The organism is Mariniphaga sediminis (assembly GCF_003573545.1).
GTDB lineage: Bacteria > Bacteroidota > Bacteroidia > Bacteroidales > Prolixibacteraceae > Mariniphaga > Mariniphaga sediminis.
The window spans coordinates 115,344-230,686 of record NZ_QWET01000004.1; the positions used below are offsets into that span (position 1 = coordinate 115,344).

101 protein-coding genes and 1 pseudogene (1 of these 102 only partly in view) are annotated in these 115,343 nt (G+C 42.9%); 49 read left to right on the top strand and 53 right to left on the bottom strand.

Going from position 1 to position 115,343, the window contains the following annotated elements; translation table 11 throughout:
* Positions 1 to 21: 21 nt before the first annotated feature.
* Complete coding sequence (gene era / locus D1164_RS06505) at positions 22 to 906, bottom strand: GTPase Era (protein WP_119349149.1); 885 nt, start codon at positions 904 to 906, stop codon at positions 22 to 24.
* A 305-nt stretch (positions 907 to 1,211) separates the two neighbouring features.
* Here era and D1164_RS06510 point away from each other — a divergent pair, with 305 nt between their 5' ends.
* The 4 genes from D1164_RS06510 (at position 1,212) to rfbB (ending at position 6,151) form a co-directional block, all read left to right on the top strand.
* Positions 1,212 to 3,404: a KamA family radical SAM protein gene (locus tag D1164_RS06510; RefSeq protein WP_119349150.1), complete on the top strand. Its 2,193-nt coding sequence runs from the start codon at positions 1,212 to 1,214 to the stop codon at positions 3,402 to 3,404.
* Between the two features lie 95 nt (positions 3,405 to 3,499).
* Positions 3,500 to 4,528 (top strand): UDP-glucose 4-epimerase GalE, encoded by a 1,029-nt coding sequence (gene galE / locus D1164_RS06515; RefSeq protein ID WP_119349151.1) that lies wholly within the window; start codon positions 3,500 to 3,502, stop codon positions 4,526 to 4,528.
* Positions 4,529 to 4,570: 42 nt separating this feature from the next.
* Positions 4,571 to 5,059 carry a hypothetical protein gene (locus D1164_RS06520; RefSeq protein WP_119349152.1) on the top strand — a complete coding sequence of 163 codons (489 nt, stop codon included), beginning with the start codon at positions 4,571 to 4,573 and terminating at the stop codon, positions 5,057 to 5,059.
* A gap of 39 nt (positions 5,060 to 5,098) precedes the next feature.
* Positions 5,099 to 6,151, top strand: coding sequence for a dTDP-glucose 4,6-dehydratase (gene rfbB / locus D1164_RS06525; RefSeq protein WP_119349153.1), 1,053 nt, complete (start codon positions 5,099 to 5,101; stop codon positions 6,149 to 6,151).
* 88 nt (positions 6,152 to 6,239) lie between these two features.
* On the opposite strand, the pseudogene D1164_RS24010 reads toward rfbB, so the two are convergent.
* The 5 genes and pseudogenes from D1164_RS24010 to D1164_RS06550 form a co-directional block, all read right to left on the bottom strand.
* Positions 6,240 to 6,485: pseudogene (locus D1164_RS24010) on the bottom strand (MGMT family protein); the annotation flags it as partial.
* A 54-nt stretch (positions 6,486 to 6,539) separates the two neighbouring features.
* Positions 6,540 to 7,289 carry a tRNA (guanosine(46)-N7)-methyltransferase TrmB gene (trmB, locus tag D1164_RS06535; protein WP_119349154.1) on the bottom strand — a complete coding sequence of 250 codons (750 nt, stop codon included), beginning with the start codon at positions 7,287 to 7,289 and terminating at the stop codon, positions 6,540 to 6,542.
* Positions 7,276 to 7,764, bottom strand: coding sequence for a gliding motility lipoprotein GldH (locus tag D1164_RS06540; RefSeq protein ID WP_119349155.1), 489 nt, complete (start codon positions 7,762 to 7,764; stop codon positions 7,276 to 7,278). The genes trmB and D1164_RS06540 overlap by 14 nt, the downstream gene beginning before the upstream one ends.
* On the bottom strand, positions 7,761 to 8,912 hold the full coding sequence (locus D1164_RS06545) for a PSP1 domain-containing protein (RefSeq protein WP_119349156.1): 1,152 nt from the start codon (positions 8,910 to 8,912) through the stop codon (positions 7,761 to 7,763). The genes D1164_RS06540 and D1164_RS06545 overlap by 4 nt, the downstream gene beginning before the upstream one ends.
* Before the next feature lie 117 nt (positions 8,913 to 9,029).
* A complete protein-coding gene (locus D1164_RS06550; protein WP_119349157.1) occupies positions 9,030 to 10,154 on the bottom strand; it encodes a DNA polymerase III subunit in 1,125 nt (374 codons plus the stop codon).
* A 160-nt stretch (positions 10,155 to 10,314) separates the two neighbouring features.
* On the opposite strand from D1164_RS06550, the gene D1164_RS06555 reads away from it, so the two are divergent.
* The 3 genes from D1164_RS06555 (at position 10,315) to D1164_RS06565 (ending at position 14,724) form a co-directional block, all read left to right on the top strand.
* The gene (locus D1164_RS06555) at positions 10,315 to 11,508 is read left to right on the top strand and encodes a phosphoglycerate kinase (RefSeq protein WP_119349158.1); all 1,194 of its coding nucleotides are present in this window, start codon (positions 10,315 to 10,317) and stop codon (positions 11,506 to 11,508) included.
* Positions 11,509 to 11,603: 95 nt separating this feature from the next.
* Entirely contained in the window at positions 11,604 to 12,032 is a 429-nt protein-coding gene (locus tag D1164_RS06560) for a C-GCAxxG-C-C family protein (protein ID WP_119349159.1), read from the top strand.
* A 103-nt stretch (positions 12,033 to 12,135) separates the two neighbouring features.
* The gene (locus tag D1164_RS06565) at positions 12,136 to 14,724 is read left to right on the top strand and encodes a beta-mannosidase (RefSeq protein ID WP_206610941.1); all 2,589 of its coding nucleotides are present in this window, start codon (positions 12,136 to 12,138) and stop codon (positions 14,722 to 14,724) included.
* Positions 14,725 to 14,886: 162 nt separating this feature from the next.
* On the opposite strand, the gene D1164_RS06570 is transcribed toward D1164_RS06565, so the two are convergent.
* The 4 genes from D1164_RS06570 to D1164_RS06585 form a co-directional block, all read right to left on the bottom strand.
* The gene (locus tag D1164_RS06570) at positions 14,887 to 15,738 is read right to left on the bottom strand and encodes a hypothetical protein (protein ID WP_119349160.1); all 852 of its coding nucleotides are present in this window, start codon (positions 15,736 to 15,738) and stop codon (positions 14,887 to 14,889) included.
* Positions 15,739 to 15,866: 128 nt separating this feature from the next.
* Complete coding sequence (locus D1164_RS06575; RefSeq protein WP_206610942.1) at positions 15,867 to 17,804, bottom strand: pyruvate carboxylase subunit B; 1,938 nt, start codon at positions 17,802 to 17,804, stop codon at positions 15,867 to 15,869.
* 120 nt (positions 17,805 to 17,924) lie between these two features.
* Positions 17,925 to 18,119 carry a hypothetical protein gene (locus D1164_RS06580; protein WP_119349162.1) on the bottom strand — a complete coding sequence of 65 codons (195 nt, stop codon included), beginning with the start codon at positions 18,117 to 18,119 and terminating at the stop codon, positions 17,925 to 17,927.
* Positions 18,120 to 18,130: 11 nt separating this feature from the next.
* Positions 18,131 to 19,687 carry an acyl-CoA carboxylase subunit beta gene (locus D1164_RS06585; protein WP_119349163.1) on the bottom strand — a complete coding sequence of 519 codons (1,557 nt, stop codon included), beginning with the start codon at positions 19,685 to 19,687 and terminating at the stop codon, positions 18,131 to 18,133.
* 573 nt (positions 19,688 to 20,260) lie between these two features.
* On the opposite strand from D1164_RS06585, the gene serA reads away from it, so the two are divergent.
* A complete protein-coding gene (gene serA, locus D1164_RS06590; RefSeq protein ID WP_119349164.1) occupies positions 20,261 to 21,493 on the top strand; it encodes a phosphoglycerate dehydrogenase in 1,233 nt (410 codons plus the stop codon).
* A 176-nt stretch (positions 21,494 to 21,669) separates the two neighbouring features.
* Here serA and D1164_RS06595 read toward each other — a convergent pair whose 3' ends face one another.
* From D1164_RS06595 to surE, 8 genes are all read right to left on the bottom strand, one after another.
* On the bottom strand, positions 21,670 to 22,161 hold the full coding sequence (locus tag D1164_RS06595; protein ID WP_119349165.1) for a CoA-binding protein: 492 nt from the start codon (positions 22,159 to 22,161) through the stop codon (positions 21,670 to 21,672).
* A gap of 6 nt (positions 22,162 to 22,167) precedes the next feature.
* Positions 22,168 to 22,782 carry a fumarylacetoacetate hydrolase family protein gene (locus tag D1164_RS06600; RefSeq protein ID WP_119349166.1) on the bottom strand — a complete coding sequence of 205 codons (615 nt, stop codon included), beginning with the start codon at positions 22,780 to 22,782 and terminating at the stop codon, positions 22,168 to 22,170.
* 143 nt (positions 22,783 to 22,925) lie between these two features.
* The gene (locus tag D1164_RS06605; RefSeq protein ID WP_119349167.1) at positions 22,926 to 23,732 is read right to left on the bottom strand and encodes a 3'-5' exonuclease; all 807 of its coding nucleotides are present in this window, start codon (positions 23,730 to 23,732) and stop codon (positions 22,926 to 22,928) included.
* Between the two features lie 9 nt (positions 23,733 to 23,741).
* Complete coding sequence (gene dnaN / locus D1164_RS06610; protein ID WP_119349168.1) at positions 23,742 to 24,872, bottom strand: DNA polymerase III subunit beta; 1,131 nt, start codon at positions 24,870 to 24,872, stop codon at positions 23,742 to 23,744.
* A 167-nt stretch (positions 24,873 to 25,039) separates the two neighbouring features.
* Positions 25,040 to 27,454, bottom strand: a complete 2,415-nt coding sequence (gldG, locus tag D1164_RS06615) for a gliding motility-associated ABC transporter substrate-binding protein GldG (protein WP_119349169.1) — start codon at positions 27,452 to 27,454, stop codon at positions 25,040 to 25,042.
* 74 nt (positions 27,455 to 27,528) lie between these two features.
* Positions 27,529 to 28,662, bottom strand: coding sequence for a lipid-A-disaccharide synthase (lpxB, locus tag D1164_RS06620; RefSeq protein WP_119349170.1), 1,134 nt, complete (start codon positions 28,660 to 28,662; stop codon positions 27,529 to 27,531).
* Between the two features lie 129 nt (positions 28,663 to 28,791).
* A complete protein-coding gene (locus tag D1164_RS06625) occupies positions 28,792 to 29,097 on the bottom strand; it encodes a hypothetical protein (protein ID WP_119349171.1) in 306 nt (101 codons plus the stop codon).
* On the bottom strand, positions 29,094 to 29,855 hold the full coding sequence (gene surE, locus D1164_RS06630) for a 5'/3'-nucleotidase SurE (protein ID WP_119349365.1): 762 nt from the start codon (positions 29,853 to 29,855) through the stop codon (positions 29,094 to 29,096). Before surE ends, D1164_RS06625 begins: the two co-directional genes overlap by 4 nt.
* A gap of 584 nt (positions 29,856 to 30,439) precedes the next feature.
* Here surE and D1164_RS06640 point away from each other — a divergent pair.
* Genes D1164_RS06640 through D1164_RS06660 form a run of 5 tightly spaced genes read left to right on the top strand, consistent with a single transcriptional unit; the run spans position 30,440 to position 36,352 of the window.
* On the top strand, positions 30,440 to 31,165 hold the full coding sequence (locus tag D1164_RS06640) for an ABC transporter ATP-binding protein (protein ID WP_119349173.1): 726 nt from the start codon (positions 30,440 to 30,442) through the stop codon (positions 31,163 to 31,165).
* 58 nt (positions 31,166 to 31,223) lie between these two features.
* On the top strand, positions 31,224 to 32,486 hold the full coding sequence (locus D1164_RS06645) for an ABC transporter permease (RefSeq protein ID WP_119349174.1): 1,263 nt from the start codon (positions 31,224 to 31,226) through the stop codon (positions 32,484 to 32,486).
* A gap of 51 nt (positions 32,487 to 32,537) precedes the next feature.
* Positions 32,538 to 33,803 (top strand): ABC transporter permease, encoded by a 1,266-nt coding sequence (locus tag D1164_RS06650; protein WP_119349175.1) that lies wholly within the window; start codon positions 32,538 to 32,540, stop codon positions 33,801 to 33,803.
* 32 nt (positions 33,804 to 33,835) lie between these two features.
* On the top strand, positions 33,836 to 34,960 hold the full coding sequence (locus D1164_RS06655) for an efflux RND transporter periplasmic adaptor subunit (RefSeq protein WP_119349176.1): 1,125 nt from the start codon (positions 33,836 to 33,838) through the stop codon (positions 34,958 to 34,960).
* Between the two features lie 54 nt (positions 34,961 to 35,014).
* Positions 35,015 to 36,352 (top strand): TolC family protein, encoded by a 1,338-nt coding sequence (locus D1164_RS06660; protein ID WP_119349177.1) that lies wholly within the window; start codon positions 35,015 to 35,017, stop codon positions 36,350 to 36,352.
* 4 nt (positions 36,353 to 36,356) lie between these two features.
* On the opposite strand, the gene D1164_RS06665 is transcribed toward D1164_RS06660, so the two are convergent.
* Positions 36,357 to 37,421 (bottom strand): amidohydrolase family protein, encoded by a 1,065-nt coding sequence (locus D1164_RS06665; protein WP_119349178.1) that lies wholly within the window; start codon positions 37,419 to 37,421, stop codon positions 36,357 to 36,359.
* 123 nt (positions 37,422 to 37,544) lie between these two features.
* Between D1164_RS06665 and D1164_RS06670 the strand changes: the two genes are divergently transcribed.
* Positions 37,545 to 38,063, top strand: a complete 519-nt coding sequence (locus D1164_RS06670) for a nitroreductase family protein (RefSeq protein ID WP_119349179.1) — start codon at positions 37,545 to 37,547, stop codon at positions 38,061 to 38,063.
* A 117-nt stretch (positions 38,064 to 38,180) separates the two neighbouring features.
* Here D1164_RS06670 and D1164_RS06675 read toward each other — a convergent pair whose 3' ends face one another.
* Positions 38,181 to 40,529, bottom strand: a complete 2,349-nt coding sequence (locus D1164_RS06675) for a transglycosylase domain-containing protein (protein ID WP_119349180.1) — start codon at positions 40,527 to 40,529, stop codon at positions 38,181 to 38,183.
* Positions 40,530 to 40,740: 211 nt separating this feature from the next.
* Between D1164_RS06675 and topA the strand changes: the two genes are divergently transcribed.
* The 8 genes from topA (at position 40,741) to porK (D1164_RS06715) (ending at position 51,597) form a co-directional block, all read left to right on the top strand.
* Positions 40,741 to 43,077, top strand: a complete 2,337-nt coding sequence (gene topA / locus D1164_RS06680; protein ID WP_119349181.1) for a type I DNA topoisomerase — start codon at positions 40,741 to 40,743, stop codon at positions 43,075 to 43,077.
* 13 nt (positions 43,078 to 43,090) lie between these two features.
* A complete protein-coding gene (locus D1164_RS06685; RefSeq protein WP_119349182.1) occupies positions 43,091 to 44,221 on the top strand; it encodes an arginase family protein in 1,131 nt (376 codons plus the stop codon).
* Between the two features lie 121 nt (positions 44,222 to 44,342).
* Complete coding sequence (locus D1164_RS06690) at positions 44,343 to 45,290, top strand: PorP/SprF family type IX secretion system membrane protein (protein ID WP_172594364.1); 948 nt, start codon at positions 44,343 to 44,345, stop codon at positions 45,288 to 45,290.
* A gap of 21 nt (positions 45,291 to 45,311) precedes the next feature.
* Positions 45,312 to 46,652 carry a T9SS ring complex lipoprotein PorK/GldK gene (porK, locus tag D1164_RS06695; RefSeq protein ID WP_119349184.1) on the top strand — a complete coding sequence of 447 codons (1,341 nt, stop codon included), beginning with the start codon at positions 45,312 to 45,314 and terminating at the stop codon, positions 46,650 to 46,652.
* Between the two features lie 28 nt (positions 46,653 to 46,680).
* Complete coding sequence (gene porL / locus D1164_RS06700) at positions 46,681 to 47,649, top strand: type IX secretion system motor protein PorL/GldL (RefSeq protein WP_119349185.1); 969 nt, start codon at positions 46,681 to 46,683, stop codon at positions 47,647 to 47,649.
* Between the two features lie 20 nt (positions 47,650 to 47,669).
* On the top strand, positions 47,670 to 49,280 hold the full coding sequence (gene porM, locus D1164_RS06705; protein WP_119349186.1) for a type IX secretion system motor protein PorM/GldM: 1,611 nt from the start codon (positions 47,670 to 47,672) through the stop codon (positions 49,278 to 49,280).
* Positions 49,281 to 49,282: 2 nt separating this feature from the next.
* Positions 49,283 to 50,134, top strand: a complete 852-nt coding sequence (porN, locus tag D1164_RS06710; protein WP_119349187.1) for a type IX secretion system ring subunit PorN/GldN — start codon at positions 49,283 to 49,285, stop codon at positions 50,132 to 50,134.
* A 110-nt stretch (positions 50,135 to 50,244) separates the two neighbouring features.
* Complete coding sequence (gene porK / locus D1164_RS06715) at positions 50,245 to 51,597, top strand: T9SS ring complex lipoprotein PorK/GldK (protein ID WP_119349188.1); 1,353 nt, start codon at positions 50,245 to 50,247, stop codon at positions 51,595 to 51,597.
* Between the two features lie 13 nt (positions 51,598 to 51,610).
* Here porK (D1164_RS06715) and D1164_RS06720 read toward each other — a convergent pair whose 3' ends face one another.
* The 6 genes from D1164_RS06720 to D1164_RS06745 all read right to left on the bottom strand — a co-directional run bounded on the left by D1164_RS06720 (position 51,611) and on the right by D1164_RS06745 (position 59,555).
* The gene (locus tag D1164_RS06720) at positions 51,611 to 52,909 is read right to left on the bottom strand and encodes an enolase-like domain-containing protein (protein WP_119349189.1); all 1,299 of its coding nucleotides are present in this window, start codon (positions 52,907 to 52,909) and stop codon (positions 51,611 to 51,613) included.
* 98 nt (positions 52,910 to 53,007) lie between these two features.
* Positions 53,008 to 53,967, bottom strand: a complete 960-nt coding sequence (locus D1164_RS06725) for a sugar phosphate isomerase/epimerase family protein (RefSeq protein ID WP_119349190.1) — start codon at positions 53,965 to 53,967, stop codon at positions 53,008 to 53,010.
* Between the two features lie 56 nt (positions 53,968 to 54,023).
* Complete coding sequence (locus D1164_RS06730; RefSeq protein WP_119349191.1) at positions 54,024 to 55,868, bottom strand: TonB-dependent receptor plug domain-containing protein; 1,845 nt, start codon at positions 55,866 to 55,868, stop codon at positions 54,024 to 54,026.
* 59 nt (positions 55,869 to 55,927) lie between these two features.
* A complete protein-coding gene (nikR, locus tag D1164_RS06735) occupies positions 55,928 to 56,329 on the bottom strand; it encodes a nickel-responsive transcriptional regulator NikR (protein WP_119349192.1) in 402 nt (133 codons plus the stop codon).
* Between the two features lie 51 nt (positions 56,330 to 56,380).
* Complete coding sequence (locus D1164_RS06740) at positions 56,381 to 58,330, bottom strand: M1 family aminopeptidase (RefSeq protein ID WP_119349193.1); 1,950 nt, start codon at positions 58,328 to 58,330, stop codon at positions 56,381 to 56,383.
* Between the two features lie 244 nt (positions 58,331 to 58,574).
* Complete coding sequence (locus D1164_RS06745; protein WP_119349194.1) at positions 58,575 to 59,555, bottom strand: ROK family protein; 981 nt, start codon at positions 59,553 to 59,555, stop codon at positions 58,575 to 58,577.
* Between the two features lie 457 nt (positions 59,556 to 60,012).
* Between D1164_RS06745 and yidD the strand changes: the two genes are divergently transcribed.
* Genes yidD through D1164_RS06775 form a run of 5 tightly spaced genes read left to right on the top strand, consistent with a single transcriptional unit; the run spans position 60,013 to position 62,952 of the window.
* Positions 60,013 to 60,294, top strand: coding sequence for a membrane protein insertion efficiency factor YidD (gene yidD / locus D1164_RS06755; RefSeq protein WP_119349196.1), 282 nt, complete (start codon positions 60,013 to 60,015; stop codon positions 60,292 to 60,294).
* Positions 60,295 to 60,331: 37 nt separating this feature from the next.
* Positions 60,332 to 61,207 (top strand): metal ABC transporter solute-binding protein, Zn/Mn family, encoded by an 876-nt coding sequence (locus D1164_RS06760; RefSeq protein WP_119349197.1) that lies wholly within the window; start codon positions 60,332 to 60,334, stop codon positions 61,205 to 61,207.
* Positions 61,207 to 61,962 (top strand): metal ABC transporter ATP-binding protein, encoded by a 756-nt coding sequence (locus tag D1164_RS06765; RefSeq protein ID WP_119349198.1) that lies wholly within the window; start codon positions 61,207 to 61,209, stop codon positions 61,960 to 61,962. The genes D1164_RS06760 and D1164_RS06765 overlap by 1 nt, the downstream gene beginning before the upstream one ends.
* Positions 61,955 to 62,767, top strand: a complete 813-nt coding sequence (locus D1164_RS06770; protein ID WP_206610943.1) for a metal ABC transporter permease — start codon at positions 61,955 to 61,957, stop codon at positions 62,765 to 62,767. The genes D1164_RS06765 and D1164_RS06770 overlap by 8 nt, the downstream gene beginning before the upstream one ends.
* Positions 62,764 to 62,952: a hypothetical protein gene (locus D1164_RS06775; protein ID WP_119349199.1), complete on the top strand. Its 189-nt coding sequence runs from the start codon at positions 62,764 to 62,766 to the stop codon at positions 62,950 to 62,952. The genes D1164_RS06770 and D1164_RS06775 overlap by 4 nt, the downstream gene beginning before the upstream one ends.
* Positions 62,953 to 63,004: 52 nt before the next feature.
* Here the strand turns inward: D1164_RS06775 and D1164_RS06780 are convergent, their stop codons facing one another.
* The 6 genes from D1164_RS06780 to D1164_RS06805 form a co-directional block, all read right to left on the bottom strand.
* Entirely contained in the window at positions 63,005 to 65,011 is a 2,007-nt protein-coding gene (locus D1164_RS06780; protein ID WP_119349200.1) for a DUF4954 family protein, read from the bottom strand.
* On the bottom strand, positions 65,011 to 65,826 hold the full coding sequence (nagB, locus tag D1164_RS06785) for a glucosamine-6-phosphate deaminase (RefSeq protein ID WP_119349201.1): 816 nt from the start codon (positions 65,824 to 65,826) through the stop codon (positions 65,011 to 65,013). The genes D1164_RS06780 and nagB overlap by 1 nt, the downstream gene beginning before the upstream one ends.
* A 25-nt stretch (positions 65,827 to 65,851) precedes the next feature.
* Entirely contained in the window at positions 65,852 to 67,990 is a 2,139-nt protein-coding gene (locus D1164_RS06790; protein ID WP_119349202.1) for an acetate--CoA ligase family protein, read from the bottom strand.
* A gap of 35 nt (positions 67,991 to 68,025) precedes the next feature.
* Entirely contained in the window at positions 68,026 to 68,265 is a 240-nt protein-coding gene (acpP, locus tag D1164_RS06795) for an acyl carrier protein (protein ID WP_119349203.1), read from the bottom strand.
* A 230-nt stretch (positions 68,266 to 68,495) separates the two neighbouring features.
* A complete protein-coding gene (locus D1164_RS06800) occupies positions 68,496 to 70,814 on the bottom strand; it encodes a PIG-L family deacetylase (RefSeq protein ID WP_119349204.1) in 2,319 nt (772 codons plus the stop codon).
* Between the two features lie 39 nt (positions 70,815 to 70,853).
* Positions 70,854 to 72,071: an ROK family transcriptional regulator gene (locus tag D1164_RS06805; RefSeq protein WP_119349205.1), complete on the bottom strand. Its 1,218-nt coding sequence runs from the start codon at positions 72,069 to 72,071 to the stop codon at positions 70,854 to 70,856.
* 202 nt (positions 72,072 to 72,273) lie between these two features.
* Here D1164_RS06805 and D1164_RS06810 point away from each other — a divergent pair, with 202 nt between their 5' ends.
* From D1164_RS06810 to D1164_RS06825, 4 genes are all read left to right on the top strand, one after another.
* Complete coding sequence (locus D1164_RS06810; protein WP_119349206.1) at positions 72,274 to 73,389, top strand: Sb-PDE family phosphodiesterase; 1,116 nt, start codon at positions 72,274 to 72,276, stop codon at positions 73,387 to 73,389.
* A 26-nt stretch (positions 73,390 to 73,415) separates the two neighbouring features.
* A complete protein-coding gene (locus D1164_RS06815; RefSeq protein ID WP_119349207.1) occupies positions 73,416 to 74,081 on the top strand; it encodes a ferredoxin--NADP reductase in 666 nt (221 codons plus the stop codon).
* A 196-nt stretch (positions 74,082 to 74,277) separates the two neighbouring features.
* Complete coding sequence (locus D1164_RS06820) at positions 74,278 to 74,988, top strand: LolA family protein (RefSeq protein WP_119349208.1); 711 nt, start codon at positions 74,278 to 74,280, stop codon at positions 74,986 to 74,988.
* A 108-nt stretch (positions 74,989 to 75,096) separates the two neighbouring features.
* Complete coding sequence (locus tag D1164_RS06825) at positions 75,097 to 76,683, top strand: aspartate:alanine exchanger family transporter (protein ID WP_119349209.1); 1,587 nt, start codon at positions 75,097 to 75,099, stop codon at positions 76,681 to 76,683.
* Between the two features lies 1 nt (position 76,684).
* On the opposite strand, the gene D1164_RS06830 is transcribed toward D1164_RS06825, so the two are convergent.
* The gene (locus D1164_RS06830; protein WP_119349210.1) at positions 76,685 to 78,133 is read right to left on the bottom strand and encodes a glycoside hydrolase family 32 protein; all 1,449 of its coding nucleotides are present in this window, start codon (positions 78,131 to 78,133) and stop codon (positions 76,685 to 76,687) included.
* Positions 78,134 to 78,499: 366 nt separating this feature from the next.
* On the opposite strand from D1164_RS06830, the gene D1164_RS06835 reads away from it, so the two are divergent.
* Complete coding sequence (locus D1164_RS06835) at positions 78,500 to 79,312, top strand: DUF2797 domain-containing protein (RefSeq protein ID WP_119349211.1); 813 nt, start codon at positions 78,500 to 78,502, stop codon at positions 79,310 to 79,312.
* A 154-nt stretch (positions 79,313 to 79,466) separates the two neighbouring features.
* Entirely contained in the window at positions 79,467 to 80,480 is a 1,014-nt protein-coding gene (locus D1164_RS06840; protein ID WP_119349212.1) for a branched-chain amino acid aminotransferase, read from the top strand.
* A 222-nt stretch (positions 80,481 to 80,702) separates the two neighbouring features.
* Here the strand turns inward: D1164_RS06840 and D1164_RS06845 are convergent, their stop codons facing one another.
* From D1164_RS06845 to D1164_RS06865, 5 genes are all read right to left on the bottom strand, one after another.
* Positions 80,703 to 81,194, bottom strand: a complete 492-nt coding sequence (locus D1164_RS06845; protein WP_119349213.1) for a Spy/CpxP family protein refolding chaperone — start codon at positions 81,192 to 81,194, stop codon at positions 80,703 to 80,705.
* Positions 81,195 to 81,228: 34 nt separating this feature from the next.
* Positions 81,229 to 81,756 carry a Spy/CpxP family protein refolding chaperone gene (locus tag D1164_RS06850; protein WP_119349214.1) on the bottom strand — a complete coding sequence of 176 codons (528 nt, stop codon included), beginning with the start codon at positions 81,754 to 81,756 and terminating at the stop codon, positions 81,229 to 81,231.
* Between the two features lie 3 nt (positions 81,757 to 81,759).
* Positions 81,760 to 82,197 carry an anti-sigma factor family protein gene (locus D1164_RS06855; RefSeq protein WP_172594366.1) on the bottom strand — a complete coding sequence of 146 codons (438 nt, stop codon included), beginning with the start codon at positions 82,195 to 82,197 and terminating at the stop codon, positions 81,760 to 81,762.
* A gap of 50 nt (positions 82,198 to 82,247) precedes the next feature.
* Entirely contained in the window at positions 82,248 to 82,829 is a 582-nt protein-coding gene (locus D1164_RS06860; RefSeq protein ID WP_119349216.1) for an RNA polymerase sigma factor, read from the bottom strand.
* A 103-nt stretch (positions 82,830 to 82,932) separates the two neighbouring features.
* Entirely contained in the window at positions 82,933 to 83,802 is an 870-nt protein-coding gene (locus tag D1164_RS06865; protein WP_119349217.1) for a pyruvate, water dikinase regulatory protein, read from the bottom strand.
* A gap of 120 nt (positions 83,803 to 83,922) precedes the next feature.
* Here D1164_RS06865 and D1164_RS06870 point away from each other — a divergent pair, with 120 nt between their 5' ends.
* On the top strand, positions 83,923 to 84,891 hold the full coding sequence (locus D1164_RS06870) for a DNA adenine methylase (protein ID WP_119349218.1): 969 nt from the start codon (positions 83,923 to 83,925) through the stop codon (positions 84,889 to 84,891).
* 99 nt (positions 84,892 to 84,990) lie between these two features.
* Here the strand turns inward: D1164_RS06870 and D1164_RS06875 are convergent, their stop codons facing one another.
* On the bottom strand, positions 84,991 to 86,217 hold the full coding sequence (locus D1164_RS06875; protein WP_119349219.1) for an LL-diaminopimelate aminotransferase: 1,227 nt from the start codon (positions 86,215 to 86,217) through the stop codon (positions 84,991 to 84,993).
* A 363-nt stretch (positions 86,218 to 86,580) separates the two neighbouring features.
* Here D1164_RS06875 and D1164_RS06880 point away from each other — a divergent pair, with 363 nt between their 5' ends.
* The 7 genes from D1164_RS06880 to D1164_RS06910 all read left to right on the top strand — a co-directional run bounded on the left by D1164_RS06880 (position 86,581) and on the right by D1164_RS06910 (position 92,094).
* Positions 86,581 to 86,886 (top strand): hypothetical protein, encoded by a 306-nt coding sequence (locus D1164_RS06880; RefSeq protein WP_119349220.1) that lies wholly within the window; start codon positions 86,581 to 86,583, stop codon positions 86,884 to 86,886.
* A gap of 141 nt (positions 86,887 to 87,027) precedes the next feature.
* A complete protein-coding gene (gene dapF, locus D1164_RS06885) occupies positions 87,028 to 87,888 on the top strand; it encodes a diaminopimelate epimerase (protein ID WP_119349367.1) in 861 nt (286 codons plus the stop codon).
* Between the two features lie 109 nt (positions 87,889 to 87,997).
* Complete coding sequence (lysA, locus tag D1164_RS06890) at positions 87,998 to 89,263, top strand: diaminopimelate decarboxylase (RefSeq protein WP_119349221.1); 1,266 nt, start codon at positions 87,998 to 88,000, stop codon at positions 89,261 to 89,263.
* Positions 89,264 to 89,539: 276 nt separating this feature from the next.
* Positions 89,540 to 89,866: a nucleotidyltransferase domain-containing protein gene (locus D1164_RS06895; protein WP_119349222.1), complete on the top strand. Its 327-nt coding sequence runs from the start codon at positions 89,540 to 89,542 to the stop codon at positions 89,864 to 89,866.
* The gene (locus D1164_RS06900; protein WP_119349223.1) at positions 89,856 to 90,248 is read left to right on the top strand and encodes a HEPN domain-containing protein; all 393 of its coding nucleotides are present in this window, start codon (positions 89,856 to 89,858) and stop codon (positions 90,246 to 90,248) included. The genes D1164_RS06895 and D1164_RS06900 overlap by 11 nt, the downstream gene beginning before the upstream one ends.
* 165 nt (positions 90,249 to 90,413) lie before the next feature.
* A complete protein-coding gene (locus D1164_RS06905) occupies positions 90,414 to 91,538 on the top strand; it encodes a glycosyltransferase family 4 protein (protein WP_172594367.1) in 1,125 nt (374 codons plus the stop codon).
* Positions 91,531 to 92,094, top strand: a complete 564-nt coding sequence (locus D1164_RS06910) for an L-threonylcarbamoyladenylate synthase (protein WP_119349225.1) — start codon at positions 91,531 to 91,533, stop codon at positions 92,092 to 92,094. Before D1164_RS06905 ends, D1164_RS06910 begins: the two co-directional genes overlap by 8 nt.
* Positions 92,095 to 92,102: 8 nt before the next feature.
* On the opposite strand, the gene D1164_RS06915 is transcribed toward D1164_RS06910, so the two are convergent.
* The 3 genes from D1164_RS06915 to D1164_RS06925 all read right to left on the bottom strand — a co-directional run bounded on the left by D1164_RS06915 (position 92,103) and on the right by D1164_RS06925 (position 94,568).
* The gene (locus tag D1164_RS06915) at positions 92,103 to 92,810 is read right to left on the bottom strand and encodes a head GIN domain-containing protein (protein WP_172594368.1); all 708 of its coding nucleotides are present in this window, start codon (positions 92,808 to 92,810) and stop codon (positions 92,103 to 92,105) included.
* A 268-nt stretch (positions 92,811 to 93,078) separates the two neighbouring features.
* Positions 93,079 to 93,609, bottom strand: a complete 531-nt coding sequence (gene rimM, locus D1164_RS06920; RefSeq protein ID WP_119349227.1) for a ribosome maturation factor RimM — start codon at positions 93,607 to 93,609, stop codon at positions 93,079 to 93,081.
* A gap of 161 nt (positions 93,610 to 93,770) precedes the next feature.
* On the bottom strand, positions 93,771 to 94,568 hold the full coding sequence (locus D1164_RS06925; protein ID WP_119349228.1) for a 30S ribosomal protein S16: 798 nt from the start codon (positions 94,566 to 94,568) through the stop codon (positions 93,771 to 93,773).
* Between the two features lie 325 nt (positions 94,569 to 94,893).
* On the opposite strand from D1164_RS06925, the gene hutG reads away from it, so the two are divergent.
* Both hutG and D1164_RS06935 read left to right on the top strand, forming a co-directional pair.
* Positions 94,894 to 95,856, top strand: coding sequence for a formimidoylglutamase (gene hutG / locus D1164_RS06930; protein ID WP_172594369.1), 963 nt, complete (start codon positions 94,894 to 94,896; stop codon positions 95,854 to 95,856).
* Complete coding sequence (locus D1164_RS06935) at positions 95,840 to 97,129, top strand: hypothetical protein (protein WP_119349230.1); 1,290 nt, start codon at positions 95,840 to 95,842, stop codon at positions 97,127 to 97,129. Before hutG ends, D1164_RS06935 begins: the two co-directional genes overlap by 17 nt.
* Positions 97,130 to 97,285: 156 nt before the next feature.
* On the opposite strand, the gene D1164_RS06940 is transcribed toward D1164_RS06935, so the two are convergent.
* The 7 genes from D1164_RS06940 to D1164_RS06970 form a co-directional block, all read right to left on the bottom strand.
* On the bottom strand, positions 97,286 to 97,687 hold the full coding sequence (locus D1164_RS06940) for a hypothetical protein (RefSeq protein ID WP_119349231.1): 402 nt from the start codon (positions 97,685 to 97,687) through the stop codon (positions 97,286 to 97,288).
* 41 nt (positions 97,688 to 97,728) lie between these two features.
* Positions 97,729 to 98,280 (bottom strand): DUF6252 family protein, encoded by a 552-nt coding sequence (locus D1164_RS06945; protein ID WP_119349232.1) that lies wholly within the window; start codon positions 98,278 to 98,280, stop codon positions 97,729 to 97,731.
* Positions 98,281 to 98,313: 33 nt separating this feature from the next.
* On the bottom strand, positions 98,314 to 98,877 hold the full coding sequence (locus tag D1164_RS06950; RefSeq protein WP_119349233.1) for a hypothetical protein: 564 nt from the start codon (positions 98,875 to 98,877) through the stop codon (positions 98,314 to 98,316).
* A 606-nt stretch (positions 98,878 to 99,483) separates the two neighbouring features.
* Positions 99,484 to 99,744: a hypothetical protein gene (locus D1164_RS06955; RefSeq protein WP_119349234.1), complete on the bottom strand. Its 261-nt coding sequence runs from the start codon at positions 99,742 to 99,744 to the stop codon at positions 99,484 to 99,486.
* Between the two features lie 16 nt (positions 99,745 to 99,760).
* A complete protein-coding gene (gene ruvC, locus D1164_RS06960; protein WP_119349235.1) occupies positions 99,761 to 100,315 on the bottom strand; it encodes a crossover junction endodeoxyribonuclease RuvC in 555 nt (184 codons plus the stop codon).
* Positions 100,312 to 101,205, bottom strand: a complete 894-nt coding sequence (locus D1164_RS06965; RefSeq protein ID WP_119349236.1) for a DMT family transporter — start codon at positions 101,203 to 101,205, stop codon at positions 100,312 to 100,314. Before D1164_RS06965 ends, ruvC begins: the two co-directional genes overlap by 4 nt.
* Positions 101,192 to 103,084, bottom strand: coding sequence for a tetratricopeptide repeat protein (locus D1164_RS06970; RefSeq protein WP_172594370.1), 1,893 nt, complete (start codon positions 103,082 to 103,084; stop codon positions 101,192 to 101,194). The genes D1164_RS06965 and D1164_RS06970 overlap by 14 nt, the downstream gene beginning before the upstream one ends.
* 109 nt (positions 103,085 to 103,193) lie before the next feature.
* On the opposite strand from D1164_RS06970, the gene lipA reads away from it, so the two are divergent.
* The 5 genes from lipA to D1164_RS06995 all read left to right on the top strand — a co-directional run bounded on the left by lipA (position 103,194) and on the right by D1164_RS06995 (position 111,494).
* Positions 103,194 to 104,057: a lipoyl synthase gene (gene lipA, locus D1164_RS06975; protein WP_119349238.1), complete on the top strand. Its 864-nt coding sequence runs from the start codon at positions 103,194 to 103,196 to the stop codon at positions 104,055 to 104,057.
* A 60-nt stretch (positions 104,058 to 104,117) separates the two neighbouring features.
* Positions 104,118 to 104,783 carry a lipoyl(octanoyl) transferase LipB gene (lipB, locus tag D1164_RS06980; RefSeq protein ID WP_119349239.1) on the top strand — a complete coding sequence of 222 codons (666 nt, stop codon included), beginning with the start codon at positions 104,118 to 104,120 and terminating at the stop codon, positions 104,781 to 104,783.
* Between the two features lie 21 nt (positions 104,784 to 104,804).
* Positions 104,805 to 105,605 (top strand): endonuclease/exonuclease/phosphatase family protein, encoded by an 801-nt coding sequence (locus D1164_RS06985; protein WP_119349240.1) that lies wholly within the window; start codon positions 104,805 to 104,807, stop codon positions 105,603 to 105,605.
* 1,185 nt (positions 105,606 to 106,790) lie between these two features.
* Positions 106,791 to 108,062: a Gfo/Idh/MocA family oxidoreductase gene (locus D1164_RS06990; RefSeq protein WP_119349241.1), complete on the top strand. Its 1,272-nt coding sequence runs from the start codon at positions 106,791 to 106,793 to the stop codon at positions 108,060 to 108,062.
* Positions 108,063 to 108,095: 33 nt separating this feature from the next.
* The gene (locus D1164_RS06995) at positions 108,096 to 111,494 is read left to right on the top strand and encodes a DUF1080 domain-containing protein (protein ID WP_172594371.1); all 3,399 of its coding nucleotides are present in this window, start codon (positions 108,096 to 108,098) and stop codon (positions 111,492 to 111,494) included.
* A 50-nt stretch (positions 111,495 to 111,544) separates the two neighbouring features.
* Here D1164_RS06995 and D1164_RS07000 read toward each other — a convergent pair whose 3' ends face one another.
* The 4 genes from D1164_RS07000 to D1164_RS07015 all read right to left on the bottom strand — a co-directional run bounded on the left by D1164_RS07000 (position 111,545) and on the right by D1164_RS07015 (position 114,939).
* Positions 111,545 to 112,909 (bottom strand): NAD-dependent succinate-semialdehyde dehydrogenase, encoded by a 1,365-nt coding sequence (locus tag D1164_RS07000; protein ID WP_241558264.1) that lies wholly within the window; start codon positions 112,907 to 112,909, stop codon positions 111,545 to 111,547.
* A gap of 79 nt (positions 112,910 to 112,988) precedes the next feature.
* Positions 112,989 to 113,702 (bottom strand): pirin family protein, encoded by a 714-nt coding sequence (locus D1164_RS07005; RefSeq protein WP_119349243.1) that lies wholly within the window; start codon positions 113,700 to 113,702, stop codon positions 112,989 to 112,991.
* Between the two features lie 69 nt (positions 113,703 to 113,771).
* On the bottom strand, positions 113,772 to 114,392 hold the full coding sequence (locus D1164_RS07010; protein ID WP_241558265.1) for a YceI family protein: 621 nt from the start codon (positions 114,390 to 114,392) through the stop codon (positions 113,772 to 113,774).
* 130 nt (positions 114,393 to 114,522) lie between these two features.
* On the bottom strand, positions 114,523 to 114,939 hold the full coding sequence (locus D1164_RS07015; protein WP_119349244.1) for an OsmC family protein: 417 nt from the start codon (positions 114,937 to 114,939) through the stop codon (positions 114,523 to 114,525).
* Between the two features lie 185 nt (positions 114,940 to 115,124).
* Between D1164_RS07015 and D1164_RS07020 the strand changes: the two genes are divergently transcribed.
* Positions 115,125 to 115,343 carry the 5' portion of a Crp/Fnr family transcriptional regulator gene (locus D1164_RS07020; RefSeq protein WP_119349245.1) on the top strand. It continues 483 nt past the right edge of the window, so 219 of the gene's 702 nt are visible here — the first part of the coding sequence; the start codon lies at positions 115,125 to 115,127; its stop codon lies beyond the right edge, outside the window.

Here is a 115,343-nt window from a genome sequence, read left to right on the forward strand (position 1 = left end):
GCTCATTCTCCCTGTTTTGCTCTAAAAAGCTTCGTATCCAAAGTTTTTCAACTGATTCTCTTTGTTGCGCCAGTCTTTGGCCACTTTCACAAACAATTCCAGGTATACTTTCTTTCCAAAAAACTCCTCTGCATCCCTTCGGGCTTCGGTTCCCACTTTTTTTAGCATCTTTCCCTCTTTCCCGATGATAATCCCTTTCTGCGTATCGCGGGCCACATATATTACTGTACGCACATCGATAAGATTTCCTTGTTCTTTAAATGTCTCCACTTCGACCTCCACTGAGTAGGGAACTTCTTTTTGATAGTTCAGCAATATTTTTTCGCGGATAATCTCCTGCATAAAAAAACGCTCGTTGCGATCGGTAAGGGAATCTTTTTCAAAAAAAGGCGGACTCTCGGGCAGCAACTCCAAAATACGGTCGAAAACCGGTTCAATGTTAAATCTTTCCATCGCGGAAACCGGAAAAACAGTAGCGCCGGGAAATACTTCGCTCCAATAATCGAACAATGCGGTTACCTCATTTTGATCCGACAGATCAATTTTATTGATCAGCACAATCACCGGCATATTTGATTTGCGTATCCGATCGATGTATTCAGGATTTTTACCCCGTTTTTCCACCACATCGGTCACAAACAAAATTACGTCTGCATCAATAAGGGCAGTATCCACAAACTTCATCATCGATTCCTGAAGCTTGTAGCCTGGCTTTAAAATACCCGGTGTGTCAGAATAAACAATCTGAAAATCTTCTCCGTTCACAATTCCCTTAATGCGGTGACGGGTTGTCTGCATCTTTTTTGTAATAATTGACAACTTCTCGCCCACCAGGGCATTCATTACTGTGGATTTCCCCACGTTGGGATTTCCTATAATATTAACAAAACCAGCTCTATGCGTCATTCTTTAATTTTTCAATCTGACATTCAAGATTCCTCTTTGCAATCCCACTCCCCTGTTTTTATTCCCTCTGAACAAGGGCAGATGAAGAACATTTACAATTCATTAAAAATCAGCGCAAAGATAATTCATTTAAGTAATCCGGGAAGTTTTTATCCATTCGTTTTCATTTATTAATTGATTGTTATTTCCGGCTTTCTTCCTGTTAAAAGAATTTAAAAAAAATATTCCTGATGCGTGTGTCATTGGTCGTTACGGTTTTTTTTTGTATTTTACTGCAAAAGCTTTAATTGTTCAAAATAAATATTATGAAAAACATACGCCTTGATAAAATCGCCATCAATGTTCATGCACGCCGGATTCTTCTGATGATTTTGGAGGAGAATCCTATTTTGGAGCGGATACTTCGGGGCTCGAAAAATGAAACAGAGGCAATGGAGGCAATTAAAGAATGGATCTTGCCCAAACTAAAAAAGAACCCTGCAGCAGAAGCATTTTACCTCAGAAAAGATCACAATCACGATCTCTACCTTCAACTCAACTGGGAAGACTTTGCAGCCATCCGACTGCTTGACTACATAAAACATGCGGGAGAATCTCACCCGGATCAAAATATTCACGGTGAAATGGCTGTTACCAACCCCATAAAAATGATGTGGCTGGCCACCAACTTTGGAATTGGCGGGGCAAAGCCCGATTTTTTTCTGGATATGCTTGAGCTTTTCAGGCAACTGAACGGCAAGCTGAAACCGGAAATCCCCGGCAGGGAACAGGTTCAGGAATGGATGGATCGTTATCCGTCAGGGATCGAGCCGAACATTGCGGAATTACGAAAAGTTAACCGCGACCGGATTATCGGGATTCTCACCGAAAAAATTGATAACGGAGAAATAAAAAGCAAAAGATATTCCTTCGAGCCTGGTCTTTCGCAGGAAGAAAAAATAGCTAAGATGAACGAATGGTGGAGTGAAAGCCGGTTTCATCTCAGGTTTGCTGTTCGCTCCCCTGACATGCTAAACGAACTTCTCGACTACTCGCTTGACCCTGACACAATGGACATTCTTTATGATGCCGAGGAAAAAGGAATCCCATTTTTTGTAAATCCGTATTACCTCTCGCTGCTGAATGTTCAAACTCCGGGATTTGCCGTTGGGGGTGATTTGGCCATCCGGTGTTACATTGTTTACAGCCGGGCGCTGGTGGAAGAATTTGGACAAATTCAGGCCTGGGAGAAAGAAGACAAGGTACAGCCGGGTAAACCCAATGCTGCGGGTTGGATTCTTCCTTCGCACAATATCCACCGTCGTTATCCCGAAGTGGCCATTTTTATTCCCGATACAGTTGGCAGGGCCTGTGGCGGATTATGTGCAAGTTGCCAGCGAATGTACGATTTCCAGAGTGGGCGTTACAATTTCGACCTGCAAAAATTGAAACCCAACGAATCGTGGAACCAGAGACTACCCAAATTGCTCTCCTATTTTAAAGACGATGCCCAGCTTCGCGATATTCTGCTCACCGGAGGGGATGCACTAATGAGTTCCGACAGAAGTCTCAAAAATATTCTGGATGAAATTTACAAGATGGCTGTCCTCAAAAAAGAAGAAAATAAAAACCGACCGGAGCATGAAAAATATGCTGAAATCTTACGCATCAGAATTGGGACCCGGTTACCGGTTTACCTTCCGCAACGTATAACCCCTGCGCTGGCACAAATTCTGGCTGATTTTAAAAAGAAGGCGTCAAAAATTGGGGTAAAACAATTTGTCATTCAAACTCATTTCGAATCGCCAATGGAAGTGACCCCGGAAGCGCAAAAGGCAGTACAATTGTTGCTAAATGCCGGCTGGGCGGTGGCAAACCAACTGGTTCTTACAGCACCTGCCTCACGACGCGGGCACACAGCCAAACTCCGCAAAGTACTGAATGACATTGGGATACTCACTTATTACACCTTCACTGTAAAAGGATTTAAGGAAAACAGCGCCAATTTTACTCCGAATGGCCGCGCCGTGCAGGAAGAAATGGAAGAGAAATACCTCGGACGCCTTCCCGAAAAAGAAATGGACGAAATACAGGAACTGATGCACGATGCGAAAAATATGGCTGATAATGTGGACAAGCTGCGGAAAGAAAACAACCTTCCGTTCCTCGCTACCGATCGCAACATCCTGAACCTGCCCGGAGTGGGGAAAAGCCTTACTTTCCGTACGATTGGAATTACCCGCTACGGACGGCGAATCCTGGAATTTGATCACGACCGAACCCGCAACCACAGCCCCATTATCGACGAAATGGGAAAAGTGATTATTATCGAATCAAAATCCATTACAGAATACCTCCGGCAACTGGAAGATATGGGGGAAAACCGCGATGAATATGAAGGGGTATTTGGCTATTCGCTGGGGGAAACCGAACCACGAATGCCCATTTACGAGTATCCCGGTTACGATTTTGAAATAACCGATGAATTGACCCATCTGAAACTGGGGGTGGAAGCGTAAAACCAGGATTATTTTTTAACAAAAACAGGCCAATCTCTCAGGTCCGTTATTTCATGTACCCATAAATTTTTAATTTTACCGGGAAAACAGAAATAATGAGTAAGAAAATTTTGGTAACAGGCGGAACCGGTTACATCGGTTCACACACGGTAGTTGAATTGCAAAAGTCGGGATACGATGTAGTGGTAGTGGATAATCTTTCCAACTCAAGCATTGAAGTGCTTGACAACATTGAAGAAATTACCGGTAAAAAACCTCATTTTGAAAAGTTCGATTTAGCAGAACGCGACAAAACAGATAACTTTTTTAAACAACATCCGAATATTGACGCTGTCATTCATTTTGCCGCATCCAAAGCGGTGGGCGAGTCGGTTGAAAAGCCATTGCTTTATTACCGCAACAACCTGGTTTCGCTGATAAACCTGATGGAATGCCAGATTAAATACAATGTTCCAAACATTGTTTTTTCCTCATCCTGTACGGTTTACGGCCAACCCGAAAAGCTGCCCGTTACGGAAACAACTCCGCGAAAAGATGCCGAATCACCTTACGGAAATACCAAGCGGGTTAACGAAGACATCCTGCACGATACCATTTCCGCCAACCCTAATTTGCGGGGAATTGCACTGCGGTATTTCAATCCCATTGGCGCACATCCGTCGGCATTGATTGGCGAATTACCGCTGGGCATACCGCAAAACCTTGTACCATTTATCACGCAGACAGCTGCCGGTATCCGGGAAGAGCTGAAGGTTTTTGGTGATGATTACGACACCCCCGACGGTTCGGCAATTCGGGATTATATAAATGTGGTAGATTTAGCAAAAGCCCACGTTGTAGCTATTGAACGGCTACTCAATGGAAAAAACAGACAAAACTACGAAGTTTTCAACCTGGGGACCGGCAGAGGGGTTTCTGTACTGGAAATGGTTAAAGGCTTTGAAAAAGTGACAGGGGTGAAACTACAGTATAAAATTGTGGATCGCCGCGCTGGTGATATAGAAAAAATCTGGGCCGACACAACTTACGCAAACGAAGAACTTGGCTGGAAGGCAGAAGAAGGACTGGAAGAAACGCTGCACTCCGCCTGGAACTGGGAAAAACGAATCAGAGGGATTCAATAATATTCCCGCAACAGGTACGTTTTATGAAGGAAAATATGGGCTATGGCAAAACTGTTTTCCTTCATACTTATTCTGATACCATCATTTATTTACGCGCAAAAATCACCCACTTACCTTTCGTTGGAGGCAGGAGGAAATGGCCTGGTTGCTTCAGTGAATTATGGCCGGCCCATTTATACCGGCTATCGTTACAAACTTATTTTTCAGGCCGGATTAGGTTGGCCTCCCAAGGTTGCAAGCTCAACATCTGCTTTTAATATCCCTACCCAGTTCACATGTAACTTTGGGCAGAAAGATTTCTTTTTTGAAGCAGGAGTGGGAACCTCTTTACTGTTTAACACCCGCATGAATGAAACCATACAAAGCAATGAGCTTTATATTTCGCCCGTTATTGGATTCAGGCATGAATCGAACAACTGGTTCGGGCGGGTGTTTCTTTGTCCATTGTTTCATGTCACGGGCGACTATCTGCAGGATGATGTAACACGAGACTTTATTAAATTTGGGGCCGCTATAGGCGCAATCCTTTAATTTTAAAAATGATTTTATAATTTCACGAAAAAATACAATATGAAAACAATCCTAATCACCGGCGGGGCCGGATTTATTGGTTCCCACGTTGTTCGTTTGTTTGTTGAGAAATACCCGGAATACAAAATCGTAAATCTCGACAAACTGACTTACGCCGGAAATCTGGCCAATTTGAAAGACATTGAAAACAAACCCAATTATGAGTTTGTAAAAGGTGATATTATTGAAGGAGAAACGATTCTGAAATTATTTGAAGAGAAACAGTTTGACGGGGTAATCCACCTTGCAGCAGAATCGCATGTTGACCGTTCGATTTCAAATCCGACTGAATTTGTTTTTACAAACGTCATAGGAACGGTAAATCTGTTAAATGCCGCCAAACATATCTGGAAAGATACCATTTCAGAAAAAAAATTCTATCATATTTCCACCGACGAAGTTTACGGTTCGTTGGGAGAAGAAGGGATGTTTACCGAAGAGACCCGCTACGATCCGCACAGCCCCTACTCGGCATCGAAAGCCAGCTCCGACCATTTTGTCAGGGCATACCACGACACGTTCGGGCTTCCGGCAATTATTTCCAACTGTTCCAACAATTATGGTTCCTACCAGTTCCCTGAGAAGTTGATTCCGCTTTTTATTCATAATATCAAAAATAAAAAACCGCTTCCCGTTTACGGAAAGGGGGAGAATATTCGTGACTGGCTGTGGGTCGAAGACCACGCTGCTGCCATCGATGTTATTTTCCACAAGGGAAGGATAGGCGAAACATACAACATCGGCGGATTTAACGAATGGAAAAACATAGACCTTATCCGGGTGATTTGCCGGGTAATGGACGAAAAGCTGGGAAGGCCCGGGGGCGAATCGGAAAAGCTCATCACCTTTGTGAAGGATCGCGCCGGCCACGACTTGCGGTACGCTATTGATGCTTCCAAACTGAAAAACGAACTCGGCTGGGAGCCTTCGTTACAATTTGAGGAAGGCATCCAAAAAACCATCGATTGGTACCTGGAGAATAAGGAGTGGTTAAACAATGTAACTTCGGGAGATTACCAGAAATATTACGAAAAGCAGTACGTAAAAAGATAAAATTAATCCCCTCCAACTCTTTTGCCGGGTCCCAGAAATGCTTTTTAAAATGAAGGATCTTGTCCCCTTTCACTTTTACTCCTTCATTTTCAAGTAATTCTTTCATGGCGTCGGGAGTATCAAAGTGATGTTTACCGGTAAGCAGGCCGTTCCGGTTTACCACCCGGTGGGCAGGTACGAATTCGTAGTGACTGTGTGCGGCATTCATCGCCCAGCCAACCATACGTGCCGATCCGGTGGTCCCCAGGTATTTGGCTATCGCGCCGTAAGAAGTCACCCTTCCGGGAGGTATTAATTTAACTACTTCGTAAACCTTGCTGAAAAAATCGCTCATTAAAAAGATTTTTATACTGTCCGGAATGAGTATCTGAATGTAACAATTTAATCACTAAGGCATATCTCTGGCACTTCTTCCAAAGCTCCGGTAATCATCTTTTTCAAATTTATGTTCCGGTTCCTTCCAGTCCCCTTTATTCTCGCCAAAACGGAAAGCCAGGTATTTAATCTTAATTCCCCGGCTCAGCCACTGCTTCTCATAAAATGTTTTGATACGTAACGTATCGTCCAGAATTTCCGATTCGTAAAGGTTATCGGTTTCCGCAATAACATCAAATTCATTCAAATGCACCAGGGCGCTGGTATACGAATACTGGAAACGACTGTCGGTCTTCAGGTGAATAATTCCATTTTCTTTCAGAAATGGTTGGTATCTTTTCAGAAAAACAGTGGAGGTAAGCCGTTTCCGGAATTTCTTCATTTGCGGATCAGGAAAAGTGAGCCAGATTTCATCTACTTCATTCGGCCCAAAAAACTGGTCGATAATTTCAATATTGGTACGCAAAAAACCTACATTTTTCAACTCCTTTTCCAGTGCAATTTTGGAGCCTTTCCAAAGCCGGGCTCCCTTAATATCCACACCCAAAAAATTCTTGTCCGGATATTTTTCGGCAAGTTCCACCGAATATTCGCCTTTTCCGCATCCCAATTCCACAACCAGTGGATTATCATTTCCAAAAAAGACATTTGCCCATTTCCCTTTCAAATGGAAATCATGGTGTTTAACGGTTTTATACGGTGCCTGAACCACGTGTTCAAAGGCCTTCATTTCTTCAAACTTTGCCAGCTTATTCTTTCCCACGTTCTACTACTTTTTCAACTCTGAATCCTATATCATGAATTCCCTTCAACACATCGTCCCGCATCCCCTGCTGCAGCGAAATTTTGTATTCTCCCGAAATCGGGAAATACACATTCCGTCTGTAAACCGACTGCAATGTTTTCACGCCGCCAAATCCCTTGCCAAGCCATCTCCCCGCAGGATCGGCCAAAACAATTTCGAACGTATCGCGTTGAACCTTTCCCCCGGGCTGGGTAATTTCAACGAACAGCCACAAATTACTGTAGGGGTAACTGGTTTTATTCCGAATCTGAATGAGCAGATTATGGTTCTGTAACGTATCTTCTACCGGAACATCAAAAACGACCAGCGAATCTTTATGCCAGGCAGCTCCGGGAATTTCCAGGTATTTATCAAACACGCGCCCTGAATCGCACGATGTAAACCCGGTAAGCAAAATAATCAGAAAAATAAAAAGATTTCCAGCCTGCTTCATCCTTTATTCAATTTTATATTCCGGCTGTTTCTTTTATTGGAAGTCCGACCGGATTTTCGCCGCTTTTTTTTGCGATGTTTTCCCGTTGGTTTATTGAAACGATCAATATCATCCTGCCCTACCATATTCAGGAATGTATCTTCTCCTTTTTGCGAAACATCAACTTCTTCGGAAACGAGTTTCTCAGGCTTTTTGCCTGCACGGTTCATCGCAAGTATTTTTTTCACAGTATTAACCGGCAACGCCACCAGACCCGAAGGAGCGTCTCCTTTTTTGGAATACCAGTATACTCCTTTAAAAATATCGGATTTAAAAAACTGGTAGGTACCAAATTCCGTTTCCAGCGGAATGTAGCTGGGTGGAAAATCTTTTTGGGCATCAATGTAGGAATCCACTTCAAAGTTAAGACAGCATTTCAATTTACCGCATTGACCTGCCAGTTTTTGAGGGTTAAGGGAAATTTCCTGATAGCGGGCTGCATTTGTAGTCACCGAAACAAAGTTGGAAATCCATGATGCGCAGCAAAGCTCTCTTCCGCAAGGACCAATTCCCCCGATTCGTCCGGCTTCCTGGCGGGCGCCAATCTGTTTCATCTCAATGCGGATATGAAATGTATCGGCAAGCACTTTAATCAGTTCCCTGAAATCGACACGTCCGTCAGCAATATAATAGAATATAGCTTTGGTACCGTCCCCCTGGTATTCTACATCACCAATTTTCATATCCAGATTCAGATCGTTCGCAATCTTTCTGGACTCAAGCATCGTTTCATATTCCAGAGAAATGGCCTCTTTCCATTTGTCGATATCCATCTGGCGTGCCAGGCGGTAAACTTTCCGAAGGTCACCGTTTACAGTGGTCACCTTGTGTTTTTTCATTTGTTCGGCCACCAACTCTCCGGTTAGCGATACAATACCAATATCATGGCCGGGATTGGCTTCAACTGCCACTAAATCTCCGGAAGCAAGCTTCAAGTTGTTTACATTTCGGAAAAAATCTTTGCGGGTATTTTTAAATCGAACTTCAACAATGCCAAAATCATCCCCACCATCAGAAACATCACTTAACCAATCGGTAGCATGCAACTTGGCGCAACTTACCCAGCTACATGTGCAAACTCCCCTGTCAACTGTATCCGCATTTTCCATAACAACAATTCAGTTTAATGCTAAAACCTGAAAAGGTATATTAATCTTTTGGCGTCGCAATGAACAAAAATAATGATAAATAGCAATTTAATGGCGAAACAGCCACAAAAATGAATTTTACCTTTTAATCAGACGCACCATCCGCAGCGCGGTATCAAGGAAAATAATCCTTGGATTTCCGTTCATTGAAATATGTTTTATCCCCCGTTCAAACTCTTTGGCAAACGGGATAATATTCCTTTCATTGATATAGGGTGCAAAGTTTTTACCCCACATTTTCTCGTCTTCGTTTAAGTAGACCAGTTCCGGTCTTCGCATATTCATAATAAAATACTCGCGAACCAGCCGCAAAGCCAGATAAAAAAAAGCTTTCTGGCGATCGCGTCCCAGGCGGGCCATTTCTTCAGACCATTGTGTTAATTCATACACTTCGCGCTTATAGGCAAATCGCATCATTTCCTGAAACTTTACAAAAAAATAACCGGTATTTTCATCGGGGTTCAGATATTCCACTGCCCGGATAAAATTTCCGTTAGCCAGCCGTACCGCATCAGCCACCTGTTCCGGGGAAAGTTCTCCTTTGGCTTTCAGGGCAAGGCGCAAAGAATCATTATCTACAAAAGGTACCTTGATACGTTGCGCTCTCGATCGGATCGTGGAAATAACGGCCTCTTCATCTTCCGTTATCAGCAAAAAAAGGGTTTTACTGGGTGGTTCCTCGATCAGTTTTAACAACTTGTTGGAACATGCCTGATGCATTTTTTCCGGCAACCAGATAATCATCACCTTATAGTCTGACTCGAAAGATTTCAGGTTCAGTTTCCGCATAATAGAATCACTCTCGCGCTCGTAAATCAAGCCCTGTGCGTTTTCATTCTCCACAAAACCCAGCCACTGGCTCAGGGTGAAGTAGGGTGTTTTTTTAACCATTTCCCGCCATTTCGGAAGAAAATCATCGGAAACGGGCTTTTTAAATTCCTTTGTTGGAAATACCGGAAAAACAAAATGCAAATCAGGGTGTGCCAGCTTTTGGTATTTACGGCATGAAGGGCATTCGCCGCACGAGTCTGTCTCGCCCCTGTTCCTACAGGAAACATATTGTGCAAATGCGAGAGCCAATGCCAGCTTCCCCGTTCCTTCAGGGCCCGCCAACATCAAAGCATGACTTATCCGTTGCTCCTTAACCGAACGGACGAGCCTGTCTTTTATCTTTTCCTGACCAACTACATCTTTGAAAAACATATCCCAAAAATAATGGTTTTGGGTGGTTATCGGACAGAAGTTCCCTTCATTTGTGAAACATTTTTTAATTTGAAGTTTTCAGGATGCCACCTCCGTTTCCTGCGAAATTTATTTTCTATCTTTGGTTGATTTTTAAATGAATCCATTAATAAAGAATAAAATGCAAACAATTCACGACTACAATTTTTCAGGAAAAAAAGCACTCATACGTGTTGATTTTAACGTGCCGTTAAACGAAAATTTTGAAATTACCGACGACACCCGTATACGGGCTGCGCTTCCTACCATCAAAAAAGTATTGGAAGGCGGAGGATCTCCGGTAATCATGTCGCATTTCGGCAGGCCCAAAAGCGGACCGGAAGACAAATTTTCCATGCGCCACCTGATAGATCATTTAAGCAAATTGCTGGGCGTTGAGGTAAAACTGGCTCCTGACTGTATTGGAGATGAAGTGAAAAAGATTGCTTCCGAACTGAAACCTGGCGAAGTGCTGATGCTCGAAAACCTGCGTTTTCACGAAGGAGAAACAAAAGGAAACGAGGAGTTTGCCAAGCAACTGGCCGAAAACGGTGACTGCTGGATTAACGATGCTTTTGGAACAGCCCACCGTGCGCATGCTTCCACAGCGGTAATCGCCCAGTTCTTCCCCAACGATAAAATGTTCGGGTACCTCATTGAAAGCGAAGTAAAAAGCCTCGACAAAGTGGTAAAAGATCCGAAACGCCCGCTAACTGCCATCATGGGTGGCGCCAAGGTTTCCAGCAAAATTACAATTATTGAAAACCTGCTGGGAAAGGTCGACAACCTGATCCTGGGCGGCGGAATGACCTACACTTTCGTAAAAGCCAACGGCGGTGAAGTAGGTGACTCTATCTGCGAACCCGACTTTTTGGAAACAGCCAGAAACATTGAAAAACTGGCCAAAGAAAAGGGCGTGAACCTGATTATGGCAACAGATGTTTTGGCCGCTGACGATTTTAGTGAAAACGCCAACACCCAGACTGTTCAGGCCAGCCAGATTCCGGAAGGATGGCAAGGACTGGATGCCGGCCCCGAAAGCATTGCCAAATTCAAGGAAGTAATTAAAAACTCAGCTACCATTCTTTGGAACGGCCCGGTAGGTGTATTTGAGATGGACAAGTTTGCAGCAGGTTCAAAGGCCATTGGCGATGCCATTGTTGAAGCTACCCAAAAAGGTGCTTTCTCACTGGTAGGTGGTGGTGACTCAGTTGCCTGTGTAAACAAATTCAAACTTGCCGATGGCATGTCGTACATTTCAACTGCCGGCGGTGCCTTGCTCGAGTACCTGGAAGGAAGAACCTTGCCGGGAGTAGCCGCTGTTCGCGGAGAGTAAACAAAATACATAATACTTTAAAAACCCGGGGCTTTAGTTCCGGGTTTTTTGGTTACGTCTTCTATCCTCAAAAAATTCCTACCTTTAAACAAAAAATGAACAAAAAATCAGCTTTAGTCGAAAAACGTTTCCCTTCTTTCAATTGTGCCCAAACAGTTTTCAGTTTATTTGCCGATGAACTGGGACTGGACGAGACCACCTCATTAAAAATTGCCAGTGGGTTCGGCGGAGGCATGGCCTGTGCAGAAACCTGTGGTGCCGTAACCGGCTCATACATGGTTATTGGATTGAAACACGGACATTCCACACCCAACCCCGAAGCAAAGGCAAGAACAAAAATGCTGATACAACGCTTTAACGAAAAATTTAAAGAAAAGCACGGCTCCCTCATCTGCAAGGAGCTTACCGGCTTTGACATTTCCACACCGGAAGGCGCTTCTGAAGCACACGAAGAGGAGGTGTTTACCACCCGATGTCCGTTGTTTCTCAAAACAGCATGTACCATTCTGGAGGAAGAATTATAGAACTATCGAATCCATTTTAAATACCCCCGGTACAATATTATTTCCCAAATGAAGGTTTTAGGAGATAAATTGATTTTTGTATTTTCACAAAAAAATAAAGACAATGTCGCCAAAAGTTAGCATGTTGTTTATTACGACAAGCGCCCTGCTATTTTTATGGGCGTGCCAGACAAAAAACAAAAACCCCCAACTACAAAGCCAACATGAAATAAATAACAACTGGTCATTCCGTCAGGTGGGTGAAGATGAATGGCTCCCGGCGAAAGTACCGGGAACGGTACATACCGACTTAATGGAAAACGGAAAAATCGAAAACCCGTTCTACCGGCTTAACGAACACGATGTACAATGGATTGACAAAGCTGACTGGGAATATAAAACCACGTTTGAAACAGATGAAAGTGTTTTGCTATACGACAGGGTGCAACTCGACTTTAAGGGCCTTGACACTTATGCTGATGTATTTGTAAACGGCACCCAGATTTTACAGACCGACAACATGTTCCGTGAATGGAAGGCTGATGTAAAAGAATTAGTAAAAAAGGGCGCAAACGAATTACGTATCGTATTTCATTCTCCGATTAAAGAAGGTATCAAAAAGTACGATTCACAGGGGTTTGAAATACCCGTTTCGGACAATGACCTGGCAAAAATCGGGCAGGTGGAAGATGGCAAAAAAGTAAGTATTTACACCCGAAAAGCCGGTTACCATTTTGGATGGGACTGGGGGCCCCGACTGGTTACAAGCGGCATTTGGCGGCCGGTTTACCTGAAAGCCTGGGATAAAGCCTGCATCGAAAACCTGCAAATTGTACAACACGAAGTATCGAATGAGAAAGCCACATTCACCGCAGTTTTTGAAATTGAAGCTGAAAAACGCAGCAAAGCCACCCTATCGGTTTTAAATAACGGAACCATCCTTGCCAGCGAAAAAGTACAACTGGAGAAGGGACTGAACAAATATCCGGTCGATTTTAAGATACAAAATCCGCAATTGTGGTGGACAAATGGTTTGGGAGAAGCACATCTTTACAACATCACAGGAGAGCTGAAAACGGGGCAGCGAACATTTTCCGAAGAAACCCGAATTGGAATCCGCACCCTCGAACTGGTGCGCGAAAAAGACGAACAAGGCACCTCGTTTTATTTCAAGCTGAACGGACATCCGGTTTTTATGAAAGGCGCCAACATTATTCCCGGCGATGTATTTTTGCCCCGGGTAACAGCCGAGAAATACCGTACTACCATTGAAACGGCAAAAGAGTCGAATATGAACATGCTGCGCGTGTGGGGCGGCGGAATTTACGAAGACGACACTTTTTACGACCTGTGCGATGAAAACGGCATTCTGGTGTGGCAGGATTTTATGTTTGCCTGCGCCATGTTTCCGGGCGACACTGCATTTCTCGAAAATGTAAAACAGGAAGCCATTGACAATATAAAGCGGCTGCGAAACCATCCGAGTATTGCACTGTGGTGTGGGAATAACGAAATTCTGGCGGCCTGGTATAGCTGGGGCTGGAAAGAACAGGAAGAAGCCAAAAACAAAGAAAATGCCGGTAAAATCTGGCAGGCATATACAGATATCTTTCATAAAATCCTGCCCGAAATGGTAGAGAAATACGATCCGGGGCGCAGTTACTGGGGTTCCAGCCCATCGTCGGGCCTGGGTGTCCCGGCCGATTTGGTGAACGGCGATGAACATTACTGGGGAGTTTGGTGGGGCAAACAACCGTTTGAAACCTATGCCACTCATCTGGCCCGTTTTATGAGCGAATACGGGTTCCAGTCATTTCCCGAACTTTCTACAGTTCAGGAATATGCGGAGCCCGAAGACTTTGATATCTTTTCGGATGTGATGAAATCGCACCAGCGGTCTTCCATCGGCAACGGAACCATCGAATATTACATGCTGAAGGAGTACAAACAACCCAAAAATTTTGAATCATTCCTGTATGTCAACCATATTTTGCAGGCAGAAGGGATCAAGTTTGGGCTGGAAGGGCACCGCCGATCCATGCCATTCTGTATGGGAAGCCTTTACTGGCAATTGAACGATTGCTGGCCGGTGGCTTCGTGGAGTTCTACTGACTTCTTCCAAAAATGGAAAGCCCTTCAGTACTATGTAAAAAAAGGCTTTGAACCGGTGTTGGTGAGCCCATACGTTGACGACCTGAAATTCAAAGTAGGCATTATTAACGACCGTCTGGAAAAAGTAAACGGACAGCTTAACCTCAAACTAATGGATTTTGAGGGACAGGTAGTTTGGGAAAAAGCTTCCCTGGTAGAAATCCCGGCCAACTCAAGTGGCGATTACTTCAACGAAAACAGATATGAATTTTTGTACCGAAAAAATACCCGCAACCTGCTTTTTTATGCCGAACTAGTAGAAAACGGTAAAATAATTTCCAGGAATATTATCTTCTTCCGTCCGTTTAAAGAACTGGATGTTCCCCACCCCAATGTAGAGTACACCTTTGAAAAAACAGATGCTGGTTTCGACATTCACCTGAAAACAGACAAACTGGCCAAAAATGTTTACCTGCAAATTGGCAACGAAAAGGGCTTCTTCTCAGACAATTATTTTGACCTCCTTCCCGGAGGACGGGCAACCGTTCACCTGAAAACCGGTATTTCGGAAGAAAAACTTGAAGATGTGTTTTCTTTTCGCACACTGGATGATGCGTTTTGAATACTGTCAGATACTAAAGGGGAAAATTTTCCCTTCAATATAAAATAAAAGATTGAGGCGGCTAAAAAGGTATTTCAGGAATTTTTATGAAAGGTGAAATGTTTCGATTGAATCTACCGTTTTTGCATCAACCGGAGAACGATGGCATTTTTCTGTAAAAATTTATTCCGGATGGACATAGTGCTTAAGAATTTTTATCCGTATTAAGCCGGTCAATAAATTATACATCGCAAATAGTTCCAGTGAAAATGGCAGGTACCCCAGATATCCGGCAAGCGGCATTTCAAAAAGTTTAGGTTCGTTAAGATATGGCAGTTCGTAAATCCATTTGGGAAAGGAATAATAATTCCACATTTCCCAAAAAAAGCCACATATCAGCACCCCACCCCAAAAGTTCCATACCGGCCGCCAATTCCCTTTTTCCGTGTATTGAAAAAAAGTATTAAAGCCCAGCCTGTAATTAATCGGCTCAACAATAAAATAGATGGCGACCCAGACCAACGGAAAAAAAACCGCCGGCCACACCAGGAATGCTACCAGCGTACCCCATCCCAAAACAAAGAATATCAACGGAAGACTTCTCCCGGTTTTCCAGCGAGGCTTCAGAAAACTCTGGCGGATAAAGGTTGCCACAAGCTCTGCCGTTTCAAATACGGCAGGAAGTACTGTACTGAAATTCAGTGAAGCGTACAAAATATAAGCTGTATCGCTAAAATATTCCCTGCCTTGGTACTGCCAGTTTTGCAACACACTGTTAAAAAGCTCAAATAACCACCAGAAAGGGACAGAAAATACAAACAGAAAAAAAAATCCTTTGGGACTCCTGCTCAGCAGCGAAGTTCCCTTCCGCATAAAAACCAGGCCGTCAACTGCCAGGATGTAGCCCAGCCAGAGGGGAAAAAATGTAAGGTGCGTGCGCAAACCTCCTGTTCCCCAATTCAGGAACCAAAAGACAACCACAAGCATCAGTCCCAGCCACCCTTGAAACGGATATTTTCCATTCACCCATCTCATATACGTACGAATAAAGAAGATGCAAAAACCTCCATTCAAGTTACAAAATTGCCTCAAGGATAGAAAACAAAAATACCGGGATTTTCCCGGTATTTTTGTTGCACAATTCTTTCAGAAAAAGTTTCAGGCTATGAATCAGCCGGCTCAATAACCATCAGGACATCTCCTTTCGAAACCGAATCACTGGCGTCAAATTTGATTTCCTTTACCACGCCGTCAACAGAAGACTCCAGATTGTTCATCATTTTCATTGCTTCGATAACTACTACCGTTTCTCCGGCATTCACTTTATCGCCCACTGCCTTTTTATATTCAACGATCATTCCCGGAAGCGGGGCAGTTAAGCTACCCGTTTTTTCCACCTCTTTGATCCCGGTCTTCTTTTTGCGCCGGATGTTTGGAAAAGCAGCCTGAGCTTGCGTTCCATTCGGATCATTGATTTCAACGGTAAAGGTTTCACCGTCAACTGTCACCTCCAGTTCACGCCCGTTGCCCGTTGATTTTTTCGAAGTTAATTCACCTGCCAGCGCTTTACGAACAAGTTCGTCCTCTTTTTTAACCTGTTCCATGGTTTTGGGTTTCACTTCATCCGGCATCTCTTCGAGTCCGTATTTCCATTTCAGAAAACGTTTCCCGGTTACGGGGTATAAGGCGCAAATCAATTCATCATCATGGTCTTTCGCCAGATCACTGAATTTTTCTTTTACCTCTTTCATTTCCGGTTCAAGGATCGAGCCCGGGCGAACCATAATTGGTTCTTCCCCACGCGGATAATCCTTCAGCGCTTTCTTTTGTACTTCAGGATTGATGGGTTGCGTAGTTTTACCATACAGGCCATAACAAAGGTCCTTCACCTCTTTGGTAATCTTTGCATATTCACCTTCATAAGAATCGAAAAGTACATTATTCACCGTTTGTACACCTACAATCTGTGATGTTGGCGTTACCAAAGGAATGTTCCCCAAATCTTTCCGCACTTTAGGTAACAACCGGAATACATCTTCCAGTTTATCCAGGGCATCCATTGCTTTCAACTGGTTAACAAGGTTCGAAAGCATCCCGCCCGGGGTTTGATGCAGCAACACATTGATATCAGTAACAGCATACTTCGGATTATTATCGAGGTGCCGGTATTTCGGAATGTATTTTTCCATCTCGTTGGCAATGGCATTCACTTTATTGATATCCAATCCCGTGTCGCGGTTTGTTCCCAAAAGCGACATGATAATGGGTTCCACCGCCGCATGGGATGTGCGGTATGCATAAGGCCCGATGCAGGTATCTACAATATCGACACCAGCCTCTATGGCTTTGAAAATAGCAAGATCGCCCATTCCGGAGGTAAAGTGTGTATGCAAATTCACCGGAATATCAGTGATTTTTTTAATCTCACGAACCAGGTTGTAGATATCATAAGGGGCAATTAATCCTGCCATATCCTTAATGCAGATGGAATCGACTCCAAACGCAACCAGTTCCTTCACTTTACCGATATAATATTCCATATTGTACACCTCCCCACCCAAACGGGGTTGGTCGAGTGTATAACATACCACGCCCTGAAAATGCTTTTTATTCTCTTTGATAACCTTTGCAGCCGTTCCAAAATTACGAAAATCGTTTAAAGCATCGAAACAGCGAAAAATATCCATTCCATTGTCTACGGCCCGCTGAACAAAAGACTCAACCACATCGTCGGCATAATTCCGGTACCCCACTACGTTTTGTCCGCGCAGCAACATGGAAAACGGCGTTTTCGGCATGTACTTTTTCAGAACACGAAGACGCTCCCAGGGGTCTTCCCCCAAATAGCGGTGCATGGTATCAAAAGTGGCTCCCCCCCATGTTTCCACAGCGTTGAACCCAACATCATCAATCATTTCAGCTACCGGGATCATATCCTCCGTACGACCTCGCGTGGCAAACAATGACTGGTGCCCGTCGCGCAAGCTAACATCGTTTATCCTGACCGGGTTACCGGCCTTTGGACGGTCAGCGTCAAAATTCATGGAAGTCATTTCTATAACTCCGTGTTTATCGTATTTCATATGATTAAAATTGTTCATTTTCAAAGGTATCATATGGAACTCGCATGTATTTTAATCATCACCCTGGGTGTAAATATTTTACATACTCGTTTCATTTGTTCCCATTTTTAATTGTTTCCAAGTGTACTCATTCCTACATTACGCCCGGCGCAAAACACGCCCTCTGAGCTGAATTACCTGGCGCTTGTTCATGGCAATTTCAATTCCGGTACGCGACCATTTGCTTAAACTGGTCATGTTATTTTCCGGTACTGTTGCGTTTGCTTTCTCCTGTTCGATGTAATAGGTTGCAGCTATTATCGCTGCCTTTTTCTTTTTTTCGTAAGTAGTCATATCAGTATATTTTAGAATGGAATATTACCGTGTTTTTTAGCCGGAAGGACTTCTGTCTTCGTTCTCATGGCTTCCAGTGCATCAATTAACCGTATGCGGGTTTCATTCGGAATAATAACCGCATCGATGTACCCGCGTTGAGCTGCCAGATACGGTATGTTAAATGCTTCCTCGTATTCATCTATTTTTTCCCGGGTTTTGGCTGCTTTGTCTTCGGCCTCATTGATTTCTTTGCGATAAGCCGAAATAACTTCAACGGCTCCCTTGGCCCCCATGACCGCAATTTCAGCTGTTGGCCAGGCAAATACCATATCTGCACCCAGTTGTTTTGAGCACATGGCCAGGTACGCGCCCCCATAATCTTTGCGTGTCACCACCGTAAATTTTGGAACAGTAGCTTCGGCATAACTCCAAAGTAATTTGGCACCATGCCGGATAATTCCGCCCAGCTCCTGCTGGACTCCGGGCAAATAACCGGGTACATCCACAAATGTGATCAAAGGAATATTAAATGCATCGCAGGTACGGACAAAGCGGCTGATTTTATCCGAAGCATCAATATCGAGACAACCGGCCTGCACTAAAGGCTGGTTAGCAATAATGCCCACCGACCGGTTATTTAAACGTCCAAACCCGACAATGCTGTTTTCTGCATAATGCTCGTGCACTTCATAAAAACTCTGTTGGTCAAGCACCGACTCGATGACAGTTTTCATGTCGTACGGTGTTTTAGCATCATCCGGAATAATGGTGTCGAGTTCTTCACAAATGCGCGAAGGATCGTCGCCCATGGGCAGAACCGGCGCATCCTCCAAATTGTTGTTCGGAAGGTATCCCAAAAGTTCAATGATTGACTCAATGGTTTCCTCATCGTTTTCACAGGCGAAATGCGCATTCCCGCTTTTGGTATTGTGCGCCATGGCACCACCCAGTTCCTCAAATGTAGTTTCTTCTCCTGTAACCGTTTTAATGACATACGGACTGGTAATAAACATGTGGCCTGTTTTCTTGACCATAAAAACAAAATCGGTCATGGCGGGAGAGTAAACAGCCCCTCCGGCACAAGGCCCCATAATGGCTGAAATCTGCGGAATAACTCCGGAAGCCCTGGAATTTCTCATAAATATTTCACCATATCCCTTCAGGGCATCTACCCCCTCTTCCACACGGGCTCCCCCCGAATCATTCAATCCAACAACAGGAGCTCCGGCTTTGACGGCAAGGTCCATGATTTTACAGATTTTGGCAGCATGCATTTCTCCAAGCGATCCTCCCCTTGATGTAAAATCCTGGGAGAAAGCAAATACGGTGCGGCCGTTTACCTTTCCATGCCCCACAATAACACCATCAGAAGGGATGTCAACCTTTTCCATCCCAAAGTTTACCGAACGGTGTTTTACAAGCATATCAATTTCACGGAAAGTACCTTTGTCAAACAACAAATCAATCCGTTCACGTGCCGTTAGCTTCCCTTTACGGTGCTGGTTGGCCACTCTCTCTTCACCTCCCAAAGCCAAAGCTTCTTCCCTTTTCTTTTTTAAGAGGTCAATTTTTTCAGATGCTTTCATGTCAATCTTCCTGTTTTATATAGTTATCCTGTAGCTGCAAACATTAAAACTCTTTTTCTGTACCCAACCTCAATATGGAATTATACCCTCTTTTGCTTATTTAAAGAAAAAATTCTTTATTAAAGGTCGTCACATCTTATTCCCAAAAAACAATATTGAACGATATCCGAAAGCCTACCCAAAAACGTTTATACGATGTACTGACCTGTTACACAAAAACAACCAACTTCCCTTTCAATACAGACATTTAACTCCAAAAACCTTTGATCCTTCATTTTAAATGAGACATTTCAAACGACCACTTTCGTCATAAAACACTTGCCTGTTTCTACCTTTGGTTTTCGATGAACTGCTTTCAAATATTCGGCAATAAAGAAAAAATTCTTTAAATAAAGAAGTATATTTATTATATTTTGAATAAAAGATGAATTTCAGACTAAAAATCTATCCCCCCTTGCAATGCGCAGCACACTAAATACTCATTATCAACACACTACCCATTGTTATCTAAATATTAAAATTTCAGAATGCATTTTTAATAAAAACTCTATTTTTGTGGAAAATCCTGGTGATATGTCAAAAAAACTTTCTCTCGACAAAAAGTACATTAAAGTCCTGCTACTTGAAGGAATCCATCCATCGGCTGTGAATAGCTTCAAAAATGCCGGATACAGCAATATTGAATACCTTAAAACAGCTCTTGATGGCGAAAAACTGGAGCAAAAGCTAAAAGATGTCCACATGTTAGGCATTCGCTCGCGGACACAACTTACTCCGCAAGTGCTCAAAAAGGCAAAAAAGCTGTTTGCTGTGGGCTGTTTCAGCATCGGGACAAACCAGGTTGAACTGATGGCCGGCAAACAGATGGGAATTCCGGTTTTTAATGCTCCTTTCTCCAATACTCGCTCTGTTGCAGAACTGGTCGTTGCCGAAATCATTATGCTCATGCGTGAAGTACCTTCCAAAAATGCAGCTGCCCACCGGGGCGACTGGCTAAAGAAGGTTGGCAATTCATTTGAAGTTAGGGGAAAGAACCTGGGCATTGTGGGTTACGGGCACATCGGCTCCCAGGTTTCCATTTTGGCAGAGGCGCTTGGGATGAACGTTCTCTATTTCGACATAGAAAAAAAACTCAGTCTGGGAAAGGCGCTCCCCTGTGAATCGCTTAGCGAGCTTCTTGGGAAATCGGACGTGGTTACCTTACATGTACCGGAAACACCCGACACCCAAAAAATGATTTCCAGTCAACAACTGGCGCTCATGAAAAAAGGTTCCCTGCTAATTAACGCCTCCAGAGGATCGGTCGTTGATTACAATTCACTGGCAGAATTTTTGAACAGCGGGCATTTGGCTGGTGCCGCAGCCGATGTGTTTCCCAAAGAACCTGCTTCAAACACAGAAGAATTCAATTCGCCGCTCCAACAGTTCGACAATGTAATTCTAACCCCTCATATTGGCGGAAGTACACAGGAGGCCCAGGAAAACATCGGACTGGAAGTATCGGAAAAACTGATTCGCTACAGCGACAACGGCTCAACTGTAGGAGCGGTAAACTTCCCGCAGGTATCCATTCAGCCCAACCGCGACAAGCAACGTTTCCTGCATATTCACCAAAACATGCCGGGCCTGCTGAAAGACATCAACTTCGTATTTACCAACAAAGGGATCAATATTGCGGCACAATACCTGCAAACCGATGCCGACATCGGGTACGTGATTATTGATGCTGAATGCACCAATTGCGAAAAAATACTGAAGGAGCTGAAAGCTATTCCGCATACCATCCGGGCCAGAATATTATACTAACATTTAGCGGATTTGAAAGGACATACCCTTCTGAATTCCTCCATCCAAAAGCGACCAAGACGTCACAAAGCCCCTAACGATAACAAACAGAATGGCTCCAATGAGCCTGCTCTTCCAGGGAGCGAAATACGGAAATAATTATCGAATAACCCGCTGCATTCCTATAATGCAAAAATCTACCCCGGAACCCCGGCACGCACTTTTTTGGGGTACTTCCCAAATAATTTCACGAAAAACCGATGGAAATTATGCGGACCTTTAACCGGGTCAACAAACATGAAGATACACTTTTGATGAATCAGCGGGATGTTTGCCTCCTGAATCATTTTAACCGCTTCGGGTGTGTCCGACATCTGCTGAATCCAAATCATTTCCATCTTTTTTTCCACCGCTTGCGCAGCTACATCAGAGGTACTTTCTTTTGGTGTTAACATCAGCAAATGCTTTACCTCATCCGGTAATTCAGCGATCGATTTGAAACACCTAATTCCCTGAATTTCCTCTGCATTGGGATTGACGGGATAAACATCGAATCCCTTTTCTTTTAATTCTTTGATTACCATGCCGCCAAATTTCTTAGGATTTCTGGAAGCTCCGGCCACAGCCAGTTTTTTGGGCGCAAGAAAATTCTGGATTTGGTCCAGTGAAATGATAGTTTTAGTTGCCATGATTTTTTATTTTATCTTAAAGTCAAGTAGTTTTTTATCTTCAAGATAACCTTCCAGGTGGTCGCCAATCTTTACTTGTCCCACTCCGGCAGGTGTACCCGTGTAAATCAAATCTCCGATTTTCAGGGTCATATATTTTGACACATGCGAAACAATCTCATCGAATCCAAAAATCATCAGTCCTGAATTTCCTTCCTGCACACTTCTGTTATTGATGTTCAACTTAAACCTGATGGCTTCGGGATCCGGGAAAACAGGAACCGGTAAAAAAGTACTGCTGATGACAGCCGCCCGGTCAAAGGCCTTTGCTTTTTCCCATGGCAGCCCCTTTTTTTTCAATTCATTCTGAACGTCGCGGGCTGTAAAATCAACTCCCAGCCCTATTTCGTCATAATACCGGTGGGCAAACCGCTTCTCTATATTTTTTCCAAGACGGCAAATACGAAGCACCAGCTCAATCTCGTGATGGACCTCTTTCGTCCACTCCGGAATATAAAACGGATCGTTATTCCGCAGCAAAGCCGAATCGGGCTTCATAAAAAACACCGGTTCTTCCGGAACTTCATTATTCAGTTCCTCTGCATGTGCCACGTAGTTTCTCCCAATGCAAATTATTTTCATTGAAGTCAACCTTTCATGTTGTATCCTGGCGAATCGCCATGGTATTATTCACTGAAGGAGTCCTTCCGCCGAGCGGAAAAATTTCCCCTCCCGAAGTAGCGGTTTGAAAACCCTGCCCGAATGGGTCAGGCAGGCTCCATCCCCTATTTTTCCATCATACGCAGCTTGATCTGCGTCAGTACCTTCTTGGTATAAAGCGGAAATTCGCTATTCATAATCCAACCAAAATAACCGGGCTGCTCTTCCAGTACCTTTTCAACCGGAACGCCTTTGTTTTTGCCAAAGTTGAATACTTCCACTCCTTTATCATTGTACACAATCCGCCCGACAAAGTCCACATTGTGGTCATAAGCCGAGAATTCGCTCAACTTTTCCACATCGTTTACGATAGGCGTCGATTTTTTACCCTTGTTGTCTTCGTACTCTACTCCCTGGTATGTCTCCAACTGAGACTTCAACACTTCGTAAGTGGCGCGGGTATCGGCCAAAGCGCTGTGAGCATCCGTTAATGGCTTTTTACAATAGAAAAGGTAAGCTGCTGCCAGCGTACGTTTTTCCATTTTGTGAAAAATAGCCTGCACATCGATAAACTTTCGTTTTTTCATATCGATATCGATATCAGCCCTTAGAAATTCTTCCGCGAGCAGGGGAATATCAAAACGATTGGAATTAAAACCAGCCAAATCACATCCTTCGATAAATTTTGCCAGCTTTTTAGCCACTTCTTTGAATTTAGGTTCGTTGGCTACATCTTCATTTGTAATTCCATGTACACGGGTAGCTTCTGCTGAAATGGGAATTTCGGGATTCACCCGATAGAGCAACTCCTCTTCTGAACCGTCGAGCTGTACTTTCAACAACGCAATTTCTACAATTCGATCTTTTACGATGTCTATCCCTGTAGTTTCAAGGTCGAGAAAAACGACTGGGTTTTTTAATTGTAGCTGCATCAAAAAATTTTAGGCATTAATCATCATTGGCATCAAAAGCATAAGCACATCTTCCGCCTCTTCTTCAGTTTCGACAGGCAAAAGTAAGCCGGCCCTTGACGGGTCGCTCATTTCCATCCGCACGTCGCTGGCCGAAATATTGGAAAGTATTTCCAACAGGAAGGTTGATTTGAAGCCGATTTCAATTTCTTCACCGTCGTATTCACAACTCAGCCGTTCAACAGCAGAAATGGAAAAGTCGATGTCTTGTGCCGAAACCACCAACTGATTATCGTTAATATTGAGTTTTACCAGGTTGCTTGCCTGATTAGAGAAAACCGACACCCTTTTAACCGTGTTGTAAAATGCCAGCCTGTCTATAATCATTTTATTTGGATTATCCTTCGGAATCACCGAGTTGTAACTCGGATAATTTCCTTCCACGAGGCGACAAATGAGTTTATAATTGGTAAGGGTAAACATCGCATTTTTGTTGTCGAATTCCAGCTTCACATCATACTCCTCTTTTGGAAGCAGGTTCCGCAGCAGGCTGGCCGGCTTTTTGGGAAGGATAAACGACGACTCAAACTCAGAGGCAGCATCCGAACGGCGGTAACGTACCAGTTTATGGGCATCTGAAGCCACAAACCCCATACTTTCGGGTGTGAGTTCTACAAAAATACCATTCATTACCGGGCGCAACTCATCATCGGCAGTAGCAAACAATGTTTTTTCAATGCCGTTCAGCAAAATTTTTGGACCAATGGTAACCGAAGTAGCTTCCTCCTCACCCATTTCAGGGAGTTCAGGAAAATCTTCACCACTTTGCCCTACAATGCTATACTTCCCATTATCGGAAAAAATTTCAACACTAAAATTATCGGTGTTAATTTGAAAGGTCAACGGCTGTTCGGGAAATTCTTTCAGGGTGTCAATTAACAACTTTGCAGGAACGGCGATGACACCCTCACCTTCGGTGTTGTCCAGTTCCATGTGGGTGATTAACGTCGATTCGAGATCGGATGCCGTAATGGTCAGTTCCGCATCGGTTAACCCGAACAGAAAATTGTCCAAAATAGGCATGGTGCTTTTGCTGCTGATAACCTTGCTGATAGCTGACAGGTGGCTCAGTAAATCGGTACTTGAAACAACAAACTTCATAGTAAATATTTTATTTTGTTTTTTTCATGTGAACAGATACCTTTCCGGTTCAGGAAATACCTGCTTTTTGTTTGATTCAGCCATTTGTGAAAAAGGAAAAATCAGGAACGAATATACAAACTTTAATCATTTTTCCCTGTATTGAAAACTTTGATTTTTTCAAGGTTTTATGAACGGGCAAACCGACGCTGGCGCAGGAAGTTATAAACCATTCCCCACAGACTTACCAAAATCAGCGGCAGCAGCACATTCAGCCATTGCCAGAACATTTCTTGTTCGCGCAGGCGGACCTTGTCGAGGAGCCTAAGCTTTTGAGTACGGTTGCGCAGGTGCATAATTCCCCGATCGTCGTTCAGGTAATAAACGGAATTCAGTAAAAATTCCCTGTTGCCAAAGGTTTGACCGGAAACCCGGTCGAATCCCACCTCCTGCACACGTGGCGGGCTCGTCGAATAATCTACCCCGTTCGTAATCATTCCGCCGTCGGCAATTACCACCATCCGGGTTGGCAGACTTTCGGATATTACCTGCCGGGCCGAAATACCCAGCGCCTCAAGCATCCGGTTTTTAAACACCGAAGTGAATGAACCTTCGAGCAGCACTCCTACCGGAATAAACGATTGATTGAACAACTCACGTGCCGGCGGATTATCGATGTTACGCAAGCTGACGGTGGAAGGTGACTTTACAGTACGGGCAAAAGGCGAGGTAGAAAGAATAACTTCCTTTTTTACATTTGGATCTCCGGAAACAGTATCAACGGAAGATACAAACTCCGTAAATACCCGGTTCAAATTCCGGCTGAGCGGATGGCTGTCGGAGGGCACCAGCAGCGGAGAGTAGTACCACGGATGCAGCGTAAACTGAGGAGGGCTACCGGGCAGGGAGGTATTTACCCGAAGGCGGGCACAATCCACGTCTTGCAACAATTCGTAATTGAGCCGAACACCGTAGCGAAAAAGCTGGTCGTTCAGATTCAAATCCCGCGGGAATGCCATGGTCAAATGACCTTTCGAAAGGCTATCGAGGCTTACCTGAACCGGATCGATAAGCCAAAGCACCTTGCCGCCCTGCATAATATATTGGTCGATATAAAATTTGTCCTTCTCCGAAAAAGGGATTTCCGGGTCGGCCACAATTAAAATGTCTGTTTCTTCCGGGTGGGCAAACAGCGAATCGGAAGGGATTCTTTTCACCCGGAAATCTTCGGAAAGGGCTGAAGCAAAATCGTATACCTCGAAAGGGCCCGCTTCGCCATGTCCTTCAAGAAATGCTACCGTTGAACGCCGGGTGCGCATCAGCTTCTGAAAAGCATTTGCCAGTTCAAATTCCACGCTTTCAGCCGAATGATTAAAATTGGTTTCGTGCGAAAAATCGGGGTTGTATTTCAGAAAGTTCACCGCTGTTTCTTTCCCATTATAGCGAATTGTTGCTCCAGGAAAAATAAGTCGGCTGCTCACTCCCTGGTCGGTTTGCTGCCTGAAGCTGGTGGGCCGGATACCCTTGTTAACCAATTTATCAATAAATTCTTCTCTTTTTTCAGGATTGGTAATACTGTAAGGGTCCGTTATTTTTACCCGAATGTTTTCGGGAGAATAAACATTAAGAACTGCAATTTTCTCAAATACTTCCTGTTGTAACTTTCGCAGGCCGGGCTCCAGTTTTCCGGCGAGGTAAAATTCTACCTCCGCCGGATGTTCCAATCCGGATGCTATTTCAGCACTAACCGAAGAGAGTGAATACCGTTTGTCTGAAGTAAGGTCGAACCGGTACAGAAAATTCCCGGATGCAATGAACACAACGACAGTCAAAACAAAAAAAACGATTGTTTTCCGGATACTTTTTCTCCTTTTCCATTGACCCTTCCTAAGAAATCCGCGGGTTAACCAAAGAAACAGGAATGTCATTCCCAAAAAATAAACAAGATCGCGCAGATCAATGACGCCTCGCGATACCGACAAATAATGGCTGTCGATACTCATCCAGTCAAGAACCTGTTCGAGCAGATAAGGAATTCCAGCGCTGGCGATAAAACCAAATCCCAGGTAAAAAACAAACGACAACACCATGGCAAAAATGAAAGAAATGATTTGGTTGTCGGTTAGCGATGAGGCAAAAATGCCGATGGCCACATAAATGGCAGCCAGGAAGAACAGGCCAAAAAAGGAGCCCCACGTAGCGCCGGTATCAATACTTCCTACCGGATTTCCAAGCAGGTAAACCGACAAAAACCAAAGCAGGGTGGGAAGAAGTGAAAACGTTACCAGCACCATACCGGCCAAAAACTTGGCCAAAATGAGTTGTAAATCGGGAAGCGGACGGGTAAGCAGCACTTCAAGGGTCCCACTGCGCTTTTCATCGGCAAAAAAACGCATGGTAATGGCCGGAACCAAAAACAGGTAAAGCCAGGGAGCCAGGGCAAAAAAACCTTCAAGCGTAGCATACCCGCTATCGGGAATGTTATAACTACCAGGAAATACCCATAAAAAAAGCCCCGCAACCAGCAAAAAAACAAGGATAGCCAGGTAGCCAATCAACGAACCAAAAAATGTTTTTATCTCTTTTTTGAATAAACTGTACATTGCAGTTTAAAGTTTAAAGTTCCGGGGTTTCCCTCCGGGAATACTCCTCATTAAATTTTCTGATCTGAACAAAACTAACTGGCTTTAAGCAGGTCTACCATTTTTTGCGCTGCCCGTTCCGAGGTGCCCGGCTCTCCCATTAATTCATTTAAACGGTTATAATCGTCCATTATTTTCCTCCGGTAGTCTTGTTCGTACAGAAGCCGGTGCAACTCATTCTTTACATTTTTAAAAGTAAGGTTCACCTGAATATATTCTTTCAACGCTTCTTTATTCAGAATAAGGTTAGGCAATGAGGCCCATTCTACTTTCAGGAAAAATTTTTTCATAATTACCTGCGTCAGCCAGCCTCCTTCCACGCGGTACAACACAGTTTGCGGAACGCCAAACAAAGCCGTTTCAAGAGTTGCAGTTCCGGATGCAACCAGGGCGGAATGTGCATGGTTCAGGATATCATACGTTTGATTGTAAATCACCGGAATAGGAAAACCCTGAAGAATTTTTTCATACATTCCCGGATCGATGGAAGAAACACCGGCTACTACAAACTGAAATTCAGGATAGCAGGCGGCAGCTTTTTTCATTACAGGCAATGTATTTTTTATTTCCTGTTTCCGGCTGCCGGACAGAAGCGCCACAATCGGACGATCGTCAAAATTGTTTTCGTGCAAAAATTGTTCTTTCGGTACCGCTTTTTTTCTGAAAGAATCAATGGAATCCATCAAGGGGTTTCCAACGAAATGAACCTTTATTCCATGCTTTTCAAAAAAACGGGTTTCAAAAGGAAGAATGGTAAACATTTCATCCACAAATGCTTTAATTTTTTTTACCCGGTATTCTTTCCATGCCCAAACTTTTGGTGAAATGTAGTAAAACACGCGAATGTTGTGGCGCTTTGCAAACTTGGCCATGCGCAGGTTAAAACCGGGATAGTCTATCAAAATGAGCACATCGGGCCGGTACTCCAGCAAATCCTGCTCACAGATTTTCATGTTTCGTCCGATGGTTTTCAAATTGAGCGCCACATTCAGGATTCCCATAAAAGCCATTTCGCGGTAATGCTTTACCAACGTCCCGCCCTCTGCCTGCATCAGGTCGCCACCAAAAAAGCGAAACCGGGCTTCCGGATCAGCTATTTTCAACGCCCGCATCAGGTTAGAGCCGTGCAAATCGCCCGAGGCTTCTCCGGATATCAGGTAATACTTCATCTCATTATAATCGTTAATTTTTATCGACGTTCGATGCCTGCCCGGCTTGCATAGCCAGACAGAAAACTTCCAAAAAAATTGGAATCGTACTTCTATATGAATAACTATAATTCATGGTCGGTTATGATGCTAAAATGCTCTTGATACTAAAACAGCCAGGGCATACAGGATTGTAGCCCCCAGTACGCCCCGCGCCGACTGGTCGTATTTTAAACGAATGAAACCCATAAATACCAGCAAATTGGCAAATACACACAGGCTGCCCAATTTTACCAGCGCCTGCAGGTGCCAAAGGTTTTTTATATAGTTATTAAAGGAAACACCCTGCTCTCCGAAGTAGAAAACTGCCAGGAAAACCAAAACCGGGACTAAAAAACCAGTTAAAAATCCGATACCCGGAGAATCAAGCGGATGTCTTTTTTTTCGCTGCTTCAAAATGTCCAGTTTTTCAGTTTATCCAGCGTTTTGTAACAGGTAAGGTCAACCGAAACAGGTACCACCGAAACAAAATTATTCCGGAGGGCATGAATGTCCGTTTCATCCGAATTTTCTTCAAAGTTTCTAAAATGACCTGCCAGCCAATGGTATTCTCTTCCGTGCGGGTCAGTGCGTTTTTCAAATTCTTCCATCCACTTGCCGTGGGTTTGTCGGCAAACTTTTATCCCCCGGGGCTTCCCTTTGGGAATATTTACATTGAGGCAGGTGAAGGGGGCCAGGCCGTTGTCGAGAACACTCTGAAAAACTTTGGCCGCCACAATTTTTGCTTTTGAAAAATCAGCATCCGAATCAAAATCGTCGAGTGAAAAACCAACGGAAGGTACTCCATGCAGGCTCCCCTCAATAGCAGCACCCATTGTACCGCTGTAAATAACACTAATCGAGGAGTTGGAGCCGTGGTTAATACCCGAAACCACATAGTCGGGGGTACGATCGAACAGATTGTTGAAGCTTAATTTTACACTATCTACCGGTGTGCCGCTGCTCTTCCATGTAGGCGCTCCATGAATTTTTTCCACAGGTGTAACACGCAACGGCTGATCGACTGTGATACCACAGGCTTTTCCCGACATTGAAACTTCGGATGAGATCACCACTACCTCTCCAAAAAAATGCATCACCTCCACCAGTTCGCGGAGACCTTTAGCATGAATACCGTCATCGTTAGTAACTAATATCAAAGGTTTTTCTGTCATAGCTTTTTCAACAAAAAACAAAGATAACCCAAAATCCGGAAGAAAAACAAGTAAAAAACGAGACAGAAGATAAATGGCTCAGATACAACAGATATGATCACCAGAATCCGCCAGCTCTTTTAACATACAGCTACCACATTGTGGCCTTATGGGCAAAACCTGCTTCCGGGAACTCCACTATAATTTTGTATAACCTGTGACATCTGCTGCATTGAACGCAGAAGATAGTCTCCTCCATTATTAAAATATACGTTTTTATCAGACCGTCCTTTTTTACGAAACCCCATAAAACCGCCATCCTTTTTGTGATTGGAAACAAAATTGTTTCATCACTGTAACGAATCCGTCATTCAAGCGTCTCATGTTATAACAGAGCGAATTCCGTTGGAAAGATTAACTTCTATCAGATTGACCCGGAAACATCTTTCGGATGAGATGCACAGGAACGGAAAAAGCCTGATTTCACATAAAAAATCAGGGTGTTGATCGAATAAATGAAAGGATAGCACAAAAAACCAAGATTTTTATAGTGAATATAAAATTCCACCAACAGGTGGCACGCAAACAGTGAAAACAGAAAAACAATGATTCGTTTAAACAATGTACACAAGTCGTACGGTACAGGAAGCAATTCGCTTCATGTGCTTAAAGGAATTAATCTGGAGATAGAAGAGGGCGGATTTGTCTCCATTATGGGCTCCTCGGGCTCCGGAAAATCTACTCTGCTCAATATCCTCGGTATCCTCGACAATTATGACGAGGGGTCGTATTACCTGAACGGGATGCTGGTGAAAGAAATGTCGGAGAAAAAGGCGGCGCAACTGCGAAACGAAATGCTGGGATTTGTTTTCCAGTCGTTTAACCTCATCTCTTTTAAAAACGCCATGGAGAATGTGGCCCTTCCTCTCTACTATCAGGGTGTGAGCCGAAAAAAACGCAATAAAATAGCGCATGAATACCTCGATAAACTGGGGCTACTTTCCTGGGCCGAGCACATGCCCAACGAACTTTCGGGCGGACAAAAACAACGCGTGGCCATTGCCCGGTCGCTTATTACCCAGCCAAAGATTATTGTGGCCGACGAACCCACCGGCGCACTCGATACCTCCACATCTTACGAGGTAATGGAAATTCTGAAAGAAATCAATGAAGACGGAATCACGGTGGTCATTGTAACGCACGAGCACGACATTGCCGCCATGACCCGGCAAATCATCCGCCTGAAAGACGGAATCATTTCAGAAATCATAAAAAACGGAGATCTGAAACAGTGGAAACATCAATACAGCAAAGAACTGGAGATCGCATAAAGAAGTTGACAGTAGTCAGTAAACAGTTGATTTGGGAACTTAAAACTTTCGACAAAGAATGTTCGACATCGACAAATGGCAGGAAATTATTGCCACTATCAAAAAAAATAAAATGCGCACCTTCCTCACAGGATTTTCGGTGGCATGGGGAATTTTTATGCTCATGATTTTACTGGGATCGGGCAACGGACTCAGCAACGGTGTGGCCCAGAATTTTATGCGCGATGCCGTAAACGCTATGTGGATGTGGAGCGGGCGCACCAGCATCCCCTACCAGGGAATGAAGGAAAACCGTCAAATCAGGTTCACAAACAGTGACTACGATCTGATCAAAAAAATACCGGAAACAGAGTTCGCTTCGGGCAGGTACTACATCTCCGGGAACAGACTTGCCTACGGTAACGAATTCGGCGAATACACAGCCATCACCTGCCATCCTGAGTTAAAAGAAGTGGAATCTATCGAAATGGTTCAGGGAAGGTTTATCAATGAGGTGGATATTCTGCAAACCCGAAAATCAGTGGTGCTCGGACAGGATATTTACGATGCCCTGTTTAAAAAACAGGAGGCCATTGGCGAATACATTAAAATAAACAACGTTCCCTTCAAAGTTGTGGGAATATGTAGGGAAGGCGGTGGCACCCGCCACAGGAATGCCTACATTCCCGTTTCCACAGGCCAAAAAGTTTTTAACGGGGCCAACCGGCTGCACAACTTTGCACTTACCATCAATGCCCAATCCATTGAAGAAAGCAAGGCCGTGGAGGAGAAAGTAAGAGCCGCACTGGCGCGAAAACATAAGTTTGATCCTACTGACCGTGCTGCATTGGGCTCCTACAACAAACTGGAAAACTACCTGCAAACCATGCGGATTTTCCAGGCGATAAAAATATTTATCTGGATTATTGGCACCGGGACGTTGATTGCCGGTGTGGTGGGAGTCAGCAACATCATGCTGATTGTAGTAAAAGAGCGTACCAAGGAAATTGGCATCCGCAAAGCCATTGGAGCAAGCCCTTCTTCGGTGGTCGGACTTATTCTACTGGAGTCGATACTGATCACAACCGTTGCCGGTTACATCGGACTGGTACTCGGTACCGGTTTGATGGAAGGACTCAACTTTTTTGTGGAACAACAATACGCCACTGCCGCAGCTTCCAACAACGGAAATGGCGACATCATTTTCCGAAACCCCACAGTAAGTCTGAATGTAGCTGCAACGGCCACCATGCTTCTAGTTATTGCAGGGGCTATTGCCGGATACATTCCTGCCAAGCGCGCTGCACGGATTAAACCTATTGAGGCGTTGCGTGATGAATAAGTGAATTGAAAAAAAAATAAAAGGAACCTGAAACCCGAAAATTAAACCGAAATGTTTGATTTAGATCTTTGGAAAGAAATAATTGATGCACTGAAAAAAAACCGGATGCGCAGTTTTATGACTGCCTTTGGGGTTTTTTGGGGGATTTTTATGCTCATCATTATGTCAGGCGCAGGCAGGGCACTCGAAAACGGCATTATGGACGGGATTAAAGCATTCGCTTCCAACTCTGCCTTTTTCTGGACCGAACGTACCAGCAAACCTTATGAAGGGTTTCAGCGAGGCAGACGATGGAACTATAAAAATGCCGACATCCAGTACATCAGGGCAAACCTAAACGACCTGGAATACCTTTCGCCACGGCTTTTCGGCCCTAACTCCTACGGTGGCGACAATACCATAAGAGGAATTAAAACCGGAGCATTCAACATTTATGGCGATTATCCTGACTATTTCAAAATTGATCCATGGACTCCCGTAAAAGGGCGGCTGCTGAACGAAATCGATATTCTTCAAAACAGAAAGGTTTGCACCATTGGCGAACGAGTGGCCGAAGTTATGTTTGATGAAGGCGAAGATCCGATTGGGGAATACCTGAAAATCAATGGCGTTTACTTCCAGGTGGTGGGAGTTATTCATCCGGAAACACGCATCAATATTGGAGGGGGAGAAAAAAATGAAGCCATCCTGATACCATTCAGTACTATGCAACGAACCTACAACATGGGCGATGTGGTGCATTTTTTCTCGGTAACTTCAGTGCCGGGTGTTCCGGTAAGTAAAATTGAAGAGCGGCTAAAAGAACTATTGAAAGGGCGTCACCACATTGCCCCGGACGATCTTCAGGCCGTTGGCTCGTTCAATATTGAGGTGGAATGGAAAAAGTTTAACTCCCTGTTTAACGGCATCCAAATCCTAACCTGGATTGTAGGAACTGGTACGCTGCTGGCCGGCATCATTGGTGTAAGTAATATCATGATGGTTATTATCAGGGAGCGCACCCAGGAGATCGGAATCCAGCGGGCCATTGGCGCCACTCCCGGAAAGGTGATGCTGCACATTGTAGCCGAAAGTGTTTTTCTTACCGTGCTGGCCGGCTACATAGGATTGGCACTGGGTGTGGGATTACTGGAGGCGCTTAACATGGCGCTGGAGGCCGGCGGCGACGAAGTGTTTTTTCGCCGGCCTGAAATAAGTTTCAGGATGGCGATTTCGGCACTTACCGTACTGATTTTTTCCGGAGTCTTTGCCGGAATGATTCCGGCCCGCCGGGCGGTCAGGATTAAACCAATTGATGCCATAAGAGAAGAAAAATAGAAAACATTTTATAACAGAAAACAAAAAAGACCATGAAGAAAGCACTCAGGATCATAGGAATAGTGATTTTAGCAGGGATATTCGGGGGAACCCTGTTTTTCCTTTATAACAAATCGAAAAAGAAACCGGATGTATTTGAAACCAAAAACCCGTTTGTCAGTGATGTGATCAACAAAACAGTAGCCACCGGCTCAGTGGTTCCACGGTTTGAAATCGAAATCAAACCGCAGGTTTCAGGGATCATCGACGAACTTTTTGTGGAAGCAGGAGATAAAGTAGAAAAAAATCAGGTGGTGGCACGGATTAAAATCATTCCAGACATGGTGACGCTTAATGCTGCCGAAACCCGCCTAAACCGGGCAAAAATCAATTTTGAAGATGCCAAAACCGATTATGAACGGCAACAAGGTTTATTCGATAAAAATGTGATCTCTTATGAAGAGTTTAAAAATGCCAAAGTGGTGTACGATTCGCAGAAAGAAGAACTAAACGCTGCGGAGAATAACCTTGAGCTAATAAAAAACGGCGTAACAAAAAAGGCAGAAACCACTACTAATACACTGGTGCGTTCAACCATTACCGGCACGGTGCTGGATGTACCAGTGAAAGCGGGCAACTCCGTTATTCAGTCGAACACTTTTAACGACGGTACCACCATTGCTACCGTTGCCAATATGAATGATATGATTTTTGAAGGAAAAGTAGATGAGACAGAAGTAGGAAAGATTGAGACGGGAATGCCCATCGAACTGGAAATAGGTGCTATTGAAAAGGAGAAATTCAGCGCAATACTGGAATATATATCTCCGAAAGGGTTGGAAGAAAACGGGGCTATTCAGTTTGAGATAAAAGCCAGCGTTCAACTCACGAAAGACCAGTTTATCCGCGCCGGATACAGCGCCAATGCCAACATAGTCCTTGACAGGAGAGATAGCGTGCTGGTCATTCCGGAAGGACTGCTAAAATTTGAACACGACTCATCGTTTGTTGAGGTACAAACCGATATGGATCAACAGTTCGAAAAAAGGTTCGTTCAAACAGGCCTTTCCGACGGGATTAATATTGAAATCACCTCCGGGTTAAACAAAGACGATAAGGTTAAAGGGGAAAAAATTGATCCCAAAAAATTAAAAGAAGGTAAAACCAGTCAGGGATAATGCAGGTTAGTCTGGTTTGGTTTATTAATTTAGCCTGCATAAAAACAAAATAAAATGAAGAAAACATTTGCACTTTTTACAGGGATTATATTCATACTTTCAGCATTTGTTTCACCGGCACAGGAATCGTGGTCGCTGCAAAAATGCATTGATTATGCCCTGGAAAACAACATCCAGATAAAGCAACAGGGGCTGAACACCCAATACAATGAAAACCAGGTGAGCCAGGCAAAGTCAGATCGGTTGCCAAACCTCAATGCAAGCCTTTCCAACCGTTTTAATTTCGGAAGATCGCTCACCTACGAGAACACTTATGAAAATGTAAATTCTACACAAATAGACGGCTACCTTGGAACCGAAATTACCCTGTGGAATGGATCCATTCTCAGCAACACCATTCGTCAACGCGAGCTTGATCTGCAGGCAGCCATTCAGGATTTGAAAAAAACCAAAGATGATATCATTCTGAATATTGCTGCGGCATACCTCGAAATTTTGTTTGCCGAAGAACTGGAGCTGATAGCCGAGGCGCAGACAGAAGTAACCAGGCAACAGATTGAACGTACCAAAAAGCTGGTGGATGCCGGGAGTCTGGCCCGCGGTTCCCTGCTCGAAATAGAAGCGCAACTGGCCCGTGAGGAATTGCAACTGGTAAATGACCAGAACCGGGTACAACTGGCTTATCTCAGCCTGTTTCAATTCCTGGAACTGCCCGTGGAAAAAAGTTTCAAAATTGAAAAACCTCAACTTCCCGAAATTAAAGCCAACGTTACCATGGCCAACTCATTCGACGTTTTTAAAAATGCCATGAATGTACGCCCGGAGATCAAAGCGGCCCAGCTCAGGGTGGAAAGCGCCCGGCGACAACTCGACATTGCCAAAGGGAGCCGATTCCCGAGTCTTAATTTCGGGGCAAGCTACTACAACCTATACAATAATAAGTATGCGGACATGAATGATACAGAAATCAGTTTCAACGACCAGTTGAGCAATAACCAGCGCTATGCAATGGGATTTTCCCTTGACATACCTATTTTCAACAAGTCTCAGGTAAAAAACGGGATTTCGAATGCCGCACTGAAAATCCAGGATTTTGAATACCAGTTGCAAACATCCAGAAACCTGTTGAGAAAAGACATAGAACAGGCATACACCAATGCCCTGGCAGCGCTCAACAAATTTATTTCAAGCGAAAAAGCTGTAAAATCAACGGAAGAGGCCTTCCGCTATACCGAAGAAAAATTCAATGTAGGAATGATTAACTCTGTCGAATATAACCAAAGTAAAAATTACCTCACGGTAGCACAATCGGAACTTCTGCAGGCTAAATACGAATATATTTTTCGTACGAAAATACTGGATTTTTACAACGGGGTTCCCATCGAATTGTAAAAGATTAATACGCTCCGTACCATCTTTTCACATTGGCGGCATAAATTTTATCCACCACTTCTTTGGGTAATTTTAGCCCACGGAATTCGCCATCAATCAGGGCGCTGGTCATTTTATGATCTGTAACCAGATACTCCCAGTCATTCAGCCAGGTTTCGTGTAACCTGTTTTGGAAAGACTCCTTTTCACTGCCCCGGTCGATTATATCCGTTCCATACATCAGGCGATCCTGGTACTGAATAAAAAAGTTACGGACTTTTTCACGGTTTTCCACCGTCTGATAGAAAAGCTGTCCCATCCGCGCAGCCATATCCATAGAGGCATTGGGAAACTGGTCAAGGAACCGGGCCATTTCATCCACACTCCATTCTAAACTGGCCAGGTGGCAACCAATAAAAACCAGTTCCGGATTTTTCTCCAACATCCGGTCGCGGGCCGCCATTTGTTCTTCATAAGAAGGAAACTCAGGGTGAAGGTACATGTGATACTGCGGGTTCCGGGAAAAATATCCGCTGTCATTTTTGGTGGTCATTTCAGCTAAAGGAAGCCAGCAATTTTTAGGTTCACCCAAATGGCCCACTACAGGAATCCCGTTTTCGGCCAAATACTGGAAAACCGGATCAAACTGAGCATCATCAATCATTATCAACAGGCTGTCTTTATCCCGAATTTCCATCCCTATATTTTTCCATACCTTCACAGCAATAGCGCCATCGGCCACACACTGGTCAATCCATTGGATGGTATTTTCCACCCAGCCCGGCTCATCCCAGCCCTCCAAACAAAAAGTAGTGGTAAATTCAATCACTTCGGGCTGCTGTTTCTTTAATGTTTTTAACAACTGATGAGCTTCTATAACCCGTTCGCATCCACCTGAGTAGGTATTAATATTCAGCAACTTAAAATTATCTTTCTGCGCCTGTTCCAACGAATTTTCGGTGGAAGAATAGATGTGATAATGTGCATCGATTTTTTCCACTTTTGAAAAATCATCCATTGAGTAATAGTTATTTTGGCAGGAGATGATGGCAAAGGCCATAACCAAAAGCAGGAAATAGTGTATTCTCATTTTAATATATTTTAATTCACAGGGATGAAAATAAAAAAAATCTTCAACCTGTTCATTTTATCTTCACATTTTCTTAAAAACCGCGGAGTTCTCTACTTTTGCAAAAAATAAAAACCAAAAAGAATGATTGAGATTCTCAGAGACAGAAGAAGCATCCGAAAATATACGGAACAGCCAGTTGAACCGGAAAAGCTGGAGCTATTGAAAGAGGCAGCATTACGTTCTCCTTCATCCAAAAACATCAATCCATGGGAATTCATTTTTGTGGAGGATGCTGAAGTTATTGGAAAGCTGAAAGATTGTAAGCTGCACGGAACAGCTCCCTTGTCAACGGCCCCTCTGGCAATAGTGGTGTGTGCGGACGAAACCAAAAACGATGTGTGGATTGAAGATTGTTCCATTGCTTCCATTCTGCTACAACTCACTGCCCAGTCGCTGGGATTAGGAAGTTGCTGGGTTCAAATCCGTAACCGGAAATATTCCGAAACAGTTTCGTCTGAGAAATACATTCAGAATTTGCTGCATATCCCTGAAAACTTCAGAGTGCTCAGTATCATTACGGTGGGATATCCTGCTACTACCCGGACCGGCAAACCTTTCACGGATCTTCCTTTTGATAAAATCAGGATGAACAAATTCTGAACTCCGGAGAATACTATCACAGTTACATAGTATCTCTCCTGTTACCCTATTTTACAAGAGAACTTCAGCATAAAAAGTCAGAGAAAAATCCCTAATTTCTACCGATTCGTGCCTTTTCTAGAAAAAATCTTCAAAATTGGAAGGAGTGTTTTGCTCTTCCTCGTCGCAGTCAAGGTTTATATTAAAATTCTCCGGTTTTTTAAAACTCATATCCTCGGTGTATCCCAAGGCAGGATCAGCCAGTACCTTCTTATAGAAATAGCCCCAGATGGGCAACGCCATGTTGGCACCCTGACCGGAAGCAATGGTACGAAAGTGGATACTTCGCAGGTCGGCACCGGTCCAGACACCTGCTGTAAGCCGGGGTGTAACTCCGATAAACCAACCGTCAGAGTGGTTCTGTGTTGTTCCCGTTTTACCGGCAATAGGCATTTTAAATTTCCCGTAACCATCCCTGTTGCGTAACCTGATTCCGGTGCCCCAATCAATAACCCCTTGCAGCAGGTTAACCATCAGGTAGGCAGTCTGTTCGTCAAAAGCCTCATGCCGTTCAGGTTGAAAGGTTGCAATAACATTTCCGTAGCGATCCTCAATGTGCGAGACAAAATAAGGTTTCACAAATACTCCCTGGTTGGCATATGTATTAAACGCTCCTACCATTTCGTATAGAGTAATATCGGAGGTACCCAAAAACAATGACGGCACCGGGTCGATCGGACTATACACTCCCATACGCTTCATCACTTCGGTAACTGCACGCGGGTTGAACTGTTTCATTACCCAGGCCGAGATTTTATTTCGCGATTGGGCAAGCCCCCATTTTAAGGTCACCAGCTTTCCTTCATTTTCTTCATCGTAATCGGCATCTTTGGGTTCCCAAATGGTGCCGTCAGGCATTTGAAATTGCTGGCTTACATAGGGCACTTTCGTACAAGGTGTCAGACCGTTTTGCATGGCCAGGGTATAGAGGAAAGGCTTCACGGTAGAACCCACCTGGCGTTTCCCTCCCTTCACCATGTCATACATAAAATATTTATAATTAGGACCGCCCACATACGCTTTCACTTTCCCCGAATGAGTTTCCATTGCCATAAACGAAGACCTGAAATAACGGAGGTACCATTTTATTGAATCCATGGGTGACATAACAGTATCTATTTCACCCTTCCAGGAAAAAATGGTCATGTCGACCGGCTTCCTGAAATTTTCCTTGATCTGACTAAACGTTTTTCCCTGATTGTTCAGTACCCTGTATCGCTCACTGCGCCTGATTTCACGGTTAAGAAGATCCTCCGTCTGATCCGGAGTCATGTTATTGGCAAAAGGAGGATTGTTGAGGTACTTCATACTCCCGTCAAACTCAGGCTGAAGATCATCTTTCAGGTGATGCTCCACCGACTCCACAGCATATCGCTGCATACGGGAATCGATCGTAGTAAAAATCCGCAGCCCGTCGGTATACAAATCGTAATGTTGTCCGTCGGGTTTCACATTTTTATTACACCAGCCATACAAAGGGTTGGTTTCCCAATCCACTGAGTCTTCTTTAAACTGTTGCATTTGCCAGGAAGGGTAATTCTTTCGTTCGGGTTTTTTCGCTGTAAGCGTAAGCCGTAAATACTCACGCAAATAAGGTGCCGGCCCACTTTTATAATCCACCCGCTGAAAATTAAGATCGAGAGGCAGTTGCTTTACAGAGTCCCGCACCTCCCGGGGGATGTAACCATACTTTGCCATTTGATTCAGCACTACGTTCCGTCGCTGCATTACCAGTTCAGGACGTCGCACCGGGTTATACAACGACGAATTCTTAGCCATTCCCACCAGCATGGCAGACTGATGCAGCTTAAGTGAATCGGGCGGAATACTGAAATAGACACCGGCAGCCGACTTGATACCCACAGCAAGGTTCAAAAAATCATACTTATTCAAATACATTAAAAGAATCTCTTCCTTGGTATAACTACGCTCCAGCTTTACAGCAATAACCCATTCCTTGAATTTTCGAAGTACCAGTTCCATCTTACTCTCTAAATTCTCGCGCGGAAAAAGCATTTTTGCCAACTGCTGACTAATGGTACTCCCCCCACCCGAACTGGTATCTCCGGTAACAATACCTTTTGCCACACGGGCAAGGCCTCTGAGGTCGATACCCGAATGGCGAAAAAACCGGACATCTTCGGTAGCAATCAAAGCTTCGATTAAATGAGGCGGTAAATTTTCGTAGTTAACGAAGGTGCGATTTTCCCGGATAAAATATTTATCGAGAATGGTTCCATCCTCCGAAAAAATTTCTGAAGCCAGAATATTAGGAGGATTCTCCAACTCCTCAAAAGTGGGCATAAAACCAAGGTTGCCTTTGGCTATCAGTACAAATAGCAGCACTACACTGGCAATTCCCAAAAGGAATAACGACCAAAAGACAATAATGTATTTTTTCCAATTCTTATTCTTTTCTTCCGTCATGAAAAACAGGATTTATTATTGCGACAAAGATATATGTTTCCATGGTGGCAACAATTATACAAACGGTTGATGCTCATGTAATATTTTATTTTTTAAAAATAAATAAATCATTTTCAAACATATAGATTAAAAATAAACGAATTAAATTTTGAACTTAGCGTTTCATTTTCGTTAATTTGCAAAAATTTTTTCAAAAAAGGAAGTTAAAAAGATGCAGGAAAACCTTGTGATAGTAGAGTCGCCGGCAAAAGCAAAAACGATTGAGAAATTTTTGGGGAAGGGATACACCGTTACCTCGTGTATGGGGCATATCCGCGATTTACAGAAAAAAGATTTTGGAATCGACCTGGAAAAAAATTACCAGCCTAAATACGTAATAACCCCGGATAAAAGAAAAATTGTTACCGAACTGAAAAAACTGGCAAAAGAAGCCCAAACAGTCTGGCTCGCATCCGATGAAGACCGTGAAGGAGAGGCCATTGCCTGGCACCTGAAAGAAGTACTGAAACTCGATCCCCAGAAAACAAAGCGGATTGTTTTTCATGAAATTACAAAAGAAGCCATCCAAAAAGCCATCGAAAACCCCCGTTCGATCGACGAAAACCTGGTGAACGCTCAACAGGCAAGGCGCGTACTCGACCGTATTGTTGGTTTTGAAGTGTCGCCGGTGTTATGGAAGAAAGTCAAGCCGGCCCTTTCCGCAGGCAGGGTACAGTCGGTGGCCGTTCGGCTGATTGTGGAACGCGAACGTGAAATTATCAACTTCAAGGGTGAAACTTGGTATCGCGTTAACGGTACATTTATAGTGACCGATGAAGACGGACAGCCTACTGAACTGAAAGCCGAACTGAACAAACGTTTTTCAACAAAAAAAGAAGCGACCGATTTTATAGAAAAATGCCGCTCGGCTGAATTCTCTGTTGCTGATGTAGTAAAAAAACCAGCCAAGCGCTCACCGGCCCAACCTTTCACAACATCGACGCTACAACAGGAAGCCAGCCGGAAGCTGGGGTTTTCAGTTTCCCAAACGATGGCTGTTGCCCAACGCCTTTACGAAAGCGGTAAAATTACTTACATGCGTACCGACTCGGTGAACCTGTCGGGGCTGGCCATCAATACTGCCAAACAAAAAATAATTGAACTGCACGGTGAAGAATATGTAAAAATCAGAAAATACCACACCAAATCCAAAGGGGCTCAGGAGGCGCATGAAGCCATCAGGCCTACATACATGAATACCGAAATGGTGGAAGGATCCGCGCAGGAACAACGCCTGTATGAACTTATCTGGAAGCGCACAATGGCTTCGCAGATGGCCGATGCAAAACTCGAAAAAACAACAGTAACCATTTCCGTTTCAACTGCTGCCGAAGCATTCACAGCATCGGGCGAAGTGATCATCTTTGACGGATTCCTTAAAGTTTACATGGAATCGACCGATGAGGAAAACGGGAACAACACTTCGGGACAGGTGATTATTCCGCCGTTGAAGGCAAAAGATGTATTGGAAATGGCATCGATTGTAGCTACCCAACGTTTCTCCCAGCGCCCGCCCCGTTACACGGAGGCCTCCCTGGTAAAAAAACTTGAAGAGCTGGGAATCGGCAGGCCATCCACATACGCGCCTACCATTACCACTATTCAAAACCGGAACTATGTGGTAAAAGAGGATCGGCCCGGTATTGAGCGGAAATTTGATATGGTGACCCTGAAAAACAATAAAATTTCGGAACAGACAAAAACCGAAACGACAGGTACTGAAAAATCAAAACTTTTCCCCACCGATGTCGGAATGGTAGTGAATGATTTTTTAGTGGCGAATTTTGATCAGATAATGGATTTCAATTTCACGGCCAATGTCGAAAAAGAATTTGATGATATTGCAGACGGAGAAAAGGTTTGGAATGAAATGATTGATAAATTCTACCGGCCGTTTCATGGGAAAGTAGAAGATGTTCTGGAAAATTCGGAACGTTCCAAAGGAGAACGAATATTAGGAGACGATCCCAAGACCGGGAAACAGGTTTCTGTAAAAATCGGCCGCTACGGCCCGGTGGCTCAACTGGGCGAAGCATCGACAGAAGAGAACAGTGAAAAGCCACAGTTCGCCAGCCTTCGGGCAGGACAGCATTTGGAAACCATTACCCTCGAAGAGGCGCTTGAGTTATTTAAGCTTCCACGCGAACTCGGCGAATACGAAAACAAAAAAGTTACTGTGAGTATTGGCCGTTTTGGTCCTTACGTGCGCCACGACAATAAATTTGTATCGCTCGGGAAAGAAGATCCGTTTAGTGTTGACCTAGACCGTGCTGTTGAACTAATTGAAGCCAAACGGGAAAAAGACCGGAAAGCCGTTATCCAAATTTTTGAGGAGGAGCCTGAATTAAGGGTATTGAACGGCAGATGGGGGCCTTACATTTCCTATAAAAAGAAAAACTATAAAATCCCTAAAAAAATGAAAGCGGAAGAGCTTTCACTAGAAGATTGCAGAAAAATTATTGACGATGCTCCGGACCCAAAATCGAAACGGGCACGGAATAAGAAATAACGAATAAACCAACATGAATCTGGCCGATTACTTTGAACCGGTTGATTTTTCCCGTTTCACAACCGGGAATCCTTTGGGGAAATATGCGCTGGGGCCGGTTATTGAAAAAAGCAGCGAAAGAATTTCAGATGATGCCTTTCAAAAATTGGACGCAGTCATCCTGGGAGTTCCTGTTGAAAACGGGAAACCACAGAAAAAAGGGACTTCAGCACCTGATAAAATCAGAAATGAGTTATACCGGTTGGCGGCGTTGGCCCAAAACCTGAACATTGCTGATTTAGGGAACCTGAAACCCGCAACAAGCCCCAAAGGAACTTACCTGGCCTTACGCGATGTAGTAGAATATCTGCGTGAGTTAAAAGTAGTTGCCATCATTTTGGGAGGGAGCCAGGATTTAACCCTGGGAATAGCCGAAGCATTTAAGAATGACCGGTTTTTCTGGCTGTCGGTTGTAGATGCCGTGCTTGATGTAAAAAAGGGGACTGAAACATTTGATTCAACCAACTATCTAACCCGGCTTTTCAAAAACTTACCCAACCTGTTTCATTTTAGCCTGATTGGATACCAAAATCATCTGGTTGGCGAGAAACTGATCCATAAAACAAACGGCATTAGCGAGCACCTTCGTCTGGGACAGTTGCGGGACGACATATCACAAACCGAGTTTCTGCTCCGGAATTCCGATGTACTGTCGTTCGATATGGGGTCGATAAAATATACTGAAGCTCCTTCCTCCCGGCAAAAGAACCCTAACGGGTTGCGTGGCGAAGAAGCCTGCCAACTGGCCCGTTATGCCGGATTAAGCCCGCAATTAGGCACTTTCGGACTCTTTGAAACAGGAAATGAACATCCAATTTCGGCAAGCCTTGCGGCAGAAATTACATGGTATTTTCTCGAAGGTCTTTTACACCGAAAACCCTGGGGGGAAAGAACCGTGTACAAGGCGGAAATTGATGGATTGGATCACCCGGTAGTTTTCCTGCATGAACCGGAATCGGGCAGGTGGTGGTTCAAGGTGAAATCTGTTTCAGGTGAAGTCTGTGAAATTGCCTGTTCCGAAGAGGAATACCGAAAGGCTTCTGAAAATGAGATACCCGGCCGGTGGCTAAAATTTATTCAGGAAATGGACGACTTATCAAAATAATAAAAAAAGACATGCGTTCTTTGCATACCAGGTTAACAGAAGAAGTTTGTTACAAACAACATTTTTTTATTTCTTTAACCTTGATTGGAAAATTAATTTTATGCCGCATCCAAATAGGAGTATGAAAAAAGTTATTTCTTTTCTATATTTGCTGTTAATTATAATAATGGAGGCTTTTGGGCAGCAGGATCCGCAGTTTACAAACAATATGTATTATAAATTGGGAGTAAACCCTGGTTTTGCAGGTGCCGAAAATGCGTTAAGCGGACTAATTTTAAATCGTTATCAATGGGAAGGTATGACAGGGGCTCCAAAAACACTGGTGTTTAGTGTGGATGCAGCAATAGATGCATTGGGTGCTCCCGGCGGCGTTGGGTTAAATATAGTCAGCGATCAGTTGGGTTTTGCAAAAAACATACTCGCCAATGTTAATTATGCCTACAAAATTGATTTAGGTGTTGGCAACCTGGGAATCGGGGTGTCACTGGGCTTTTATAATCAAAGCATTAACGGGGAATGGAAGACACCTGATGACCAGACACTCTATACTCCTCCCGGCTCCGATCTATCTGTTCCGCAAGGAGAGGTAAGCCAAATGGCTTTTGACATAGGTGGTGGTCTTTATCTTTCTTCTCCCAACTATTTTCTGGGAGTCTCGGCAACCCATATAAATGAACCGGTCATTGAATACGACGAACAGGCAAGTTCGTATTTATCAAGACATTATTATTTAATGGGAGGATACAATATAAAATTAGCCGATCCGTTATTTGAGTTGCGGCCTTCGTTCTTATTCAAATCGGACCTTGCCGGATGGCAGGTGGATATAAATACTAATGTGGTATTTGACGACAGGTTTTGGGGAGGTATTTCCTACAGGGTAAACGATGCTGTTGCCCTCCTGATGGGGCTTGAACTAGTCAATGGGTTAAAAGTGGGATATTCGTTCGATTTGGTTACCTCGGCCATTGGTTATTATGGATTTGCCTCCCATGAAATTTTTGTTAGTTATTCAGTAAATTTGGAACGAAACAGAAACCAGAAATATAAAAGTATAAGATTTTTATAAAGAAAGCCATATATTTGAGCTATGAAAAAACTTCTTTTAATTGCGACGACGCTTCTAATCTTGTTCAGCTTTAGCGGATGTAAGACCTCCGGGAACGGAGAGTTGACAGGTGTGCAAGACAGACCCAAATGGCGTGAAACCCAACCTTACGGCATGGTATATGTCCGGAGGGGGAGTTTTAACATAGGTCCCAGCGATCAGGACCCGGCTATGGCCGCCATACCTACCAAAACCGTTTCACAAGAAGCTTTTTGGATGGATGATACTGAAATTACAAACAACGAATACCGCCAGTTTGTGCATTGGGTGAGAGATTCCATTGCACGTAGAATGCTGGGTGACCAGTATCCTGAGTTTCTGATTACAGAAGACAGGGAAGGAACTCCAATTGATCCCCCAAGGATTAACTGGCGTGAAAAAATTGACTGGAGTGATCCTGATTTTCAGATGGCCATGCAGGATTTATATGTTCCTGAGAATGAACGATTCTTTGGAAAAAAAGAGATCGATTCAAGGAAGTTGGTTTATGAATATTGGTGGATTGACTTACAACAGGCAGCCAAGCGCTCCAATAGCTATAATTATGAGACTCAGCGTTACGAAGGTAACGTTTACGACAGCAATGGCGAATTAAGGCCTATTGAAAACAGGTCGGATTTTATTATGAACGACCAGGTGCATGTATACCCCGATACCCTTACATGGATACGGGACTTCACCTATTCGTACAATGAGCCCTGGGCAACACGTTATTTCTGGCACCCCGGGTTCGATGAATACCCTGTAATAGGTGTGACCTGGAAACAGGCCATGGCATTTTGCAACTGGAGGACAAAAATACAGACCGATTACCTGACTAAAAGAGGGCAACCTTCTCTTCAGTCATACAGGCTCCCTACCGAGGTGGAATGGGAATATGCAGCCCGGGGAGGAAAAGACTTCTCCATGTATCCATGGGGAGGTTATTATGCCCGCGATGAGGATGGAGTATTCCTGGCCAATTTCAAACCCTTAAGAGGAAACTATGTGGAAGATGGCGGCATCTCGACCATGAAAGTGGGAAGTTATGAACCCAACGAATATGGAATTTACGATATGTCAGGGAATGTGGCCGAATGGACGGAAACTGCTTACGATGAAGCAGGGTACAATTATTTTAGTGATTTAAACCCAACCTTTACATACAATGCCCAACCCGATGACCCACCGGTGATGAAAAGAAAAGTGGTTCGGGGTGGCTCATGGAAAGATATCGCTTACTTTACCCAGGTTTCTACCCGGAACTTTGAATACCAGGATACAACCAAATCCTATATCGGGTTTCGCTGTGTGCGGTCAACCTTTGGTGAAGAGTTTAAATAAAAATGACTAATCTTTTACCTTTTTAGCAATGAATATTGGTGAATTATTTAAAACAAAACGCTGGAAAACATTCATGGGATATGTCTATGGATGGGGTGCGTCAATCGTTATGCTGGGTGCATTGTTCAAACTTCAGCATTGGCAGTATTCCGGCCTTTTTCTAACCATAGGTCTGGTCACAGAAGCATTTATTTTCTTTTTATCTGCTTTTGAACCGCCGCTTGAAATGCCTGAATGGGCAAAAGTGTACCCTGAACTTCGTGACGATTACGAAGTAATGGAACTGGACGAATACAACCGGAAAGGGAGTGGGATGAATCCATTATTTGCTTCTTCCGAATTGACTCCGGAGTTGCTCGACAAGGTTGGGAAAAGCCTGAATGATTTATCATCGACGGCACGTGGCATCAGCGACATCTCTTCGGCAACACTTGCCACCGATATGTACGTAAAGAACCTTAGTTCCGCATCCGAGTCAATGAACACTTTTGCAGAGGTAAACAAACGGGCCAATGAAACGGTAAACTCCTCCATTGAAAAGCTGGCAGAATCTTATTTACATGCTTCAAATCAGCTTTCCGAAACAGGTGCAGGTTCTATTGAAAAGTTGAACAAAAGCAGTGAGGAATTTTCAGCAAAATTATCTGAAACCGGGCAAAAACTGGCCGAAACGATTAACGGAGCTGCCGGTTCTTTCTCTTCGGAATTACAAACAATTGGCGCAAGTTCCAAAGAATATTCCGGGAACCTGGAAAAGCTGAATGTTAAAATAAATGCACTCAATGAGAGTTTTGAATCCCAGTTGCAAGGAACCAAAACTCAATTTGAAGCCAGCCGGAAGTTCAGCACTGATTTGAATCAGATGAACGAATTGCTCGCATCCTCAGTTTCTGAATTGCAAAAATATAAAGAAAACGCCGAGCAGTTGAACAAACAGTTGGAAGCGCTCAATACGATTTACGGGAACATGTTGGGAGCTTTGAGTTACAAAAAGTAAAAAACCTGAAGTAACTAATTATGGGTGCAAAAAATTGTCCGGAAACCCCGCGGCAAAAAATGATAAACATGATGTACATTGTCCTCACCGCAATGTTGGCACTTAACGTTGCGGCAGAGGTACTCGAAGCTTTTAAAGTAGTAGACATTAGTCTGCTTGAAACCTTCAGGACAGTGGACATGAAAAATGCCCAGATTTATGCACAATTTGAGCAGGCTTATGCCGAAAACGAAACCAGAGTAGGTGAATGGAAAGGGAAAGCAGACCTTGTTCGGGAAAAAACTGACAACCTCATTGCCTTTATTACCGCGACAAAAGAAGAGATGGTAAAAAGAACAGGAGGTACCCCGGTAAGTGAAGAAGATCCACTCACTACCGATGACTTTTATTTTGTAACTCCCACTGAAGATACCCTGAAAATTCCAAAAGCTGACGATCTGAATATTCCTTCAGAATTTATGATTACGCAAAAAAGGGCCACCGAACTAAAGGAAAGAATAGCAGGATTTCGCGATACGCTCACTTCCTTGGTCGATGAATCAGATGTCGATTTACGCGCTACAATCAACAGCGCGCTGGACACTTCCAATCCTCGTGTAGATCTGAAGGAGGGAGGCGAAAGCAAATCGTGGGAAACTGAACGTTTCCTCGACAAACCACTGGTCGCTGTTTTAGCCCTTCTCTCAAAAATCCAGATTGATGTCAAAAATTCGGAAGCGAACGTTATCAACTATCTTTTTTCGCAGATTGATGCCGGTTCATTCCTTTTCAATAAACTCGGGGCACGGGTAATACCGAACTCCAGTGTGGTATTGCAGGGAGACGAATATGTGGCAGAAGTATTCCTGGCCGCTGAAGATACTACCCAACAACCCGAAATTTTTATTAATAACCGTCCGGCTTCTGTTCATGATGGTAAAGCCACCTACCGGGTGAAAACCTCGGAACCGGGCATATTTAGCTGGAGTGGCCTTATCAAATACAAAACACCGGCAGGCGTCATTAAAAACTATCCTTTTAAACAGGAATATCAGGTAACCCAACCCAGCGTTACCATGTCTGCAACCCGGATGAACGTATTTTACCGTGGCCTCAACAATCCGTTTGATGTAGGTGGCGGGGGTATTCCGAAGGAAAATCTTCAGATAACAATGACCAATGGAACTGTGTCCAAACAGGGAGATTCTTTTATCATTCAACCCGATGAGTTAGATGAAATGGGCAACCGCACCAAAGTATCGGTGTATGCCAATATCGGGGGTGAAAAGCGCTTACTGGGCACCACCAACTGGCGTGTAAAAAAGGTACCCGATCCTGTTGCACAGGTTGCAGGTCAATCCGGCGGAAACATCCGAAAAGAACGTCTTATGATAGAGGACGGGGTTCTTGCTGTTCTGGAAGATTTTGATTTCAATTTTAAATATACCGTGACCCAGTTTAGGCTAGAAATTTCAGGACCAGGCGGGTACGTGAATGTCTGGGAAAGTAACTCTAACCGGTTCACCAGTGATCAAAAGGAACAGTTTAGAAGACTTAACCCGAATAGTTTAATTTATATTGCAAATATTAAAGCGGTTGGAGATGATGGCACTACGCGCGATCTTGATCCAATCACATTCAAAATACAATAAAAATGAAAAGATTAATCGTCTATATCGGAATAGTGATATTTGTTTTGGCCGGTTCAGGTCAAATTACGCAGGCGCAGATTATTAACGGGGCGTATCAAACAACCGATAAATACCAGAAAAAACCGATGCCTTTGCCTACGGTGAGGGAAGCAGATGTATTCTGGTCAAAGACAATCTGGCGCATTATCGATTTACGCGAAAAGATGAACCTGCCGCTTTATTATCCTTCTACCGATCTGGAGGGAAGAACGAACCTTATCAACCTCTTGCTCGAAGGAATTAAAAACGGGCAGATTACACCTTACGATGCCCGTTATGACGATGACTTCAAGATACCGATGACGTATGAGCAGGTACAGGGAGCTTTTGGGGCTGAAGAAAGTACGGAAGAAACCATCGACTTTGACACAGGCGAACGTAAAACAGTTACCATCCAGGGGGATATAAGACCCGGAGAGATAAAACAGTACATGATTAAAGAGGAATGGTATTTCGACAAACAGGCCTCTACATTAAATGTAAGAATTATAGGTATCTGCCCTATCCGCGAATTTGTTCGTGAGAACGATACTTCCGGTCAGGTACAACGCCAACAAGTATTTTGGGTGTATTATCCCGAAATGCGTGATTTACTGGCAACAAACCTCGTATTGAACCCATACAATGAAGCACAATCAATGTCTTTTGATGACCTTTTTATCAAACGGTTCTTCAACAGTTATGTGGTAAAAGAGTCGAATGTTTATAATAATCGAAACATTAGCGCTTATTTAAGTGGAAAAGAAGCGATGCTCGAATCGAAAAGAATTGAAAGCGAAATATTCAATTTTGAGCAAGACCTTTGGGAATATTAGACCCATTTAAAACTATTTCCGGGGGGATGCATCAAAAAAGTGTTGATACATCCCCGTTTTTGATTTAACCACAATATTCTGGAAACGCAAAAAACATCGATTCAATAAGCATGAGAAAAGCAACAATCTATATCATAGTAGCCGCTGGTTTGCTTTTCCATTCATGCAAAAACGAAATCGTACAATTTCTTCCGGGAGGTGAACGGAACTCAAAAAACTGGTTTGAGCCATCTCCATACGGAATGGTTTATATCCCGCGTGGTTCTTATGTTGTTGGCCCTTCCGACGAGGAAGTGTCAAAATTCGGGGAGAAATCCAAAAGGGTTTCGGTAGAATCATTTTGGATGGATGATACAGAGATTACCAATAATGAATACCGTCAGTTTGTTTACTGGGTGCGCGACTCCATTGCGCGAAAACTGTTAGGGCAAACCTATCCTGAATTTTTAATTGCAGAAGACAACCGGGGCACTCCATTAGATGAGCCCGTTATAAACTGGCGCGAAGAAATAGAATGGAAAGACCCGGACTACCGAATGGCTATGGATGAACTTTATATCCCGGAAGAAGAACGGGAAAAATTCCGTAAAGAAGTGGATCCCCGAAAACTTATTTATAATTTTTCATGGGTTGATTACAAGCAGGCTGCGCGGGGAAAAAACAGATATAATTTCGAAACCCAAAAATACGAGGGGACTGTGGTTAACCAACAGGGAGAGACGGTTCCGGTTACCAACCGCAGTTCTTTCCTGATGCAGGAAATGGTTCCGGTTTATCCGGATACTCTCTGCTGGATACGTGACTTTACTTACACTTACAACGAACCTTTCACTTTGAAATACTTCTCGCATGTGGCATTTGATGATTATCCCGTTGTGGGTATTACCTGGAAACAGGCCCGGGCTTTTTGCGACTGGCGAACCAACCTTCACAAGGAATTCAGCAGCCGCCTGAATGAAGCAGCCGCACATGACTACCGGTTACCCACTGAAACAGAATGGGAGCTGGCAGCACGGGGAGGTCTCAATAACACAATCTACCCGTGGGGAAGCTACTACACCCGAAGTGACCAGGGTTGTTTTGTTGCCAATTTTAAACCATTAAGGGGCAACTACGTGGCCGACAGTCCTACAACTACTACTGCCATGAGAACGGGCACATTCGACCCCAATAATTATGGATTATATGATATGGCAGGGAATATAGCAGAATGGACAAGCAGCGCTTATTACGAAGCAGCCTATGATATTGTCAGTGATCTGAACCCTGAAATTGAATACGATGCACGGCCCGATGACCCACCCGTTATGAAAAGGAAGGTTATCCGGGGAGGCTCTTGGAAAGATATAGCTTATTTTATACGCACTTCTACCCGCACTTTCGAATACCAGGACTCTGCAAAATCATATATCGGATTCCGGTGTGTCAGAACCTCTTTTAAAAATGAGCTTCACAACAGGTAACCGGGAATTATCCTCATGACAAGTCGAACATTTTTGCGTAATGTTCTGATTCTGTTAATATTCCACCGCTCTGAGAATAGAAAGTAGAATCCAGGTCAAAAACCCCTCCTTTGGTTTGACGCCAGGGAGCATTTTCCAACGGATGGCAGGATTCCATCTCATGCCAGTTTTTGTAGTTCTGATGACCATTTGTCTCAAGCAAACCGGTTCCCAGTCCCGGGAAAGGGCTGAGACGCGCAGCCACATTTTTGTTCCAGTCAACAAGAATCGGATTAACAGTTAAGTCGGCACAAAAACAAGGCACCTCCATTTGAGCTGCCACCCTGGCAATCTTCAGTGTCATACTCAGTGTTTTTGCAATGGCCTTTAACGCGATGGCGCGGTACCCCATTTGAATGCGGGCCAGGGCATCGGTGTCGGTATGTGCACTTTCGTCGGCTGCAAGCCTCACCGGAATATCGGAAACATCCACTTCCATCTCCTCCGGGAATGGCTCTTCAATAAGAGCTATCTGATCAAATGCCCCAATTTTTTTTGCATGATCGAGTAACCGGAGTAATGTTTCCTTCTTCTCATATCGTCCATTTGCATCAAAGTAATAAGGCAACTTCCCATCTTCCGAATGCTTTGTACGGTAATGACCTATGGCCCCGTGTATTTCGGTTAAACGTGCTTTGTCTTTTTCCAGCATCTCTTCCTGCGTTCCCGGCTGTCCAATCTTTATTTTCATAAAAAAGTATCCATCTTCAACCGCCTGTTTTATTTCAGAAACCGGAATGGAATACGCCATTAAAGGTATACTGGCAATTTTTTCGTGCCGGTAAGAAAGTGCACTACGATATTGTTCCGGTATCATTTCGTCAAAAGTAGTCAGGCCATTTTCACACGCATAAAGCACCCAGGCTGCATTATCCACGCCAACCAGCGCATTCAATGCAAAAGTTTTCCGCAGATTTGGATTACCGGTTACTTTTTTCCCATAGTCGAATACATCCTGAAGAATATTATCGAGCAAATCAACCGGGGTGCTGAATTCCATTTCCCTGGCTCGCATCAGGGCAAATTCAGTTATGGCATACATCAGCGCATTCCCGCCACTCTCCGAAAACCGGTTGAAAATAGAAGCATCAGACCATAATACACTTTGAGAGCAAAGGCCTGTGCCATAACTTCCGGAAGCCGACTTCAGCATAGCCACTGTTTGCCAGATTTCCCGCATGTATCCTCCTTTAAAACCGAATGGACGGATTAATGGCTGTCGCTCAAAATTTGAATCTGTTCCCGATATTTTTATTCGTTTTTGATTTTCCATTTTTCACGTATTAAAATCGATTTCAGGCTAAACAGTAAAAAGCCTTCTGTTCGCCCTTGAAATGTATAAGAATGATGCCGTAAAAGGCATTTCACTTCTTATAAGTTGAATTGTTGAAATTGTTTTTTTAGAAACTGCAAATCCTTTTTCAGACAGGAAAAAATTTCCTCGCGGGACATTTTTGGATCCAGATGGCCATGTTCAGCTCCCCCTAAATCGTATTCGTAATGAATGGAAACCGGCGCCTCAATATCCAGCGATTTATATAATTCAAAATAGGCCTTAAAATCTACCATTCCTTCGCCTAAGGGAACATTTTTAATTTTCCAGGTGCCTTTCTCATTCTTTTCCCATATAAAATCTTTGATATCGGTGGTTTTAATCCAGGGTGCCAGTAATTTCATCCCGATCGGCCAGGAAATGGCCCCTTCGACTGTTGCATGCCGAATATCGTACTGAACTCCGATAAATTCAGGATCACGGTCTTTCAGCAAAGTATATAAATCCCAGACCGGCCCTCCTACCCTTCGGCCTGAATGATTCTGATAACCGCCATGCACTCCGAATTCCCGGTTTACCTTCTCCAATTTCTCAAAAGTAGATTTGTGCGCCTCCAGGTTTTCTGAAATGGTTTTAGAGTTATTATAGTCCAGATACCCCATTCTGTAATATCTGATACCCAACTCAGCCATCGTTTTCAGGATGGAGCGAGTCAGCTTGTCGTCAGGATTGTTAATGCTGGTGGTTATCATATAAGAATTGACCCCGGCATCTCTCAACGCTTTTACCGCTTTCGGCAGATCAGTCGCCACGTTTTCAGGCAAAACCTGGCCTCCCGGGCGAACGGTTAAATCCGCGCCATCAAATCCGTGTATGGCCAGTAACTCTGCAATTTCCTGATAATTTAAAAACTGTAAACACTTTGTAAAAACATGGATTGGCCGAACCGGTTTCGATTTCGTCCCAAATAATTCCGAGGCAAAAACGTTGCCCGAAACCCCGGTTGCTGCAATCCCTGTCACCCCTGTTTTGATAAAATTCCTCCTTGAATACATCATATCTTAATGTACTTTATCTACGGGGCTGAAATTAAGAAAAAGAATGCCAAATGCCCTTAAAAACCGATATTTATTCCGGAAAAAACGGTAGCTCCCGGCATGGTATAATAACGATTTACCTGGTATTCTTCATTCAGCAGGTTTTCACCACTTACATACCATTTCAGGTGCTTATTGATAGTATAGACAGCTTTCGCTTTCAGAAGCGTATAATTTTCGCTGGTTACGATAGCCGACGGATCGTTATCCAAATTACTGATTTGCTGTAAACTCCCGGTTAGCTGAAATTTTTTCCACTGATAGCGCGCACTAAGGTACACATGATGTTCCGGGGTGGCATATACCGGAGTTTTCATGTTGATATAACTGTAAGTTCCTTCCAAACTAAGTTTGCTGGAAGGGTGTACATGCATTAAAACTTCGATTCCTTTGTTGTCAATTTTCCCGGCATTTCGCAAACCTTCCATTGGAATCGTAATTATCAGGTTATCACCTTTTACTGAAAACAGGGTCATTTCAGCCTTCATCATTCCATTAAAAAAGGTGTTAGAAATCCCCGTTTCATAGTTTAAAATGGTTTCCGGGTCTAAAGCCGGATTAGGTCCCCACAGAAACAACTCGCGAATAGTGGGACTGCGAAACCCTTTTGAGACGTTTCCCTTCCACGTAGCCAAACCAGCAAACTGCCACGCAAAACCGGCCGAAGGCACCCAATGCCCCCCGTAAACACTGTGATTCTGGTAACGTAACCCGGCGTTGAGTATCAGCTTTTCGCGAAAAGTTTGCTGCGTAAAACCATATACTCCTGTTTCATTAACAGTTGTATCAGCAAATACAATCCCGTTCCCGTTCATGGCTTTCAGGTTCTCTGCCATTCCCCCGTAATTCATATGATCCACGCCAAGGGTAATGGTATTTCCTTCAAACAGTTTAAGGGACTCATAAAAGTTTAGCCCGTAGTTATGATCTTTTGAATGAAAACCATCGGTAATATCATGTTCTCCAAAATTGTAAAAGAGCTGGAGGGAACCCGTTAGTTTTTCAAATTCATTTTGAACGGCAAATGCCCAGTAGCCGCGGGTAATGTCAATCTTTTCTCCCGGAGAGGCATTCAAAGTGTCGGGGCCGGGGTCAGCTGCGTCAAAAACAGCAAGGCTCAGATCGGTGCTTACACGAAGATTTCGGTTGATGTCATAAGCCAGTTTTGCATAACCGTTGCTGATTTTAAATTCAGAATCTTCGCGGTGACCGTCAGTATTATCGTGGTTTGCAGAAATAAAAGCGCTGAATTTTTCCTTTTTATAACCAGCTGACCCCATATATTTTTGGGTATTGAACGAGCCGTAAGTAAACCTTGCGTTCCCGTTAACCCCTTCATTTGTTTGCTTTTTCGTGATAATATTAATAACACCTCCCATGGCATTTGAGCCGTAAAGAATGGAAGCCGGGCCACGGATTATTTCCACCCTTTCGGCATCTGACGCCACATAAGAATCCGGAAGCGGATGCCCCATAATTCCCATAAACTGCGGATGCCCGTCGATGAGCATTAGCACACCGGTAGTGGGAGAACCTCCTATTCCCCGAATGGATATCTGCCCTGCCGAGCCTGCGGCCACGCCAAATCCCGTCACCCCGCGCTCGGTGACAAACAGCCCCGGAACCTTTCCGTTCAAAACCGGAAGCAACGCCGACTCATCGCTCTCCTCAATCCGGGCTTTGTTGATTACCGAAACAGCCATGGGAACATTATTGCGGTGCACCCTGACCGGCGACCCTGTCACCACTACTTCTTCAATTTCCAGGCTATCAACTATATCATCCTGCCCCACACCCCAAAAAGGGGAAAATATCATTGCGAAAAAAAATATTCCGGCTAAAAGGTTTTTAAAACGACTCATCTACTTTTCTTTTGTGTTACTAATTCTATATTTCGTGTTACCATTAAGGCAAAAAAATTTTATTCTGCTTTGCTCATAACCAATTTTCCGTGCTGGATTCCCTTAATACTGATTAACCGATCCGAGATTTCAGTGAGTCGTTTGGAAGGACCTTTCACAGCGACAATCTCAAGGTAGTTTTGTTCGTTCAGATAAAACCCCTGGGAAGAGAGTACAACATCCCTGTAATCGAATTGTATTTCGGAAGATTTTTTTAAAATATCGGCCTTCTCATGATTGAAAACCAGCACAACCGCACCCGCCACAATATTGTCGCACTTCCATTTTTCTTCCACCAGATTCTTTTCAATCAAATGGCGAATAGCCTGAGAACGGTTGGCAAACCTGTTTTCAGCAACGTAATCGTCAAGAGCATGTAAAAGTTCTTCATCAAGTGAAACACCAAAACGGGTGACTGGCATTGTGACACATTTTTAAAAATTCGTGGCACGAAGATACGAAAAGATCAGAAATTAAGAATGTCCTTTCTGTATTTTCTTTACTATTGTTCTTTTGGAGGTACTGATTTCCATCAGATAAAAACCTTCGGGAAGGTCTGAAAAGTTAAAAATAGTTTGATCGCCCTGAAATCTCTGTAACAATACGCCTTCAGAAGAAAATAAACGCACCTCGCGTAACGTCTCCGATCCCGGAACAGAAACAGCTAACCTGCCAGTGAAAGGGTTCGGAAATACTGCAACTTCCTTCAAGTCCCGGACAAAAGAAACCTGAACCGTTTTGGCCGTTTCAGAAACAATTTGGTAATCGGGGTCGATTTTAATTTCAGCTACATCAAATCCGGGGTCAACCAGAAACTCCTGATTATTATGAAGGTGAACCAGCCTGAAATCGACCGAATCAGTTCTCCCTTCAGAATAGGCCCTGACCGGAACAGGCATCTCGAAAAAACCAACCGAAGAATGCGATGTAGTTTGGGAAAGTACAATTTTCATCATTTGATTGCCTGCCTGCATAAATTCGAGGGAGTAAACAGGGTATCCTTCACCATAATACCAATCGTTAAAAAACTCAGTAAGGGAGGTGTCGCCTGCTGCTTCAAAGTGAGCGACAACCTGTTCGTGGCGGGCAAAACCATTGGCAACTTCAGGATCCTTGAAGTAATTTCTCAGTCCTTCGAAAAAAGCTTCGTCTCCTAAAACCCAACGCAACATGTGCAACAGGTAGGCTCCTTTGTAGTATGAAAGCCTTCCATTAAAAACCCTCGCAATACTTGTAGTATCCGGCACAAAAACCGACCCGTCGGGTTCGCTTATAATACTTTGAACATTCAATTGTTTCCATCGGGGCCACCACACTCCTTCCTGGAGATGTTCATAAGACAAGCCGGTAAGGTATGTGGCAAAACCTTCATTTAACCAAATATGCTGCCAGCTAGCCAATGTAATATGATTTCCAAACCACTGATGCGCCAGTTCGTGTGCGATAAGCTCAAAACTGAATCCCCCCATAAAACTCATCGTCTGGTGTTCCATTCCACCTCTCCACCCAAATTGTGCATGCCCGTATTTCTCTGCGGCGAATGGGTACTCCCCGATTAAATCATCATACAACGCCATCACTTCCACCGTCAATGGAGTGTTTTCCCTGGCACTCTCCAGATCCTCCGGATATACAAAATTCAGAATTTCAATTTTACGGCCATCTTCCATTTCCAAAAAATCGGAGTAATCGACATAATTTGTAACGGCAATGGCAACCAGATATGTTGCAATCGGATAGCGATGTTTCCAATGCATGATCCGTTCTCCTCCTGTTACTGTTTCAGAAACAAGAATTCCGTTACTGGCCGTTCGGTGAATTTCGGGGGTAGTAACAATCACATCTATGGAGTCAATTTTGTCAGAAAGCGACTGCTTGCAGGGCCACCATTCAAAAGCCCCGTATGGTTCGGAAAGTGTCCAGATAACTGGCACCCCGTTATGCGTCCCTTTGAAAAAAGAGCCAAATCCACTCCCAGTAGGTTCGCCCTGATAAAAAACAGACACCGAATCAATACCATTATTGCCGAGCGATTGAGACAATTGGATTGAAAGTTTATCCTCCGTTCTGGTATAATTTATATTGCTACTTCCCTGCCGCACAGAATCGACCTGCATGGAATGCTCCAGGTCGAATTCAATGACTTCCAAACCATCGGTTCTGCTTTTAATATACGATGTTATTTTACCACGAATGTATTTTATACCCGGGTTGATTTCCCATTCCATGCGCTGGTAAATCAAATCGTATGAAGCATAGCCCGGGGATTCAGTAAACTCCGCTTTTTTTAGAAGGCGGCTGCCTTCAGCCTTTGCTATTTTATCCACAAAAAAAATATCGGGTTCCTGCGCTGTACCTTCCGTAAGCAAGGCAGAAATAAAAAATGATATTAAAACAAACCGAATTATTCTTTTAAGGTACATTTTTTTGTATTAACAGAAACAAACAATTTATGTGGCAACTCAATATCCATTCGTCAGTTTTGCAAACGAACGTATTCATCTCATAAAAAAAAACTTAATTGATATCCGGCTCTAATAATATTCGAACCGATTCAATACCTAAAGATCGCAAAAACCAATGAATTCTCTTCACCGGAAAGTTACAACAATAAAAAAAGCGGACCGTATTTAAAATCCGCTCTTTCAAAACTCTATTATAAAATTTTTACTTTCCCAGTTCTTTCCACACCAGAGCACTGGCTCCTACAATGGCTGCATCGCCGGCTTTAAGTTTGGATGGTAAGATTGGTACCTTATCTTTATAAATGGGAAGCAAATGTTTTTCCATGTGCTCCTTTGTTGGTTTAAAAATGTAATCACCTGCTGCAGTAGGTCCACCAAAAAGGAAAATAGCTTCCGGGCTAAGGTAGTGGACAGTGTCTGCCAATCCCTGTCCAAGCCATGCACCCGTTTTCTCAAATACCTCCAATGCAATTTTATCGCCTTCCACTGCTGCTTCGTAGATCATTTTCGAGTCCAACTCATTGAATGATTTGCTGGCAAGCAAGCTATCGGTGGCATTATATTGGGCCAGTAGTTCAAAAGCAGTACGCTTCATTCCAGGCGCCGAACAGTATGCTTCGAGATGCCCCAACGCTCCGCAACCACATCTGCGTCCGTCGGGAATAAGAATAGTATGTCCGCATTCTCCGGCAAAGCCATCACTTCCATACACCAAATCTCCATTAACAATCAGCCCGCTTCCAACACCTGTTCCAAGAGTATACATTACAAAGTTCTTCATGCCTTTAGCCCCTCCGTAAATCATTTCGCCAAGTGCGGCAGCATTGGCATCATTCGTCAAAGCCATTGCTTCCATTTTTGGAAAATGATTGCGCAACAACTCCACAAGGCGAACCACTCCTCTAAAAGAAAGGTTTGGCGCATATTCAATTGTCCCACTGTAATAATTCCCGTTTGGTGCACCAATTCCGATGCCGGGAAATTCCAAATCTTTGTTAAGAAGTTTCACTGATTTCATCAGCTCATCTATTGCCAGAGCCAAATCAGAAATATACTTGTCAATATCTCCGTGCGAAGGAGTAGGAATATTGTCTTTTACCATTACATTCCCTTCGGGATCAACAATTCCAATCGCCGTATTCGTACCGCCGATATCCACTCCGATTGCAACTTTCTTCGTCATTCTCTTATGTTTTAAAAATTAATAGTATCGAAACTTATGCCCTCCCGTGTATCTTTCCTCTTCACCGGATATAGTATAGAAGCATTACAATGCCGGGACAATGAATGCCCGGATGCAATTAAACTATCGCCGGAAGGTAAATTTAACCTTTTAAAAATAGCTTTTACTGGGGCACTTAATGGAATAATGAACGTGGTTGCAAAACTGCAAATAAAAAAAAGGGCACTGAAAGTGACCAAACCAACCACTAAATTGTTACTATTTTTTTCCATTATTATTTGGTTCTGGTTGAATAAATTCAACCTTAACTATTGTTACTATGCAGGTATGGCAAATTTATAAATATTATGCAATTCTATCGGAAATTCACTCATTTTTGGCTCAATTTATTACGGAGCCAAATAATAACAGGTAATAATTCTTACTTTTACTGAAAACAGAAGCTTTTGAATAAAATATGATACGACAGATAATTAAATATTTACTAAAAGCAATCGGTTGGATTTTGCTTTTGCCGGTGTATTTTTATAAGTATGCCATTTCACCTCTCACACCTGCTTCATGCCGGCATGTACCCTCTTGTTCTGAATATGCTGTACAAGCCATAAAAATCCATGGCCCCTTCAAAGGCTTTTGGCTTGCCACCCGGAGAATCTCGAAATGCCATCCCTGGGGAACTCATGGGTACGATCCTGTTCCGCCAAAAAATAAAATCAAAGTAAAAAAAATGAAAGGATAAAACTAATTTTGCAGATTAATGTTTAGAAAATAAAAACATGAACAAGATTTTAGTGATTTTTACCGTTGCGATTTTTCTGTTTTCATGCAACTCAAATAAAAAGAAAAACGATAATCAGAAGAAGCCGGTAATTACGGTAAGTATTTTACCTCAAAAGACTTTCGTGGAAAAAATTGCGGGTGATGATTTTGATGTACAGGTGCTGGTACCCCAGGGGGCAAGCCCTGAATCTTATAACCTTCTTCCTTCCCAGCTACAAAAAATTTCCCATTCAGCGGTATGGTTTCGTATCGGGCACATCGGCTTTGAATTATCCTGGATTAATAAAGTGAAAGAACTTAATCCCGAAATGCAGGTTGTCGATCTTTCAGAAGGACTTGAATTAATTGTTGGTGAAGAGGAGCAACATGGCGACCATGTGCATGTGGGAGGAGTCGACCCGCACACCTGGCTCTCGCCCAAACGGGTGAAACAAATGGCTGAACGAATTACAGATATTTTGACAGGACTGAATCCTGAAAAAAGCGCTGAATACAAAGCCAACTATCTGAAATTTACGAAAGAGATCGATCAGTTAGATATAAAAATCCGCAATGCGTTAAAAGATTACAAAGGCCGGACCTTCATCACTTTTCACCCAAGCCTCTCCTACTTTGCCCATGATTATGAGCTAGTGCAATACCCGCTTGAATTGGAAGGGAAAGAGCCCACTCCGCAGCACATGGCAGAAGTGGTTGAAAAAGCCCGCAAAAAAAATATCCGTGTTGTGTATATTCAAAATGAATTTGACAAAGAGCATGCCCGCGTGTTTGCGGAAGAAATTAAAGGGGAGGTAATTGAAATTTGGCCGCTCAATCCTGATTGGGAATCGAACCTGCTGGAACTAACCAACCTTTTTATCGACAATTTTTAATGGAGCCACTGATTAAAATAAAAGACCTGACCCTGGGATACGACAGGGAACCGGTGTTACACAAGGTAAACCTGGAAATATTTGAAAAAGATTTTGTCGGGGTTATCGGGCCAAACGGTGGGGGGAAAACGACTCTGCTGAAAGCCGTTCTGGGATTACTAGCCCCCATGAGTGGAAAAATAATTTTCAGAAAGGACATCAACAAACAGAAAAAGCCAATCGGGTACCTTCCACAGGTAAAACACATCGATCGCAATTTTCCTATTACCGTATTCGAGGTGGTACGTTCGGGCGCCATCATGCAAAGCCCGGCTGATATTACCAACGCTGAAATCAGAAAAAGAGTTGAAGATTTGCTCGTTGAAATGGGAATCTCTCACATCCGGAATAAAGCAATAGGAGAACTTTCGGGAGGACAAATGCAGCGGGTTTTTTTATGCCGGGCATTGCTCAGCGATCCCAAAGTCCTCATTCTTGATGAACCCGATACATTTGTCGACAATCATTTTGAAGGGGAATTATATGAGAAACTAAAACAGCTGAATAAAGAAAAAGCCATTATCCTGGTTTCACACGATGTGGGAACTATTTCGAGCTACGTAAAAACCATTGCCTGCGTAAATGGTGAACTGCATTACCACCCCGATAATATTATTACCCAGGATCAACTGAACAGTTACAATTGCCCCATCAAACTCATTACCCACGGGGAAATTCCTCACACTGTATTAAAACACCATCATCAACATGAGTAACTTTATAGACCTTTTTTCTTACGCATTTTTTCAAAAGGCATTTCTTGCAGCTGTTTTTGCCAGCATTTCATGTGGAATTGTTGGCAGCTACATTGTAGCACGGCGTATTGTATTCATTAGCGGAGGAATTACACACGCTTCCTTTGGCGGTATCGGACTGGCATTTTTGATGGGCTTTAACCCCCTTGTAGGCGCCGTAATTTTTGCGGTTGGAGCGGCCCTTGGAATCCAGTTTTTCACGAAAGTGGCACGGGTCCGTGAAGACTCCTCCATTGCCATTTTCTGGTCATTCGGCATGGCGCTCGGCATTATTTTCGTTTTTATGACTCCCGGCTACACACCGAACCTGATGAGTTATTTGTTCGGGAATATCCTCACCGTCACTATTTCTGAGCTTTGGTGGATGTTCATCCTGAATGTAGTGGTCATTTTGTTCTTTTCCGTTTTCTTTCGTAAAATACTGTACATTGCTTTCGATGAAGAATTTGCGCGCGCAGCAGGACTGCCCGTCTCCCTTTTTAATTACCTCACCATTACCCTGGTGGCTTTAACAGTAGTTTTGAATATCCGCGTGGTGGGAATCATTTTAATCCTTTCACTTTTAACTATTCCCCAGGCCGCAGCCAACCTTTTCACCAAAGATTTTAAGCACCTACTCATCCTCTCTTCTGTTTTTGCATTCATAGGAACCCTGGCCGGATTGTTCATTTCCTATTTTATGGATATTCCGTCGGGCGCTACCATCATATTCACATTAGTGGTTATGTTTGGACTGCTTCGGTTGTATAAACAATTTTTCAGATGATTGGGGGCAAAAAAAAGGAAAAATTATATCCCTGTAAAAACTGTGGGTTCATCTTCTCGAACCTCGATGCCGAAAGGGTTTGCAGTAACTGCTTTGCCTGCACCGGATGTGAAATATACAACTGCCCTTCATGCGGAGAAGAGGTGGTTGTCAAACCGATAAAAGCCGCCTCCTTTGACAAATAAACCCTTTGTGATGTTTCTGCTGCAATAAGCGAATTAAATGATTGGCCGGAACCTAATCCGTAAAGGTTCCATCCTGTTTTCCTGTTAGTTCCTTCAGGCGACCGGATAACCGGCTGTACAATGCCTCCGTTTTTTCCGATTCTTGTTTCAGCCCCAAAACAAAACTGTTTGATTCATATTTCCCCCTGATGTTTTCAAAATCGTCCAATTGTTCCTTTTCATCTCCGTCATTGCCAAATCCAATCCGGCTGAGCTGATCAAACTCTTTTTCGGCATCCTTTAAAATCATGTTGTTGAGTTTTAATGAATTGTTTTTCCACTCTTCTAAAACCTCAAGCAACAACGGAATGGAAAGGCTCTCCAAATCAAAATCTTTCCACTCTTTTAAGATTGCCAAACACCAGCTCCATGATTTTTCCTCGTACTCCTCATAAATCGCCTGAAGCCGGGAGACAAGAATATCAAGGGATGTTATTTCCCCTGAAACAACTGAATCCATAAGATATTCCACACTTTTCTTCTCTGCAAACATCCCGGCCAGGTCAACCCATTTTTCCTGTACCGGGGTGAAACGAGGCTGTAATATCTTTTTTATTCCGGGCAATGATTTGAATTCCGCAGTTTCCAAACGTTTTACTAACTGTCCGGTCAGATAAACCACCAATGCCAACTCATAATAACGCTTTGAAGTTCGCAGCATCAACCGGTTAATAAAGACACCTTTATACAAAACAAATTCACGACTTTTAGGGGTATCAGCATGTAACCGTTCAAGTAATTTAATTCCATTCAATATTTTCTGAGCCGTAAACGGACTCAGGATATCAAAATGAATCAGGTCCAGCTTCTCTGTATCTTTCCGGCGGTCGCGGGCCGGCCATTTCCCGCTGTCGCGCGCTGTCCCAACCGTAAAAAGGTTCATGGCCGGCGTTAATACACTTTTGCCATTTTCCACAGAAATGTAAGAAAACGGCAAATCCGTCGTATCAAAATTTCCCGCATGTTTGTCCATTACTACTGAAAACGCTCCCACACGGCAAGGCCACAGCATATAAGAAAACGAACCGGTTTTTGCTCCTCTTTCAATAATTCCCTGGTGCACAGGCCCCAGTTTATACATGTGGTTGCTTTGATTGGTCCCGCTTCCGGCATTATAGAACGAAAACAAACCGGCTATCAACAGTGTCGATCGGTGATGCGTTACGGTGTAAGGCCCGGCAAAAATACTGCATGCCTCACTGTGAAAAGCCTCACAATTGGCAAAAAAGGCAGAGTTTTCAGCAGAGAACTGTCTGCCAATCTGAACGCCTTGCCCCACAAAAGTGGAGGAAATAATGGCTCCATCTTTAATTACCGACCCCGAAAGAACAATAAAACGGGAAGCAGAAACATCTTCGCCAATAAATACCGGGGCCAACTGGTTACTGCCCACAGTGCCTTCTTCCAAAAGGGAGGCGCCCCTGATATTGGCAAAGGCACCGATTCGGACATTATGAATCGTTTTAACATCCCGTATTTTTGAACCTTTCCCAATGGTACCGATTTCGGACGCCCGGGTTCTTACATAACGGTCTATGATAGATTTAAGGGTGTCAGAGAATTTCCTGCTATGACGGTAAATTACCAACAGGTAGGCCAGCTGTGCAGAAAGCCGGTCAAAAACAGGCAATTCCCGACCACCCCCTTCATTCAAAATTTCTATTTCATGCCCGTTTCCAAAGGTTGACACTCCTGAAACTACAAGAACACCAACATTTTCAATAAATACATCCTCTTCAATTGTATAGTTGGCAAGGGTCCCTATATTCGACAAATAAACGTTGTCCCCAACAATACAATTCCGGATGTCACAATTAAAAATCCCGGACGGTTTAAAAAAAGTCCCGTTAAAATCTGTCTTTCCGTTATTTTTACCTAACCTGATTTTCCCGGAAAATCTTACATTTCTGAGCCGTTCCGGTAAAAAAGTATCCTTTACTTCAACAGTGTTCCACGTGTCCGCTGAACAACCCCGAAGTTCGAGGATTTCAATTTCTTTGTCGGAAAGACAACGGTACATTACCCTTTAAACTCTGGTATTTTTTTTAATTCTTCTTTCTCAATGTCTTTATAATATTTTACGGTTCCCACTTTCAGTTCGAGTGTAGCATCTTCGTCACAAACAATCATTCCTTTGGGATGAAGTTGTAATACTGAAACCGTCCACATGTGATTAATTCCTTCTTCTACCACTTTTTGCAGTGCACGGGCTTTGTTGTAACCGTTGATAATAATTACCACTTCATCTGCCTGCATTACCGTATCCACACCAACAGTAAGGGCTGTTTTGGGAACTTTCTTAACGTCGTTGTCAAAAAACCGTGAATTAGCAAGAATGGTGTCGTATGTTAACGTTTTAATACGTGTTTTCGATTTCAGTGAGGAACCGGGCTCGTTAAATGCAATATGCCCGTCGGGGCCAATCCCCCCCATAAAAAGGTGAATACCTCCTACGCTCTCAATTTTCTTTTCATAGTCTTCACATTCCTTCTCCAGATCCGGGGCATTACCATTTAAAATATTGATGTTTTCCCTCGGAATATCAATGTGGTTAAACAGATGCTTGTCCATAAAATAATGATAGCTCTGGGGATGGTCTTCGGGAATACCCACATATTCATCCATATTAAAAGTAACTACATTCTGAAATGACAATCTTCCTTGCTTAACAAGTTCAATCAGTTCAGTGTACACACCAACAGGTGAAGAACCAGTTGGCAAACCCAAAACAAAAGGTTTTTCAGGGGTTGGATTAAACGCTGCAATTTTGTTTGCAATATGATAAGCCGTCCACTTGCTTAGTTGTTGGTAATTTTCATGAATCAGAATTCTCATAACTTATCCTTTTATATTTTACATATTAGTTTTCCAAAATTATCTTTGCATCAGCCACATAACATCCCCGACCTTCTTCCAGCACAATCAAAGGATTTATATCCAGCTCTTTAATTTGCGGGCAATCAATAGCAAGAAATGACAGTTTTACAATGGCTTCTGCTATTGCATCAACATCCCGCAATTGGGTACCGCGTACTCCGGAAAGAAGCTCAGATGATTTAATCTCCCGTATCATTTGAAGGGCCGTTGATTTGCCAACCGGAGCAACCCTGAAACTTACATCCCTGAAAATTTCGACAAATATACCACCAAATCCAAACATGATGACAGAACCAAACGAAGGATCTTTTTTTATTCCCAGAATAACCTCCACTCCATTCTGAATTTGTTTGGACACCTGAACTCCCCTAATCTTTGCACCGGGCATTTTTTCTTTTACACTCTCCGTAATAGTGCGGAATGATTCTTCTGCTTCTGTTTCAGATGAAATGTTCAATACAACTCCTCCCACGTCAAACTTATGGAACACATCGTCTGAAATCACTTTCAGAACCACCGGAAAACCCATTTCAGCAGCCAATTTGCCGGCTTCACCTGCCGACGTTGCCATCCTTTTTTCAACCACCGGCAACCGGTAGGCTTCCAGTACCAGGGAAGCATCGTATTCATTCAAATACTTTCGATTCTCCTCAATTGCTTTTTCCAGCAACTCCTTTGCAACAAGATTTGGAGGATGACCGGAAACAAAAACTTCAGGCTCCTCATTATGAATAAACCGGTTAAAATTATATACGGTATGAAAAGGTTTACACATTGATTCCGGTAAGATGTAATGCGGGATATTATTGCGCTCCAGGATTTTTATTCCGCTCGCAACATCTGCCTCACCCATAAAGGAAGTGTACACAGGCTTGTCAAACTGATCTGCTACCCGGGCAATTTCTTTGGCAATAGAATCGATATCGGTCATTGATTGAGGAGTGAGTATGACAAAGACCCCGGCCACATTCTCATCTTTAAAAACGGCAGAGATAGCCGCAACATATCTGTCGGCCCGGGCATCTCCAATCACATCAACCGGATTTTTTATATTGGCTGTAGTGGGCAGACTTTTTTTGAGGCTTAAAGTGGTTTTCTCGCTAAACCGGGCGAGCTCCAACCCTTCTTTTACAACAGCATCGGTTGTTAAAACTCCCGGCCCTCCTGCATTGGTAACAATGGCCACACGTTTCCACTCCGGATAAGGCTGGTAAACAAAGGCAATGGCAATGTTGAACATCTCCTCAATATCCTCGCAGCGGATAATCCCTGCTTGCTTAAATGCTGCATCGCAAATTTCATCTTTCCCGGCCAGCGAACCGGTATGTGATGCAGCAGCCGAAGCTCCTTCTTCTGTTCTGCCTGATTTTAATATCAGCACTGGCTTGTGACTTTTCATTATCACATCCCTGGCTGCCCTCATGAGTCCGGGACCATCTGAAATTTCTTCAAGATAAAGCAGGATCACTTTCGTTTTAGGATCATCCATTAAATAATAAAGCAGTTCGATTTCAGATATGTCAGCTTTATTTCCAAAACTTACAAACTTGGAAAATCCGATATTTTTAGCCCGCGCATAATCAAGCACTGCAGTACACAACGCCCCACTTTGCGACAGGAAGGCAATATTCCCTTCCGCCGGGTATTTTCGGGCAAAGGAAGCATTCAGTCGGGAAATGGGATCGGTATTTATTACCCCAAGACAATTGGGACCAATAAAAGAAATACCATACTGTTCTGCGATTTCAAGCAGTTCCTTTTCTTTTGCCAGTCCTTTTTCCCCTACTTCGCGAAAACCTGCCGAGATAATAATAACTGATTTAATCCCTTTCTGTCCGCACTGTTCGAGTGCAAGTTTACAAACGGAACTTGGAAAAACAATAACGCCTAAGTCGACCTCATCCGGAATATCAATAACATATTTGTAGGCTTTCAGGCCACCAATAGATTTTTCGCGGGGACTTACCGGATAAATAATACCCTGGAAACCAGATTGCAAAATATTAACAAAAATATCTCCCGGCACCGACCCCCTTACCTTATTGGTTCCAATAACCGCTACCGACCTCGGATAAAAAACAGTGTGCAGGTTCTTTCTGTGAAGTTCACCCCGATGATTCATATTTTTATTTTGAAAATCTTCGAAATTTCCCTGACCTACAAGTATTCAGCTATAAAATCAACGGCTCCTCCAATGGTTTGTACTTCCTGAGCTTTTTCGACGTCCATCTCGATATCAAATTCTTCTTCAAAAGCCGCAATCAACAACATGCTTTGCATCGAATCAGCCCCTAAGTCAAAAATAAAATTAGCATCCTGTGTTATTTCTTCTTCATCCAGCTTTAACACATGAGCTACTACTTTTTTTATACGGCTTTCAATTTCTTTTTTTTCCATGATTCCGACTTTTTTACATTGACCGAATGATGTTTTAAAAAAAATTCTTATTCCGGAATTATCTTTTTAAATTTATTAAATCTTGGTCAGAAATACAAATCATCCATCTATTTAGAAAGATTCTATCTTTTTTGTAAAATTGAGACAATACGATTCAGGACAGACAATAAAAACCTGTCGGATAACCTTTTGCAAAAAATGAGAAATATTCGAATAAATGAATGGAGCGATTAAAATCCCTCCATTGATTTACCCAAATTGGAAGCTTCTTCCAGAAATTGTTCCACATTCAGTTCGCGCAGATAAACCATTCCATGCGTTGCCCTTAACAAAGGCGAGGCATTTTGATAAAAATAATTTTTACCAAGCAACAGCTGAATCTGTTTATGCTGTTCAAGCCATATTCTTTGGGTTAGCTCACTAAATTTCCCGTCATGCTGATAACTGGGGAACGAAGCATTTACCTGTGTTACATAGCACTCAGAAAATGATTTATCGAGCGTAGCCAAAGCATTGAGAGAAACAGGTACGATCACTTCCACATCCCAGGGGTTATATCTGAACCACACATTCCGGTATCCCACAATACGCAAGTTGCTCAAATCTTCTTCCTTGTTCCACTCTTCTACGGCGCTTGCAATGGCCTGTAATACTTTATAATGCGTATCTGGGCCGCTACCTTGCGGATCCATAGCCAGGCTGATAACCGTAGGTTTATATTTCCTGAAATCTTCTAAAATGGGCAATACATCTTTCTCCATGTCGGGTTTACTTCCCATCACGTTATTCTGATAGAACCCGAGCCGAAGGTGATGTACATTTTTTACCATTATGCCGTAATGCGCCCAAACCAGTTCTTCCTCAAACTCCCGAATCATCCCTTTTAGCTTCTGTGTTTTGGGAGGATTCTTGCTGCCACTGTAACTGTTTTTCAGGGAAACCAGCACTTCATATATAACTTCGATTAACCCTTCTTTGTCTTTAATATTCCAGATTGAAGCAAGGGCACGGACGAGCCTGTGACATACTCCGCGTCGCTTTTCTTCCGGGCTTTGTGCCGCAATATTGTCGAGATAATGATAAACGTCTTTATCCCATTTGTATTTATACCCTTCCCTGAAAAAATCAGGATAGTCAATCATTTCAATTTTACCTTTGCTGATCAGATCTTTCGTATCCAAAAGCAGATCAGAAAGAAACTGATTCGTAACCGCAGTGTATCCGGAAGTTAAAACCGAAAAATGAAGCTCGTTGCTGGCATCGCGCGACTGCCGGTTGGTAACAGGCATAATACCCAGCATAATATCATCGTGATGCGGACCGGTGTGGTAATACACCTGGTTGACTTCCTTTTGCATCCCTTTCAGAATCTTTGCCTCTATTGAATCAATAACCGACTGCACAGTATTTTCATTCAGTCCCGGAATCTGACTGCAATATTTATCCGCTTTCAAATCATCCAAAGTAAGCTTGCTGCCAAACTTGTTGATTTTTTTACACAGATCCATTACCGCCCGCTCCGTCTTCTGATGATTCCAGGGAGTACACGAATAATAGCAATCAACTGCATCTTCCAGTTTTACAGCAGCTCCATCTGTCAGGTAAAAACGGGCATTTTTCAATTTTTGCAACGAGGTAGCCGGGTAAACCACACTGGGCTTACTTTCCAACGAATGTCTGATGGTATCAGCAATTGCCTCTCCTGCAGCAAAAATAATGGCTTTATTGTCGGCATTAAAACCGATAGTTCCCAATCCAATTGTAATGACCAGCCTTTTACTCGACACTTCAATTCCACCGAGGTCGGTGGCCGTCATTGCCTGCGTTTCGAAATTGGTTTGTGTTAACCGGGTGGAAGAAAAATGATCGGAGCCACGCGTGTTAAAGGCAATGTGCCCATCAGGACCAATACCTCCCAAGAAGAAGCCGATCCCTCCTTTTTCTCTAATCCGGTTCTCATATTCCGTACACCAATGGTCAATATTAAAAATTGACTGTTGCTGCAACTGCTCCTGCTGTGTTTTAGCTTCACGGTACCGGAGGGTCAGATCGATCTGGGAATCCGGAAAGACTTCTGAAAAATGCTTCCCTTCGGCCAGTTTAATCTCTTCGGAGTTTATCAACAAAGCTTTTGCCGGATCAAAACCAAAGCCTTCAAGATAACTGTTCTGAACAAAATTATACAAGCTGTTGTGCTGTTCAGAGTTAATCGGGTAGAATTCTCCCTGCTGCACCAGTTGCAAATCTTTTAACGATGGTTTTTTTACTCCGGACAACCCGTATTTCTCACGTATATCTTTTCCCTTTTTATTATCCCAGTTATCAAGCAACAAGTGAGTAAACTGAAGGAAATACTGCGCTGTTTTCCCTGTAGGTAAACTTACTACTCCGTTCGGATTTTCTGATGCCCATTCCAGAAAGCTTAAAGAAGACAGTAATCCCAGCTTGGGGAAACCGTCCACTGCAATATAAGGCATCCGTGTAGTTATCTCCTGTAATTTCGATTCCTTAAAAAACTCCCGCTCTACCTTTGATAAATTTAACTCCATATTACTTTTTCTTTTTCGTTTTCTACTGTTACAACTATGTTACTTTGAAGCAATCCTGTCAAGCGCATAGGCTGCCGCTCCAAGTGGGCCGGCTTTTTGACCAAGTACCGAAAATTCAATTTCTGTATCATTACTGATATCGCGATTACTAAATGTGTAAATAGCCTGTTGAATCGGTGCAATAACAAACTGGCTCGCTTCGGCAACCCTTCCCCCTAAAACAATTAGTTCAGGATTAAAAATCTGAATCAGGTACACAATACCTTTCCCCAGCCAGTAGCCCACATCCGAAAATATGGAAATGGCAAACTGATCGCCAAGGTTGGCCGCTTCGATAATTATGGAAATGTCAATTTTTTCAAGATCATCATGAACCAGCTCTTTGATTAAGGATGATTTGCCGTTTTGAATTCCCTGTTTTGCGATCCGCGCAATAGCAGTTGCCGAAACAATGGTTTCCAGGCAGCCCTGCTTTCCGCAACTGCAAAGCACCCCGTTATCGACAATTGGCAAATGCCCAAACTCGCCCGAATAACCTGATTTGCCGGAATAAAGTTTCCCGTTAAGAATAATTCCAAGTCCAAGTCCCCAATCTACCTGAAGCAATAATACATTCTTCCGGTTTTTAGCCAATCCAAACTGTTGCTCGGCAAAAGCCCGCAATTTCGAATCGTGACTAATAAATACCGGCATGCCAAAAATTCGCTTCAATTCACCCGATAAATTATTGATGGTCGGGAAATAGGTTTTGTTTACATCCTGTTTTTGGTTGATGAGGCCGGGAAGTTCAATCCCAACAGCCAAAACCTTGCTTTTTTCAATATGCTTGTTTTTAAGAATCTTCTCTATTTCTTCATTCACCTGAGAGAAAATCTTAAAATCCGGTTGCACTTTTATTGGAGAAAACTGTGGTTCACCCACTTCCTTATTGTTGCTGTTAAAAACGGAAATAATGGTGCGGTTAATATTAATAGTAATACCTATCACATAAAACCCATCCTCCACAAGACCGTAAATATTGGGACGCCTGCCCCCGCTCGAATCACCCCTGCCCAGTTCCACAACCAGTCCTTCTTCAATAAGCTCAACCAACAGGCTGTTAATTTTAGGTGTACTCAGTTTGATAAGCTTCGATAACTCAGAGTTAGACATCGCCCCCCTGAAATAGAGCATTCTCAAAATTTGTTTTTTGTGTAAAACCTTCTTCTGCTCTACTCCCTGGCTTTGATTTCCTGTATTTTTAAAAAGGTTCTCCATAATTTATTTGTTCAGCAAAGATCAGGATATTTTTCAATTAAAGCAAACATCTTTTTAATTTTTTTAAAAAGAGCGCACTGTTTTTGATAAAATTAATCATTAATAAATAAATTAAAAATATTTAATGGAGGTGATTATTGTCGGTTCATGAAAAAAGCAGATATTTAAGAACCAAATTGAAGAAAGTAAAAACCACTTTGAGATGCGATTAAAAATATCTGTTGTTGTACTTCTTTTCTTTTCTGTAACCCTCTATTCGTCTGGGCAGTCAAGAAAAATCATCCACATTCCCGACATTCCCGGATACAAAACATTAAAATGCGATTTTCACATACACACTGTTTTTTCAGATGGAACAGTTTGGCCTACTGTAAGAGTAGAGGAGGCCTGGCAGGAAGGGCTGGATGCCATTGCCATTACGGATCATATTGAATACCGGCCTCATTCAAAAGACGTGGTGGCTGACCACAACCGTTCGTACGAAATTGCCGAACCTCTGGCGAAAAACCGGAATATCCTGCTCGTACGAGGTGCCGAAATCACCCGAAACATGCCTCCGGGACATTTAAATGCGTTATTTATCAGGAATGCCAACCTGCTGGAGCGCGACGATGTGTTTGAAGCAATAAAAGAAGCGCGCGATCAGGGGGCATTTATCCTTTGGAACCATCCCGGATGGAAAGCTCAACAACCCGACTCTACCCTTTGGTGGGAAGAACATACCCGGCTGTTGCAGAATGACATGCTGCATGGGATTGAGGCTTTCAACTACAACGAACACTACCCTGAAGCGATTGATTGGGCGCGTGAAAAAAACCTGTCAGTATTTGCCAACTCCGACATACATGAACCAGTAAGCATGGCTTATGACCTGACCCGCGGGTTTCGTCCCATGACCCTGGTTTTTGCCCGAAGCCGTACTGAAGGAGGCATTAAAGAAGCGCTTTTCAGCCGGCGAACAGCCGCACTTTATAACAACACGCTTGTAGGAAAAGCCGAACTGCTGGACCCCTTGTTTTTTGCTTCGCTAAAAATTTATAACCAGGCAGGCAAACTTCAACTTGGAGAAACAAAAAAAATTGGAATTGAAAACCGTTCTGATCTGGACTACGAATTGGAACTGGTGCAACCAGGAGTTGGGTTCGATGCACCGGAGTCAGTTACTCTGAAAGCACACCGCGTTACCCTGCTGGAGTTAAACGGTAACTCGGAACAGATAGCCGGAATGAATGAGTTAAAAGTTTTTTATAAAGTAAAAAACCTAATGGTCAGTTCCACTGAAAACCTGGTAATAACATTCGTTTTTGCCAATAACTGAATCCCCCAAAACAAATGGATTAACGAATGGGAAAAGGTAAAAAAGTAGCCCCGCTAAAGGAATATCCGCTCACCGGGAACCTTGAAATTTCACCCGGTGTTTATTTGCTCCGGTTTTCCCAAAACTTTGATTTTATTCCCGGACAGGTGGTAAAGGTAGGCCTTGACGATAAAAATCCTCCCCGCATATACAGTCTGTGCAGTGGAAATCAGGAAAAAGAAGCAGGCATTCTGTTCAACGTAAAAGAGGACGGATTACTCACCCCACAACTGGCCAAACTTATTCCGGGAGATAAAATATTGGTTTCAGAACCGTACGGCAGTTTTCTCGGAACACCAGAACCTGCCTGGTGGATTGCCACGGGAACGGGAATCGCCCCGTTTTACAGCATGTTCCAATCCGGGTTGGGGGAAAACAAAAAATTGATACACGGAGTCAGTTACCTCAATCAGTTCTACTTTGAAGATGAACTGGATTGGGCAATGGGCGAAAATTATGTGCGTTGCTGTTCCCGCGAATCGTCATGCGACACCTTCCCCGGAAGGGTAACGGATTATATTTCAACCCAGGAGAGCCTGCCTGACGTAAAATATTATTTATGTGGGAAAGCGCTGATGGTGGTAGAAGTGCGTGATCTGCTAATATCCAAAGGTATTCCTTACGCAAATATTATGGCTGAAATTTATTTCTGAGAATACCGGATTCTTCTAATCATTTTGTAATTTTCAGCCAAAATTTATAAAAAAGCCACGACAAGAAATTAACGTAAATAAAGTGCACATGAGAAAATTACCTCTCCCCGGAGTGTTATTAAAATTCATGTGAATTTCATTTCAGAATGTACAAACCGCACAGATTATTTTTTTAAAAAGCAAATATTAAAATCAAATGAAAAGTTCAATTGTAACCTTTTTAATCCTTCTGTTTTTAACGGTATCCAGCAACGTGCAAGCACAAAGTTTGCAGGAAGTACTCGATAAACATTTTAAAGCGATCGGGCAGGAAAGTCTGCTTCAAAAAACGTCTTTTGAGATAAAAGCCACTGTCAAACAAATGGGAATGGAGATTCCGATGACAATGAAAATGAAACGTCCGGACAAATTCAGGATGGAAATGGAAATGCAGGGACAAAAAATGATTCAGGCCTACGATGGAGAAAATGGATGGATGATTATGCCGGGCATGGGCACGGAGCCACAAAGTTTGTCAGGGCCGCAACTGGAGCAGGCAAAAGAGCAGGCCAACATTGACGGAGAACTGTACAATTATGAAGAAAAAGGATCCTCTGCCGCATTTGCAGGAAAAGTAAATGTGGAAGGCACTCCCATGTTCAGCATCAAACTAACTGCGAAAGATGGCTCGGTAAAAAACTATTTTATTGATACCGAAAAATATTTCATCCGTAAAGTAAAAGTTAAAGCAAACATTCAGGGTCAGGAGATGGAAATAGAACAAAACCTGAGTGAATACAAGGAGTTTGACGGAGTGATGATGGCAACCAACATTGAATCGAAATCGCCAATGGGTACAGCCAATATCATTTTTGAAGAAATCAAATTTGGAATTACTTTCGATGATTCGGATTTTACAAAACCATAAAGTTGTTAAGCTAAAGAAAATAAATTCCTGATTTTGCACCTTCTTTTTTCTGTTTGGATGGAATGGTGAACTATTCACTACCTTTGTACCGGAAAACCAAAACAGAAAATGGAATTACTTTCAAACAGTTATTTTGCACTATTTTTAATTGTGGCTTTGGGATTTATCCTGGGGCGGATAAAAGTATTCGGGCTGTCGCTTGACGTTTCAGCTGTTATTTTTGTTGCGCTGATATTTGGTCATTTCGGCGTAGTTATCCCTCAGGATTTCCAATCCCTTGGCTTGGTGCTCTTTATTTTTACGATTGGGATACAGGCAGGACCTGGTTTTTTTGAATCTTTTAAAAAAGAAGGAAGGCTGCTGGCCTCTTTTGCCACGGTACTTATTCTTGTGGCAGCCATTATAACTGTTGCAACCGTTTATTTTTTCAATATCGATAAAAATATAGCTATCGGTTTATTTACCGGGGCACTAACCAGCACCCCGGGTTTAGCGGCTGCCATTGATCTTACCGGGTCGCCGTTGGCTTCTATCGGTTATGGTGTTGGGTACCCGTTTGGCGTTATCGGCGTTATTCTGTTTATCCGGTTTCTGCCCAAAATATTGGGAGTTTCGTTAAAAAAATCGGAAGAAGAATACGAGTCTAAAATAAAAGAAGAATTCCCGGAAATTGTGCGCAGGAACTTTATTGTTGAAAACGAAAATGTAGTTGGGAAATCCATTGGAGAACTGCGGATCAGATACATGACAAAAGCCGTTGTTTCGCGGGTGATGCATGAAGGAGTTGCCGTGACCCCAAAACCTGAAACGATATTACATAAAGATTCGCTGATAAGGGCTGTTGGCACAGAAGAGGCACTGAAAAGGGTCCGGTTACTTATTGGGCCCCCAACAGAAGAAGAGATACCACTTGACCCGAATTACGATGTTCGAACGGTTCTGGTAACCAACAAGGAGGTGGTGAATAAAACCATCGGCCAAATCAATCTGCTGAATACTTATAATGCCACCATCACGCGCATTCGCAGGTCGGGGATTAACATTTCTCCCACGCCAAACTCCAGGCTGCAATTTGGCGACAAGCTGATTATTGCCAGCAGTAAGGCCAATATGGAAATGGTTGCCCGCATTTTTGGCGACGACCAGAAACGTCTTTCTGATACAGATATTCTGCCAGTTGCCCTTGGAATTATCATGGGTGTTCTGGTGGGCAAAATTAACATTACATTGGGTAATTTCTCTTTTAGCCCGGGTCTTACCGGCGGGGTACTGATTGTAGCGCTGGTAGTAAGCCGAATCGGAAAAACCGGCCCAATCCTCTGGACGATGAGTGGAGCCGCCAACCAGCTTCTCCGTCAGTTGGGACTCATTTTCTTCCTGGCTGCTGTCGGAACCGGTGCGGGAGCAGAAATAGTAAGCACTTTTGAAAAGTACGGTTACCAACTCTTCATTTTTGGCGGGATCATTACATTAGTTCCAATGATTCTGGCGGCCCTGGGAGGAAAATGGCTATTTAAAATGAACCTGCTATCCATGCTGGGAGCCATCAGCGGGAGTATGACCAGCACGCCCGGCCTTGCGGCTGCCGATTCCATGACCGAAACAAATGCCCACTCAATCGCTTACGCAACAGTTTACCCCGTTGCCATGGTTTTGCTTATCGTTATTGTGCAACTCATTTCGCTGTTCTTGTGATTTATTCGCTCCAGGCAGACTTCACCCTGAAAATATCAAGCTTCTCCACTATCATTTCACCGCCATTCGTAAAAAGCACCAGGTCTTCTGCGCCCTTTTCAGGCGTAAAACAATTGGAAATAACCGTTTGACCTCCGTTGGCAAAAACCTCAATGGATGCACGATCAACCAGAATTTCCAGCGTAATTTTATTGTCAACAGGCAGCAATGGAGCTGTAGTACCGAGCAAGGATAAAGTTCCGCGTTTTACATCGTATAAAAGCTCAGTCCCTGTTTCTTTCTTGTTATGCCGAAGCATAAACCCAAAATTATTGCAGCTTTTCAGATCAAATTCGCCAATAATATGCAAACAATCCCCTTTTACTTTTTTTACGATATTCTGATTAATACCCGGAATCAATTTTTCATTTTTCCATTCAAAATCTTTGTCGTGCAGAAGTTCAATTTCTGAGACAGGCTTCCGGGTTACCTTATATCCGAAATTAAACTTGGTAAGCTCAAGTTCCGTGGGAAAAGTCATCTGCCCGTTAAAAGGCATTTCGGGAAAACTACCACCGCGCATCCAGGCAATCTGAATTACACGTCCATCTTCTTCCGGAATATTGCTCCAGGTTTGCGTCGCATAATAGTTTTTTCCAAAATCGCTTTTCATTTTGGCCGTTTCGGGAGAAAACTTTGTTCCGTCAAAATTCCCAATCAGGTAGCTCCCGTCTCCGTCAAAAAGCACCCATTTGGTTTCTTCCGGGCGGTTTGTCACCTGCATAGGAACGAGATCGGGGCATTCATAAAAACCGAATACATGACTTTGATGTTCCCAGTCGGTCAGATTTTCGGAAGTATAAAATGAAACGCCTTTTGAATTGTCACCTTCCGTCGTTTTACGGTAAAGTGCCATCACATATTTTTGGGAAGGCTCATGCCAGACCACTTTAGGATCGCGGGCATCGTCGATTTCATCGTAAGGGATAATGGGATTTCCCTCAAATTTTTCCCAGGTGCGTCCTTTATCTGTGCTGTAGGCAATACGTTGTCCGCAATGCTGGGAAGTGTAAAATGCCACCAATGTTTTCACATTCCCTTCCTGTTTTCCCAATAAGTTATTTTCATCCACAATGGCGGATCCCGAAAAAGCGGTACAGCGTACTTTGTCTTCTGAATTTTCGTCAGGATAAATAGCAATAGGAAGGTGTTCCCAATGAACCAAATCAGTACTTATGGCATGCCCCCAATGCATGTAGCCCCATTCATTTCCTTTTGGGTTATGCTGATAAAAAAGGTGGTATTCCCCATCATAATATACCAGTCCATTGGGATCATTGTGCCAGTTTTTTTCGGGTGTAAAATGAAACTGGGGCCGGTACAGTTCATCATAATAATTTTTTTCTGGGTTCGAAGCTGTCAGTAAAAAAGCCGAAACCAGAGCAAATAAAGAAGTTACAACGTTCTTCATAGCGAATATTTTTTTCTGAATTTTGGTCTGTTATTTCAACTTGCAAGATAGAAATTTATTGGGATTCTTTTCAAAAAAATCAGGTACGGTTAACTATTTAACAGAAGATTGAAGCGACAAAAACCTTTGCAATCTTTATGAACCAAAAGGGTGAATATTCCCCTCATTAATACAGCTAAGAATCTAATAAAAAGCACCTTATCCACATAAAGGGCATGAACAATCCAGGGGCCGGATTATCGCCAGTCTCAATTTACCTGGAAGCAAAACCTCAAAACATTCAATGAATTGATTATTTTCACTGAATTTTAATCAAAACACAGACAACTTTTATATTTTTCTGGTTTTTACAAAAACAAGATAAAGATGAATTTCGAAGGCAATATTTTTAAAATGCGGACAGAACTTGCCACCCCGGTAAACTATTTTCTGCCAGTTGGCGAGCAGGAAGTTGAAATGAACAAACTGATTGGCAAAGAAATAAAAATGCATTTCTCGGGTCAAATCAATTGTATTTCCTGTGGAAAAACAACCAAAACCTCATTTAACCAGGGGTTTTGTTATACCTGTTTGCAAACCGCACCTGAGTCGAGTGAGTCGGTGGTGCGCCCGGAGTTATCAAAATCGCACTTTGGTATTGCCCGCGACATGGAGTGGGCTGAGAAACATGACCTGATCGATCATTTTGTTTACCTCGCTGTAGCCACTGAGCTTAAGGTGGGCGTTACCAGATGCCACCAAATCCCAACGCGCTGGATTGACCAGGGCGCCAGCTTTGCCTTAAAAATTGCCCAAACCCCTAACCGCCACATTGCCGGAATTATTGAAGTATTCCTAAAAAAACATTTTACTGACCGCACCAACTGGCAGGCCATGCTGAAAAGCAGTGGAAACAAAAACATTGATCTGCTTGAAGAAAAAAAGAATGCCTTACAGCTACTTCCGGTCGAACTCCAAAAATACTATTGCAAAGACGATGAAATAACCGCTATCGATTATCCGTTGCCAGTTCCTCCTCAAAAAGTTAAAAGTGTGAGTTTTGATAAAACGCCGGATATTGTTGAAACCCTGAAAGGGATAAAGGGGCAATATTTAATCTTTGAAAACAATACCGTCCTGAATATTAGAAAACATAATGGATATTATCTAAACATTTCAACCTCAAAAGCCGGAGTTTGAAAACCGAAATAAGAGGAAATCTTAAATGTGATTACAAAAATTGCCGATAACTTGACATTTCTCTTAATACACAAAATAAAATTTGCTTAATTTGTTGACCGAAGTGAGTTTTAACGGTTCATTTCAGCACAGAACAATTAAATATGATCAATAAATGGAAAATTTAGACTGGCAGAATTTAGGCTTCGGGTACCGTGATTCTGATTACAATATCCGCTGTTACTACCGGAATGGGAAGTGGGGAGAACTGGAAATAAGTTCATCCAACACAATCAACATGCACATGGCAGCTACTGCCCTTCATTACGGACAGGAAGCGTTTGAGGGATTAAAAGCTTTTAAAGGGAAAGACGGAAAAATCCGCATCTTCAGGATGGATGAAAATGCCAAACGGATGGAAAACTCATCCAAAGGAATTTTAATGGCCCAACTCCCGGTAGAAAAGTTTACAGAAGCAGTTCGTCTGGCAGTAAAAATGAATAAACGTTTTGTTCCGCCTCATGATAGTGGAGCTTCCCTTTACATCCGCCCGCTGCTGATTGGCACCGGACCCGAGATTGGCGTAAAACCGGCCAAAGAATATCTGTTTATTGTATTTGTAATGCCAGTTGGACCATACTTCCCGGAAGGATTTAAACCCACCGACCTTGTGATTATGCGTGATCACGATCGGGCTGCTCCTCTGGGAACCGGAAAATATAAAGTAGGTGGAAACTATGCTGCCAGCATGGATGCCGGCAAGCTGGCCAAAGAGCAAGGATTCTCCGCCGTGCTGTATCTCGACAGCCGCGAAAAAAAATACGTGGATGAGTGTGGCCCGGCCAACTTTTTCGGAATAAAAAACAATACTTACGTTACTCCACTTTCGGATTCCATTTTGCCGTCTATCACAAATAAAAGTCTGATGACCCTGGCGGAAGAAATGGGGCTGAAAGTAGAACGCCGCAAAGTGCCTTATGAAGAATTGGAATCTTTTGAAGAAATAGGTGCATGTGGAACAGCCGCAGTTATTTCACCCATCAAAGGGATTTACGATGCAGACAACGATACGTGGTTCAGGTATGGTAAAGAGCCGGGAGAATGGTCGGTTAAACTTTACAATAAACTGCGTGCGATACAGTATGGCGATGAGCCGGATAAATATGGGTGGACTGAAATTGCAGAGTAGGTTAACTGCAAGCTTCTAAATAAACATTAGTTCGGAATTATATTCGGTTGGCTTTACATTTTTTAAGGAAGAAGGGGTGTATCAAAAGCCGGCCTGGCAGGTAACGGATTAACTCAAAAGTTAATTTACAGGTGGTTGTTACCGCAAGCCGACTTTCAAAAAGATCATGATTTTTTATCTCAATACACCCTATTCTTGTTCTGGTTTTCTGTTTTCAAGCCATTACCAGTTTCCTCCGGATCCACGGCCCCCGCGACCACTACGTCCGGCACAGGCACCGCGGCCTCCTCTCCTTCCGGAAGCATTTCCTTTGTAACCGTTGTTGTTACGTGCCTGTAAAAGGTCAAACTGTTTTTGCTGATCCTCTGTTAACAGGTTTCTGATTTCCTTACGGTTAGCCTGAACTTTTTTAAGCATCTCGCCACGAATCTCATTTTTGTCAACAGGATCGAAAGCCGCACGCCGTTTTGTGCGTAAATCGTCCATCGCTTCCAGGTGATTCTCTCTGAGCTCCGTAATTTTTGTTTTCTGCTCTTCTGTCAGGTCTGAAAGAAGGTTCAGACAACTCCCCGAACCGGCTCCTCCATAATAACAGCCGTTACCATTTCCATTGCCGTACCCCTGACGGCCTCCATCTCTCCAACCCTGAGCAAAAATAACAGTTGAGCTAAGCATCAGAGTCATAATCATTAAAGCTAATTTTCCGTTTTTCATTTCTTAAAATTTTAATTGTTATCACTAATTCAAATTACCAGTTTCCTCTTAACCTTCTGCCGCGCTGAGGCAGCCTGACATCTTCATTTTTCCGTAACACGGACAGAAACAATTCTTTCAGTTTTTGTTGCTGTTCTTCCGTACAAACCCCCTTCATTTCCAGGTAGTAGTCAATGGTTTTATTTTTTAGTTGCGTATGCAACTGACCAACTTCTTTGGAAATAGCCTCCAGTTTTTGTTTATCCGGATCCTTTTCCCCCATTTCCATCACCATTTCAATTCTCAAACTTTCCAATTGACGGTTAATCTGCCAGGCAGTGCGGTTGAAATCGCGGTTCAACTCCCTGAAAACTTCCAGTTGCCCGGGTTCCAAATTCAATTGCTCCCGAAAAAAGCGGGTGCGCTGTTGGGCAGGCATTTCAATATTGGCTTTTTCAACCTTTTCTGTTACTTTTTTGTCCTGCTGTTTATGGTACAGGAATGAAACTCCCATCGAAAGGTTGGTAGCCAACAGGATGACAACAACCCAAATCAATATGCGGTATTTATTTTGTAGTGCCATTGTCTATTCCATTAAAAATGTTTCAATTGGCTCGGACTCCATTTCATTCAGAAAAGGAACTAACTCGGTTTCGGCATAAGCCTGTGCCGATTGTTCGGCATTGGCCATCCCACCGATTTTAAATCCCGTATAAACCCCTGCAAGCAACAAAACAGAAAACAATGCAGGCTGTAAAACCTTTTTCCACACCGGATAGCCGATGATTTGTTTCGGGGCTGTTTCCCTGTTTTCCATCCGGGCTTTTAGCCGGGTATAAAAATAAGGATTGACCTCCGGTGACTTTTCTATTTGCAACACTCCAAGTGTCCTTTTCATGTCATTGGCAAAAGCAGTGCAATCGACACATTGAGCCAAATGTGCGGCCACTTCTCCTGCTTCCTTTTCCGGCAAATCGCCTTCCAAATAGAAAATCAGTTTTTTATGTACCTTTTTGCATTTCATTTCTGCATTGAATTTATTGGTTTGACACATAATCGGTAAAAAACTTGCATTCAAATACACTTTTTTTTGTAGCAGTAATACAACTTTTTCTGAAGATTTTTTTTGGCGCGGTGAATCAGTGACTCCACCGAAGAAACCGAAAGCTTCATCACTTCCGCAATTTCTTTGTACGCCAAATCTTCATATTTATTCAGAGTAAAAGCTACCCGCTGATTTTCGGGTAGCGCATCAATAGCTTCGTGAAGCAGCAGGGAACGTTGGCTGTTTTCCAAATCAAATTCCGGATTTTCTGTATTTCCTGAAACCAGCTCCCCCAGTGATTTTTTTTTCGCCTCCACCAAATCGTCAAATGATTGAAACCACTTACGGCGTTTATTATCGCGGATAAAATTCAGCGAACGGTTCACGGCAATCCGGTAAAGCCAGGTCGAAATTTTGGCGTCGGCCCTGAATTTATCTACCGATCGAAAAACCTCAATAAAAACATCCTGGGCGACATCTTCGGCATCTTCGGTATTATGAAGCAACCCAAAGCATGTATTTACCACAAGCTGCTGGTATTGATCTACCAGCTCCCTGAACGCCTTTTCGCTTCCTTCTCTTAATTTATCTATGATTTCGGCCTCGCTCATTCAATCTTTGGTTCCCCTAAATTTATGAATAAGACACGGTATTAAAAAAAAACTTGCGAAACGCTTTATTTTTTTTAAAAGACAGCAGGCGTCTAAAATATCGCTACTCCTTATCGTGGTAAGGCGATTCAAGTTTTTTACCCCGATATGCAAAGCGTTCCGACATCAGGTTTAAAATCTCGTTGGCAGTGCTTTCAATGGGTTTATTGGTTACATTCAGCACTGAAAAACTACCCCGATCGAATACAAACAAGGCATGACGAACTTCCTCCTTAACCGATTGCTCATCGATATACAGGTTATTCTGATGGTTGTTCCAGCTTTCCAGTCGTTTTTTACGATGGGCGATAAGCTGATTAACCCCTATATGCAGGCCGAATACCCGTTTCGGATCCACCTCAAACAGCTCTTTGGGAGGCTGAATATCTTTTACCAGGGGCACATTGGCAACCTTCCATCCAAACATGGCCAGGTACACACTTAGCGGTGTTTTACCCACACGCGACACACCGGTTAAAATGATTTCTGCCCGATGCAAACGTTCGGGGCCCATCCCGTCATCGTGAGAAAGGGTAAACTCAATGGCCTCCACCCGTTCGAAATATTCCTGATTAATTTTACGGTAAAGGCCCGGATGCTGCAATGGCTCAACATTGAGTTGCTCATCGAGGTAACCGGCCAGTTCTCCCATAAAATCAATTTTTCGAACTCCATGCTCCTCGCACAACTTATTTATCTTTCCCCGCAGGTTCGGATCGACCATGGTATGGCTAATCAGCCCGTTTTCAGCTTTGGCCTTCAATACTGCCTCAAGTAGCTGTTCTTCAGTATTCACCCCGGGAACAATAATTACAGGAATTTTATTGTTAGGATATTGAATAAGTAACGACTGTACCATGTTATTTCCCGCCAGCCCCCGGCCACCGGAAACAACAAAAATAGGAGGAGGTAAATTGTTCTTCTTTCCGTTCATCACAGGTATTTATATTTGTAACAAAAGTATAAACTTCGGGGTTTTATTATTTATCTAAAATGATTGTTTTTTATTCTTTCCGGCAACCAGATTTTAATACTTTTATCGCCTGTTTAAAAAATGAGTCAAGAGAAATCCATAAAGAAAAAAACACGGGCTGATCTGCCGGCAAAACCTTTTTTAAAATGGGCGGGCGGCAAAGGACAGTTGCTGGATACTTTTCAGAATTTTTACCCCGCAGAACTCCGGGCGGGTGAGATTGAAAATTACTACGAACCTTTTGTGGGGGGCGGCGCCGTTTTTTTCGACATTGCTCAACGGTTCAACATTGGTTCGGCATTTTTGTATGATAACAATCAGGATTTAATTTTGACCTACCTTACGATACAAAAAAATGTGGACGGCCTCATTGATTGTATGGAACGCAATAAAAACCAATACCTGAAACGCGACGAGATAAAACGAACCGAATTCTACTACAAAATCAGGGAAAAATTCAATGCCCTTCAGCCAGAAATTAATTACAACCGCTTTTCAAAAAAATGGATTGAACGGGCGGCGCAGATTATTTTTTTAAACCGCACCTGTTTTAACGGCCTGTTTCGGTTTAATTCGAAAGGCGAGTTTAATGTTCCCGAAGGGAGATACAAAAACCCCCGGATACTGAATGAAGAGAACCTGAGAAAAGTTTCTGAATTACTGGCCATTGCCGAAATAAAAAGGGTTGATTTCAGGGAACTGCAAAAGAAGGTGAAAGGACGTTCGTTTATTTATTACGACCCGCCATATCGCCCGTTAAACCAGACATCCAGCTTTACCGCCTACAGCAGGGAAACCTTTGGAGACCCGGAGCAAAAAGCGCTGGCTGCATTATTTCTGGAACTGAACAAAAAGGGAGCGCTCCAGATGCTTAGCAACTCCGATCCGAAAAATCATAATCCGGAAGACAATTTTTTCGACGATTTATACCAGGGATTTCCAATCGTCAGAGTTCCAGCAAGACGTAACATCAATTCCAATGCTGCCAAACGAACGCCAATCAATGAGATTATTGTAACCAACTACCCGGTAGAAATGCCAAAACTTTAATTGGATAAAAAAACCGCCTTTCAAAAAAAGACGGTCTTTAAAATTATCATCTGACTCAGTCAACACTCACAAAAAAAAGAGCAGACCCAAATCAGCCTATTATTTCAGATTTTTAATTCGCTCCATTGCTTCCATCGTACTTTCCCGATCAGCAAAAGCAGAAAAACGAAAATACCCTTCGCCCGCAGGTCCGAATCCGGAACCGGGGGTACCTACCACATTGGCTTCGTTCAATACTTTATCGAAGAAGTCCCATGAACTCATGCCGTTTTTGGTTTTTACCCAAATATAAGGGGCATTTACGCCACCAAAAACCTCGTAGCCCGCTTCAGTCAAACTCTCTTTCATAATCCGGGCATTTTCCAGATAATAAGCAATAACCTCAGTTACTTCTTTTTTACCTTCTTCCGTATAAACTGCTGCCGCCGCTTTTTGAACCGGGTACGAAACGCCGTTAAACTTAGTAGATTGCCGGCGATTCCAGAACGGTTTCACCGCAACTGACTTCCCGGAAGAATCAAAAGCTTTCAACTCATCCGGAACCACGGTAAAAGCACAGCGTGTACCTGTAAATCCGGCTGTTTTGGAGAAGCTTCTAAATTCGATAGCTACCTCTTTGGCCCCTTCGATTTCGTAAATGGAATGTGGGATTCCTTCCTCAGTAATAAAGGCTTCGTAGGCAGCATCATATAAAATAATACTGTTATTTTCAGCTGCATAATCCACCCATTTTTTCAACTCCTCTTTTGTTGCTACCGTACCCATTGGGTTGTTAGGATAGCATAAAAAGATCAGATCGGGGGTTTCCGTGGGCAGATTGGGAATAAATCCGTTTTCTTTGGTACAAGGCATGTAAATAATGCCTTCGTAATACCCTGAATTATAGTTTCCTGTTTTCCCCGACATTACGGTTGTATCGGCATACACCGGGTACACCGGGTCGCAAATGGCGATTTTGTTATCGTGTCCAAAAATCTCCTGAATATTTCCGGTGTCGCATTTCGAACCGTCAGAAATAAAAATATCATCTGCTGAGATGTCAATGCCGTTATCCTGGTAAGCGTTTTTCGCAATGGCCTCACGTAAAAAAGCATAGCCCTGTTCCGGGCCATATCCTTTAAATGTTTCTCCTTTGGCCATTTCATCCACTCCTTCATGGAATGCCTTTACCACACTCGGCACCAGCGGCTGGGTAACATCGCCAATGCCCATTTTTATCACTTTTTTATCGGGGTTTGCAGCCACAAATTCGCTCACCCTTCTCCCTATTTCCGGGAAGAGATAGCCCGCCTGAAGTTTCAGGTAATTTTCGTTAATTTTTGCCATATTATTTTTCTATTATTTGCGCTTTTGTATACGAAACTGTTTAAATTTTATTCTATGGCACTATATTGCTTTGATTTTCAATATCATAATTTGTGCAATAAAACATAAACCCATTCTATATAATATTTTATTCTTACAATTTTTAAACAGTTTATACACCTTTGCAAAGATAAAAATAAAATTATCAGCGTTGAGTTCATCTGGGTTTTGCACCCGAAACTCCATTTAATCTTATTTTAATTTAAACTAAATACACAACTCTCTTTATCCCTTTCAGGTGAAAAAAACACCTTCCAAATATTTATTGCAAAAAATGTAAAACATTATTTACCAATTGTTAGTATATAAAACCTAAAAAGAGACATGTATTTTAAACAAATCATTTTCGTTGCTCTCCTTTCTCTTTTTACAATCCTTTCCTGTAAAAAAGAAGAGAAATACCAGTCAACCGCATTGATTACCGGACCGGATTTGAGGGAATGTATTTGCTGTGGAGGATATTTTATTGAAATAAAAGACTCCACCTACAATTTTGATACAATACCAGCCTCATTGGGTATTGATTTGTCTGACGTAACTTTTCCTGTCGCCGTGAAACTTGACTGGCAACACGACAGAAAGTGCGGAGACATCAGGTATATCAATATCACTCGAATAAAAAGGCAGTAAGGCTTTTGTTTCATTGGTCTGCAAAATTTTTCCAGATTTCAGGACAATACAATAATTATACGCGCCGGCAAAGAATTCATTCGCTTTAAAGAAGAAAATTGTTCGATGTTTAATACTTTTGCAACGTTTAAAAAAAGAGCTATGCAAAATTTCTTTGTAAAATCCCATGGTTTGGGAAACGATTATATTGTATTAAATCAGAATGAAATCGGGTTTGAACTGAATGAAAATGCGATACAAAAAATTTGTGATGTACACTTCGGCATCGGTTCGGATGGTATCCTGCTGAAAGTACCCAGTTTCAATGCCAATTTTGGTTTACGCATTCTGAACCCCGACGGTTCGGAGGCCGAAAAAAGTGGAAACGGATTACGTATTTTTGCCAAATACCTGTTTGATTATCAATTTTCCAAAACCCGGAAATTTACTATTGAAACACTTGGCGGGCTTGTTCAGGCTGAGATTATAGAAGAGAAAAACGGAAAAGCAACCGCCGTAAAAGTTGATATGGGCAAGGCCATTTTCAGCTCTCCCGACATTCCGGTAAATTGCCCAAAAGAAGAGTGCATAGACGAAATCCTTCACCTGGAATATAAAGATTACCCGGTGAACTGCGTTTCAGTTGGAAACCCGCATTGTGTTATTCTGACAGATAACCTGGATGAGAAGGAGGTCAAAACGTTCGGGCCGCAAATTGAAACAGACCCGTTTTTCCCCAATCGTATCAACGTGCAGTTTGCCAAAGTAATTTCACCTACCGAGGTAGCAGCAATGATTTGGGAACGTGGTGCCGGCTGGACCCTGGCCTCTGGCAGTTCGGCCTGCGCAGTAGCTGCAGTTACCATAAAAAAAGGACTGGTCCAACGCAACTTAACCATAAAAATGCCGGGTGGTGATCTAAAAATTGAAGCCGACGAAAACTGGAACATGCGCATGACCGGCAAGGTAAGCGAAATAGCCAGCGGGGTTTTAAGCCGCGAGCTGGTGTCAGAACTGACTTAATCAGCCGGTATTATTAATTCTCCACTAAATAATCAATTCTTTATTTAGAATAATTCTATTATATTTCTTCAAATAGTACATTTGTACTGAATTAATCAGTTTTAAAAATATGGCAGAGAAGAATTTACCGTTTTCGAAAAATGAAATCGAAAAAATAATTGAAAAATACCCCACACCTTTTCATATTTATGATGAAAAAGCCATTCGCGAAAATGCCCGCAGGTTTAAAAAGGCATTTGAATGGAATGAAGGTTTTAAAGAGTACTTTGCCATAAAAGCAGCCCCCAATCCTTACCTGATGAAAATTTTGAGGGAAGAAGGGTTCGGAATCGACTGCAGCTCTGAAGCGGAACTGGAACTGGCCAAACGGGTTGGAATGAGCGGAGAAGAAATAATGCTCACATCAAACGACACGCCTGATTCCGAATTTCGCGCTGCAAAAAATATGGGCGCCATCATTAACCTCGATGACATATCGCACATTGAATACCTCGAAAAAAATGTAGGGCTTCCTGAAACCATCTGCATGCGCTACAATCCCGGCGACCTGAAACAGGGAAACCTGATCATCGGCCACCCGGAAGAAGCCAAATATGGTTTTACCCACGAGCAAATTATTGAGGGGTACCGCATTCTAAAAAGCAAAGGGGTAAAACAATTTGGTGTTCACACCATGGTGGCGTCAAACGAACTTGACCCCGACTATTTTATTGAAACCGCCGAGATTCTTTTCAACCTTATTGCCGAAGTGAACGAAAAAGCCGGTGTAAAAATCAGTTTTGCCAACCTGGGCGGAGGAATTGGTATTCCGTACAGACCCGGAGAAAAGGCAGTGGATTTGGAATATGTAAGTGCCGGGATTAAAAAACTTTACGAAGAAAAAATTGAAGAAAACGGTTTGGCGCCCCTTAAAATCTTTTTTGAATCGGGCCGTGCCATTACCGGACCCTACGGATATCTGGTGTCGAAAGTGTTACACATAAAAAAAACCTACAAACAATTTGCGGGGCTCGACGCCAGCATGGCCAATCTCATGCGCCCCGGAATGTACGGAGCTTACCACCATATTTCTGTTCCGGGGAAAGAAGACGAACCGCACAACCAGAAATATGACGTAACAGGTTCGTTATGTGAGAATAACGATAAGTTTGCCATTGACCGCATGTTACCTGAGGTTGAACCCGGAGACATTGTGGTAATTCACGACGCCGGGGCCCATGGACATGCGATGGGATTCAACTATAACGGCAAACTGAAATCGGCCGAACTGTTACTGCGCGAAAACGATGAAGTGATTCAAATCCGCCGTCCGGAAACAATAGAAGATTATTTTATCACTCTTGATTTTGAGGGGCTGAAAGATTTTGAAGTGTAGTTTTTCCGGCTACAGAAAAAGCGTTTTCTGTCACAAAAACTCCAGGAAAAAATTTCAATCCAATGGCTGGTAACATGTGTTGATGCTGTCATTCCGGAGATGTCACACCCCATTAAATAATTAAGGGAAAGAGGCTTAACATCACTCTGTTGCTATAAAAAGTTGTAGCATCAATTCTCATAAATATGCAATTCTTTCATAATTATGAAGAATCCCTGATCTAAAAAGAAAATAGGAATGTGGGCTCCTACCCAACCTTTTTTGTAAATTTGTTCTATGTCTGAACCAATCAAAATATTAAATCAGTTAAAAAAGAACCTAAAAGAAGTTTTGGGCAATAGAATCCAAAAAGTAATTCTTTTTGGTTCCCGGATTAAAAATGAAGAAAACGAATATTCTGATTTGGATGTTTTAATTGTCACAGACAAAATTTTTTCGTGGAAAGAAAAAAATATCATTCGGGATATTTGCTTTGATATTTCGGTTGATTATGAAATTCTGGTTGACTCAAAAATCATTTCCCAGGAGGAAATCGATACTAAATTTTGGGGGAAGCACCCTCTAATTACAGATGCTTTAAAATCCGGGGTATATGCAGACTGAATTTCAGGACTTGATAAATTACAGGATTCAACAAGCTAATGAAACAATAAAAGAAGTTGAATTTCAGATTGAAAACAATTTTTTGGTTATTGCAGTTAACCGTATTTATTACGGAATGTTTTACATGTTGCTTGCACTTGCTCTGAAAAATGGGTTTAAAACATCGAAACATAATCAGCTTTTGGGTTGGTTTAACCGGGAATTTGTAAAAACTGGAAGAATAGACAGAAAAATTGGCAAAATTGTACATAAGGCATTTGAAGATCGGACAGATGGAGATTATGGAATTTTTGTAAAATTTGAAAAGGAAGAAGTTATTGAAAAACTGGAAAATATGAAGCGCTTTCTTTTTGAACTAGAAAAACTGATAAAAGAAAATTAAACTATTGGCTGGGGTTTAACCCGGCCTTTTTTGTAATTTCGAATCATGAAACAAGCATGTAATATAATTACACCCAAAAAATGATTAAAATACATGCGAGTTCCTTGTCTGACTGCGCAAGCCGGTCAGGCATACTATACCGTTGAAACAAAAAAAATTAATCGTATGAAAATCGGATTCGATGCAAAACGGGCATTTCTTAATTCTTCCGGGTTGGGCAACTACAGCCGGAATACGCTGAATGCACTTCAACGGTTTTTCCCGGAGAATCAATACATATTGTTTACACCCGAAGTAAAAAACAGGCTTTTCGATAACTATCAGCGTTTTAAGGTAGTTTCTCCCCGGAACATGGTTGCAAAAAAATTCAAATCGTTGTGGCGGAGCCTTTTTTTGGTTCCTCATTTAAAAAGGCACGGAGTAGATCTTTTTCATGGGTTAAGCAACGAAATTCCCCAGGGAATCCACAAAAGCAACATTCCTTCGGTGGTTACCGTTCACGATCTGATTTTTATGCGCTACCCTGAATTTTACAAGCCAATCGATCGTAAAATCTACTTCAAAAAAATAAAATACGCCTGCCATGTAGCCGATAAAATTATTGCTATCAGTAAGCAGACCAAACATGATATTGAAACCTTTTTTCATATTCCAAAGGAAAAAATCGAACTGATTTACCAGCCGGTAGGAGCGGCATTTTTCGAAAAACAACATATCGAATCTGTTCGGGAGAAGTATCATCTTCCCGAAAGATTCATCCTGGCAGTGGGCACCCTGGAACCCAGAAAAAATCAACTGGCTTTATTACAAGCTCTTCATTCGGCCAAAATACGCATACCGGTTATTTTTGTTGGGAAACAAACCCGCCCGTATACCTCTGAAATACAACACTTCCTTTCTGAAAAGAAAATGGAAAACCAGGTAATTTTTTTACCGCATGTTCCTGAAACAGATCTGGCCGGACTTTACCAAAGTGCAACTCTTTCGGTTTACATTTCAGTATTTGAAGGATTTGGATTACCTGTAATTGAGGCGATGGCAAGCGGCTGTCCGGTTCTTACTTCCACTGTTTCTGTTTTACCTGAAACCGCCGGAGATGCAGCTATTTTATGCAACCCTTCGGCTATTGAAGAAATTGCCCAAAAGATAGCATCATTGCTCCAAAATGAGCCATTGCGTAACGAACTGATTCAAAAAGGCAGGGTCCGGGCAGAGCAATTTCACCCGGAGAATTACGCCAAAAATTTAGTTTCTTTATACGCTAAAATTTGGGAGGAAAAACATGCATGACGATCTGAAACAGGCAGTGGAAATATTAAAAAACGGCGGGGTAATTTTGTACCCGACAGATACCATTTGGGGCATTGGCTGCGATGCTACAAACCCGGAGGCAGTAGCCCGGATTTACCGGATAAAAAAACGTGAAGATTCCAAAAGTATGCTGGTGTTAATGGAAAACCCTGCGCTACTCGAACGCTACGTTGATGATGTTCCGGAGGTTGCCTGGGATTTGGTGGAAATTACCACCACCCCTCTCACAGTAATTTACCCGGGCGCTAAAAACCTCGCCCCCAACCTGATTGCTGAAGACGGAAGTATTGGTATCCGTTTTACAAAAGAAGAATTTACCTCCAAACTTTTGCAGCGTTTTCGCAGACCAATCGTTTCCACCTCTGCCAATATCAGCGGGCAAAAACCCCCGGCCTTTTTCGATGAAATTTCCGAAGAAATTAAAAACCAGGTGGACTATATCGTGGAATACAGACAAGATGATGTAACACCTGCACAGCCTTCCAGTATTATCAAATTATGGCCCGACGGCAGGATTGACATCATTCGAAAATAAACTACGAATCAGAGTTTTATCACCTTTCCTGATCCCAAAACCGATGTGTCGATTTGCGGATCTCCTTTATATCTGACACCGCCGGAGCCGGCTACGCGCGCTTTCAGGGTTTCGATGGCATGTACCGTGCAACTTCCTGATCCAGCCACTTTTGCATCCACATGTTTGGCCTCAAAACCTAACGTTTCTACATTCCCGGAGCCTGAAACGACAACCGAAAAATCTTCAGCAACACCCCCTTTTTCTATAAGAATATCACCGGAACCAGAAACTGCAGCTTTTACCCGCTCGGCATCAAGTTCTTCCAGGGAGATATCGCCACTGCCGCTTACGATTAAATCAATAATACGCGACTGAATTTTGCTGTCAGCAATAATGTCTCCCGACCCCGAAACAGAAAGAGCATTTATTTCCGGGACGGTCACATAAACTTCCACTTTCCCGGGATTAAAAGTTTGCCGGAAAATGTTATTGGTGCGAAAACGAATAACTAAACTACGTCCTTTTACCTCGCTTATAATTTCATCGAGCGTGGATGATTTGGCAACAACCCTAACACTTTGACTACTCCCTTGCTCAAGGTATAGTTTTCCGGATATTCGAAATGATATTTCTGAAAATGAAGGAACTTCCCGGTTTTCTTTTTCCGCCCTGGCTGCTGTTGACAACAAAAGTCCCGAAATGAGTAATGTGTAAAATAAAATCTTTGTTTTCATGAAATTTTCCTTTAATCGTATTTTTTTCATTTTTCAATGTAGTAATGACGCGCGAATCAGACGAAAGTTGCACAAACGGTAAAATTTTCTGTAACCTTTTCCACTCATCTCCATTTAACTAATTCAATGAGAAATCAACTTTTTGATTTTAAAAAGATGTGTTTAAATGAAACAAAACCATCAAATCGCTTTTTATTCACTCCATTCAGGAAAAGGATAAAAAAAGATACCAGCACCAAGAGCCGATCCTTAGTGGCGTAAGTGGTTGTTACTCCATCAAACCTTCCGGCAACCGAAGTTGAATGGTTTTTTGGGATTCATCCAGTTTCAGCAGAAAATCTTCATTAAACGGCACCAGGGTTTCCTGGCCTTTGGCATCTACCGTAAAAACAATATTCCCCGCATAATCATCAACGGCAATGATTTCACCCACTTCGTCCCCGTTTTCATTCAGTAGCCGGAAAGACAGAAACCGGGAAGTTACGGCATCCTCCTCGGGTTCATCAACGATTTCGTTGTTGTAAAGATAAACCGGACTCCCCACCAGCCTGCGGGCATATTTTTCTGTCTCCACCGAGTCGAATTGAACCAACGCTGCCTTGGTCGAACGGAACCGGAAACCGCCTTCTGCAATAAAAAACGGAACCAGCAGCCCATCTATTTCCAGAAAATACCGACTGGTGCCGGCTGTTGATTCTTCAAATTCAGGCTCAAATTCCAGAACTAATTCACCATGAACGCCATGAGTTTTGCGGATGAAGCCAATTTTTTGGCAATCAGATTTTGGTATTGTTTCCATTGGGTACAAATATAAGTAAATCGCAGCTTGGAAAGCTCCTTGTCATACCTACAATTAGCCGGCAACGCGAAACCAGTCGTTTGTAACTTTTTTCAGCATAAAAAAAACCACCTGTCTTTGGCAGACAAGTGGTTCTTTATTCTTTGTTTGAAAAACTTCAGTTAAGAATCGGCGCCCTTTTCTTTTGGAGCTTCTTCATTTTCTTCCGGTTTTTCTTCGGCGGCCGGAACTTCTTCCGCTTTAGCTTCCGCTTTTTCTTCTGCCGGTTTTTCAGATGCTTCTGCTGCAGGAGCTTCCTCCTTAGCCTCTTCTGCTACGGGAGTTTCCTCCTTAGCTTCTTCCGCTACGGGAGCTTCTTCCACTTTCTCTGCTTCCTGCTCCTCTGCCGGTGCTTCTGCCGTTTCAACTTCCGCTACCGGAGCTTCTTCTGCGGCCGGAGCTTCAGCAACTTCTTCTTCTGCTGCGGCTTCTTCCACTTCTTCGGCTGCTTCTGCAGCTAATTCAGCATTTTTGGCCGCAATAGCAGCCTCTTTGGCTTCGCGCAGTTTGGTTTCAGCCTCAAGTTGTTTCTGAACAACTGCATCAGCTTCACCTTCTATGCGTTCTTTCTTTGCCTGGATTTTCGCTTCCTTCTCGGTCAGCCATTTTTCCAGTTTCTTTTCAGCTTCCTCTTCCGTGAAAGCTCCTTTTTTAACTCCACCCATCAGGTGTTTTTTGTAGAGCACACCCTTGTAAGACAAAATTGTCCTAACGGTGTCAGTAGGTTGAGCGCCTTTCAAAAGCCAGTCATAAGCTTTGTCAAAATCGAGATCTATCGTAGCAGGATTCGTATTCGGATTATACAAGCCAATCCGTTCAATGTACCTGCCATCTCGTGGCGCCCTGCTATCTGCTACCACAATGTGGTAGAAAGCATAACGTTTGCGGCCGTGCCGCGCTAATCTCATTTTTACTGGCATATTTCCTTTTTTAATTTTGAAAAATGTGGCCGCAAAGATAGTATAAAAATCTGTTTAAGAAATGAATGAAACATTTTTTCTTGTAATATGACCAGTGCTTAACCTCTCAATGGTTAGTGATGCTCCGGACAAATATGGTTCGTCCATCCCGGCGAAATCAAACCCGTCGGAATGTCACCCTAAAAAACGTTCAGATTTTCGTTCGGAAAAAAGAAAAAAATCTACTTTTGGGTATTCCAAAAAGAAAAATTTACGAAGTCTTCCGGCTGGTTTTGGCAACAATTCCGGCAACGCATTTCAAATCAGCAAGATTAAAAAACAAACGATGAGATATTATAAAAAAACAGATAACATCATTTCAGGCAGAATTGATAGTACGGACGATAACAGCAAATTCAGATTGCATCAAAAAATAAAAAATATTGATGTGTTTGACAAAACCTTAAAAATCCAGGAAAAACGATCTTTTGGAATTGTTTCATATTGTGTGGATGAAGGGGTGAAACGCAACAAAGGAAGGGAAGGCACAAAAGAAGGCCCTGAATTTGTAAAAAAACACCTCGCCTCCAAACCCTTTCATTACGATGGAAATATTTATGATTGCGGCCGTATTATTCAGGAAGACAACAACCTGGAAGAGATGCAGAAGGAACTCTCCATGGTAATCAAGCGGTTAACCGAATTAAATATTTTTCCGATTGTTATTGGGGGTGGCCACGATGTTCTTTACGGAAGCGCCAAAGGTATCGAAAATCAACCCGGAAATATTGGTATTATTAGTTTTGATGCCCATTTTGACAACCGGCAGGAAGACAGAAGCACATCCGGGACAGCGTTTAATCAGTTAGCGGAAACAACTGACATCCAAACACTGGTTATTGGAATATCCGAAATCTCCAATACAAAATCTCTTTTTACTCACGCCGAGTTATCGGGAATTGAATATATTAACGACGACGATTTTAACTTTAAGCCAACCAATACCATTATAAAACAGGTGAATGAATTCATTCAGAGTAAAAATAAAATACACATTACTATCTGTACAGATGTTTTTCCTTCTTATGTAGCGCCGGGAGTTAGCGCTCCAAGTGGTATTGGAATCGACCTTTTCAAATTTGCCGAAGTTTTTCGGTTTATCGTTCAAACCGGGAAGGTAATATCTTTCGACATTGCAGAAATATCACCCAGGTTTGATGTGAATGAAAGCACGGCAACACTGGGAGCCACAATAATCTCAAAATTAATAAACTACATTTTCACCCTGGAAGATGAACAGAATAAATAAAGCAACTCTTTTATTAGGCGCCATATCTATTACCGATGTCTATATTAATTCCCACACTTTTCCTCAGGAAAAAAACGAATATTTTGCAGCAAAACAAAAGGTAACAGATAAACTCAGTGAAAAGGGACGACCGTTTAAAAGTGGCTATTTTGACGAAAAAGAATATGAAGATTTTGCAATCTCAGCAAGTTCATATTCGAAAATGGCATGCAGGGATATTTTTCTGCATGTTAAACTGGAAGATAAATATATAAAAGACAACATAACGGATACCCAAACAGCAAAACTGGAAAAATGTAAATTTGAAGATACCTACCTGGTTTTTCTTCATAGCGCCAATGCTGTTGTGCTTACCTCTGTAGTGCTTGATGACTTTGATTTATCGTACGATGAATACCAACAACTTTGCAGGGCCCTGCATACATGTTTCCCGCTTTTGTATAAAGATCTGGTAGTTGAACTTTGCACGGACTACTACCGTGTTATGAAAACGTATTATGCGGATACAACCAAAGTAACATTGAAAGAAGAATCGTTGCAGGATGCTTCTTTTGAGACACATATAAAATGCCAAACCCTTAATTTTTCCATTTACAACCACTTCATTTTTGACAGTGAATTACACTCCAACGATTCAGATATCCACACATTTTTTGCAAACGAGGAGTGCATGGAGAAAATGACAGAATCTTCAGTAAATAAAACAAAGATTAAATACGGTTACACGCATTCGTTTTATTTGTTTGGCGACTCAATAAAAAGAAACTACTACGAAAAATTATATAAACTGCCCCTCTTTAATGTTCTGGCTAACTGGGCCACAATAAGAGCCATTACCAATGAAATAGGAGATTTGTCAGATGCATGTAAAAACTCCTTAAAAGGTAAATTTATCATCTCTTCGCATAACAAAATGAAAAAATACCTGCTTAAAATTGAGGAGCTGTATGCAGAATTTGATGGATACTCCATAACCAATAACCCGATTAACTATCATCTGATCCACCTGTATAAAAAGGCTTTTGGGGAATATGAGCACATGGACAGACTTACCAAAAAAAGGGAGCAGGTTTATAGTTTTATGGCTACCTTATCGAATCAAAGAATAGAGCATTCCACAAATTTTACCAATGCCATTCTAACCATAATTGCTTGTGTCGCTATTTTCGAAGTAATAGAGCTCAACATTCTGAATGTTACTATTCTATCCGTTGGATTGTTAATCGTTTATATGATAAGAAGATTTATTCAGAACAAAAAAATTAAGCTGTAACTCCTCTACCGCAGGAATTCTTTCTTCCGTTAACAAGGTCGTCGGCATGGGAGTGTTTCCAACCGCTTTCCACAGCCAACATAGTCCGGGAAAGGCATGTAACAGAGTGTGACCTCATGCAGGGGCATTCTCCGTGGCATAACAAGACGGGGATTTTCACCACACATTAAAAATGTGCGCCAGCGGAGAAATCCGGTGATATTCATAAAACAGTACCGGGATAACCGTGGCTTCTCCCGATGCATGGGTATCTATCGCAGCATTAATATCCTCAACATTGGGCATCGAACCGGTGGTGGTTATCTGCGACGACCACAAGTCAGTATATAATGATTTCCACACTTGCGGAGACAAAATATTATCGTTGGTCACTGTCCCGTTGTAAAGCGAATCGTCCACCAGGTTTAGCCCGTAATCAAACAGGATGCCCGACGGTACCTGGGAAAGATCGACATCCTCGAAAATGGTATTCATCTGGCTCCTGAAATCAGTGCTTTGAGCCAATACATTTTGAAAAAACAAACAAAATATAGTGAAGATAAAAATTACTTTTTTCATGATTAATGTTTTTTTTTAACTAAAGTGAATTTAAAATTGTGCTAAGGTTCATAATTGATAAATTTGACATCGAAACGTCCATCCCGTATTTCAATTTTCTCTCCAGATGAGTTGACTGCATCAAAATAAAATGTGCCGGATATTATTTGATTTATAGTATCAAATCGTGATATGTAGATTTTTCCAAAATCATCATAAGTTGTTTGAAAGGAAGCTGTTTGTGACGCATAATTTTTAAAGTGGACAATTCCATTAGAACAATCTTCATCAGATTCAAAAGAACCTTTCAATGTCGATTCTCCTTTAATAACGGAATCTCTGCAAATTTCCAAAATAATCGTATAACCTTTTCCTACTGCGTCAATGATCCATCTTCTATCCTCCCATTGATTATTTGATGCACCAAGTGGGGATCCAAACAGCAATGGTTCTGAATTCCATACCTTTCCATTTACAAGGCAACCAAATGTACCTGCCCCTGTTTGGGTAATAGGAGGAAGTTGGGGCTCTTCGTTTTCTTTTTCACAACTGCCTGCAGCAAAAAGAATAAAGATTAGCAGGTTTATTAACAGAAATGCGCTTTGTTTTTTCATAATTAATGATTTTTATAGTGATTATTAAGATTATTATTGAATCGGATCAATCCGATCAATTTTTATGTCGAACCTGCCATCCGTAATTTTTACAGTATCATTTGACATGTTTATTGCATCAAAGCTAAAGATCCCTGATACAATTTTATTTACAGTATCAAGTTTGGTAATAGTGAATTGTACCGGGAGTCCTTTTTGCCAAGCAAATGAAGTCATTTCATAGTTTTTGGAGAAATAATGAAGCCCAATACCTCTCCCATACACTTCATCGGTTGAAATATTTACCTTTCCTACTTTTAAGGAGTCTTCATGAATGCCAAAATAAAAACTACTTTCAGCTCCTTGATTTGCACCAATTTCCCACATTCGGTATCCAAATTCCCTAACCAGTTTTGCTGAAACCCTGGGTTGGGTAGGGAACGCAATAACTAATTCCGGTAACCAGATATCTCCATTTACCAAACATCCAAAAGTATCTTCCCCTGTTTGGGTGACTGGTGGCAGTTGGGGGTCTTCATCTTCTTTTTCGCAACTGCCTGCAGTAAATAGGATAAAAGCAAAAAACATAATAAATGAATAAATTCTTTTCTTTTTCATGATTAATGGATTCTACTAATAAATTGATCAATTACCTTTCAATGTCAACACTCTTCTTTTTATTTTCAAGTACCTAGTAGTGAGCAAGTAGCACAGAGTACTTTTTTGTATTCAAGGTAACCGGAAGATACCAGGTGGGAGAGCATTTAGAGCGGGTTGTGTTTGAGGTGCCGGGCAAATCAACCTGCTTGCTGTCCGGTCATTTTTAGGGTTTGTTTATCGTTCATGTTTCATTTTTGGTGGTTTCTTTAAGTGGTCTTGTATGGTAGATGGTTAGCGTTTTCAAAAGGTTGCGCAGGAAATATTTTTTGGGGTTGAGGTCCATCCTGTTTTTGGTTTTATTGTTTTGTGAATTGCGGACTTGTTACTATAAATATATTCGGAAAAGCTGTAAAAGGTAACCCCCGGAACAAGATGTTATGCAACATAATGTTTGGTTTAAACAGTGTAACAGAAGACGCTTTGAGGTCTTTCAGACACTCAAAGGTCAATGGCCAGCAAACGAAACCTCAAAGTGTCCGGAGATACTTTAAGAGTTTACAGCGAATAAAAATACGGGGCACATAGTGTAAATGCGGGCAGGGAGGTACATAACAAACGTACTCATTACCACCTTAAATGCGGGACAATTGCCAAAATCAACACAATAATCAATACCACAAACAACACAAACGCCGCATCGTTCCTTATTTTTCTTGAAAGCCAGACAACAACCGGTGTAAATATTCCCAAAAAAATGGCTTCTCTGAATTCCCTCATGCTGATGCTAAAATGGCCGGTTGAAATCCAGTTTGAAATTTCAGGAAGGAACAAAAACAGTGCGATGGAAGCTACTATTACTTCGCCAAATTGAATAAAACGTTTCATATCTTCTAATCTCCTTTTACTTCACCCGTCCCGGATTTTTTTTCACAAAGTCACTCCAGTTTTTGTACTCTTTGTTTTTTTGCGGTTTTCCCTGCTGGATAAAATGGCAAATAGCCACGGCCACAGCGTCACTGGCATCCAGGCCGTGGTCGAGATCGGCCAAATGATACACCTTCTGCAAAAAATAAGCTACCTGTTGTTTGGAAGCACGTCCCATTCCGGTAATGGATTGTTTTACCAGCAGCGGGGCATACTCATGGATGGGAACTGAATGGTGGAGGGCTGCCGCCATAATTACGCCCTGCCCGCGTCCCAATTTCAGCATCGACTGCACATTTTTCCCGTAAAACGGCGCTTCAATGGCCATCACATCCGGGCGGTACTCCTCAATGAGGTGCAGCGCCCTTTCATGCAAATGCTTCAGGCGCTGGTAGTGGTCGGAATACCTGCCGGGCACCAGGGTTCCCATATTCAGAATGACCGGCTGGTTATTCCGTATTTCAACCAACCCGTAACCCGTGACGGTTGTTCCGGGGTCAATTCCCAATATTTTCAGTGGTTTTTGGTTCATGAAAATCTTTGCGCTTTTTTATCCAGTCGCTGCACAAAAATGCCGGCAACAATAAAAATTAATCCGATAAAGGTAGTGATGAACAGGGTCTCCTTCAAAATAAAACGAATGAAAATGAGCGACAGAAAAGGCGTCAAAAAAATAAGATTTCCTGTTTTGGCATTGTTGGTACTATGTTGCAGGGCTTTCATCCAAAAAACATAGGTGATACCCACCTCAAAAATGCCCACATATACGGCAGCCAGAATCCCGGTGCCTGCTTCTACCCGGAACCCGGAGAACAAAAACATGACACCCGTAAGAAATATCAGTCCGAAGAAAAAACTGAGAAACAGTTTAATGACCGCATCCCTTTTGTCGCGAACGTTGAGAATCCAGTAAAGCGACCAGATGACAGAGCTTCCCAGGGCAAGCAGCACCCCATACATGCTGGTATTTTGAAAACCACTCCACCCGCCCTGCGACGAAATAAATACCACTCCCGTAAAACTGACAAACAGCCCCACGATACTCCATTTCCCGATCTTCTGTCCTAAAAAAGGAACCGACAGTAAGGTTAAAACAATGGGCCATACCATGTTGAGCGGTTGCGCCAGCTGTGCAGGTAGCAGGGAGTAGGCTTTAAATAAAACGAGGTAGTAAAACAACGGATTAAACGCGCCAAGAAACAGGGAATAAAATAACTGACCCGCCGACTGCCGGTAGAGAAGTTGCATTTTCCCCTGCATCAGGATGATGCCAAAAAGAATCACAACAGCAACGGCCGAAGCATAAAAAATAAGTTGTATAAAATCCAGCTCACGCAGTCCGATTTTAAAAGAAGTAGCTACCGTCGACCACAAAAGCACGGATATTCCGGCAAAAAAATAGGATTTGTTAGTTGAATTCATTGGGGATTGTATCCTGAATAAAAAACTCCTCTTCGGGGTTGGTTAACACATCCGGATAAATCTCCCGAAGTTCCCGGAACCTTTCCCGCGACTCTTCCACAAACACACTTCCCGGATAGCGGGTCAGCATTTCCCGGTAGAGCTCTTTGGCCTTTTCTTTTTCATCCAGATTATAATTATACAATTGGGCCAGCATAAAAAGGGCATCGTCGCCAAGCAGCCCGTAACTAAAATCTTCCGTTATCTGTTGAAGGTATTCTGCTGCTGTAGAAAAGTTATTGCGGTCTGTTTCAATTTTTGCTTTGCGAAACAGGATATTATCGGTAAGAGAATGGTAAGGGTACATTCCGGCAATGGAATCGAGTGTGGCCAGTGCCAGCGAATCTTTATTCCGGAAAAACAGCAGGTCGGCACGGGCAAACATTTCCAGGGGAACGGCGGTGGTATCAAGGTCCATGTTGTTCCCAATAAGCATCGAAAGCTCCATGGCATCGTTGGCAGTAAGCTTGGAAGTACTTGCCTTCAGCACATCCAACTGTGCCTTTGCCCAGCTAAAGTTGCCCATAAAATATCCCAGCCTGGCTTTTTTCAGTTTCACCTGATCGCCAAGCGCGTTGTTCTTATTGGCGTCTATCACCTGCGAATAAAGCAGGGTCGCTTCCCAGGGATCGCCGGTATACACATAAACATCGGCCAATTCTGTTTTTAGCATCCCTGATTCTCCGGGCTTGAGAAGGGGAATCTCCAGGCCTTTTTCCAAAACCAAAATAGCCTTTTCGGTTTGATCCAGATAAAAAGCGAGCAAATGGGCATAATCTTTTATCAGGTCGAGGGTTCCGGCAGAATAGCCCAGCATTTCGAGTCCGTTTTCAAACTGGTGCGCCAGTTCTTCTCCCTGAGCCCGACCGGAAGAATTTTCGGTGGTGTACCGCAAATAAGAGGTCTGGATTTTTTGCACATAAGCCGGAATATAGAGAGGCCCTTCCTCTCCCTTCTTCATAACGTAATCGAAAGCGCGTTCTGCATCCGTGTACTTTTTATTGTTGAGCGCCATTTGCCCCAACTGAAAAATCCGGGCATCTTCTTCCCCGGTGCGCCGGTCGAGCGCAACAGACTGACGCAAAGCTCCTGAAAATTGTTTTTCCTGTAAAAAAAACCAGATGAGCAGCCGGTTATAACCTGTTACATTCGGCTCCGCCTGAATCCGTTTTAATACCTGCTTCCGGAAACTATCCCGCAAGCCATCATCTACATCAAGACGCATGGCTGCCGACAGGGAACTCTCTACCCGGCGAAGCTGGTTTTCATCCAGTCGCAGTAAGTTCAGGTATTCTTCCATCATATTCTCGTAATCGCGCAAATACATATACACACGCGCCAATTCGTAATTAAACTGTTCCTGCGGAATCTCCTTCCGGCCTTTCAGGTACACTTTTTTTGTCCATTCAAACTCCTGCCACTGGAAAAAAGCGTTGGCGGCCACCAGCAAACTGCCTTTATTAACCGCAATTATATCAAGTGCCTGAGAATATTTTTCTTCTGCTTCCTCCTCTTTATTTTGAGCTTTTAATACGTAGCCCCAGTGAACATATAATTCTGCATTGGGTGTTCGTTGTTTTTGCAGTTCTTTCTGAATGAGGTCTTCCACTTCCTCAAAACGCTGGAGTTGTATCATGGAATTGAGATGTAACCTGAAATAGTAATTGTTGCGCGACAGATTGTAAACCTCCAGCAACAAGGGAGCAGCTTTCTCATAATCTTTTGCATGATAATAGGACAAAGCCAGTTTGGAAGTCGTCTGAATTTCGTTTTGCCGGTTCTGGGCAAAAACAATGTTTACACTGAAAATCAACAGCAGGGATACAACAATATGTTTCATGTCCTGTTTCATTATGATACAAAAATAACACGTAAATCCGAACTTCAGTTTGATGTATCACTTTTTACTTTGAACATTTAGAATTACTTTTGCAGCAAAGATTTTTATTATGGCCCACGAGTTGAAAGAAAGGCAACGATTGCCACGATGGATGAAGATGAAAATGCCTAAAGGCGAGAACTATTCGAAAGTAAAAAATCTGGTTGAAAAGCACGGCTTACACACAATATGCACAAGCGGGAACTGCCCTAACATCGGCGATTGCTGGAGCAGGGGAACCGCTACGTTTATGATACTGGGAGATATTTGCACACGCCGGTGCAAGTTCTGTGCGGTAAAAAGCGGCAGGCCCCTTGCCCCTGACCTGAAGGAGCCCGGGAAGGTGGCAGAGTCGGTACGGATAATGGGTGTAAAACACTGTGTTATCACCTCGGTGGATCGCGACGACCTTGATGATCAGGGCGCCGAAATCTGGGCGCGCACCATTACAGAAGTAAAAAGGGTAAATCCGCAAACCCAGATTGAAGTGCTCATCCCCGATTTCAGGGGAAAAGGAGAATTGATTCAGCAAGTAATTGATGCAGGGCCGGATGTGGTTTCGCACAACCTGGAAACCGTGGAACGATTGACACCCTTTGTACGGTTTGCGTCAAAATACCGGCGCAGCCTGGAAGTGGTAAAATACATTGCCGACCATTACACAATTGCCAAATCGGGAATTATGCTTGGCCTGGGCGAAACACGCGACGAGGTGTTACAAACCATGGATGACCTGCGCGAAGCAGGCTGCAAGGTGATGACCATCGGCCAGTACCTGGCGCCTACCTCCACCCACATGCCGGTGGAAGAATACATTGAGCCCGCACAGTTTGCCGAATACCGCAAAATCGGACTTGAAAAAGGATTTTCGTTTGTGGAAAGCTCGCCGCTGGTCCGTAGTTCGTACCGGGCCGAAGAGCATGTAAAAGCCTAAGGGTGACGCGAATTTCCGTTCGTATATTTATGACTGAATTTTTATAAAATTTCCATACAGGTGGCAACATTTAATTACAACGACATTGGTCTGAAAGACTACAAAGAGGCCTGGGACCTTCAGGAACAACTGCTGGCAGAAGTAGTGGCCGACAAAAGAGAAACAAAAAAACCATCATCCCAAAATCACTTTTTACTGGTAGAACACCCGCATGTTTACACGCTGGGAAAAAGTGGCGACGAAAAAAATCTGCTGGCTCACGAAGACTTCCTGAAAAAAATTGAAGCCACCTTTTATAAAATAAATCGTGGGGGCGACATCACCTACCACGGGCCCGGACAAATTGTAGGGTACCCGATTATCGATCTGGAATTTTATAAAATCGGGGTACGCCAATTCATTGAAAAAATGGAAGACGCCATTATTGCCACCATTGCCGAATATGGTTTGAAAGGCGGTCGAAAAGAAGGCGCAACAGGTGTTTGGCTCGATTACGACCACCCGTCAAGAGCCCGGAAAATTTGTGCCATTGGCGTGCGTGTGAGCCGCTATGTCACCATGCATGGCTTTGCCCTGAATGTAAATACAGACATGCGCTATTTCAGCTATATCAATCCCTGCGGACTGACTTTCGGCGTCACTTCCATTCAGCAGGAACTGGGCAAAGAGATTCAGATGGAGGAGGTAAAAACCATCCTGAAGAAAAAATTTAATGCATTATATTAATTAAAAAAACGGGAGTCTAATATGGGTACTTTCAACAAATGGTTCTTGTTACTAATAGTTGCAGGGATTATGCTCATTCCTGCTTCCACTTTCGGACAAAACAATAAAAACGACAATGGGTACCCGCTGAAAGTGATGAGTTACAACCTGCGCTTTGGCGAACGGGCCACGCTGGAAGAACTGGCAGAGTACATTAAAAGTGAAAATCCGGATGTTGTTGCCCTTCAGGAAATGGATGTAAGAACCCATCGTGCGCAGGCACCCCATCAAAACGGAAAAGATTTTATCACTGAATTGGGCTACCTTACCGGGATGCTCACCGCCTATGCCCGAACCATAGATTATTCAGGCGGATATTACGGAATAGGTATCTTATCAAAATACCCGTTTGAAAAAACACAAAAAGTACTGCTCCCCATTCCGGAAGGCTCCAGGGAACAGCGGGCAATGTTATTGGCTGATGTGGAATTGCCCGGAGGAAAGCGGTTTACATTTGTATCTACCCACCTCGACCATTCTTCTTCGAATGTAAGAAAAGTCCAGATAGAAGCGCTGAATGAAGCGCTTACCAACAACCCCCTCCCATTAATTGTGGCCGGTGATTTTAACGGAAAGCCTGATTCGCCGGAAATAAATGCAGGAATGCAAAACTGGAACAGGGCATGCAATTCCGATTTCACCTTCCCCTCAAATAATCCGGAATTAAAAATCGACTACATTTTCTACACTCCTTCTGCTAATTGGACGGTAAAAAACGCTGCCGTACCCAAAACTCAGTTGTCCGATCATTTGCCCGTAACTGCAGAAATGGAGTTACACTGACACAAGTTAGGGAATGGTTCTATCTGAATTCCTTCCTTATGTAAACCATTCTTCTGTTGAGTTCAAAAGTAACTCTCAATCAGTCCCATACGTGGCTCACCCGAAAAATCCGGTGGGTTAGTCTGTTTTCAGATACATTTTCCATCAACATTTTCATGCCTTATCAGGCCGATTTTACTCTTTGGTTTAGCCCAAAAAGATAAACAGAAAACCCAAGGCTGCGTTCGCTTCACTCGGAAAAGCTACGTGTTTCCGGCTAAAATTACTGAAACTCGTCGTACCTCCTCAAACAGCAGTAATTTTTAACGCCGTGCTCACTTGTTTTCCGGCTCACCGACCGAGGCCATCGTGCCGATGTGTTTTATATTTTAGCCCTAAATGTTCGTATGTGGACCAGCCTATTCTCTCAATTCCTAACTTTGATTTATAAGTGAGCGATACTTGATGCGGGCTTTGTCAAAATTCCGTCAGTCGGGCCAATTCGCAACATTGAAAAAACGTAAAGGTTAATTTTGACATGATTCTTTTTGCTTCGTTTTTCTCATCTAGGAGAAAAATGAAGTGGGGATTGGGGCAAAGCCCCAAACAAGTGAATAACCTGTCTGTTGTTTTGAAAGTAAAGTTTTTTAAATAGAACTCACGTTGTTTCTTGAAATTCAATCACTCCCTCAAAGTTAGTTTTGAAAAGATTCTGGGTGAAGATAAAAGTGAACCTTGGCCTGGAAATACCTTCCTGATGCTATGTTTTTGGCTCAAGTTAGAGCAGAGCGTAAATTCCAACTATTATTTCAGTACAGGGAAAAAGTTAAATGAATATTGAAAGTTAAGCGTGATTACTTTTTTACTCCACCGGATTTTCAAAGTGCCCCCCATACGCATTCATAACCAAGCAGGCACTACTCCGTTTTAATACCCCTCAACAGTAAATTCAAAAAATAAACGAGTGTGACATATTTCAATATATATCAACATTCCACACCTCATCTGTTTAGAAAGTTACTACCTTTCGAAGCAAAAAAATATGAATGGACGGATTTGTACCATTTATTTGAAATTTTAACTTTGTAGTTTCTTATTTTTTTAGAAAGCAAACATTATCTTTGAAATTAAATACAAAAAGCTGATATTACATTTCCATAATGTAAAAGAACAAAAAATCATTTGTCCTAATTTAAATAGTAAATAATGAATAGTAAAAGTCCGACTTCCCGAAGAAGATTTTTAAAAAGTGCGTTCGTTGCCGGGGCCGGTTTAACCATTGTACCACGTCATGTTTTAGGCGGCAATGGTTTTGTACCGCCGTCCGATCAGTTGACCAAAGCTATTATCGGCGTGGGTGGAATGGGCCGTGGGCACATCCCTTACGAAGGTACCCGCGTGGTGGCCATTTGCGATGTGGATCGCCTCCATTTGGAAAAGGCCAAAAGTATGATTAATAACGAGGTGAAAACTTTTCACGATTTCAGGGATGTAGTTCAGCTACCTGAAGTAGATATCGTTCATATTGCCACGCCTCCTCACTGGCATGGACTTATGTCAGTTGAAGCAGCCAAAGCCGGGAAGGATATCTGGTGTGAAAAACCCATGACCCGCACCATTGGTGAAGGGAAAAAGGTGATGGAAGCTGTGAATGCCCACGGGCGTATGTTCCGCCTGAATACCTGGTTCCGCTTTAAAGACAATTTTTATGGATTGGGGACCGACGTAAAGCCGCTTAAGAAAGTTATTGACAGTGGGATACTTGGTTGGCCACTGAAGTTCACCGTGAGTGGAATTACCGGCTATAACTGGAAGTTCTATTGGAGTGGCGAGCATAATCTTAAGCCGATGCCGGTACCTGAAAACCTGGATTACGATATGTGGCTCGGTCCGGCACCCTACAAGCCTTATAACCCCGAACGGGTACACTCCAAATTCAGGGGCTACTGGGATTATGACGGCGGCGGGCTGGGTGATATGGGCCAGCACTACCTCGACCCGGTACAATACATGCTCGGGAAAGACGATACTGCTCCGGTAAAAATTGAAGTGGACGCGCCGCAGCAACATTACGATGCGGTAGGTTCATGGCGCCGGATTGAATATACTTATGCCGATGGCTGCCAAATTATTCTTGACGGGGAAAACCGGGACAAAGACGCAGCTTATATTGAAGGCCCCAACGGAAAAATTTTCCGCGGGTTCCGCTCCGATATTCCTAACTTGCAGGAATTTCTGAAAACACTACCCGATCCGGAACCACAGGTTTCCCTGTTCTCCGAGTCGGTGAAAACCCGGAAAAAGTTTGCACTGAACGAAACCAATGGTTTCTGGTCATCAACCCTGGTAAACCTGGGGATAATTGCAGTAAGGCTGGGTCGCACATTAAATTTCGATCCGGAGAAACTTCAATTTATTGACGATGAAGGAGCCAACAGGATGATTAATCAACCCATGCGTGCGCCATGGACAATCTAATTTTTTTGAATGTATAATATAGTATCTGGGAAAATGAACAAAAAAATATTTCAATATACTGCCTTTCTGCTCTTAGCCCTTTTTACCACGGGAACTTTTGCACAGGACAGGCGGACATTAGACACAAAGGTGGCGGATGTGCTTGCTCAAATGCCAACCAGCGATTTGGTTCACCGCGACCGGGTAATGAGTGAACTGGCAGAGCTGGGTCCTCAGGGTTTTCAAAAACTTTCGCAATTACTGACACCTGCCGGGGTAGGCGACGATACATCCGTACGTTTTGCCATAAATAGCCTGGCAAGGTATTCCAGTGATTTTGGCAAGAAAGATGCACGAGAGGCACTGGAAACAAACCTGTTAAAAGCGCTGGAAGAACATTCTGATACCGAAATAAAAACTTTCTTGTTAAACCAGTTAAACCTGGTGGGAAGCGATGAATCGGTAAACGCTATCAAAAAATACCTTGCTGATGAAAATTTGGTGGAACCGGCTACCCAAACATTACTGTCAATTGGGTCTGTTTCTGCCAGTGCAGCCTTATTCGAAGCGCTTCCCAAAGCAGGTGAGTCAGCCCAGGCAACACTGACCAAAGCGTTGGGAGAGCTCAGGTACACCCCGGCGTTACGGGCAATAACACATTTTGCCGGCACCGAAAATGTAGCGTTAAGAAAAGCGACCCTTGCTGCTTTGGCGAATATTGGCAGCCCCGAGTCATATAAGTTGTTGTTTAATGCAGCCAAAGAAGTAAATTTTGCATACGAACAAACCAATGCTGCCGAGGCTTTCCTTACCTATGCTGACCGCCTGGGAGAACAAGGCGAACTTGACCTTTGCAAAAAAGCACTGAAAAGCATTTCCAAAGCAAGCCAAACAGACGATAAGCTACATAATAATAGCGGCGCTCTGTTTATTTATGCCAAACATTTCGGATACGAAGTTATGCCACTCCTGCAAAAAGCAATGGACAGTAATAACAAGGAGTTCCGTTATGCTGCATTGAATACTGCCGAAAACATTGGCGGTGTTGCAGGCACCCGGCAGTGGATTGAAAAAGCCGGTTCGGTTTCGGAAGAAGTCAAAGCTGAAATTATTGATATGTTGGGACGCCGGGGCGATCCTGTTGCATGCGATTTTGTAAAAGCAAATTTAAATGCTTCCTCACAGATTGTCAGGGAAGAAGCCATTGCCGCACTGGTAAAACTGGCAGGGAAAGAGGCCACTCCGTTGCTTATCAACCACCTTGCCGAAGGGAAAGATCTGGAAGCGGCAAAAGCGGCCTTACTGCAACTGACTGACAAGGAACACCTGGCTCCGGTAGCAGCTCAATTGCCAAAAACATCAGGGGCAACCAAAGCAGCATTTGTAGAATTGATTGCAAGCAAAGCGGGCAATGGTTATTTTAACACTATTCTTGCTTTGACAAACGCTTCAAACCAGGAAGAAAGAAAAGCCGCTTTTAGTGCACTTAAGAGTATTTCGACAGAGGAAAACATAGATGCCCTGATTCAACGTTTATTGTCAGTAGATGAACAAAACGAAATCAACGAAGTTCAAATGGCTGTAATTCAGGCTGCCAAAGGCGTTAAAGAAGAGCAAACCGAAAAAGGGAAACTGTTACAGGCATTGCAGACAACGAACAAAAAGGAACGGATTATCGCTATTTTACCTGCCATTGGCGGTGATGTTGCTTTACAAACAGTAGTAAACTATTTTAACAGCTCTTCGGGCTCGCTGAAGGAAACAGCTTTTGAAGCCCTCATTAGCTGGAAAGACTATGATGCAGCTACTTCACTCTATGACATTTGCCAGTCAACCAAAGGCGAATACCAGGCTAAAGCTTTCGCCAGCTTTGTAAAACAGGTACGTTCGGCCAATATTCCCGATGATCAAAAGCTGCTCCAATACCGGAAAATTATGCCTTTTGCATCAGGGACGGAAGATGAGAAGCAGGTAATTAATGCCATTGGCAACCTGAAAACATTCCTGTCGCTTATTTATTTAGAGCAGTTTCTGGACAAAAATGAACTGCAACAAACCGCTGCACGTGCCATCATGAAAATTGCTCTGCCCGATTCCAATGGGGAAAACGGGCTCTCCGGAGAAAAGGTACGGACACTGTTGAAGCGTGTTGCTTCCGTTTTAAAGGGAGAAGAAAGCGATTACGACATCATCAATATCAACAATTACCTGGATAAAATGTCCAAAGAAAAAGGGTTTGTCTCCATGTTTAATGGCAAAAACCTGGACGGCTGGCAGGGAATGTTGTTAAACGGAAACCCGATAAAAATCGCAGAATTGAGCGAGAAAGAACGGGCAGAGGAACAAGAGAAAGCCAACAAAAAAATGTTGGAAAACTGGAGTGTCAAAGACAATACCATTGTTTTCAGTGGCAAAGGAGCCAATCTTTGTTCAGCAAAAGAATATGGAGACTTTGAAATGATTGTCGACTGGCGGATTACCAAAGAAGGAGACAGCGGCATTTATCTTCGCGGAACTCCACAAGTACAGGTTTGGGATACTTCGCGTGTTGAAGTAGGTGCCCAGGTTGGTTCCGGTGGTTTATACAATAATAAAAAATACGAAAGCAAACCGCTGAAAGTGGCCGACAACCCCGTGGGCGAATGGAATACTTTCCGCATTACCATGATTGGGGCAAATGTAACGGTTTACCTCAATGGAGAACTGGTAGTGGATAATATTCCGCTCGAAAACTTCTGGGATCGCAGCCTGCCTATATTTGAAAAGGGCACCATTGAATTGCAGGCCCATGGCACCGACCTGGCTTTCCGCGATATCTATGTAAAAGAAATTAACACAGACGAAATTGGGTTAACAGAAGAGGAGAAAGCAGAAGGGTTTGTGTCGTTATTTAATGGCACAAACCTGGATGGCTGGCAGGGAAATACCACTGACTATTTTGCACAAGATGCTGAACTGGTGGTGCAGCCTTCAAGGGGTGGACACGGCAACCTCTTCACAGAGAAGGAATACAGTGACTTCATTTTCAGGTTCGAATTTCAGCTTACTCCCGGAGCCAACAACGGCCTTGGCATCAGGGCTCCGCTGGAAGGCGATGCTGCTTATATGGGAATGGAACTGCAAATACTTGACAATTCTGCGCCCATTTATGCGAACCTGAAAGAGTACCAATACCACGGTTCGGTTTACGGAACTATTGCGGCAAAACGCGGTTTTCAAAAACCGGTGGGCGAATGGAACCAACAGGAAGTTATTGTTAAAGGTACCCGTATAACGGTTACGTTAAACGGAACCGTTATTCTGGATGGCGACATTGCCGAAGCAAGTAAAAACGGAACCCGGGACGGAAGAAATCATCCCGGACTAAAACGTGACAAAGGTTATATTGGTTTCCTCGGTCATGGTTCGGAGTTAAAATTCAGGAATATCAGGATAAAGGACTTAAGCAAATAACGTTTGGTTTTATAAATAGTAACGGGGTTTCGGATTCATACGGAACCCCGTTATTTTATTACCACTGTTTTTGCATTCACAAACTCCCTGATTCCGTGGCTAGAAAGTTCCCTTCCAAAGCCGCTTTCATTTATCCCTCCAAAAGGAAGCCGCGGGTCTGACTTTACAAAATCATTTACAAAACAGCAGCCTGCCTGCAACTTCGTTTCAGCCAACATTTCACCTTTTTTAATATCCCGGGTAAATACAGCGGCACCCAGTCCAAAAATGGAATCATTTGCTACACTGACAGCTTCTTTCTCATCCCTGACACGAATAACAGAAGCTACCGGCCCAAACAATTCTTCATCGTAAGCAGGCATTCCGGGTTGCACATTTTCAAGAATAGTCGGCGGATAATAGGCCCCTTTCCTGACGGGTTTCTCGCCACCGATTACTATTTCGGCACCTTTTTTAACAGACCCGGAAACCTGTTCATGCAAATCATTTCGTAAATCGGCACGGGCCAGCGGTCCCATTGTTGATTCCGGTTCGCAGGGATCACCAAAGGTCGCCTTTATCATTTCGTTGGTAAAATATTCCAAAAATTCAGAATACACTTTATCGACCACAATAAACCGTTTGGCGCCAATACAACTCTGCCCGGCATTTAGTAACCGGCCGGCCGTGCAGGTTTTAGCGGCCGCTATAAGATCAGCATCTTCCAGAATGATATAAGGATCGCTACCCCCCAGCTCAAGCACGCATTTTTTTAGCCCGGCGCCCGCAACAGAAGCCACGCTTTTCCCTGCAGGAGTACTCCCGGTAAGGCTGACTGCTTTCACGGCCTGATGTCTGATAACAGCTTCCACCTTGTCACTGCCAATAAGAAGCGTTCTGAATACATTCTCGGGGAACCCTGCTTCCCGAAACAGATCTTCAATAGCCAGGGCACATCCCGGCACATTGCTGGCATGCTTTAAAACCGCAGTATTCCCGGCCATAATGGTTGGCGCGGCAAACCGAAAAACCTGCCAGAAAGGAAAGTTCCAAGGCATAACAGCTAAAATAGTTCCCAATGGCTGGTAACTAACATAGGATTTGGAAAAGTCTGTAGGTATTGTTTCGCTCTCCAGGAAACTCTCGGCATTGGCGGCATAATAATCGCATACCCAGGCGCACTTTTCAATTTCGCCCACTCCTTCCCGCAAAACTTTACCCATTTCTAGTGCCATCAGCCGGGCAAGCTTCTCTTTATTGCTCTTCAGTAGACTGGCCAGGTTCTGTATCAGCTGACTGCGTTGAAAATAAGATGTATTCCGCCACTGATGCCAGCGTTTGTCCACCGAATTAATAATCTTCTCAACCCCTTTTTCTGAATATGCTTCGTACGTCTGGATTACCTCACCGGTGGCCGGATTTACCGATTTCATCATAATTGCAGTAATTATTAAAAAAACTAAAGTATAAAAATTACTACGAAAAAAAGTGAAACCGGGTTTTTAAAATGTGTCGTTAATTCATGGGAACTTCAATAGCGAGGAGAGAGGCAGGCTGTTTAAACCTGATACTTAACGGTTCACCGGTATCCCAGAATCCGGCGGCATCGCGTTTGCCAAGTTCAATTCCTTCTATTTCAACGGCACCTTCAGTAACCATAAAGTAAACTCCATTTCCCTGCATCTTCTGCTGGTAAGTGGTTTTATCCAACGTATTGGAATCGAAGGCTGAAATAAAAGCATTCTGATGTATCCAAAGGGAACCGTCATTCCCATCAGGAGAAACAAATAATTGCCATTTATCGCTACGCTTTTCGGGAGAAAACATCTTTTGATCGTAGCGGGGTTCATGCCCTTTTTGATCAGTCAAAATCCAAATCTGAAACAGGTTTACAGGTTCAGTTGCAGAAGCATTATATTCTGAATGGTAAACCCCTGTCCCTGCTGACATTACCTGTACCTCCCCTGCGGTAATCACCGCCTCATTCCCCATATTATCAGCATGTTTCAATGCACCGGCAAGGGGAATGGTGATAATCTCCATGTCTTCATGCGGATGCAGGCCAAATCCCCTGGAAGGAGCCACAATATCGTCGTTTAACACTCTTAACCTGCCAAAGTGAATTTTCTCTTTGTCGTAATAATTCGCAAAACTAAAGGAATGAGTAGCTTTCAACCAGCCATGATCGGCAAAGCCCCTTTCGGAAGCCTTATGGACAATGTATTTCATTTTCTCATTTTTAATATAAATCCCGGGCTCAAATTTCCCGGGGTTTATACGTTTTCAAGTTTAAAAAAACTATTTCGTAATCAACATGGCCGTGCCCGCTCCGGCTGTTGCTACGATATTGAAGTCGAGGGAGAATGTGTCGTATATTAATTTATTGCCTAAATCGGGGAAAAACTTCCCTGATCTGAATTTTATATCGTACAGCGTCCTGTCAACTTCTATTTTCCCGTTAGCTGTTAATTTATCATTGTCAACATCTACACTCGCATCAAATGAAACAGGATGTGTTATTCCCTTAATGGTCAGGTTTCCGGAGAATACATATACGTTCCCTGTTTTATGTTTTACATTTGTTAGCACAAGAGTGGAAACAGGATGTTTGTCAACAGAGAAAAAATCATCCGATTTAAGGTGCCCCACCAATTTTGCATTGGTTGATTTACTTTTTAAATCCTCGTTCACAATGGAGGTCATGTCCATGTGAAAAGTCCCTGACTCGATTTTGTTGTCCTCTACCTCAAGGGTTCCGCTTTTGAGTTTAATTGTTCCGTAATGCTCACCGGTTACTTTTTTCCCATTCCATTTGACATTACTCTTTTTCTTGTCTACCTCATATTCTGCAGCAACCATTGGTAATGCAAGCACCAATGAAAAAATAACTGTATAGAATAATCTGCTTTTTGTTTTCATGTTACAAAATTTTTAATCTTTTGACTTTAAAAATACAAAATAAAAGACAAAAAAGTATGTATTTTGTTCATGCCTAAAAAAAGCAACGAATTTTCATTGCTTCCCAAAAAATATCCTGATTAAAAAACGGTTACTCCACCACCCTTACTTCAGATTCTACATTCATCGCCTTCTTATAAACAGCTGTTACCCCGCAATATTTATCTTCGGATAGCTTTACTGCTTTCTCCAGTTTTTCCACCGGTAAACCTTTTCCCTTAAACTGGTAAATCACCTTCATTTTATGGTAATGTTTCGGGTGCTCATCGGTTACATCTGCCTCAACAATCACATTAAATGCTTCCGGTTCCACTTTCATTTTTTTCAGAATCATTATCACATCAATTCCGGTGCAACCGGCCAGGGCGGTTAACATCAGCTTCTTTGGTCGCGGGCCTAAATCACTACCTCCCGAATCAATACCTGCATCTATCACCACCTTATGTCCGTCCATATCGGTTTCAAAAGCGACATTATCAGTCCAGGCCAAATCAACAACATGTTTCATACTTTTCTATTTTTCTTGTTTTTCAATAAATTTGTACCGCAAATATACAATATCTAACTATCTGCATAAATAGTTTCTTAAATATTGAGCGAATATTGTATATTTAGGGTGTGTAACTAAACCTGCCAGTCTTTTCACTTGCAGGCAACTAAGGAACAGCTAATTATAACATATTGAGTAGCAAGATGAGAAATGTAGTAAAAAGACCGACCGAAGAGGAGACTGATTTAAGTGGCTTTCAACTTTTTAAAAAACTGAATGAAGATGAGTTCAACCGTTTGAACTACGAAAAAACCTGTTCGCTTTACAAGAAGGGCACTGTTATCTACAGGGAAGGAAGCAGGCTTACCGGCTTCTTTTGTGTCACCCGGGGAATCATTAAAATTTTCAAAACAGGAATCGAC

Bases quoted from the DNA above. Each gene is read 5' to 3' on its own strand.
- era (WP_119349149.1), bottom strand. From the start codon at position 906: ATGACGCATAGAGCTGGTTTTGTTAATATTATAGGAAATCCCAACGTG.
- D1164_RS06510 (WP_119349150.1), top strand. From the start codon at position 1,212: ATGAAAAACATACGCCTTGATAAAATCGCCATCAATGTTCATGCACGC.
- galE (WP_119349151.1), top strand. From the start codon at position 3,500: ATGAGTAAGAAAATTTTGGTAACAGGCGGAACCGGTTACATCGGTTCA.
- D1164_RS06520 (WP_119349152.1), top strand. From the start codon at position 4,571: ATGGCAAAACTGTTTTCCTTCATACTTATTCTGATACCATCATTTATT.
- rfbB (WP_119349153.1), top strand. From the start codon at position 5,099: ATGAAAACAATCCTAATCACCGGCGGGGCCGGATTTATTGGTTCCCAC.
- D1164_RS06540 (WP_119349155.1), bottom strand. From the start codon at position 7,764: ATGAAGCAGGCTGGAAATCTTTTTATTTTTCTGATTATTTTGCTTACC.
- D1164_RS06545 (WP_119349156.1), bottom strand. From the start codon at position 8,912: ATGGAAAATGCGGATACAGTTGACAGGGGAGTTTGCACATGTAGCTGG.
- D1164_RS06550 (WP_119349157.1), bottom strand. From the start codon at position 10,154: ATGTTTTTCAAAGATGTAGTTGGTCAGGAAAAGATAAAAGACAGGCTC.
- D1164_RS06555 (WP_119349158.1), top strand. From the start codon at position 10,315: ATGCAAACAATTCACGACTACAATTTTTCAGGAAAAAAAGCACTCATA.
- D1164_RS06560 (WP_119349159.1), top strand. From the start codon at position 11,604: ATGAACAAAAAATCAGCTTTAGTCGAAAAACGTTTCCCTTCTTTCAAT.
- D1164_RS06565 (WP_206610941.1), top strand. From the start codon at position 12,136: ATGTCGCCAAAAGTTAGCATGTTGTTTATTACGACAAGCGCCCTGCTA.
- D1164_RS06570 (WP_119349160.1), bottom strand. From the start codon at position 15,738: ATGAGATGGGTGAATGGAAAATATCCGTTTCAAGGGTGGCTGGGACTG.
- D1164_RS06575 (WP_206610942.1), bottom strand. From the start codon at position 17,804: ATGAACAATTTTAATCATATGAAATACGATAAACACGGAGTTATAGAA.
- D1164_RS06580 (WP_119349162.1), bottom strand. From the start codon at position 18,119: ATGACTACTTACGAAAAAAAGAAAAAGGCAGCGATAATAGCTGCAACC.
- D1164_RS06585 (WP_119349163.1), bottom strand. From the start codon at position 19,687: ATGAAAGCATCTGAAAAAATTGACCTCTTAAAAAAGAAAAGGGAAGAA.
- serA (WP_119349164.1), top strand. From the start codon at position 20,261: ATGTCAAAAAAACTTTCTCTCGACAAAAAGTACATTAAAGTCCTGCTA.
- D1164_RS06595 (WP_119349165.1), bottom strand. From the start codon at position 22,161: ATGGCAACTAAAACTATCATTTCACTGGACCAAATCCAGAATTTTCTT.
- D1164_RS06600 (WP_119349166.1), bottom strand. From the start codon at position 22,782: ATGAAAATAATTTGCATTGGGAGAAACTACGTGGCACATGCAGAGGAA.
- D1164_RS06605 (WP_119349167.1), bottom strand. From the start codon at position 23,732: ATGCAGCTACAATTAAAAAACCCAGTCGTTTTTCTCGACCTTGAAACT.
- dnaN (WP_119349168.1), bottom strand. From the start codon at position 24,872: ATGAAGTTTGTTGTTTCAAGTACCGATTTACTGAGCCACCTGTCAGCT.
- gldG (WP_119349169.1), bottom strand. From the start codon at position 27,454: ATGTACAGTTTATTCAAAAAAGAGATAAAAACATTTTTTGGTTCGTTG.
- lpxB (WP_119349170.1), bottom strand. From the start codon at position 28,662: ATGAAGTATTACCTGATATCCGGAGAAGCCTCGGGCGATTTGCACGGC.
- surE (WP_119349365.1), bottom strand. From the start codon at position 29,855: ATGACAGAAAAACCTTTGATATTAGTTACTAACGATGACGGTATTCAT.
- D1164_RS06640 (WP_119349173.1), top strand. From the start codon at position 30,440: ATGATTCGTTTAAACAATGTACACAAGTCGTACGGTACAGGAAGCAAT.
- D1164_RS06645 (WP_119349174.1), top strand. From the start codon at position 31,224: ATGTTCGACATCGACAAATGGCAGGAAATTATTGCCACTATCAAAAAA.
- D1164_RS06650 (WP_119349175.1), top strand. From the start codon at position 32,538: ATGTTTGATTTAGATCTTTGGAAAGAAATAATTGATGCACTGAAAAAA.
- D1164_RS06655 (WP_119349176.1), top strand. From the start codon at position 33,836: ATGAAGAAAGCACTCAGGATCATAGGAATAGTGATTTTAGCAGGGATA.
- D1164_RS06660 (WP_119349177.1), top strand. From the start codon at position 35,015: ATGAAGAAAACATTTGCACTTTTTACAGGGATTATATTCATACTTTCA.
- D1164_RS06665 (WP_119349178.1), bottom strand. From the start codon at position 37,421: ATGAGAATACACTATTTCCTGCTTTTGGTTATGGCCTTTGCCATCATC.
- D1164_RS06670 (WP_119349179.1), top strand. From the start codon at position 37,545: ATGATTGAGATTCTCAGAGACAGAAGAAGCATCCGAAAATATACGGAA.
- D1164_RS06675 (WP_119349180.1), bottom strand. From the start codon at position 40,529: ATGACGGAAGAAAAGAATAAGAATTGGAAAAAATACATTATTGTCTTT.
- topA (WP_119349181.1), top strand. From the start codon at position 40,741: ATGCAGGAAAACCTTGTGATAGTAGAGTCGCCGGCAAAAGCAAAAACG.
- D1164_RS06685 (WP_119349182.1), top strand. From the start codon at position 43,091: ATGAATCTGGCCGATTACTTTGAACCGGTTGATTTTTCCCGTTTCACA.
- D1164_RS06690 (WP_172594364.1), top strand. From the start codon at position 44,343: ATGAAAAAAGTTATTTCTTTTCTATATTTGCTGTTAATTATAATAATG.
- porK (WP_119349184.1), top strand. From the start codon at position 45,312: ATGAAAAAACTTCTTTTAATTGCGACGACGCTTCTAATCTTGTTCAGC.
- porL (WP_119349185.1), top strand. From the start codon at position 46,681: ATGAATATTGGTGAATTATTTAAAACAAAACGCTGGAAAACATTCATG.
- porM (WP_119349186.1), top strand. From the start codon at position 47,670: ATGGGTGCAAAAAATTGTCCGGAAACCCCGCGGCAAAAAATGATAAAC.
- porN (WP_119349187.1), top strand. From the start codon at position 49,283: ATGAAAAGATTAATCGTCTATATCGGAATAGTGATATTTGTTTTGGCC.
- porK (WP_119349188.1), top strand. From the start codon at position 50,245: ATGAGAAAAGCAACAATCTATATCATAGTAGCCGCTGGTTTGCTTTTC.
- D1164_RS06720 (WP_119349189.1), bottom strand. From the start codon at position 52,909: ATGGAAAATCAAAAACGAATAAAAATATCGGGAACAGATTCAAATTTT.
- D1164_RS06725 (WP_119349190.1), bottom strand. From the start codon at position 53,967: ATGATGTATTCAAGGAGGAATTTTATCAAAACAGGGGTGACAGGGATT.
- D1164_RS06730 (WP_119349191.1), bottom strand. From the start codon at position 55,868: ATGAGTCGTTTTAAAAACCTTTTAGCCGGAATATTTTTTTTCGCAATG.
- nikR (WP_119349192.1), bottom strand. From the start codon at position 56,329: ATGCCAGTCACCCGTTTTGGTGTTTCACTTGATGAAGAACTTTTACAT.
- D1164_RS06740 (WP_119349193.1), bottom strand. From the start codon at position 58,330: ATGTACCTTAAAAGAATAATTCGGTTTGTTTTAATATCATTTTTTATT.
- D1164_RS06745 (WP_119349194.1), bottom strand. From the start codon at position 59,555: ATGACGAAGAAAGTTGCAATCGGAGTGGATATCGGCGGTACGAATACG.
- yidD (WP_119349196.1), top strand. From the start codon at position 60,013: ATGATACGACAGATAATTAAATATTTACTAAAAGCAATCGGTTGGATT.
- D1164_RS06760 (WP_119349197.1), top strand. From the start codon at position 60,332: ATGAACAAGATTTTAGTGATTTTTACCGTTGCGATTTTTCTGTTTTCA.
- D1164_RS06765 (WP_119349198.1), top strand. From the start codon at position 61,207: ATGGAGCCACTGATTAAAATAAAAGACCTGACCCTGGGATACGACAGG.
- D1164_RS06770 (WP_206610943.1), top strand. From the start codon at position 61,955: ATGAGTAACTTTATAGACCTTTTTTCTTACGCATTTTTTCAAAAGGCA.
- D1164_RS06775 (WP_119349199.1), top strand. From the start codon at position 62,764: ATGATTGGGGGCAAAAAAAAGGAAAAATTATATCCCTGTAAAAACTGT.
- D1164_RS06780 (WP_119349200.1), bottom strand. From the start codon at position 65,011: ATGTACCGTTGTCTTTCCGACAAAGAAATTGAAATCCTCGAACTTCGG.
- nagB (WP_119349201.1), bottom strand. From the start codon at position 65,826: ATGAGAATTCTGATTCATGAAAATTACCAACAACTAAGCAAGTGGACG.
- D1164_RS06790 (WP_119349202.1), bottom strand. From the start codon at position 67,990: ATGAATCATCGGGGTGAACTTCACAGAAAGAACCTGCACACTGTTTTT.
- acpP (WP_119349203.1), bottom strand. From the start codon at position 68,265: ATGGAAAAAAAAGAAATTGAAAGCCGTATAAAAAAAGTAGTAGCTCAT.
- D1164_RS06800 (WP_119349204.1), bottom strand. From the start codon at position 70,814: ATGGAGTTAAATTTATCAAAGGTAGAGCGGGAGTTTTTTAAGGAATCG.
- D1164_RS06805 (WP_119349205.1), bottom strand. From the start codon at position 72,071: ATGGAGAACCTTTTTAAAAATACAGGAAATCAAAGCCAGGGAGTAGAG.
- D1164_RS06810 (WP_119349206.1), top strand. From the start codon at position 72,274: ATGCGATTAAAAATATCTGTTGTTGTACTTCTTTTCTTTTCTGTAACC.
- D1164_RS06815 (WP_119349207.1), top strand. From the start codon at position 73,416: ATGGGAAAAGGTAAAAAAGTAGCCCCGCTAAAGGAATATCCGCTCACC.
- D1164_RS06820 (WP_119349208.1), top strand. From the start codon at position 74,278: ATGAAAAGTTCAATTGTAACCTTTTTAATCCTTCTGTTTTTAACGGTA.
- D1164_RS06825 (WP_119349209.1), top strand. From the start codon at position 75,097: ATGGAATTACTTTCAAACAGTTATTTTGCACTATTTTTAATTGTGGCT.
- D1164_RS06830 (WP_119349210.1), bottom strand. From the start codon at position 78,133: ATGAAGAACGTTGTAACTTCTTTATTTGCTCTGGTTTCGGCTTTTTTA.
- D1164_RS06835 (WP_119349211.1), top strand. From the start codon at position 78,500: ATGAATTTCGAAGGCAATATTTTTAAAATGCGGACAGAACTTGCCACC.
- D1164_RS06840 (WP_119349212.1), top strand. From the start codon at position 79,467: ATGGAAAATTTAGACTGGCAGAATTTAGGCTTCGGGTACCGTGATTCT.
- D1164_RS06845 (WP_119349213.1), bottom strand. From the start codon at position 81,194: ATGAAAAACGGAAAATTAGCTTTAATGATTATGACTCTGATGCTTAGC.
- D1164_RS06850 (WP_119349214.1), bottom strand. From the start codon at position 81,756: ATGGCACTACAAAATAAATACCGCATATTGATTTGGGTTGTTGTCATC.
- D1164_RS06855 (WP_172594366.1), bottom strand. From the start codon at position 82,197: ATGAAATGCAAAAAGGTACATAAAAAACTGATTTTCTATTTGGAAGGC.
- D1164_RS06860 (WP_119349216.1), bottom strand. From the start codon at position 82,829: ATGAGCGAGGCCGAAATCATAGATAAATTAAGAGAAGGAAGCGAAAAG.
- D1164_RS06865 (WP_119349217.1), bottom strand. From the start codon at position 83,802: ATGAACGGAAAGAAGAACAATTTACCTCCTCCTATTTTTGTTGTTTCC.
- D1164_RS06870 (WP_119349218.1), top strand. From the start codon at position 83,923: ATGAGTCAAGAGAAATCCATAAAGAAAAAAACACGGGCTGATCTGCCG.
- D1164_RS06875 (WP_119349219.1), bottom strand. From the start codon at position 86,217: ATGGCAAAAATTAACGAAAATTACCTGAAACTTCAGGCGGGCTATCTC.
- D1164_RS06880 (WP_119349220.1), top strand. From the start codon at position 86,581: ATGTATTTTAAACAAATCATTTTCGTTGCTCTCCTTTCTCTTTTTACA.
- dapF (WP_119349367.1), top strand. From the start codon at position 87,028: ATGCAAAATTTCTTTGTAAAATCCCATGGTTTGGGAAACGATTATATT.
- lysA (WP_119349221.1), top strand. From the start codon at position 87,998: ATGGCAGAGAAGAATTTACCGTTTTCGAAAAATGAAATCGAAAAAATA.
- D1164_RS06895 (WP_119349222.1), top strand. From the start codon at position 89,540: ATGTCTGAACCAATCAAAATATTAAATCAGTTAAAAAAGAACCTAAAA.
- D1164_RS06900 (WP_119349223.1), top strand. From the start codon at position 89,856: ATGCAGACTGAATTTCAGGACTTGATAAATTACAGGATTCAACAAGCT.
- D1164_RS06905 (WP_172594367.1), top strand. From the start codon at position 90,414: ATGAAAATCGGATTCGATGCAAAACGGGCATTTCTTAATTCTTCCGGG.
- D1164_RS06910 (WP_119349225.1), top strand. From the start codon at position 91,531: ATGCATGACGATCTGAAACAGGCAGTGGAAATATTAAAAAACGGCGGG.
- D1164_RS06915 (WP_172594368.1), bottom strand. From the start codon at position 92,810: ATGAAAACAAAGATTTTATTTTACACATTACTCATTTCGGGACTTTTG.
- rimM (WP_119349227.1), bottom strand. From the start codon at position 93,609: ATGGAAACAATACCAAAATCTGATTGCCAAAAAATTGGCTTCATCCGC.
- D1164_RS06925 (WP_119349228.1), bottom strand. From the start codon at position 94,568: ATGCCAGTAAAAATGAGATTAGCGCGGCACGGCCGCAAACGTTATGCT.
- hutG (WP_172594369.1), top strand. From the start codon at position 94,894: ATGAGATATTATAAAAAAACAGATAACATCATTTCAGGCAGAATTGAT.
- D1164_RS06935 (WP_119349230.1), top strand. From the start codon at position 95,840: ATGAACAGAATAAATAAAGCAACTCTTTTATTAGGCGCCATATCTATT.
- D1164_RS06940 (WP_119349231.1), bottom strand. From the start codon at position 97,687: ATGAAAAAAGTAATTTTTATCTTCACTATATTTTGTTTGTTTTTTCAA.
- D1164_RS06945 (WP_119349232.1), bottom strand. From the start codon at position 98,280: ATGAAAAAACAAAGCGCATTTCTGTTAATAAACCTGCTAATCTTTATT.
- D1164_RS06950 (WP_119349233.1), bottom strand. From the start codon at position 98,877: ATGAAAAAGAAAAGAATTTATTCATTTATTATGTTTTTTGCTTTTATC.
- D1164_RS06955 (WP_119349234.1), bottom strand. From the start codon at position 99,744: ATGAAACGTTTTATTCAATTTGGCGAAGTAATAGTAGCTTCCATCGCA.
- ruvC (WP_119349235.1), bottom strand. From the start codon at position 100,315: ATGAACCAAAAACCACTGAAAATATTGGGAATTGACCCCGGAACAACC.
- D1164_RS06965 (WP_119349236.1), bottom strand. From the start codon at position 101,205: ATGAATTCAACTAACAAATCCTATTTTTTTGCCGGAATATCCGTGCTT.
- D1164_RS06970 (WP_172594370.1), bottom strand. From the start codon at position 103,084: ATGAAACATATTGTTGTATCCCTGCTGTTGATTTTCAGTGTAAACATT.
- lipA (WP_119349238.1), top strand. From the start codon at position 103,194: ATGGCCCACGAGTTGAAAGAAAGGCAACGATTGCCACGATGGATGAAG.
- D1164_RS06985 (WP_119349240.1), top strand. From the start codon at position 104,805: ATGGGTACTTTCAACAAATGGTTCTTGTTACTAATAGTTGCAGGGATT.
- D1164_RS06990 (WP_119349241.1), top strand. From the start codon at position 106,791: ATGAATAGTAAAAGTCCGACTTCCCGAAGAAGATTTTTAAAAAGTGCG.
- D1164_RS06995 (WP_172594371.1), top strand. From the start codon at position 108,096: ATGAACAAAAAAATATTTCAATATACTGCCTTTCTGCTCTTAGCCCTT.
- D1164_RS07000 (WP_241558264.1), bottom strand. From the start codon at position 112,909: ATGATGAAATCGGTAAATCCGGCCACCGGTGAGGTAATCCAGACGTAC.
- D1164_RS07005 (WP_119349243.1), bottom strand. From the start codon at position 113,702: ATGAAATACATTGTCCATAAGGCTTCCGAAAGGGGCTTTGCCGATCAT.
- D1164_RS07010 (WP_241558265.1), bottom strand. From the start codon at position 114,392: ATGAAAACAAAAAGCAGATTATTCTATACAGTTATTTTTTCATTGGTG.
- D1164_RS07015 (WP_119349244.1), bottom strand. From the start codon at position 114,939: ATGAAACATGTTGTTGATTTGGCCTGGACTGATAATGTCGCTTTTGAA.